Here is an 83692-nt window from a genome sequence, read left to right as displayed (position 1 = left end):
GCGGGTTTTGCTAAAAAAGTTAGCTGAAGGACAAACCCCACGGAAAGGGAAGTGGGCAGCCGGAGTGGTGGTCAAGTAGTAGCTATTATTCCATAATAGCTACTAGAGGAAGCGTAAATCTGAGCATGTAGTGATAAGGACTGAGCGAATTTTGCTCAGTTTTTTTAATAGTCTTGGAATTTATAAAATTTTACCATGAGGAGGAAGAAGTATCTCTATTACGAAAACATAGCAGCAAGATGGCAATTGATTTAATCTTATCCAACTTGGTTCTAAATTGGCAAATAAGGGTATGCTAGAAACAAATGGAAAAACAAAAAAGTCGAATATTTGTTCGTTTTTGTGTTAAAATGTCTAGCAAATGTGATAAAATAATTGTAGTCATAGATGATCGGAGGAAGTTCTAGTGAAAAATACGTTTGATCTTGTATCAAAGTACGAACCACGTGGTGATCAGCCTAAAGCAATTAAGGAGATTGTTGAGAGAGTGAAGGCTGGCCAACGTCATCAAACATTATTGGGGGCGACAGGTACGGGGAAAACATTTACCGTGTCAAATGTAGTACAAGAAATTAATCGTCCCACATTAGTAATTGCACATAATAAAACGTTAGCTGGACAACTATATAGTGAATTTAAAGAGTTCTTTCCAAATAATGCAGTTGAATATTTTGTTAGCTATTATGATTATTATCAACCAGAAGCTTATGTTCCTTCTACAGATACATTTATTGAAAAAGATGCAAGTATTAATGATGAAATTGATAAGCTTCGACACTCAGCGACATCTGCTCTTTTTGAACGAAATGATGTTTTAATCGTTGCTAGTGTTTCATGTATTTATGGTTTAGGTTCTCCAGAAGAATATGAGAGTCAGGTGCTTTCCATTCGAGTAGGAATGGAAAAAGATCGTGATCAGCTGCTACGTGAACTTGTTGACATTCAATATGCAAGGAATGATATAAATTTTCAGCGTGGTACATTTCGAGTGCGCGGCGATTCTGTCGAGGTCATACCTGCATCGAAGGAAGAGCACTGTATTCGTGTTGAATTCTTTGGAGATGAAATTGACCGGATTCGGGAAGTTGATGCATTGACTGGAGAAATTATCGGTGATCGAGAGCATATTGCTATATTTCCGGCTTCTCACTTCGTAACAAGAGAAGAAAAAATGAAGCTTGCGATCAAAAATATCGAACAGGAGTTAGCAGAACGTTTAGAGGAATTACGAGAGCAGGATAAGCTCTTAGAAGCACAGCGATTAGAGCAACGTACTCGATATGATTTGGAAATGATGAATGAAATGGGATTTTGCTCTGGAATTGAGAATTATTCTAGACATCTAACGCTTCGAGAAAGCGGAGCAACTCCGTATACGTTGCTTGATTTCTTTCCCGATGACTTTCTAGTAGTAGTTGATGAATCACATGTTACATTGCCGCAGATTAGAGGAATGTACAACGGAGACCAAGCCAGAAAACAAGTACTGGTTGATCATGGATTTCGTTTACCTTCAGCGTTGGATAACCGCCCATTAAAGTTTACAGAATTTGAGAAAGCTACTAATCAGTTGGTCTATGTATCTGCTACCCCAGGACCTTATGAAGAGGAACATTCACCTGATATGACAGAACAGATCATTAGGCCGACTGGATTATTAGATCCAAAAGTAGATGTTCGACCGATAGATGGTCAGATTGATGATTTAATTGGAGAAATCAATAAACGAACAAGTAAAAATGAGCGTGTCCTCGTAACAACGTTGACGAAAAAAATGTCGGAGGATCTTACAGATTATTTGAAGGAACTGGGAATCAAGGTTGCTTATCTACATTCGGAAATCAAAACGTTGGAACGAATTGAAGTAATTAGAGATTTAAGAGTTGGGAAATATGATGTTCTTGTCGGTATAAACTTATTACGTGAGGGTCTTGATATACCGGAAGTATCCTTAGTCACTATTTTAGATGCAGATAAGGAAGGGTTCTTACGTTCGGAACGATCATTAATTCAAACGATGGGACGGGCTGCACGTAATGAAAATGGCATGGTTATTATGTATGCCGATAAAATAACGAAATCGATGCAAATTGCCATAGATGAAACAAATCGCAGACGTGAAAAACAGATGGCATATAATAAAGAGCATAATATTATACCTAAGACCATTAAGAAGGATGTCCGAGAAGTAATTCGTGCCACGGTTGTTGCAGAGGACCACCAACCTAAATATGATGGAAAAGCGAAAAGTATTAGCAAGTTAGCATCAGAGGATAAAGAGCAAGTCATTGAGCAGATGGAAAAAGAAATGAAGGACGCTGCGAAAGCACTGGATTTCGAAAAAGCAGCTGAACTTCGTGATATTATACTTGAACTTAAAGCAGGAAGGTGAAATTAATGCCAAGTAAATCAATTAAAATTCAGGGTGCCAGAGCACATAATTTGAAAAATGTGGATGTAGAAATTCCCAAAAATAAATTGGTTGTTTTGACAGGATTATCTGGTTCTGGTAAGTCCTCTTTAGCTTTTGATACGATCTATGCAGAAGGTCAACGACGATATGTAGAATCTCTTTCTGCCTACGCAAGACAATTTCTTGGACAAATGGATAAGCCTGATGTTGATGCAATTGACGGATTGTCACCCGCTATATCCATTGATCAAAAAACTACAAGTAAAAATCCGAGGTCTACAGTTGGTACAGTAACAGAAATATATGACTATTTACGGTTATTATATGCACGTATTGGTCATCCTACTTGTCCTAAGCATGGCGTTGAAATATCTTCACAAACGGTCCAACAAATGGTAGATCGAATTATGGAATATCCAGAACGGACGAAAATGCAACTACTTGCACCTGTCGTATCTGGAAGGAAGGGTGAACACGTTAAGGTATTTGAAAGGTTGAAGCAGGAAGGATATGTTCGCATTCGTGTTGACAAAGAAATGCGTGAAGTTACGGAAGAGATTAAATTAGAAAAAAACAAGAAGCATTCGATCGAAGTAGTTGTTGATCGAGTTGTGGTAAAAGCTGGTATAGAAGGACGTTTAAGTGATTCAATAGAAACGGCCCTCTCTTTAGGGGAAGGTAAGCTTATTGTTGATATCATTGGTGATAAAGAATTGACCTTCAGTGAAAACCATGCATGTCCTATTTGTGGTTTTTCCATCGATGAATTAGAGCCGAGATTATTTTCTTTCAATAGCCCTTTTGGAGCCTGTTCTACCTGTGATGGCTTAGGGACAAAATTGGAAGTAGATATGGATTTAGTTATTCCTGACTGGGAAAAGTCATTAAACGAACACGCAATTGCGCCGTGGGAGCCAATCAGTTCACAATATTATCCACAGCTTTTAAAGAGTGTCTGTGAACACTTTGAGATTGATATGGATAAGCCTGTGAACGATATCCCCAAAGATAAAATGGATAAAATTCTTTATGGTAGCGGGAAGGAAAAGATTCATTTCCACTATGTAAATGATTTTGGCAGTGTGCGCGATAGTCATATTGTCTTCGAGGGCGTATTAAACAATGTTAGTAGGCGCTATCGAGAAACATCCTCTGACTATATACGTGAAACTTTAGAAAAATATATGGCGCAGAAGAAATGTCCGAAGTGTAAAGGTTATCGGTTAAAGGAAAGCGCATTAGCTGTGTTGGTTAATGGGTTGCATATCAGTAAAGTTACAGAATTCTCTATTATGGAGGCAAAGAAATTTTTCGATACATTAGATCTATCGGAAAAAGAAAAACAGATTGCTAGCATGATTTTAAAAGAAATAGATAATCGATTAGAATTTTTAAATAATGTTGGACTTGATTATTTAACACTATCTCGTTCTGCCGGAACACTTTCAGGAGGAGAAGCACAGCGTATTAGACTAGCTACACAAATTGGTTCAGCTCTAACAGGTGTGCTCTACGTATTAGATGAACCTTCGATAGGTCTACACCAACGTGATAATGACCGCTTAATTGATACTTTAAAGCGGATGCGTGACTTAGATAATACACTCATCGTTGTTGAACATGATGAAGATACTATGCTAGCAGCGGATTGGCTTATTGATATTGGCCCAGGAGCAGGTGAACATGGAGGGCAAATTGTTGCTAGCGATAGGCCGGAAAATGTCATGAAAAATAAGCAATCACTAACAGGTCAATATCTAGCGGGTCATAAGTTTATCCCGCTACCAGTAAAAAGAAGGAAGAAAGATAAGCGTGTTATCGAAGTAGTAGGGGCAGAGGAAAATAATTTGAAGAAAGTTTCTACGAAAATTCCAATCGGGTTAATGACGGTTGTGACCGGAGTTTCCGGATCTGGGAAAAGTACGTTAGTAAATGAAATTATCTATAAGTCGCTAGCAAAAGAACTGTATAGTGGAAAGCATAAACCAGGTAAGCATAAGAAAGTAAAAGGAATGGAATATATAGATAAAGTAATTGATATCGATCAATCACCTATCGGTCGTACACCACGATCCAACCCTGCTACGTATACAGGTGTGTTTGATGATATCCGTGATGTATATGCTCAAACGAATGAAGCAAAGGTACGTGGCTATAAAAAAGGAAGGTTTAGTTTTAATGTAAAGGGTGGGCGCTGTGAAGCTTGCCGTGGAGATGGGATTATAAAGATTGAGATGCATTTTCTTCCGGATGTTTACGTTCCATGTGAAGTATGTAAAGGTAGTCGCTATAACAGAGAAACATTGGAAGTAAAATATAAAGGAAAAAATATCTCAGAGGTGCTTGGTTTAACAATCGAGGAGGCCTTAGAATTTTTTGCAAATATCCCTAAAATAAAACGCAAGCTACAAACCATTTATGATGTTGGGCTTGGCTATGTAAGACTTGGGCAACCGGCAACGACCTTATCAGGTGGGGAAGCTCAACGTGTGAAGTTAGCAAGTGAATTGCATCGTAGATCAAATGGTAAATCGTTTTATATTTTAGATGAACCAACAACTGGTTTGCATGTTGATGATATTAATCGCTTATTAAGTGTTTTGCAACGACTTGTCGATAATGGTGATAGTGTTTTAATCATTGAACACAACCTTGACGTTATTAAATCTGCTGATCATATCATTGATCTTGGACCTGAGGGTGGAGATCGCGGTGGACAGATCATTGCAACAGGTACCCCAGAACAAATCGCAGAAGCAGAAGCATCCTATACTGGAAAATACTTAAAGCCAGTATTAGAACGTGACATGAAGCGGATGGACAATGCAATAGAAGTAAAGGAAAAAGTAGCTACAAAATAATTGGAAGAGGCTGTGGCAGAACTTAATTGCATATTAACGAATGAACGATTCATTATAATAATAAAATGAAGCAGACTTTAGCATGGTCAATATGCGTAAATGGAAGAGAGCTTTTCTGCATGCGATGTATCGTTGGCGAAGTCATCCTTGTCCTTGCGGGAACAGCACGGTCCGAAGACCTCTTAGAAAGCTCTTTGTGCTTTCTGAGAGGCTATGGGCGGTGCCCATGGAAAGCGAAGCATTTTGAGAGCGATGAAGGAACTACCTATCTTTAAAAAAGTAACCCGAATGTTATCTGAAAGATTTGAGATAAAATTCGGGCTTTTATATGAAATGAAGCATTAGAGTCGGTTTAATTTTTTGACGCCATGCGGTTGTTTCGATAAGCTAAAAGAAGAAGTTGATTGGGAGGAAACTGATATGAAACCAATTGAAGTAGAGAGTGTACAACAATGCTTAGACGATTTTACAAATAAACAGGTCTACATACATGTGGAAACTACAAATGGAGCGTACGCTAGCCATTTTGATGATAAAGCATATAATGTTGGGGCTTATGTGCGGAATGCGCAGGTTACATTTAATCAAGCGAAGATCGTTGGTGATGGCAATGCGTATCGAGTCGGCTTAAAGACCGAGTTCGGCTGGATTTATGCAGAAGGATTAACAGACTGGGTAATTCATGAAGGATCAAAATTATTACTAGCTGGTCATGATCGGGAAGGTAGATTAATGGTTGCGCTTCAGATTAGTGAAACACCGTTTAATAATTAAAAAGACAAAAGAAGGGGATAGGTGATCAACTTGGAAAAACATGTTGTTGTTATATTACCGCATCCAGATGATGAATCATTTGGTGCTGCAGGATCAATTTCACATTTTCGAAGTCAAGGAATACCTGTAACATATTTATGTGGGACCTTAGGGCAGATGGGCAGAAATATGGGATCACCCACTTTCGCAAATAGAGAGACATTACCATTAATTCGAAAGCAAGAGCTTAAAAACGCATGTAAGGTTCTTGATATGGACCTAAAAATGCTAGGTTATCGTGATAAGACCATTGAATTTGAAGATCAAATGGAAATTGCACAGCATTTAAAAGGCATATTAGAAGAGATAAAGCCAAGTTTAGTTATTACACATTATCCTAATTATGCTGTTCACCCAGACCATAACGCACTTGGGGCAGCGGCAATTAAAGCTGTTGAACTGATGGATGAGCGACCAACTGTATGGGCGCAGGCATTTGCACGTGGATTTAAAAAGGAACTCGGAGAACCAGATGTTATTAATGATGTTTCCGCCTATTTTGAGAAAAAAATGGATGCCATTCTTTGTCATGACTCTCAAGCTGGAGGCATTATTGGTCCGCTGAAAAATTATAAGGAACTTGGTGAGGAAGTACTACAAGAAGCGAAGGAACGGTTTGGTACAGAGGAATTTTTTACTTGGCAGTTTTCAGTATGATGAATGATTGGATAGCGAATGGAATACGATGATAATCAAAAGGAGGTAATCCCATGAAAAAGCTATATCGTTCCAATACGAAACGTATGGTAGCTGGTGTTTTTGGTGGACTATCTGATTATTTTAATATAGATGCAACGATTCTAAGACTTGTATTTGTTGTATGTTTGATTTTTAGTCTATTTAGTTTTGCGTTCGTATATTTAGCGGCTGCCTTAATTATTCCTACTGAAAGGGAGAACTATTAATTATGCTACGCTGGATTGTGTCTATCATTTTAAATGCAGTTGCCCTGATTGCTGTTGCACAATTATTTGATTCCTTTCACTTGGACGGATTTGGTACGGCATTGCTTGCAAGTTTGATCTTAGCTGTTTTAAACGTAATTGTTAAGCCGATACTCATATTATTTACTTTGCCGATAACCATTCTCTCCTTAGGATTATTTCTATTTATCATTAATGCTGTAACATTAATGATTACACAGGCATTAATGGATGCTTCTTTTGTTATCGACGGATTTGGTACAGCGGTTTTAGCTGCTATCATACTATCTATCATTAATTTACTTTTGAATAGTGTAGTAAAAGACTCAATTAGATAACAGGATCGCAGGTGATAGATAGCCTGCGATTTTTCATGTGTAAAATTGTTCGTAGTGTTCAATCTGATTGCCATAGGAGTTAGGCGATAGCAAATCTTATAAAGAATATGCTACAATGAAGAAAACTTTTGCCTAAAGGTTATCCGACATTATTTCATGTATTAGGTAAGGAGCATTTCTCAACGAAACTTAATTTAATATATATGTCCAAGCCGTTTAGATAAATATTCTTATCTCACGTAAAACGAATTACGAGTGATTTGCCAGCTGAAAATTTTGATCTTCTTGTTAGAATAAATTTTAAGTGCGATAGACAGAGGCAGATAAGGAGAACGGTGTCTCACAGGATTTTATGGCGCGTGGAAAGCCGATATCTTGTTGAATACGTGTCCATATTGTTTATTGAGATATTCTTTAGCAGGAAAGTATCCAACTAAATAACATGGAGTCTATGTTTTGAATGGCAACAATAAGGAGGATAAATACATGTCAACCGTTCGGACGAAGGATTTATTAGAGAATTTCAATCTGACCCTTGTCGCAGGTGAGGACGGACTACATAGAGAGATTACTACAAGTGATATCTCACGACCTGGAATAGAAATGACAGGGTACTTTAAATACTATCCAAAAGAAAGACTACAGTTAATCGGCAGGACGGAAATGGCGTATTTCTTAGATTTAACAGATCAAGAAAAAGTCGAAAGAGTTGGCCAACTCTGTACAGATGTTACTCCAGGAATAGTGGTAACAAGAAATATGGACATACCACAAGTGATGATCGATGCTGCTAATGAATCAGGTGTGCCTATCTTGCATTCACCGCGAAAAACGACACGAGTGATTAGTAGGCTAACAAATTATTTAGAAGCGAAATTTGCCCCGTTTACTGCAATTCATGGGGTGTTGGTAGATATTTATGGAGTTGGTGTGCTGATTACTGGTCAAAGTGGAGTAGGTAAAAGTGAAACAGCACTAGAACTAGTGAAAAGAGGGCATCGCTTAGTAGCCGATGATAGTGTCGAAATACGTCAAGAGGATTATGACAGTCTTATCGGTAACGCTCCACCTTTAATAGAGCACTTACTAGAGATTAGAGGCCTTGGAATAATTAATGTAATGACATTATTTGGAGCGGGATCTGTTAGAAGCTATAAAAAGATTTCATTAATCATTAATTTAGAAATTTGGGATCAAAAGAAACAATACGATCGTTTAGGTCTTGATGAAGATAAAATGAAGATAATGGAAGTTGAATTACCAAAGGCAACCATACCAGTACGTCCTGGAAGAAATTTGGCTGTCATTATTGAGGTAGCGGCTATGAACTTCCGTTTAAAACGTATGGGTGTTAATGCGGCAGAAGAGTTTTCGGAGCGGTTAACAAATATGATTGATCAAGAAAATAGCTAGGAGGAAAATAAGATGAGTTGTAATGCACCAGCACTTGACCGTGTATTTTTACATATAGGATCATTACCGATATATTGGTATGGCGTGATTATAGCAGCGGGAGCCTTTCTAGGCTTATTTTTAGCTACTCGAGAGGCTGACCGCTTAGGTATGAAAAAGGATATCATGGTTGATTTAGTGGTATTTGCCATCCCTATTGCTATTATTTCTGCACGAATATATTACGTTATTTTTGAATGGGATCGTTATGCAGGTGGTCCATGGAGTGATGTCTTTGCTATTTGGGAAGGTGGTATCGCAATCCATGGTGCTCTAATAGGTTCTATTATAACAGCGATTATCTATGCACGTGTTAAACAAGTATCATTTTGGCAATTAGCAGATATTGCCGCACCAAGTATAATTCTAGGGCAAGCAATCGGCCGCTGGGGAAACTTTATGAATCAGGAAGCACATGGCGGAGAGATAGCAGAATCAACATATAATAGCTTTCATCAATACTTGCCTGATTTTATTATGAACCAGATGTGTATAGATGGGGTTATGTACCATCCGACGTTCTTATATGAGTCGTTCTGGAATATTCTTGTGTTTGTATTTCTACTTATATTGCGTAAATTTAACCCTATTCGTGGAGAATTATTCTTAAGCTATGCCATTACGTACTCGATTGGACGCTATTTCATAGAAGGAATGCGGACAGATAGTCTTTATGTCTTGGGATCACTACGTCAGGCACAGGTTATCTCAATTGTCATTATTGTTGTAGCGTTACTATTAATCATTTATCGCCGAAAAACGATTAATACCCGGTATAATGAGGTGGAACATAAGGGGAAAGTGGTAAAAAACACGTATCAAAAGAAAAAAAATAAGAAGAAGAAATAAAATAACATCTAGTTATAAAGAGGCGTTAGAATCGTAGCTAAATGTATACTATTTTAAGGAATTAAAGTTTCATATGAAAGAGGGAATATGGAATGAAGGGGATTTTACTTCGAGGAATGCAGCAGGGATTAAATACATCATGGACATTAGGAAAAGTTATTTTTCCTGTTACGTTAATCGTTACGATTTTACAATTCACGCCCGTTTTACCATGGATTATAAAGCAACTTACTCCTCTAATGGGATGGTTAGGGTTGTCTGGGGAAGCTGCTGTACCACTTGTTTTAGGAAATGCGCTGAATCTTTATGCGGGTATAGCAGCGATTGTTTCATTTGATTTTACGGTTAAAGAAGTATTTATTATGGCGATTATGTTATCATTTTCCCATAATTTATTTATTGAATCTGCCGTTGCCTCTAGGGTAGGTGTTAATTGGTGGTTGATCTCAGGAATTAGAATAGGGTTGGCGCTTTTCGCTGCGATTATCATTAACTTCCTGTGGAATGGCGGGGCGGAACAAGCAGCATATGGATTCATTTCTTCGGCAAATCCTGAATTAACAGGTTGGGGAGAGATTATTCTACATGGTCTGCAAACAGCTATTGTGGCCATTGCTCAGCTAGCTATGATTGTGATACCACTCATGATAGTTATGCAATTTTTACGTGAAAAAGGATGGTTGAATTATCTGTCTACTAAATTTGCTCCGTTTACAAGGGTTCTTGGAATGAAAGAGAATACCTCAATGACCATGGTAGCTGGGCTGACAATAGGTTTAGCATATGGTGCTGGTGTGATGATTCAGGCTGTGAAAGAGGATGGCGTTGAAAAAAAAGATATGATTCTAGCACTCATCTTTCTTGTTTCCTGTCACGCAGTAGTTGAGGATACGGTCGTATTTATCCCATTGGGAATCCCAGTATGGCCACTACTAGTTATTCGACTCATTACAGCAATTTTATTAACAATGGCAATTTCATTCATTTGGAACAGCATAGATAAGAACAAAAGAAGGAAGGAAACCACTAATGAGCATTCGTACAATACTTTTTGATTTAGATGGGACACTAATCGATACAAATGAATTAATTATTGCGTCATTTATTCATACATTTAATGCTTATCATTTAGAATATTCGCGTGAGGAAATTATAGAATTTAATGGACCTCCGTTGGTTGATACATTTACCAAGATTGATGCAAGACGAGCAGATAGTATGGTTGAAACCTATCGTGAGCATAATTTAAAAGAACATGATAATTATGTAAAACCGTTTCCGCATGTAGTTGATACTGTAAAAAAGCTACAGGAGAATGGGATTGAAATGGCGATTGTGACAACAAAGATGAGAAAAGGGGTAAATAAGGGGCTTTCATTAACAGGGCTGGATAACTATTTTGAAACAGTTATTACTATAGATGATGTGATGCATCCAAAACCGCATGCAGAACCTGTGTTAAAAGCAATGGAAGCATTGCAAGCCGATCCCAAGAGGACATTGATGGTTGGTGATAATTATCATGACATTGAAGCGGGGAAAAATGCTGGGGTACAAACAGCAGGTGTTGCTTGGACCTTTAAAGGTAAACAACGTTTACTGGAATATAAACCGACATATATGCTAGATGATATACGTGATTTACTGCAAATTACTGGAGTGTAGCCAATGCGAAAAACAAAGCGTTACCCTGTGCAGAATATGAATGCATTATGGCAAATTTATAATACAGTACCTTTTTGGAAGGTAATGAAAAATTTTATTGTGATTCAGATAGCAAGGTATACACCTATTTTGCCAATGAAAAATTGGTTGTATCGCAAGCTTTTACGGATGGAAGTTGGAGAGTATACAGCATTCGCTTTGATGGTAATGCCGGATATTATGTTTCCAGAAAAAATTAAAGTGGGAAAAAATAGTGTTATTGGCTATAATACAACCATTTTGGCACATGAATATTTAATAAAGGAATATCGTATTGGAACGGTAACGATTGGTGATGAAGTAATGATTGGAGCGAATTCAACGATATTACCAGGTGTAACGATTGGTGATCATGCGATTGTCTCTGCTGGCACGTTGGTACATAAGGATGTACCAGCTGGATCTTTTGTTGGTGGAAACCCGATGCAAGTGAAGTATACAAAAGATCAAGTTAAAGAAAGGGAAGAAAAATTGAAGCTAGAGTAGGTGATTGAATTGAACATACCAACTGGTATTTTACCTGCGATCCGAAAAATGAAAGATTTTGATAAGGCTTTGGATACCCCTCATGAATCCATAGTTATTCTAGAAACTAGATTGGCGCAGATAAAAAGTTTAGTGGACTATTCTAAGCGCGCAAAAAAAAATATATTGGTACACTTCGATCTTATTCAAGGATTAAAGTCGGATGATTATGGTATGGAGTTTTTGTTAAGAGAAATTAAGCCAGACGGTATCTTATCAACTCGAGCAAATGTTATTAGTATGGCGAAAAAGCATCAATTGTTAGCAATCCAACGTGTGTTTTTATTAGATAGCTTAGCCCTAGAGCAAAATATAAAAGTAATTAATCGAGTACAACCAGATTGTATCGAGGTATTGCCTGGACTTATTCCATCAATGGTGCATCAGATCCATGCCAAAACGGAATTGCCAGTAATCGCTGGAGGATTAATTACCAACGAGGAAGAAGTTAAAGCTGCTTTACAAGCTGGTGCTGTTGCTGTTTCAACATCAAATACAGATCTTTGGAAGATGATGTAATTTATTTCATGGTTGTTCGCTGATATAATAGATATAGTTTAAAATTGGCTAGGTAATCGTTAATGTAGATTGACGAGTGCCTAGTTTTTTATCTTTGTGAAAATGTACGCTTAAAGAATCTATTAATAACTTTCTGGAATTGTGGAATACCAAAATATCAACTTTTTTAATGGAGGTATTTTAGTATGTCTGCATTTTTTGGAGAGTTAATTGGTACCATGATTCTAATTATTTTCGGCGGGGGAGTAGTAGCTGGGGTCAATCTGAAGCACACATTATCTGAAGGATCAGGTTGGGTTCTAGTCTCCATAGCTTGGGGTCTTGGCGTTACCATGGGTGTTTACGCAGTAGGTAATATTACTGGAGCCCATATTAACCCAGCTGTTACACTAGGTTTTGCTGCAATTGGTGAATTTCCTTGGGCGCAGGTTCCGTTATATATTTCAGCACAAATGCTAGGTGGCTTTATTGGTGCGATTATCGTTTTTTTTCATTATTTACCACATTGGAAAGAAACGAAAGATCAAGCTACAAAGCTAGGTGTGTTTTCTACCGGACCTGCTATTCCTAATACGCTAGCAAATTTAATTAGTGAAATTATAGGTACGTTTATACTAGTAATGGGTTTATTGTTTATTGGTGCGAATACATTTACAGAAGGATTGAATCCACTAATTGTAGGGTTGCTCATTATTGCTATTGGTATGTCTCTTGGTGGAACGACAGGATATGCGATTAATCCAGCTAGAGATCTAGGCCCAAGAGTGGCTCATTGGATTTTGCCAATTCCTGGGAAAGGATACTCTAATTGGAGCTATGCTTGGATTCCGGTAGCTGGCCCGGCAATTGGTGGTATTTATGGTGGACTTTTTTATGAGGCAATTTTTAAATCTCATGCTACAATAGTATTTTGGGTTTTTACTGCTGGTGTTTTACTATTGTTTATTACTGCATTAGGTAATGAACTAAAAAAGGCTTAATAATTACTAAATAAACGTATGACGGTTTTTTGGGGAGGAATAGAAATTGGAAAGATATATATTAGCACTTGATCAGGGGACAACCAGTTCACGTGCAATTATTTTTAATCATGCTGGTGAGATTGTTGCAACGGGACAAAAGGAATTTGAACAATATTTTTCAAAACCAGGCTGGGTAGAGCATGATGCCAATGAAATATGGACTTCTATACTTGCTTGTATCTCTGATGCACTTCGTAAGGCAGATTTAGAGCCATTTGATTTAGCTGGTATAGGTATAACAAATCAAAGAGAAACAACAGTTGTATGGGATAAAAACACTGGCAAACCTATTTATAAGGCGATTGTTTGGCAATCTAGACAAACTAAGGATATTTGCGATCAGCTTAAAAATGAAGGTTATAATGATGTCTTTCGGGCAAAAACAGGTTTATTAATTGATCCTTATTTCGCAGGGACAAAAGTGAAATGGATATTAGATCATGTCGATGGTGCAAGAGAAAAAGCAAATAATGGAGATCTTTTATTTGGTACGATTGATACATGGCTAGTCTATAAATTAACTGGTGGGAAACGCCATATTACGGACTATTCTAATGCATCTCGAACCCTCATGTATAATATTTATGATCTGAAATGGGATGAAGAATTATTAGAAATTTTAGGAGTACCGAAATCCATGCTGCCAGAGGTAAGGCAGTCTTCAGAGGTGTATGGTACTACGGTGGATTATCACTTTTTTGGACATGAGGTTCCAATTGCTGGAATTGCAGGAGATCAGCAGGCGGCCTTGTTCGGACAGGCTTGTTTTGAAAAAGGAATGGCAAAGAACACATATGGTACAGGATGTTTTATGCTAATGAATACAGGAGAACAAGGAATGCAATCAAAACATGGTCTCCTTACTACACTTGCTTGGGGAGTCGACGGTAAGGTAGAGTATGCATTAGAAGGAAGTATCTTTGTTGCGGGATCAGCAATCCAATGGCTGCGAGATGGCTTAGAATTAATCGAAAACTTGTCAGATACTGAATCACTTGCTCACGCTGTTTCTTCTACAGAAGGTGTATACGTAGTCCCTGCATTTGTTGGATTGGGAACGCCATATTGGGATAGTGATGTCAAAGGTTCTATATTTGGCTTAACGAGAGGAGCTACAAAAGAACACTTTGTACGAGCTACTTTAGAAGCATTAGCGTATCAAACAAAAGATGTTGTCGATGTTATGGAACAGGAAGCTGGTATGAAAGTGAAAAAATTCCGAGTTGATGGTGGAGTTGTCCAAAACAATTTTTTAATGCAATTTCAAAGCGATATGCTTGATGTTGCTGTAGAACGTCCAGTGGTTAATGAGACGACGGCATTGGGAGCTGCTTATTTAGCGGGTCTTGCTGTTGGCTTTTGGGAAAACAAGGAAGAGATTGCTCAGCAATGGAAAGTAAATCGAACCTTTAATCCTACAATCATAAAAGAAGAAAGAACCAAATTATATACGGGATGGAAACAAGCAATAAAAGCAGCACAAGCTTTTAAGTAAAGTACTATACGAAATAAATGAATTATGCTATACTATAAGTAAGTTAATAGTGTGGACGGAGAATTGGAGAAGCCGCAAGCAACTAATGTAAGAATTGCATTAGTTTGTTTTGCGGCTTTATTTTTTATGTATTAGGAATTTTTTCCGTCTGCGTATACATGACTATCCAGAAATATGGGTATTGATATGTATAGACATTACTAGAAACGGGGAGTGAATAATAGTGAGTAATTTTTCTAGTCACGAACGCAATCAGCGATTAACAAAGATGGAAAATACAGAGTTAGATTTACTAGTTATTGGTGGTGGAATTACAGGATCAGGTATTGCTTTAGATGCTGTAACTAGAGGATTAACAACAGGGCTAGTAGAAATGCAGGACTTTGCAGCTGGAACCTCCAGTAGATCAACGAAATTAGTACATGGTGGACTACGTTACTTAAAACAATTTGAAGTAAAGATGGTTGCAGAAGTTGGAAAGGAAAGGGCCATCGTTTATGAAAATGGTCCACACGTAACCACACCTGAATGGATGATGCTACCATTCCATAAAGGTGGCACATTTGGTCCATTTACTACTAATATTGGATTACGCGTCTATGACTTTCTAGCAGGAGTTAAAAAAGGGGAACGCCGGAAGATGTTTAACCCAGAAGTAGCGCTAGAGAAGGAGCCTCTTGTTAAGAAGGAAAATTTAAGAGGCGCGGGTTATTATGTTGAATACAAAACAGATGATGCGCGACTTACCATTGAAGTATTAAAAAAAGCCGTGCAAAAAGGAGTACTTGCGGCAAACTATACTAAAGTGGTTGAATTTATTTACAATGATAAAAACCGCGTAAAAGGTGTTGTCGTAGAAGATCAGATCAGTGGAGAACAGTATCGCATTTTTGCTAAAAAAATTATTAATGCAGGTGGACCGTGGGTCGATAATTTAAGAGAAAAAGATGGATCGAAAAAAGGCAAAGCATTACACTTAACAAAAGGGATTCATTTGGTGTTCCCGAAAGAAGTCTTTCCTTTACAGCAAGCGATTTATTTTGATACACCTGATGGACGGATGATTTTCGCTATTCCTAGAGAAAACATCACCTATGTAGGGACAACGGATACTAGTTATAAAGGAGACATCGCTAATCCCAAAATGACAGTCGAGGATCGTGACTATCTAATTGATGCGATTCATTATATGTTCCCTTCCTTAAACATTACAGCGGATCATGTCGAATCAAGTTGGGCTGGTTTACGTCCGTTGATTGCAGAAGAGGGGACAGAAAATCCAAGTGAGATTTCACGGAAAGATGAAATTTTTGTTTCTGATTCTGGTTTAATATCCATGGCTGGAGGTAAATTAACTGGATATCGAAAAATGGCAGAACAAGCTGTTAATACAGTAACAAAACAGCTTCAAGAAGAAGAAGGTATCATGTATTCGAAATCAGATACAGTACATTTACCAATCGCAGGAGGAGAAGTTGGCGGTTCTAAAGGCTTCAAAAAGTATTTAGAGAGAAAAACCGTAGAAGCTGTAGCAGAAGGTTTAGATGAAGCAACTGCTATTTATTTAATTAAGAAGTATGGTGCTAACTTTGATGTTATTTTTGAGTTATATCAAACGAAGCAGGAGGAAGCGAAACAAGCAGAAATTGATCCAGTCGTTTTCGCTCAATTACTTTATGCGATGGAATATGAAGCTGCTTATAAACCAGTTGACTTCTTTATTAGACGTACAGGTGCGCTCTTCTTTGAAATAGAGTGGGTAAAATCACATCAGGAAAAAGTGATTGACTACATGGCACGAACGTTAAATTGGACAGATGATCAAAAAGAAATGTTTACAGAGGAACTACAGCAGCTGCTATATGATGCTGTTCACCCTGTAGCAGAATAAGGTAATAAATATAAAGCGGAGCATTGCAAAAAAGCTATGCTCTGTTTTTTTACGTCGTGGGGCTATTTTCTTATCACGCTATATAAATCACCTAGTAATTATGGTATACTTTGTTCGTATGTTAACAAACTAGGGGGATATACATGCAACACGTTACAAATAATATAAATGGAAAACAAAACAACGTTCTCCCTTTTATTCCTGAAGGTGATTTTTATTTCACAAAAGGTGTAGAAGCATTTCAAAAAAGAAAATTTGATATAGCTGTTAAATGGTTAAAAAAGGCTGTTGAGAAAAAACCATCTGATGCATTGTACCAATGTCAGCTATCAATTATATATACTGAAATAGGTTCTTATCATGCTGCAAACCAATTGTTAACCAACGTATTACAATCATCTGAATATGTTGATTGCTACTATTTACTAGCAAATAATTATGCACATTTAGGGTTATTAAACGACGCCAAAAAATATGCTGATTTGTATTTAGAAAAAGAACCTGAGGGTGATTTTAGTGAAGAAGCCTTTAGGTTATTAGAGCTGATCAATATTGAAGATGATGAAGATATCGATGACTGGGAATTGGAAGATGAGGATGAACTACTTATTTACCAAGAAACCGTATTCTATCATATGGAAAATATGGAATGGGATAAAGCTATTCCGGTATTAGAAGAAATGATGACTTTGTTTCCGGAACATAAAATGACAAAACATGATTATACTCAGGCATTATTTTTCTCTGGACATCCAGAAGAAGCTATTGAGATGGAATTAACTATGTTGAAGGAAGATCCTAATTCATTGTATAGCCATACAAATTTAGCTTTATTTTATTATCAAATTGGAGCACAAGAAGAATATGATTTGCATATTCAGACATTACTAAATGTATATCCAATTCATGAACAACAAAAACTGCGAATCGCTGTTACTTTATCAAGAACAGGTGAGCACGAAGCAGCGTATCCTCGTTTTTCGTCACTTGTCAAAGCGAAAGTAAAAGGACATCCCTCTTACTTCCGTTGGTATACCAAGTCTGCATATTATATTGGTGAACAAGAGAAAGCAACTGTTATTTGGCAAGAAGGCATAAAAAAACACCCCAAATTAACCAAGGAGGAGGCGCCTTGGGAACAAAGTAGTAGGAATTGAGCATAATAATAGACGAAACACGTTGATTTTATTAAGCTTAGTATGTCTGAATTATTATAGTGAAAAAGGGGCGATATCGATGTCCGAAAATCATATGTATGATGTTATTATTGCAGGGGCTGGTCCAGCTGGGATGACTGCGGCGGTCTATGCTTCTCGAGCTAATTTGGAGACATTAATGATCGAGAGAGGAATTCCCGGTGGTCAAATGGCAAATACCGAGGATGTTGAAAATTATCCAGGTTATGATCATATTTTAGGACCGGATCTTTCTAATAAGATGTTTGAGCATGCAAAAAAATTCGGTGCAGAGTATGCGTATGGTGATATTAAAGAAGTTATCGATCATGGAGACTATAAAACAATCGTAGCAGGAAATAAAGAATACAACACGAGAGCACTAATCATTACTACTGGAGCACAATACAAAAAGCTGGGAATTCCAGGTGAAGAAGAATTGAGTGGTCGTGGTGTTTCCTATTGCGCGGTTTGTGATGGTGCATTCTTTAAAGAGAAAAATTTAATTGTTATTGGAGGAGGCGATTCGGCTGTAGAAGAAGGAATATATTTAACACGATTCGCTGATAAGGTGACAGTTGTGCATCGTCGTGACGCTTTACGTGCCCAACGTATTCTACAAGATCGCGCTTTTGATAATGAAAAGATTGACTTCATTTGGGACACTGTTGTGGAAAAAATTAATGAAGATGGCGGAAAAGTTGGAAGTGCAACTTTGAAAAACAATAAAACGGGAGAAACATACGAGTATTCTATTGATGGAGTGTTTGTATATATTGGAATGGTCCCTTTAAGTGAACCATTTAAATCGTTAGGAATTACAAATGATGAAGGCTATATACCAACAAACGAAAATATGGAAACGACGATTCCTGGTATCTTTGCTGCAGGAGATATTCGTGATAAGACATTACGTCAAATTGTGACTGCTACTGGAGATGGAAGTATTGCAGCAGAAGCAGCGATTAAGTATGTGGAAGATCTACAAGAAGAACTAAAAACCACAAATTCCTAGCTATTAAGAGGGTACTATAGAGAATAAATGAGAGATCACACCGGTAAAAGTCTAACTGGAGAATTACAATAGAACCACCTTTGTGCTCTCTTTCAATGGAAAATTTGAACTGATCGTGTTCATCATATCGATGGATGGAGTGTATGCATAGATCATAGTAACAATTGTATGAGACGAAACATCGGTGGGGACGACGAAATTTCACCATGGATAAAGCTTTACTTTATAAAGAAAAATTTACCAATAGTAATTGGTTCTTAATCCTGTTGTAATATGTTCGAAATAATCATGGGTTATAATTAGAAGTAACTAATTGACCCCCTTTTAATAGATAGATTAGTTTTTGGCACAGGTGTGAAAACCTGTGCTCTTTTTTTGTCGAAATCCCCATTATATTGTATACATATAGTCTCATAAATCAGTCGTATGGAAGTTTAATTCGTAAACTAGTATAATAAAAGAAATGGAATTTAGTTGTTCCTCTTCATACGGGGTGATTTGTAATGCAACAGGTAACGAATTGCATAGTAATAGATAATAACCATATATTAGTACTAAAAAAGCCAAGGCATGGCTGGTATGCTATTCCTGGAGGAAAAAAGGAACAAGGAGAAACGATCCAGGAATCTGTTATTCGAGAATATAGAGAAGAAACAGCATTAGTGCTCAAAAATCCAAAATTAGCAGGTGTTTTCACATTTTCTATTATGGAAGGACAAACACTTATAAAGGAATGGATGATGTATACGTTTATATGCCGCAAGTACAGTGGTGAACTTACGGCATATTGTCGAGAAGGTGAATTAGAATGGGTCCCCGTAAATCAAGTTTTAGATTTACCGATGGCAGAAGGGGATCAAATGATTTATAAATATCTGCTTGCTAATGAGCAAGTCGTGTCGGGTGCCTTTTCATATACAGCTAAAGACGAACTAATTAATTTTCGGATTGATCCTATAGAGCAGTAGGATTTAGGTAAAGGGGAGATACAAAATGAGAAATGGAGAACAAGAAACAAAGTTGGTTATCATTACAGGGATGTCTGGAGCTGGGAAAACAGTAGCTGTTCAAAGCTTTGAAGACTTAGGATACTATTGCGTAGATAACTTACCTCCTACATTACTACCGAAATTTATTGAGCTAATGAAGGATTCTACGAACAACATACAAAAAGTAGCTCTTGTTATGGACTTACGAGCTAGGGAGTTTTTTGATACGTTATTTGAGGCACTAGACGTATTGGCTAAAGAAGATTGGCTTGAAGAACATATCTTATTTTTGGATGCAAAGGACGAAAAATTAGTAAGTAGGTATAAAGAAACGAGGCGTTCTCATCCCTTAGATGTTGGTGGTCTTCCGCTAAATGGTATTAGGCAGGAAAGAGAAATTCTTGATGAATTAAGAGGAAGAGCTCAGCGAATAATCGATACGACAAACTTAAAGCCTAAGGATCTACGAGAAAAGATTGTTCAAAAATATTCAGAGGAAAGGCAAGAAGTATTTTCTGTTCATATGGTCTCGTTCGGCTTCAAATATGGTCTGCCAATTGATGCAGATCTGGTGTTTGACGTCCGCTTTTTACCTAATCCTCACTATGTCGCAAATTTACAGCCCTTAACGGGGCTTAATGCAGATGTTGCTTCCTATGTATTTAAATGGACAGATACACAGAAATTTAATGCTAAAGTATTAGATCTTTTACAATTTATGCTCCCTCAATATAAAAAAGAAGGTAAATCACAATTAGTAGTTGCAATTGGATGTACGGGGGGACAGCATCGCTCTGTTGCACTTTCAGAGTACTTTGCCAAAGAGCTATCTTCTCAATATATTACTCATGTCAGCCATCGTGACATCGATAAAAGAAAGGGATATTAATTATGAGTGAAGAAACCCTGCCGCGTGTTGTAGTTGTTGGGGGCGGAACAGGAATGCCAGTTTTACTACGTGGCTTAAAAGATCTGCCTATTCAATTAACGGCACTTGTGACGGTAGCTGATGATGGCGGCAGTACAGGTAGATTACGAAATGAAATGGCAATTCCAGCTCCTGGTGATATTCGTAATGTAATTGCTGCACTATCAGATGCAGAACCAATGCTCATCGAGTTATTCCAGCATCGCTTTAGTGTTGGTAATGGATTATCCGGCCATTCCATGGGAAATTTGCTACTTGCTGCAATGACATCAATTACAGGTAATTTTAATATGGGAATTCGTGAGATCTCACGTGTTTTAAATGTCAAAGGGAAGATTTACCCTATTTCCAATGATAACATGTCATTACATGCGGAGATGGAGGATGGCACTATTATTTCAGGTGAATCAAATATTCCATTATCAAAGAAAAGAATTGAGCGTGTGTTTTTAAGCCCACAACCTGTTCAACCACTACCAAATGCAGTCCGTGCCTTAAAAAAGGCAGATCTAATTGTTATTGCTCCTGGTAGCTTATACACAAGTATAATGCCGACAATCATTATGCCACAAATTGATGAAGCTATCCGTCATACAACAGGTCAGGTAGTTTATGTTTGTAACGTTATGACACAGGCTGGAGAAACAACAGGTTATACAGCAGCAGACCATGTTCAGGCAATACGAGATCATATTGGTGAAAAGAGTGTTGATGCAATTGTGGTGCATAATGAACCGATAGAGCAGACGGTTCGTGATATGTATGCGGAGGAAAATGCAGCCCCGGTTATTTATGATACAGATCGTTTATTAGAAATGGGCTTAAGAATTATTGAAGGGGATATAATTGATCCAACTCAATCTACATTACGACATGATAATCATAAAGTTGCATCATTATTATATTCTATTTTAAAAAATAATGGATAGCTAAGAATACAAGTAAAGGGGGGATATGATTGTCTTTTGCTTCTGAGATAAAAAAGGAATTAACAGCCATCGATATAGATGATTGCTGTATGCATGCAGAATTGGCTGCACTCATCCGTATGAATGGAGCGATATCCCTATCCAAGCAAGAATACACCTTAGACGTACAGACGGAGAACGCAGCTATTGCGAGAAGAATTTATACATTAATTAAGTCAACATATGCTCTACCTGTAGAGTTATTAGTACGCAAAAAAATGAAATTAAAGAAAAATAATGTTTATATTGTTCGGCTAAAGGAAGATGTGCGTTCTTTATTAAAGGATTTAACTATATTGCAAGAGCCCTATACCTTTACAAGGAATATATCCGAGAGATACGTAAAAAAATCTTGTTGCAAGCGTGCCTATTTACGTGGAGCGTTTCTTGCAGGTGGCTCCATTAATAATCCGGAGACATCTTCCTATCATTTGGAAGTATTTAACTTTTATCAGGAGCATAATGATGCACTTTGTGATTTACTTAATGCGTTTGATTTACATGCTCGTAAGCTGGAAAGGAAAAATGGATATATCGTATATATGAAAGAAGCAGAAAAGATTACGGAATTTCTTAGCATTATCGGTGCACATAATGCTTTATTTAAGTTTGAGGATGTACGAATTGTGCGTGATATGAGAAACTCTGTTAATCGACTTGTTAATTGTGAAACGGCTAATTTAAATAAAACGATTGGTGCAGCATTTCGTCAAATAGAAAACATTAACCTAATTGAACGTACAGTTGGTTTAGATCAGTTACCGGAAAAACTCAGGGAAATCGCAGTTTTACGTGTAAAACATCAGGATGTCTCCCTAAAGGAGCTTGGTGAATTAGTTACAAGTGGTAAAATATCAAAATCAGGTGTAAACCATCGCTTGAAAAAAATCGATGCTTTTGCTGAAAAAATTAAAAAAGGTGAAGTTTTACAGTAATTGTTTAATTTGATTACCATTCATGATATAATACGGATAATTTAAAATCTTGTAGTTTAATGTAGCCCTTCGTGATTCAGTGGGAAATTCCACTGAATCACCATATTTCGTTCTATTTATGTAATATTTGATAGCGTTTTCATTTAAGGGGAGGATGAGGTATTTGGTTGAGAGGTCAATTAAGGTGGAACTGACAACTGGCTTACAAGCGAGACCTGCAGCAGAATTTGTACAGGAGGCTAACCGATATACATCTCATATATTTCTTGAGAAAAATGGTAAAAAAGTGAATGCAAAGAGTATCATGGGCTTGATGAGCTTAGCGATAACTACTGGAGAACAGATTACGTTGATCGCAGAAGGAGCAGATGAAGAAGCAGCATTGTCACAACTTACTTCCTTTGTTGCCAAAAAGTAATAAAAAATCCCTTTCTTTTTGTGAAAGGGATTTTTTGAATAAAACTATTCTGGTTTACGTTCCATTATTTTATCAATCAGACCATACTCAACAGATTTATGAGCTGACATAAAATTATCGCGATCTGTATCTCGCTCGATAACATCTATTGGTTGACCAGTACGCTCTGAAAGAATTTCATTAATTTTTTCACGCATTTGGATGATTCTACGTGCGTGAATTTCAATGTCTGTAGCTTGGCCTTGTGTCCCTCCAAGCGGTTGGTGAATCATAACTTCACTGTTTGGTAATGCAAAGCGTTTCCCTTTTTCACCTGCTGCAAGTAAGAATGCACCCATAGATGCTGCCATCCCTGTGCAGATTGTGGAGACGTCAGATTTAATAAATTGCATGGTATCATATATAGCCATACCAGCAGTGATAGATCCACCTGGTGAATTAATGTATAACGAGATATCTTTTCCTGGATCCTCTGCTTCAAGGAATAGTAATTGTGCTACAATGGAATTTGCCACATTATCATCGATGGCACTCCCTAGCATAATGATACGATCTTTTAGTAAGCGTGAGTAAATATCGTAGGCACGCTCTCCACGATTTGTTTGTTCAATAACTGTAGGTATTAAATTCATGTAAAATCCTCCCTTATCTATTCGAATATCCATTAGATCGGATATATTTATCATAACTAATAGGTCAAAAAAGGTCAAACAAAAAGTTTAACTCGTAACCAATGAAAATACACTTCCATCATTCCCATAATTGTCAAAAATAAACCTATGATAACTAAAAATACTTGTGTAACTACTAATATGACGTTATAATATTCTATGTGTCTTAATTAGTGAATAGTACATGCGCCCGTAGCTCAGGGGATAGAGCAACGGTTTCCGGTACCGTGAGTCGGGGGTTCGAATCCCTCCGGGCGCGTAATTATGATCGTAGAAGAAGATAATAAAATAAGTAATAAAACACGTATAAATCTTGAAGTATCAAGATTTATACGTGTTTTTTGTTTGCAATATTTTTTGCAATTTTTTCAGTTAGAAACAGATTAAGATTTAAATGAAGTCAATTTCATTAACCATCCAGCCTATTAAATATAGAATAATTTATATGTTAATAGTGGAATACAGTTGATTTTCACTACAGCCGGACGAGTGCAGTCCGCGGAAGCCTTGTCTTTTTAATTCCTGCGTGTGTCTTAGTTGCACATGTATTCAAGCAAGCGTAGTTACCTTTAATCTTAATAAGTAGAAGCTGTGTCATACCTTCACGAACGATTGTCCTTGTATTTTTGCGAATAAACCGGGGATAATCTACAAAAATTAAGATCATTACTCGAAAATGGAGTTGGATCATATGTCGTATAGAAGTCAAATACCTCGAGAAGAAGGAATAGATCATACTTTAAGTCTTATAAGAGAAGGATATAGGTATATCTTAAATAGACGTCAAATTTTTAGTTGTGATATTTTCGAGACAAGGCTAGTTGGAAAAAAAGCGATTTGCATGGGAGGTAAAGAAGCAGCAGAAATATTTTATGACAACGAGAAATTTAAAAGAAAAGATGCAGCTCCTAATCGGGCAGTACAAACATTATTCGGTAAGAATGGAGTTCAGGCTTTAGATGGACAAGCCCATAGACAACGTAAGGAAATGTTTATGTCGATCATGTCTTCCAATGAACTGGACAGATTGACTGGAATTATAAGAAAACAATGGAAGTTAGCGGTAGATAAATGGGTGCAAATGGATAAGGTTATTTTTTATGAAGAAGTTAAGGAAATTATGTGCAGAACAGCCTGCGAATGGATAAGTATACCCGTGTCAGCAAATAAAGTAAAAGGGGTAACGAAAGATTTAGGGGCAATGTTCGAGTCAGTAGCAGCTATTGGCCCCACCCATTGGCTAGGAAGGAATGCTAGAAATCGTATAGAAAAGTGGGTAGGGAAACTCGTTGAAGAGATTCGTGATGGAAAAGTGAATGTATCTGAAAATAGTATTTTGTACAAATTTATTAGGTATCACGATCCATATGGGAATTCTCTTGATACAGATACAGTTGCTGTAGAAGTGATTAATATCTTACGGCCACTTGTAGCGATTGCTATATTCATCAATTTTATTGCTTTAACAGTTTATCATTATCCAAACGAAACGAAGAAGCTTGAAAGGAGTGATGAGAAATATTCTCTGAAGTTCATACAAGAAGTTCGGCGATTCTATCCATTTTTTCCTTTTGTCGCCGGACTGGTAAAAAACGATTTCATTTGGAAAGGGTATAAATTTGAAGAAGGTACGTTAACCTTACTAGATCTTTATGGTACCAATCACGATCCAAACATTTGGGAGAACCCTGATGTGTTCAACCCTGATCGGTTTACTACATGGGATGGTGGCTTATTTGACTTTATTCCACAAGGTGGGGGAGATTATTTTATGGGGCATCGGTGTGCTGGTGAGTGGGTGACCATAGAGATAATGAAAGTAAGCCTTGATTATCTAGTAAATCGAATAAACTATGATGTTCCTGATCAAGATTTAAGTTTTAGTATGGTTAGCATGCCAAGTATTCCCCGTAGTAAAATGGTGATAAAAAACATTAGCAAGAGAGAATAAATCCATTTTCTATTCTAATTGCGGTTATAGTGAGAGGCTATGTATAGAGGGCGAACAGTCAATTAATGGTTAATTGTCTCCTATTGAGATATGAAATATGCGGATTAATGGGTGGAATGAGAAGTAAAAAGGAATCCTCATTCCACAACCTTTTGTAAGTAGATTTTAAAAATGGTTTAATTTCGCTTTTTTTATCTTTGGCCATCTGGATTTTGGAACATACTTTATCATTGTTTCAAATAGGGAACCCCATTGCAGTTCCGTTAAAGATGCAACTGGAGTTTCATTATTTATTTGAAGATTTCTTTTTAAATGCTTCATTTGCGGTGGTGTAAATATACCTTTTAATGCAATCTCGATAGGATATTGTGGATGTTTAAGTGCATAATCAGCTAGTCCCCAGAAGATTAAATAATCGCTAATAGGTACAATCGGTTTCGCCTTTCTATTTATTTTAATCACAGCGGAATCAACTTTTGGTGGCGGGGAAAAATTTCTCCTAGAAATTCCTTTAACATACTGAATATCAAACCACATTTTCCAAGCGATCACATATGATTCCTTCACAAAATTTGATGTAAATCTTTTAGCTACACCATTTTCCATTACAATAACCCCACTTTGAAAACCGCTTGAAGGTTTATTAAGAAACATTTTCATAATCGGCGTTGTAATAGCATATGGAATATTCGAAACAACTACAAATGGCTCTTGAGGTAATGAAATACGTAATATGTCTTGCTTTATGATTATAGTGTTTTTCATTTCAAGTTGTTTTAATTTCTTTATGAAGTTTGAATCGTATTCTATAGCGAGAACCTTTCTTGCTCGGGAGCTTAAAATACTAGTAATTGCTCCTTTTCCAGCTCCTAAATCTAATACAAGGTCGCTTTTTGAAATACGAGCAATATTTACAATATCATTTATTAAACGCTTATTGTGAATGAAATGCTTCCCACTGAAATTTGATGGAGTTCCAGTAGACGATTTTTTATGCTGATATCTCTTCCTGCTTCTTGCCATGATTTAACAGTCCTTTCTTAAAATATTTGCATTCGGCTCTGAATGCAAAAAAGCCACAGACATAGGCGTCTGTAGCTTCCAGTAAACGGAATGCATCATTATGCAGAATGAGATATTGTAAAAAAACTAATCAGCACAAAATGAGCCTTCTTATTTAAAGAGCTAAAGCAATTTCTCATATAAATAAAAAGGAAAGATTGTATAATCAGTCCTTCCTCTCATTTTATTAATAAAATATAGTAATGAAGATTGTTAAAAATGAGCAGATTTATCCCGCTTACTCTGTAGCAAAACAGAGCCTTCGAACGTATTAAATTACCAGTTCAAAGTACGGATAATAATAATTCCACCCATAATTTTTTAACAACCCTCCTTCGTTTAGTTTACACTAGAATTCATTTATATTATAAATACTGCTAAAGTGTACGTCAATAAAAATTATACTTGCTACTCAACGTAGTAATAGTTAAACGATAATTTGAGTAACTCACCATAAAACTTTCGTTCGGATTTATAATTCTTATTTAAAAATATAGTTGTTACATTATCTGTCAATTCATCCTTCACATCAAATTATTTTCCATACATATATCTCTCTAATACTCTTCTTGTTTATCCCGCATATAATTGGCAGTTAGTCTCCAATACCAGTAATAAAGTGAACCCAATATGGATAAGGGGGGCGACTGCCGGTAAATTGTCCGATTGGTTCAAAGAACTTTAGATCATATCCCTCTGGTACTAACAATCCGTAGGTGATAAACCACCCCCCAACTGATTGAAAAAATTCGCTTTGTCGGAAATTAATGCTTAAACATCTACATTACTTGTTAAATTACGAATAAGAGCAGGAATTTGTTAATCAGTGTCGTAATATATAGAATAAGTGATTTACTTCTGTAAATTTAATTTACGAATGAAAATAGTAATGGTTTTAGCTAATGTTTACACCTTCTTCGCATATATATAAGTACGAGCTCCATTATTTTTGTTTTGTGGATTCTTTAATCTTATTGTACAGGGGGTGAGAGACATGGATAGAGGTACGCTTATTCGCACGATTGTCTTAGTATTAGCTTTAATTAACCAATTTCTCATTGCAGCAGATTTGAACCCAATACCTGGTACGCACGAACTTTGGGGTGAAATTATTTCGATGATTTTTACGGTGTGTGCCAGTGTGTGGGCATGGTTTAAAAATAATTATGTAACAGTAAAAGGAAAGAAGCAAAAAGAAGTATTGCAGGCGAATAACTTAATTAATTAAGTTATAAGTGGCAGGGAAAAAACACAACTTCTTTACTCAAAATATGAATAATCATGTTATCAATAGGAGTACCATCGCTGCACCATGAAACTATACGTGCTTTCCGCGGGCATGGCCACTCAGCTCACTTGGTAAAGGAAAACATGTTACCAAGTGGATCTTCGAACTCGTGCTGTTCCCGCTGGATAAGCAAGGCTTCGGAAGCAATACATCGCACGTAGAAAATGCATTCTTCTTTTTCAAGGAGTCTCGCATATTTCAGGTGCTAAATTAATTATTCTAAGAACAAAAGCACAAGCGTCCGATTAGAAACGTAGCGTCTGGAACGAGTCAGAGATAAAGGAAACAAAGGTGAGCTTGTGAGCCGATGATTACTTAGCTTAGGGCGATACGCGAAGTAGTTTCGTTTCTGGTCGCTCTTAACACGACCCATATTTATCTTTGTCATTCCCTATACCATTAAAAAACGAACGATCATTAATTTAAACTAATAATCGTTCGTTTTTTTATTAACCCCATTTTTGTTTTAGTTAAAATAGGAGAAGCAGGTTTTGGGTATCCTATAAAAGGGTGATAAACATGAAAGCAAATGATATGGAAAGCAAACGCTTTGATAAAGCACTTGATGAATTTATTGATTTGTTTAATAATCTGGAAGCGGACACACCGATCATACAATTTGGTCAAGACGTCATTAAAAATATAGAATTAGCAAAACAGAAATATGGTAACGAGGCAATAGATGAAAAAATAAATGCAGTTGTTCGTGAAATGCTGTCCTGGCTAGATTTAGAAGCTGATGCTAAAGCAGAAGAGAATGCTAAAAAAGACGACGAAGATTAACAGGTAGAATGAACCTTTCGCACCACGTAAGTTTTAACGAACTGGAGTGAATGAAATGAAGCCATAGAGTAAGTTTTTTTCTATACATAAATATATTGCCCTATTTTCAAGCAAAAATAGGATTAGATATTATTTTTTGTTACAATGGTATTGTACAATAAGGCTTTCATGGGTGGCGGTTTCACTCCCTGACTGATGAACAGGAGAGGGGGTGATGCCTATGACAGTGTTCGAAGCACTTGTGCTAATGATCTCGTTTGGTTCATTGGTTGTTGCTTTACTGTCACAAAAAAAATAACCACCCATAAGCCTGGCAAGCATAGTGGGTAGTTATTTTCTATAAACTGTGTGAGCCGCCCCCTTGAAGGGCTATTGTACATGGCCGTTGGTGTACCAGCACCAGCGGTCTTTATTAAAGTTTTTTCTAAGTCTAGATCAAATGCTTTTTTATTTTATTCATATTATCTATTTTTATTATACCCGATTAGCACAAATATGCAAACCTTCAGTTAGTTATTTTGTGGTTCATAAATGTCCCAAGCTGTTTTAAGTGATTTAACAATGTAAGCCGCTGCATCCTCAATCATTAATTGATCAGTTGCAACAGCCGAATGGTGATCTTGATAAATTGATTTCCGTTCTTCAAATAGTGCTTTAATTTCCTTTAAGCTTTTGTCTTGCAAAACAGGTCTACTGTCTATGAGTAAGCTAATTCTTTCTTGCCACGACTCCCACGATAAATCTAAATAAAATACGATACATTCTTCCAGACAGACATTTCTTATTTCCTCCTGAAGAAAGGCACCACCGCCTAGAGAAATAATTTTTAGTTTTTGCTTGCAAAGTTTTTGTAAGATTTCTTTCTCTTTATGTCTAAAGACTTTTTCACCATAAGTCTGGAATATCTCAGAAGCAGGCATATGAAACGCTGATTCAATTTCTTTATCTGCATCAATAAAATCTCGGTAAAGCATTTTTGCCACTTCTTTACCAATAGATGTTTTTCCAACACCCATGAATCCAATTAATGCTATACTTTTTTGTCGTAATGGTGTTTCGTTCGTGCTCATAAGTAACCTCTTTCTTCACAGGAATGTTTCCCTAATTATAAGCGAAATAGTATACACATGCACGTTAATTGAAATAATCTCATATTGGCAATGATTGCTGTAACGATTATAATGAGTAGATAAGTTGCTAGGGAGAGGATAAATGATGAATATCGTATCCGTAAAGGATATCCTTATTGGTAAAGGTATTCCGAAGGTGATTATCCCTTTAATGGGTGTTAATTTACATGAGTTAAAGTCTGAACTCAATGAGGTAAAGAAAGAAAACCCGGATATTATTGAATGGCGTGTTGATGCTTTAAAAGAGGCGGAAAGTATCGAAGCGGTCATTTACGTACTCTCAGAATTACATAAAGAAATGGATGGCATACCACTACTCTTTACATTTCGTTCCTATAAAGAGGGTGGAATGAAAAATTTGAATACATCCGTATATATAAATTTGTTAAGCACAGCAATCGAATCGGGATATCTTGATTTAATTGATCTTGAATTGTTTACAGGCACCATTGAGATTAAACGTTTGGTGGAAAAGGCAAAGAGGAACCAAGTTATAGTAATTATGTCTAATCATGATTTTGAAGGTACGCCGACGAATGAAGAGATGACTAATCGCTTGATTTCGATGGAAAACGCTGGAGCAGACATCGTTAAGATTGCTGTTATGCCTAATAGCATATCGGATGTTCTCCGGTTGTTAACTGTTGCGGAAACTATAAAAACTACTGCAAAGCAGCCATATATAACTATTGCGATGGGAAAAAAAGGAATATTGAGTAGAATAGCAGGCGAATTCGTAGGTTCTGCAGCAACCTTTGGCTCAGGAAAGCATGCCTCTGCACCAGGACAAATCGCTGCTGAAGAGTTGAAATATTTAATGGAGAGACTACACTATCATTCCAACTGCTGAACACATTTTTTAGCAGTTGGAATTTTAGGCTGAAAGAAATACCCACAACGAAAAAACACCCGCACGAGATATAAAGTTTTACAAAAATTCTACGTTGCATGTTCTAATGATTAAATAAAGTGAAAATTCAATCATAGGGGGTTAGTTTATCTCCAATGATAGTTCGTACCACGGTATGACCTAAAGGCTCTTAACCCGGACATTTACTGTCAGTTATATACGGAATAAAGCCTATCACTGCAATAAAGAGGTAATAATTACGTTTTTCTTTCTAATAATCGTAAACCAATAGTCAAAGGGAAATGAGGAATGTGTTATGGCAACATTAACGTCTGAGTATAAAGATGAAATTTTTGAAACCGTTTTCGAAAATGCCTATCATTGCTTTGTAGTAGTGGATGATCAAGGCTTGGTTACTTATATGAATAATAGCTATTGTCGTTTTCTAGAGCTGGATAAGCAGGAAGTTATCGGTAAACATGTAGCGGATGTTATAGAAAATACAAGGATGCATATTGTTGTACAAACTGGTAAGGAAGAAATAGCAGATTTACAGTATATTCGTGGTAATCACATGATTGCTAATCGAATTCCGGTTCGTTCTGAAGGCAGGATAGTCGGTGCAGTTGGAACCGTTCTGTATCGTGATACGAAAGAATGGATGCTGATGAACAGTCATATTAAAGATTTATTACTTGAAATTGAACATTATCGGAATCAATTAAAGGAGCAGCATGGCATTACCTATTCACTTCATGATATAGCTGGTAGTTCCAAGCAGATGAGTGAGTTAAAGGAAAAAATAAAAAAGGTTTCACCTGGTGATGTATCTGTTTTACTTCGAGGCGAAAGTGGTACAGGGAAGGAACTATTTGCTCATAGTATTCATCATCTAAGTGAGAGGAATACAAAACCATTTGTTAAAGTAAATTGTGCAGCGATTCCAGAACATTTAATTGAATCAGAGTTATTTGGTTATAAAGAAGGAGCTTTTACTGGAGCAAAAAGAGGGGGGAAACTAGGAAAGTTCCAATTAGCAGATGGGGGGACGTTATTTTTAGATGAAATAGGGGATATGCCATTATCCGCACAAGTAAAAATTTTAAGAGTGCTTCAAGAAGGCGAAATAGAATCAATAGGATCAGAGGCTCCTAAAAAGGTTGACGTAAGAATCATTGCTGCGACAAATCAACCATTGGAACAGCTAATAAAAAAGCAATTGTTTCGAGAGGATTTGTTCTACCGAATTAATGTTGTACAAGTTTTTATACCACCCCTACGTGAAAGGCCTGATGATATTCGAATAATTACAAAGTTTATTTTGCATAAAGTAAGAGCAAGGACAGGAAAACGAGTAATGGATATTGATCCAGCAGCAATGACGCAGCTGACCTATTATAGTTGGCCCGGAAATATTCGTGAATTAGAAAATGTCATTGAATCTGCAGTGCATCTAACCAACGATGAAAAAATAACTGTTGCTGATTTACCAGATCGTATGCATCCACCCGCAAATATAGAGAAGCGGACAGGGAATTTAAAAGAAATTCTAGAACTAACCGAAAAGAAAACAATTCAACATGCAATGAAAGAAAGCAAAGGAGACAAAGAAAGGGCAATGCAGATCCTAGGAATTAAAAAATCAAGTTTTTATGAAAAACTTAGAAAGTATGGGCTTTCCTAGCTTCCGGCATTTCGGAATGTGTTCCATAAACTTGGAATCATGTGTAGATGGTAAATAGAAGTAAGGGTTTGCAAATGAATACTAATAATAAATACCCCGTTTTCCATAAACATGGAATCGGGGTATTTATTTATGCCGTTTCTACTAATAAAAGATAATATGGAATGCTATTTATACAAAGGATTGGCGGGTTAAGGAGAAACTTATCGAAAAATTCGTAAGGGTTGGCATGTTATTTGCATAATAATTGTGAAAGGAGTGCAGAGAATGAAAAAAATATATCAATCATTTTTAGAAGCGATAAATAGTATGGAAGATGGAGCAACTATTATGGTAGGGGGGTTCGGTTTAGTAGGAATACCAGAAAATCTTATTTTGGCTTTAGTTGAAACAAATGTAAAACATTTAACCGTAATTTCTAATAATTGTGGTATTGATGATTGGGGCTTAGGCTTATTACTAAAAAATAAGCAAATTGATAAGATGATTGGATCCTATGTAGGTGAAAATAAGGAATTCGAACGTCAGGTATTAACAGGAGAATTAGAAGTAGAACTAGTTCCTCAAGGGACGTTAGCTGAAAGAATTCGAGCAGGTGGAGCCGGGATACCAGCTTTCTATACGCCAGCTGGTGTGGGTACAGCAATAGCTAAGGGGAAGGAAGTACGTCAATTTGCTGGCAAGGATTATTTACTTGAGACCTCACTAAAAGCTGATTATAGTCTCATTCGAGCAGCAATAGGGGATAAAGATGGTAATTTGCAATATGCGAAAACGGCACAAAATTTCAATCCAATGATGGCTGCTGCTGGAAGTATTACCATTGCGGAAGTAGAACAGATAGTGGAAACAGGAATGATAAGCCCGGCTTCTGTTCATACACCTGGTATTTATGTGAATCGATTAATTCAAGGGAAACAGGAAAAGCGAATAGAGCGGTTAACAATAAAACAAGAAGCGTAGTAAAAGGGAGGAAATAATGGTGTTAAAGCAAGTAAGTAAAGTAAACGTAAGAGAAAATATGGCAATAAGAGCTGAGCGTGAAATTGTAAGCGGTTCCTATGTTAATCTAGGAATTGGTATGCCAACAATGGTTGCCAATTATATTCAAGCCGACAAAAAGGTTGTTCTCCAATCGGAAAATGGTCTGCTTGGCATTGGCAGATCTCCTTATGCAAATGAGGTTGATCCAGATTTAATTAATGCCGGAAAAGAGACTGTGACCGCCATAACAGGAGCTTCATATTTCAGTAGTGCGGAGTCGTTCGCTATGATACGTGGTGAACATCTGGATCTAGCAATTTTAGGTGGGATGGAGGTTTCTGAATCGGGCGATTTAGCAAATTGGATGATCCCAGGAAAAATGATTAAAGGAATGGGGGGAGCAATGGATATTGTACATGGTGCCAAAAAAATAGTTATCATTATGGACCATGTAACGAAGGACGGACACCCCAAAATAGTAAAAGCGTGTCAATTACCGTTAACTGGAAAACAGGTCGTTGATCGAATCATTACGGATCGAGCAGTAATTGATGTAACGAGCAGTGGTCTGATTCTTCAAGAAATTGCTAGGGGATGGACAGTTGAAAAAGTAATTGCGTCTACTGGAGCTGAACTTAGCGTAAGTAACCAATTAGTAGAAGCAGCATTTTAACAAAAATGAACAGGAGGAACTATTGATGGTCGAAAATAAGGTTGTTTTTATAACTGGTGCAGCAAGTGGCATTGGCTATGAAATTGGTGTTGAATTTTTGAAAAATAAAGCTTTCGTAGTTTTTACGGATATAAATGAAGAAAAAGTTAAACAATCAGTAAATCATTGGCAAGAAAAAGGCTATAACTGTTTAGGAATTCAATGTGATGTTACAAATGAGGAGCAACTAAAAGAGGCTATCGATCAAACAGTAGATCACTATGGAAAACTAGATGTACTTATTAATAATGCTGGATTACAGCATGTGGCTTCCATTGAGGAATTCCCAACGGAGAAATTCGAGTTTATGACAAAGGTCATGTTAGTCGCTCCGTTTACTGCAACAAAGTATGCTTTCCCAATCATGAAAAAGCAGGGTAGTGGACGTATTATTAACATGTCTTCGATAAACGGAGTAATCGGTTTTGCTGGAAAGGCTGCGTATAATAGCTCTAAACATGGGTTGATTGGTTTAACAAAGGTAGCTGCCTTAGAGGGTGCAGCGGATGGAATCACCGTAAATGCAGTTTGTCCTGGTTATGTGGATACACCATTAGTTCGTAATCAAATGGAAGGTTTAGCAAAAAATCGTAATGTTTCTCTAGAAAAAGTACTAGAGGAGGTTATTTATCCATTGGTTCCTCAGAAACGATTATTATCTGTCCAGGAAATTGCTGACTATACCGTTTTTCTTGCTAGCGATAAAGCAAAAGGTGTAACAGGTCAGGCAATCATTATAGATGGCGGCTATACAGCTCAATAATGGGTAAGGAGTGAAAAATAGATGGAGAATGTATATATTTTAGAAGGAGCACGGACCCCATTTGGTACATTTGGGGGAGGGTTGAAGGATGTAGATCCTACAGAACTTGGCGTAATTGTAAGTAAAGAAGCTATTCAGCGAAGTCAGATTGATGCGAAACAGATTGATTTTACAGTTATGGGAAATGTGATTCATTCTGCAAAGAATGCCCCTTACTTATCAAGGCATATTGCATTAGATACGGGAGTACCTATTGAAAGTCCTTCATTAACGGTGAATCGACTATGTGGATCTGGTCTCCAGGCTGTCATTAATGCGGCGCAGTCTATTCAATTAAAAGAAGGACAGGTGGCATTAGCTGGTGGCGTGGAAAATATGAGCTTAGCCCCTCATGCACTAAGAGGAAGTAGGTTTGGTACAAAATTAGGAACGCCGAAGATGGATGACATGTTGTGGTCCGCATTGACCGATGAGTACATTGGAGCTGGTATGGGCGTGACGGCTGAAAATTTGGCGGAGAAATATCACATTTCTCGAAGTGAACAAGATGAGTACGCCTATCAAAGTCATCAACGGGCGAGTAAAGCTAGACGTGATGGTAAATTTAGTGAAGAAATTGTAGGGGTAGAAGTGAAGTCTAAGAAGGGTTCCCTATGGATCGAATCAGATGAACATATCCGAGAAGATACAACAATCGAACGTTTGTCAACGTTAAAGACTTCATTTAAAAATGAGGGTACTGTTACCGGTGGGAATGCAAGTGGTATAAATGATGGTGCTGCTGCAGTCATTTTAGCTGGAGAGCAGTTCATTAACGAACAGCAACTTAAACCAATTGCTAGGATTATGTCATGGGGGGTGGCTGGAGTTGATCCATCTATCATGGGAATTGGTCCAGTACCTGCGATGAAAAAGGCTTTAGATAATGCAAACATGAGTCTACAAGATATCGATTTAATTGAAGTGAATGAAGCTTTTGCATCACAGTATCTTGCTGTAGAGAAGGAAATGGGATTGGATCGTGCTAAAGTAAATGTTAACGGCGGTGCAATTGCTTTAGGACATCCAATTGGCGCGAGTGGTACGAGGGTTTTATATACACTTATTAAAGAGTTGAAGCGTAGAGGGCAAACATATGGCATGGCTTCATTATGTATTGGTGGTGGCCAAGGGATAGCCATGATCGTTGAAGTAATCTAATATCAAAATGATATGGGGGGATTTTTCATGATTGGAATCATACTGGGGCTGATTGTATTAATGGTGCTTGCCTATTTAGGCTGGTCTATTATTTGGGTAGCTCCAATAGCTGCTGGGGTTGTGGCACTAACTGGAGGACTCGACTTGCTAGATGCCTATAAAGATACATATATGGGGGGATTCGTATCTTTTGCTAAGCAGTGGTTTCCGGTATTTATGTTAGGAGCTATCTTTGGGAAGTTAATGGAAGATACAGGAATGGCTAAATCTGTTGCAGTAGCTTTAACAAAGATTATTGGTACGAAGCGAGCAATATTGGGGGTATTAGTATCGTCGGCAGTTCTAACATATGGTGGAGTAAGCTTATTTGTTGTTGTATTTGCTGTATATCCATTAGCATTAACGCTATTTCGGGAAGCGAATATTAGTAGAAGGTTAATCCCAGCGACGGTTGCTTTAGGAGCTTTTACTTTTACCATGACTGCACTGCCGGGTACGCCTCAGATACAGAATTTAATTCCGATGGAATACTTTCATACAAGTGCAGTCGCTGCACCAATAATGGGAATTATTGCAGCTATTGTTATGGGCGGTGGTGGTTATTTTTATCTGAGCTGGCGAGAAAAGAAATTAACTGCTAACGGTGAAACGTTTTCAGAACCGACAGAACAAAATGTTGAAGATAGAGAGGAATCGACACCAAATTTCCTGTTATCGTTACTTCCATTATTAACGGTATTGCTTACCTTGAATTTATTGAAATGGGATATCGTCATCGCGTTGATATCCGGCATTATCTTAATACTATTGCTTAATGTTCATAAAACGAAGTATTTCATAAAAGCTATCAATAGTGGAGCGGTCGGATCGGTTACAGCTATTATTAATACAAGCGCAGCAGTAGGCTTTGGAACGGTGGTTAAGGTGGTTCCTGGTTTTGAAAAGCTTACTGAAATACTAATGGGTATTAAAGGAAATCCACTAATATCTGAAGCAGTTGCAGTAAATATATTAGCAGGAGCCACAGGTTCCGCTTCAGGTGGAATGGGAATTGCCTTAGAGGCATTAGGTTCAAAATACTATGATATAGCCATGAATACAGGAATATCACCAGAGGCATTTCATCGTATTGCGTCACTTTCATCAGGTGGCCTCGATGCATTACCGCATAATGGTGCAGTATTAACATTGTTAACTATAACTGGAATGTCTCATAAAGATAGCTATAAAGATATTTTCGTAGTGGCAGTTCTTATACCAGTTATATCTGTTATCATAGCTATTATCCTAGCTTCAATTGGATTAATCTAGAAATGGAGCGAGTACGGTTATTCGAAATACTGTACTTGCTCTACTTATTTTCTACTTTCTTTAATTTAATTAGAGGTGCTTGTACTACTCTCTTTTTATATAAAAAAGCAATGCCATTTAAAATACATGCAGGTATCTTCTTAGGAGTGTACTTTTTAAAATACATGGTGGAGAGGGCTAATTTAATGTCATCCCATTGAGAGTCATATGTAGTTTGTCGAAAACGGGCTACGTCAATTAATTTAATCGTTCCCTCTCACGTTAGCATAATATTCCGTAAGTGAATATCAGAAGGATTTAAACCTAATCGTTTAACGGAATGTAAGGCTTCGTCCACCTTTTTAATATTCAATTCCGTAAGTGGAATTCCTTTCAGTAAACAGTCATATAATGTGTATCCGCTAATATAATCGATTAATAGATAGTTATTACCAGCTTCATATAAAGAAGGGAAAAAATTGTTCCCTTCCAATAAAGCATATATTTTGGCCTCTTCTAACGCAATATGTTCAAACACAGGAGGAAATATTTTGAGGGCCATTGAGGTGGATTTAATCTTAAAAACCACAGCACTTCTTCCAATTCCGATGATTTCTAATGAAGGATCTTTCTTAGCAATTATAAACTGTGGTTTGGCAGATATAATTTCTACACTATCGACTAACTCAATAACAGATTGCACATGTACCGCTCCTCCCTATATCTATTCTTATTATAATTATAAAGAAAAAGAACGATTATTTCTGCTTTTAAGACTCATTCAGTTTTCTGTCTGTTCTCTAAGCGCGAGTTGATATGGGAGGAGTACTTGTGCTTTTATTATAAATATTGATAAAATTATTGCTACTGACTAAATGAAAGAGGTGTAGGTATGAAATTAGTCAATTACTGCATAAAGGGAAAAGAAGAATCGCGAATTGGCTGTGTATTAGATAACTACGTATTGGATGTACAGAATGCATATCGGCAATTGCTAAGTTCACATGAAAAGAAAGGTATAATAGCGAATTTAGAAAAATATCTTCCTAGTGATGCATCTCATTTTTTCGCAATCGGTTCATCAGCAATTGAGCGAGCATATGAAGCAGTTCAATACAATCTTGAAAAAGAAGAAGGAGAAAACAGAATCCCTCTAGATGATGTCAGATTAAAAACACCTATTGAAAAACCCAGTAAGATCATCTGTGTAGGCAAAAACTACGCGAATCATGTAGAGGAAATGAAAGGTGAAATGCCCGAGTATCCAGTAATATTTGCAAAGTATAATAATGCTTTAATTGGACCAGAGGATGTAATCGAAAAACCTGCCTTTACAAGCGAGCTTGATTATGAGGTTGAACTTGCAGTTGTAATTGGGAAAAAGGCTTCTAAAGTTCTCAAGGATGACGCACTGAATTATGTTGCGGGTTATGCGATAGCTAATGATACAACAGCTCGAGATCTTCAGAAGCGAACACCCCAATGGTTACAAGGTAAGACATTAGATCGTAGCACACCAATCGGACCATGGATCGTAACAACGGAAGAATTAAAAGATCCATCTAATCTATCAATTCGTTCATTTGTAAATGGGGAAGAACGCCAATCTGCAAACACTAATCAGCTAATTTTTGATGTTCCATTTTTAATACAATTTATTTCGAGATTAATAACCTTATACCCAGGAGATATTATTATGACAGGTACACCGGATGGCGTTGGGTTTGCTAGGGAACCAGCACAATTTTTACATGATGGTGATGTAGTAAAAGTAGAAATTGAAGCTATTGGCCAGATGGAAAATAAGATAAGGGAATAAGTTATAGCAATTATTGGAGAAAGTCCAAGTTCGTCTGTATCTATCTACTTCAGACGATTGGGGCTTTTTTGTTTTTACTACTACTGACTCGAATACAAATAGAATAAAACAATGTAAATGTTTCTATTTCAAAAGCGCTCATTTCTATAAAAATATCGAATATTCTAAATTAACTTATTATTATTTTTGCATCAAATTCGTTGTTTATATTCTCTTTTTATAATCCGTGTGAAGGAAAGTGGTGTGAAATTACCTAAATATCCAGATATTTAATCAAAATTAACCTATTACTTTTAGCCTAATTTATAATAAATTTTTAAAATAGATTGAATATTTATTAAAGTTAGTATACTATTTGAGTATTGAAAAATAGGGTTATGTTTTATCCCGCATATAACTGGCAGTAAGCCCCCACTTCAAGCGATAAAGTGAAATGAATATGGATAAGTGTGTGGTCGACTGCCAGTAAATGTCCGATTGGTTCACCTAACCATCCGCGGGAGATAAACAAACTCCCCCACGGATGGAAGTTTCACTTTATCCCGCATATAACTGGCAGTAAGCCCCCCACTTCAAGCGATAAAGTGAAATGAATATGGATAAGTGTGTGGTCGACTGCCAGTAAATGTCCGATTGGTTCACCTAACCATCCGTGGGAGATAAACACACTCCCCCACGGATGGAAGTTTCACTTTATCCCGCATATAACTGGCAGTAAGCCCCCACCTCAAGTAATAAAGTGAACCCAATATAGGTAAGAGGGGATCAACTGCCAGTAAATGTCCGATTGGTTCACCTAACCATCCGTGGGGATAAACAAACTCCCCCACGGATGGAAGTTTCACTTTATAAATAATGAAAAATTGAGGGAGGAATGAGCATGAGTGTTGAAAGCGATTTCAAAAAAGAAGAATTTTCGAAAGGTAAGCCAGATTTCATTGCAGTATCTGAAAGTAAAGCATTTAAAAATTTAATTGCTAAACGGAAAAAGTTTATCCTACCGCTTACTGTTTTCTTTTTAGTTTTCTATTTTATGTTACCCATTTTAACTTCGTATTCTACAATTTTAAACACGCCGGTAATTGGCGATATCTCTTGGGCATGGATTTTTGCGTTTTGCCAATTTATTATGACTTGGGTTTTTTGTACCGTTTATGTTAAAAAATCAGCAAGCTTTGACCGCCAATCAGATGAAATCGTTGAAAATCAGCTAGGGGGTAGACATGAATGAATGCTACCGTAGTAACACTCTTCTTAATTATTGTCATAGCTACCTTGGTAATTACCTATTATGCAGCTAAAAAAACGCAAACAACCGGAGATTTTTATACTGCCGGTGGTGGATTAAAGGGGTGGCAAAATGGTCTTGCTATCGCAGGTGATTACCTATCAGCCGCTTCTTTTTTAGGCATAGCGGGAGCAATCGCGCTTTACGGATTTGATGGCTTCTTTTATAGTATTGGATTTTTAATAGCATATTTAGTTGTAATGTTCTTAGTAGCAGAGCCTCTTAGGAACTTAGGGAAATATACATTGGCAGACATGATTAATGCAAGATTTGATGCTAAAAAAGTAAGAGGAATTGCCGCGCTTAGCACGATTACTATTGTCATATTTTATATGATTGCCCAGCTTGTTGGTGCAGGAGCTTTAATTCAGCTATTATTTGATATAGATTATTGGATTGCAGTGCTAATAGTTGGAGTAATGATGACAATATATGTCTTATTTGGAGGCATGACGGCAACGAGCTGGGTGCAAATTATTAAGGCAGTATTATTAATGATTGGTACAGTGATTATTGCATTTATGGTATTGGCGAAGTTTAATTTTAATATTCTAGGCATGTTTAGCGAGATGAAAACGGTAACTAGTCATGGAGCAGATTACTTAAACCCAGGATTGAAGTATAACGTACCACTAGATACAATATCATTAATGTTAGCTTTAGTTCTCGGTACTGCAGGGCTGCCACATATTTTAATGCGGTTCTTTACAGTAAGAAATGCCAAAACAGCAAGAAGTTCTGTCGTAACAGCAACATGGGTCGTTGGTATATTTTATGTATTAACTATCTTTCTAGGATTTGGAGCAGCAGCATTTGTTGGGGAAGAGCTAATTACTGCGGCAAATCCTGCTGGTAATATGGCTGCTCCATTATTAGCAGAAGCACTTGGTGGAAATTTTCTAATGTCATTCGTTTCAGCGGTAGCGTTTGCAACCATACTTGCTGTTGTCGCTGGCCTTGTTTTGTCTGGAGCTTCCGCTTTTGCTCATGATATTTATGGACAAATTATAAAAAAAGGAAAAGCAACGGATAAGCAGCAGATGCTTGCAGCACGTTATGCTTCCTTAGGCGTTTCCGTATTCTCCATCATATTTGCCCTATTTGCACAAACAATGAATGTTGCATTCCTTGTATCGTTAGCATTTTGTGTTGCGGCAAGTGCCAATTTACCTGTGATCCTTTATACAATTTATTGGAAACGATTTAATACAGCAGGAGCAATTACGGCAATGTTATTCGGTCTCGTATCAGCGCTTGTTCTAGTTTCGATTAGTCCAAATGTATTTTCACCTATTGAAGGAGCAGCAATATTTGTTGGTGAACCTATTTTCCCATTAACCAATCCTGCATTGATTTCAGTACCATTAGGCTTTTTAGGCGGGTATATTGGAACTATGCTTTCTAAAGAAGTAGATTTAAACCATTATGCAGAAGTTCAAGTAAAAGCAAATACCGGGTATAGGGAATAGAAATGTAAATATGGCTGGCTCTCCATCGGAGTCAGCTTTTATTTAAATGAATGGCTTTTTTAGATAGTTTATCAGCATGGAAGTTTTGTTTCTCGGGAATCCATTTGATAAAAAAGAAAGAAAAGTGTGCTGCTTCCTCTTGTATTTTCTGTAGTAATGGCAAAAATTTTTGGTTTTTAGTGAATCCTTTCTCAATTACATCGACGACTAGCTTAGAATCAGATCGAAAGGAAAGAATCTCCTCTGGGAATTCTTTTCTGCATAATTCAAGTGCCTGAATTACAGCACAGAACTCTGCTTCGTGATTTGATAGTATACCTAATGGATACGCATAATGATAATTATTTTTCCCTTTTTTTATAAATATCCCCGCACCACTTGGACCAGGATCTCCATTTGCAGCACCATCTGTGTACACTTCGATCATTCTTGATTACTCCCTTACTTGTGAAATACATTTCAACTGTGTTTTTACTGTCAACTAATCGGAGCATATGCCGAGATCTTAGTGACAGTAGTAGGACTAACTAACAGCGATGGATAAACGAATCGCATTATTGAAGCTTCAGCATTATTATAGCATGCGTAGATAGTAGGGAGAAAACCTATCGTTATTTTTTAGCTAATAAACTAGCTGTAATAAAAAATTTATGGCAAAATAAATGATAGGGGAAGTATTGGGGGGATAGACATGAAATTACAACTTGTAAATGAGCAAGTGTTGCAATGGAAAATGAATCAGTCCCTAATGCAATCCATTCAGGTATTACAAATGTCTAGTATGGAACTGATGGAATATATAAGGGAAATAGAAAAAGAAAATCCAGTCATTGAAGAAATTAGGTATAATGATGAGCATGTTCAGTATCGTTCTTCTGATACCTCTGTTTCTATTGGAGAAATCAATTCATCGGAGTTGACCTTATATGATCAATTAAAACAGCAATTGTTTACGCTTTCTATTTCCGAGGAAATAAGACCTGTTGTCTTGTTTGGAATTGATTCATTAAATGAAAGCGGTTACTTAGATGTATCATTGGACATATGGGCAGCTAAGTGTAATACTACCATTGAAATAGTAGAAGAAGCTTTAAAGCATATACAATCCTTAGAACCAGCTGGTATAGGTGCTAGATCATTATCTGAATGTATTGAGTTACAACTAGCAGCACAGTCGTTCGTACCAGCCTTTTTGCAGGATCTCATACAAGAACACATAGAATGGCTGGCAGATGATAATATTCAGCGAATATCAGAACACTATGGAGTGTCTCATTCGTACGTTGAAGAAGTCATTGATCATATTAAAAATTGCCACCCTAAGCCAGGTCAGCTTCTTACAACGAAAAAAGCTGACTATATTATTCCAGAAGCTACTATTTTTAAAGAGGCTGGTAACTGGAAGATATCATTTTATTCGTGGAGCGTTCCAAAAATTACGATAAATACGGATTACCAAAATAGTACCTTTAAGGAAAAACAAACTGCTAACTATGTGAAAGAAAAATTAAATCAGCTAGAATCGTTAAAAAAGGCTATTGTCTATAGAAGTGATACGCTGGAGCGGGTAATCCAGGTGATTGTTGAAAAGCAACATATGTATTTTGAAAAAGGAGCATCTATGCTTAGGCCTCTGACTCTGAGAGAGATTGCAAGTGATTTAGATCTGCATGTTTCCACAATAAGTCGAACGGTAGCTAATAAATATGTTCAAACAACGAATGGGGTACTGCCACTAAACTTCTTTTTGCAATCAGGTATTAAACAAGCAAACGGTTCAAAAGCATCTGCCTTAGCAGTAAAGCAGATGATAGCTGAACTAATTAGCAATGAAGATAAGACAAATCCTTTATCGGATGAGAAGATAAAAAATAAGTTAGCACTTGATTATAATTTGCAAATCGCAAGAAGAACAGTGATGAAATATCGAGAACAATTAAATATTCCGGCATCACTCAAACGGAAGGAGAGATAGCATGCTGAACATCATTTTGTATACGAAAGATTCTTGTCCACTATGTGATGATGCTAAGTTCATGCTGGAAGTTTTACAGAGGGACTATCCATTTAAACTGGAAGAGCGAGATATTTACACGAATGATAAGTGGTTGGAGACATATCAACTGCTTATTCCGTGTGTGGTTATAGATGACATTTCTATTGATGCTGCTCAGCTTAATTTTGCAGTATTAAGTGAGGCTCTAGAAGCTAAGGTATGACATCGTTTATCATGCCACTATCGAATCGTTAAACCTAGTAACTATTATAAGATAGGTAAGCGGTTTACGAAGTAGCAAAAAAACGGTCATACAGAAAGTAGTAAAAGCTTTTTTAGATAAATATACTTTTTAGTTGTGTAATTTTACATCTTTGCTATAATAAAAATTGTAGGAAGGATTTATTTTTTTGGTGCTTCCGGGACGCGATATAACCATCCGGGACTTTTTATGTCCATATATAAAGGAGTCCTTTGATGAGAGAGCTGATTGACTTACAGAAAAAATTATTACCAGATGTTCTAGAAATTATGCAGCAACGCTATGCAATTCTGCGAAGTATTGACTTATTACAGCCAATTGGTAGAAGGGGGCTTGCTGACAACACCAACATGACAGAGAGAAGTGTTCGAGGAGAAATTGACTTACTGCAGCATCAAGATTTAATTCAAGTTACTGCAAAAGGAATGTATATCTCGGAAGAGGGAAAAGTAGTACTGGAGAGCTTAGCTTCATTTATGGGTGAAATCATGGGGTTACGCGTTTTAGAAGAGCAATTACAGGATACATTATCTATAAGTAATGTTATTGTTGTCCCGGGTAATAGTGATGCTTATGGATGGGTAAAACAAGAATTAGGAAAAGCCTGTATTGCCTTTTTGAAAACGATCGTTGGTGAGGATAGTACCATAGCTGTAACAGGTGGAACAACGATGGCAGCAGTAGCGAGTATGATGACACCACTAAATAAAGAAGGTACCTTATTTGTCCCTGCTCGTGGAGGAATTGGTGAAAAAGTTGAAAATCAAGCAAACACAATTGCTGCTGAGATGGCCCGAAAAGCCAACGGTGATTACCGACTACTATATGTCCCAGATCCACTGAGTGAATCAGCTTACCAGTCTATTATCCAGGAGCCATCGATAAATGAGACATTGGAACAAATAAAGAGTGCTACGATTGCATTACACGGTGTAGGAGACGCACTGACGATGGCGCACCGCAGAAAAACTTCTGAAACTGTTGTGAAAAAACTGAAGGAAAATCAAGCGATGAGTGAAGCTTTTGGCTATTATTTTGATAGCGAGGGCGATGTGGTTCATAAAGTGCGGACAGTGGGGATTCAATTAGAAGATCTAAAAAAAATCCCTTATGTCATAACCATCGCTGGTGGAGAGTCAAAGGCCCAGGCAATAGCATCCTTTTTTAAACAAGGAAAAAGTGACTTGCTAATAACCGATGAAGCGGCGGCAGAAGAGATTTTAAGGGGAACTACTTCCCTTTAAATATAATATTGTAAATAATTTTTTAGGAGGAATATACATGACAGTAAAAGTAGGAATTAACGGTTTTGGTAGAATTGGACGTAACGTATTTCGTCAATCTCTTAAGAATGATGAGGTTGAAGTGGTTGCAGTAAATGACTTAACAGATGCAAACATGCTTGCACATCTTTTAAAGTATGATTCCATTCATGGACATCTTGATGAAGAAGTTTCTGTTAATGGTTCTAACATTGTAGTAGGTGGAAAAGAAATTAAAGTATTATCAGAACGCGACCCTGCTGATTTAGGCTGGGGAGATCTTGGTGTAGAAGTTGTTATTGAATCTACTGGTCGCTTCACAAATGGTGAGGATGCTCAGAAACATATCGATGCAGGAGCGAAAAAAGTAATTATTTCTGCACCTGGTAAAAATGAAGATTTAACAATGGTAATGGGTGTAAATGACGATCAGTATGACCCAGCTAAACATAATATTATTTCTAATGCGTCTTGTACAACAAACTGCTTAGCACCATATGCAAAAGTATTACACGACAAATTTGGAATTAAGCGTGGACTAATGACAACAATCCATTCTTACACAAATGATCAACAAATTCTTGATTTACCGCATAAAGATTATCGTCGTGCAAGAGCGGCTGCTCAAAACATTATTCCTACTACTACTGGTGCAGCTAAGGCAGTTGGAAAAGTACTTCCTGAACTGAATGGTAAACTAAATGGTGGTGCAGTACGAGTACCAACTCCAGATGGTTCATTGGTTGATCTAGTTGCTGAACTTGACCAAAATGTTACAGCAGAAGACATAAATGCTGCACTAAAAGAAGCTGCTGAAGGCGAGTTAAAAGGAATTCTAGAATATAGCGAAGAACCGCTTGTATCATCGGATATTGTTGGTAACACTCATTCTTCTATTGTAGATGGTTTATCAACAATGGTACTAGAAGATAACATGGTTAAAGTAATTTCATGGTATGATAATGAAATGGGTTATTCTTCTCGTTGTGTGGACTTAGCTGCATTCTTGAAAAAACAAGGACTATAAGATAAATAAGCGGGGGAGGGACCAAATCCTCCTCCGTTTTCCATGTTTTTATTTGCATGACTAATGATCCCATATAAGGGAATCCCTAAATTGTAATGAGAACTACATATTCCTAAAATAGGGAGGCAGAAGAACATGAACAAAAAATCAATAACAGATCTTGAGCTAAAAGGAAAAAGAGTATTTTGCCGAGTTGATTTCAACGTTCCAATGAAAGATGGTAAAGTAACTGATGATACTAGAATCAGAGCAGCATTGCCAACTATTGAATATCTTTCTAATCAGGGAGCAATAACAATACTTGCCAGTCATCTAGGACGTCCTAAAGGTGAAGTTGTAGAGGAACTACGCTTAGATCCTGTTGCAGACCGATTAAGTGATTTAATCGGTAAAGAAATTGTGAAGACGGATGCTGTTTACGGAGATGAAGTAAACGAAGCTGTTTCACAAGTTAGCGATGGAGACATTGTTTTAATTGAAAATGTTCGTTTTGAAGCTGGCGAAGAAAAGAATGATGAGAATCTTGTACAAGCATTTGCAAGTATGGCTGACTACTATGTTAATGACGCATTTGGAGCTGCACATCGCGCTCATGCTTCAACAACAGGTATTGCTGAGAAGCTTCCTGCTGCTGCAGGTTTCTTAATGGAAAAAGAAATTGAAGTATTAGGGAAAGCATTGGATAATCCGGAACGACCATTTACGGCAATAATTGGTGGAGCTAAAGTAAAAGATAAAATAAATGTCATTGATAATTTACTTGATAAAGTAGATAATTTAATTATCGGCGGCGGTTTAGCTTATACCTTTATTAAAGCACAAGGGTACGAAATTGGTAACTCTTTGTTAGAGGAAGATAAGATCGAACTCGCTAAGGATTTTATGAAAAAAGCAGAGGATAAAGGTGTTAATTTTGTCCTTCCCGTTGATGTGATTGTAGCAGATGACTTTGCGGAAACGGCTAATACGAAAGAAATAGCAATTGATCAGATTCCTGCTGATTGGGAAGCGTTAGATATTGGACCGGCAACAAGTAAGAAATATGCACAAATCGTTGCTGATTCGAAACTAATCATCTGGAATGGACCAATGGGTGTGTTTGAAATGGAAGCATTTGCCAATGGCACAAAGGCAGTTGCAAATGCATTAGCAACGACAGAAGGATATACTGTAATTGGCGGTGGCGATTCTGCTGCTGCTGTTGAAAAATTTGATCTTAGTGAAAAAATGGATCATGTTTCAACTGGTGGTGGTGCATCCCTTGAATTTATGGAAGGAAAAGTGCTACCTGGTGTCGAAGCATTAAGTGATAAATAATAAAACATAATGAGGTGAGAAGATGCGCAAGAAAGTAATTGCTGGAAACTGGAAGATGAACAAAGTTTCAACAGAAGCGAATCAATTTGTTGATGAAGTCGGAGCAGAAATACCTGAAGATAAGAATGTAGAGGCAATTGTTTGTGCGCCATTCCCATTTTTAGCATCTCTTGTTGATAAAACAAAAGATACAAATCTTAAAGTTGCTGCACAAACGATGCACTATGAAGAAAGTGGAGCTTTTACCGGTGAAGTAAGTCCAGTTATGCTAGAGGATTTAGGTATAACGCATGTTGTACTTGGACATTCGGAGCGACGAGAATATTATAATGAAACGGACGAAACGGTGAATAAAAAAGTTCATGCTGCATTTAATCATCATTTAGTTCCAATTGTTTGTGTTGGTGAAACCCTAGAACAGCGTGAGGCAAATGAAACAATGGATCATGTCGAAAACCAAGTGATTAAAGCTTTAGAAGGTCTATCAGACCAACAAGTGGCTGAAACGATCATAGCTTATGAACCGATTTGGGCAATTGGTACAGGTAAAACAGCTACAAGTGCTGAAGCAAATGAAGTATGTGCATATATTAGACAAGTTATTGCAAAACTTACTTCAAAGGAAACAGCAGACCATGTAGTTATTCAATATGGTGGAAGTGTAAAACCAGCTAATATAGAGGAGTTACTAGCACAATCCGATATTGACGGTGCATTAGTTGGTGGTGCTAGCCTTCAACCAGAATCCTTCTTACAATTAGTGGAGGCAGGTAAAAAATGAAACAGGATAAATTAGCAGCATTAATCATCTTGGATGGCTTCGCTCTTCGTGATGAGGAAAAAGGAAATGCTGTAAAGCAAGCCAATACTCCTAACTTTGATCGTTATTGGAATACCTATGCTCACAATCAATTAACAGCATGTGGTGAGGCAGTTGGTCTACCTGAAGGGCAAATGGGAAACTCCGAGGTCGGGCATTTAAATATTGGAGCTGGGCGCATCGTTTATCAAAGTTTAACTCGTGTGAATTTGTCCATTAAGAATGGCGAGTTCTTTGAAAAAGAGGCCTTTAAAAAATCAATAGAAAATGCGAAGAAAAACAAAAAAGCATTGCATGTTTTTGGATTGCTTTCCGATGGAGGCGTGCATAGTCATATCAATCATTTATTTGCTTTATTAAAACTAGCAAAAGATAATGAGTTGAAAGAAGTGTACATCCATGCATTTCTTGATGGACGAGATGTTGGTCCGCAAACAGCGAAAGAATATATTAAACAAACGCAGGATAAGATCAAGGAATACGGTGTTGGTCAATTTGCAACCATTTCAGGCCGCTATTATTCCATGGATCGTGACAAACGTTGGGATCGTGTGAAAAAAGCGTATGATGCAATGGTATATGGAGAAGGACCAGCATATCAAGACCCAATAGAGGTTGTTGACGATTCATATGCAAATGAAATTTACGATGAGTTTGTTATACCATCTGTCATCACAGATGAAAACGGTGAAGCAGTTGGGAAAATTAAAGATGGAGATTCTATAATCTTTTATAACTTCCGTCCAGATCGCGCTATTCAGATTTCACGTACCTTTGCAAATGAAGATTTTCGTGATTTTGATCGTGGTGAGCACGTGCCAAAAAATTTGGACTTTGTAATGTTAACGAATTTTAGTGAAACAGTCGATGGCTATGTTGCTTACGAACCTGTTAACCTAGATAATACAGTTGGCGAAGTATTATCTCAGCATAATTTGAAGCAATTACGTATTGCTGAGACAGAAAAATATCCACATGTCACTTTCTTTATGAGTGGTGGTCGTGAGAAAGAATTTGATGGTGAAAAACGTGTATTGATTGATTCGCCAAAGGTTGCAACATATGATTTAAAACCAGAAATGAGTGCTTATGGAGTGACGGACGCGTTGCTCAAAGAACTTGATGCTGGTGAACACAATGCAATTATCTTGAACTTTGCTAACCCGGACATGGTTGGACATTCTGGTAAATTACAGCCGACTATTAAAGCAATTGAAGTAGTTGATGAATGTCTAGGGAAAATTGTTGATAAAATTAAAGAGCTTGGCGGGAATGCCATTATTACTGCTGATCACGGTAATTCTGATGAGGTAGTTACGCTTGAAGGTAAGCCAATGACTGCTCATACGACAAATCCTGTTCCGGTAATTGTGACAGAAGAAAATATAACATTACGAGATGGTGGGATTTTAGCTGATCTATCACCAACCTTATTGGATTTACTAGGTATTGAAAAACCAGAAGAAATGACTGGCGAATCATTAATTAAATAAAAGGAAATTAAAGGAGAGAAAAATTATGCCATACATTACTGATGTATATGCACGTGAAGTATTAGACTCACGCGGTAACCCGACAGTTGAAGTGGAAGTATTTACAGAATCAGGTGCCTTCGGTTCTGCACTTGTGCCAAGCGGTGCATCTACCGGTGAATACGAGGCTGTGGAATTACGTGATGGTGATAAAGATCGTTATCTTGGAAAAGGTGTTCTAAAAGCAGTTCAAAACGTAAATGAAATAATTGCACCTGAATTACTTGGGATTGATGTTACTCGTCAGAATATCATCGATGCGTTAATGATCGAATTAGATGGAACTGAAAATAAAGGCAAACTTGGTGCTAACGCAATTCTTGGTGTATCCATGGCTGTAGCACATGCTGCTGCTAGTTATCTTGAAGTACCGTTATATAACTACCTCGGTGGATTTAATGCAAAAACCCTACCAACACCAATGATGAATATTCTTAATGGTGGTGAGCATGCCGATAATAACGTAGATATTCAAGAGTTTATGGTTATGCCAGTTGGAGCAGAAACGTTCCAAGAAGCACTACGTACGGGTGCTGAAATTTTCCATTCATTGAAAAATGTATTAAAATCAAAGGGGTATAACACAGCTGTTGGTGACGAAGGCGGATTTGCACCAAACCTTGCTTCTAATGAAGAAGCTTTACAAACAATTGTGGAAGCAATTGAAGCTGCTGGTTACAAGCCAGGAGAAGAAGTGAAGCTTGCAATGGATGTTGCTGCTTCAGAAATATATGAAGATGGTAAATATAATCTAAAAGGTGAAGGTGTTGTTCGTACTTCTGAAGAGATGGTTGATTGGTATGAAGACATGATCAACAAATACCCAATTATCTCCATTGAAGATGGACTAGATGAAAATGATTGGGATGGATTTAAAGTATTAACAGATCGTCTTGGTGGACGAGTACAGCTTGTCGGAGATGATTTATTTGTAACAAATACTAATAAGCTTTCCAAAGGTATTGAACAAGGTATTGGAAACTCTATCTTAGTAAAAGTTAATCAAATCGGTACATTAACAGAGACGTTCGAAGCAATCGAAATGGCAAAACGCGCTGGCTATACAGCGGTTATCTCACACCGTTCAGGAGAAACAGAAGATGCAACGATCGCTGACATTGCTGTAGCGACTAATGCAGGTCAGATCAAAACAGGTGCACCTTCTCGAACAGATCGTGTAGCTAAATACAATCAACTGCTTCGCATTGAAGATGAGCTAGCAGGCATGGGTGAATATGCTGGTAAGACAGCGTTCTATAACCTAAATAAATAGGGAAGAAAACCTCTTAAGGTATGGTGGTTATACTTTAAGAGGTTTTTTATAGGTTTATCCCACACATATAACTGGCAGTAATAATCCACTTTAAGCAATAAAGTAAAACCACTATGGGGAAGTGGAGGATCGATTGCCGGTAAATGTCCGGTCGGTTCAAAGGATTTTAGGTCTGTGGTGCTAACAATCAATGTGGGATAAATAAAACCCCCACTGATTAAAGTGTCACTTTATGCAGAAGTTGCTTCTATGTTCATAGAAGTTTCTATATTTTTTGAGTTTCTTAAACTTGATTAAATGGACGAATTATGTCATAGTTACTATGGAATTAATAATAGAATACTAAAGTTGTAGGGGGACCAGTGTTGCTGGTTGAGATTGTATCCGTAAGGTACTGACTCTTAGAACCTGATCTGGTTTAAACCAGCGTAGGGAACATGTTTGATACATCAAATATTAAGTTGTATATGCCCTAATGGTGATTAACCATCTAGGGCATTTTTTATAGTCTAAGAAATTATAAAATTTGCGTGTTGAGCTGCGTCCAGCTCCAGCGCCCAGAAACTAGGCTACTTCATCATGAATCGCCCTAATCTAAATCATCATCGGCTCGCAAGCTCACCGTGAGTCCTTTATCTCCGTTGAATCGTCGCTGCGTTGCTAATCGGGTGTTTGCGCTTTTATTCTTAGCGAAGGAATTACAGTCAAACAAGATGATACATACGCTGTTCCTTACAATGAGAAAGGTATTCAAGAGGAGGAAAACATTGAAGAAGCTTTTACTGCTTAGTTTAGGGATTACACTGCTTATATTAACGGCATGTGGTACAGAAGAGAAAGAACAAAGTCAGCAGAACAATGACTCAACAGAAAAGAAAAAGATCTCTGTTGTACTTGATTGGACACCAAATACGAATCATACAGGATTATATGTTGCAAAAGAGAAGGGATATTTTGAAGAGCAAGGCCTTGATGTGGACATAATTATGCCTGGTGAAGCGGGAGCAGATCAGTTAATTGCATCTGGTAAAGCAGATTTTGGTGTGAGTTATCAGGAGGGGATTACTGAAGCTCGTGTACAAGATATACCGATTGTTTCCATTGCTGCTGTTATACAGCATAATACCTCAGGTTTTGCCTCACCCAAGAATAAACAGATTACTACACCTAAAGATTTTGAAGATAAAACATATGGTGGCTGGGGAGCTCCGGTAGAAAAAGCGGTTCTAACCTCACTCATGCAGCAGGAAAATGCTAATGTAGAATCAGTTGATATTATCAACATGGGCGATACGGACTTTTTTACTGCGGTGAAAAGAGATATTGATTTTGCGTGGATTTATTATGGTTGGACTGGTGTAGAGGCAGAGCTCCGTGATGAAGAAATTAATATGGTGTATTTAACCGATTATTCGTCAAATTTAGATTATTACACGCCGGTTTTAGCTACCAATGAAAAAATGATCAAAGATGATCCAGAAACAGTTAAGCAATTCTTAGCTGCAGTATCTAAAGGTTATAATCTAGCAATTGAGCAACCAGAGGAAGCCGCTGATATCTTAATTAACGCTGTTCCTGATTTGGATGCAGAATTAGTAAAAGCAAGTCAAGCTTGGTTAGCGTCAAAGTATCAAGATGATGCGGACCAGTGGGGGAAACAAAAGCAAGAGGTATGGGAGAATTACGCCAATTGGATGTATGAGAATGAGCTGTTAGATAAACCGTTAGATAGTGAAAAAGCATTTACAAATGAGTTTTTACCAGAAACAAAGGAGGAATAAATGATGGCAGATGCACTAGTTAGTATTCAAATTATCCCGAAAACGAAAAATGGTGAAGATGTTATTCCGTATGTGGATGAAGCGATTAAGATTATCGATCATTCCGGAGTTAAGTATCAGGTAAGTCCACTAGAAACTACAATGCAAGGTGATCTTGCAGAACTATTTGGAATTATTGAGAAGATGAATAAAAGGATGACTGAAATTGGTTGTGAAAATGTTATTTCACAGGTGAAGGTTCTTTATCAACCTTCTGGAGCTTCCATGGAACAATTAACGGAGAAGTATCGCTAATGAGAAGATTGCGAGAAAAGGGATGGCGACCAGCTCTGGTCCTCATCCTTTTCCTTATCAGTTGGGAAATAGCTTGTCGTATTTTTTCGATCCCAGCTTGGCTACTACCTGCTCCAAGTGTAATATGGCAAGAAGCTGTCAATGGCTGGCCAAATTATGCTAGTCATCTACAATCGACTATCCAACTATCGATTATCGGATTTATGATAGGCAGCAGTGTAGGTACGCTCGTTGCTGTTTGTCTTCATCTCATTCCGACAGTTAGGGAAGCCTTTTATCCATTATTAATAATATCACAGAATATACCTATTATTATTTTAGCTCCCTTATTAGTAATTTGGTTTGGTTTTGGAATATTGCCGAAATTAATTGTTATTACACTTGTTTGTTTTTTTCCAATAACTATAGCAGCTTTAGATGGATTTAGACAAACAAGTGGAGAACTGAAACACTATATGCAAATGACAGGTGCCAGTAAAGGGCAAATCTTTCGTAAGCTAGAGTGGCCATATGGATTACCTTCTTTGTTTAGTGGTTTAAAGATATCGGCGACATATAGCGTAATGGGAGCGGTGATATCTGAATGGCTTGGTGCAAGTGAAGGAATTGGAGTATATATGACTTTGGCATCTTCGTCTTTCCGAACAGATCGTGTCTTTGTTGCTATCTTATTTATAGTGCTGTTAAGTTTATTGTTTTTTGGTTGTATTTCATTAATTGAAAAAAGAGTAATTAAATGGAAACCGGAAGAAGGGAAGATCAGTGAGTAACTTAGAACTTGTAAATCTAACAAAAAAATATGGGGAAACTACTATTCTTAATCGTATTTCATTAACGGTGCGAAACGGAGAGTTTGTTTCGATTGTTGGACCATCAGGAAGTGGGAAGAGCACGTTATTTCGACTGATTGGAGGGATTACCTCACCTAATTCCGGTACGATTAAATTAAATGGAAAAGAGATTATCGGCAAACGGGGATTCATCAGCTATATGCCTCAATCAGATTCCTTACTTCCTTGGCGTTCGATTTTACAAAATGTTGTCTTAGCGGCAGAAATTGCAGGTAGAAAAGATGAATTAGAAGCAAAACGAATGCTAGAACGAGCTGGCTTAAAAGGATATGAAAATGCATATCCCCATGAATTATCTGGAGGAATGAAGCAGCGCGCTTCTTTTGTACGCAGTATTTTAAGTCCCCAGCCTGTTATTTGTTTAGATGAACCATTTTCCGCATTGGATGAATTTACCCGTTTGGACATGCAAAAGTGGTTATTAGCAATGTGGAATGAGCATCAACGATCAATCCTTTTCGTAACGCATAATATAGAAGAAGCATTATTTCTATCTGATCGTGTGATCGTGTTGTCAGCTCGTCCGGCTTCGATAAAAAAAGAATTCACAATTCCTTTTTCAAGACCAAGAGAGGAAGCGTTAGTTTTATCAGAAGCATTTCTAGAGTATAAGAAAAGGATATATCAGGAATTGAGGGCTACAAATGGATAGCTTCATTATTGATGCACACATTCACTTAGATATGTATACACAGGAGGAACAAACAGAAATTATTAAATCTTTGAAACGGCATCATGTTAGCTCACTAATTTCTGTTTCGAATAACCTAGCATCGTCAATTTCCAATTTAAGGTTAGCGGAGAGATGTTCCGCAGTTAAACCTGCTTTCGGATTTCATCCGGAACAAGAAATACCTAACGATAATGATATAGCTGATTTAATACAATTTATTGACTCGAATCTAGACAGAGCAATTGCGGTAGGTGAAGTAGGTCTACCTTATTACAAGCGACAAGAAAATTCAAATTTAATGGTAAAGCCATATATTGAATTACTAGAATTATTTATACGAAAAGCTAAAGAATGGAATAAGCCAATTGTACTTCATGCAGTTTATGATGATGCTACCATTGCCTGTGATTTATTAGAAAAGTATTCCATCACCAATGCACAGTTTCATTGGTTTAAGGGTGACAAACCTACAATGGAACGAATGAGCCAGAATGGATATTTTATATCCATCACACCAGATGTCATGTACGAACGAGAAATTAACCAGCTAGTTAATAAATACCCAATAACTCATATGATGGTGGAAACGGATGGGCCTTGGCAGTTTGCTGGTCCGTTTATCAACCAACTGACCCATCCAAAAATGATCCATAAGTCGATTAAACAAATAGCGACAATTAAAAAAATGCCTCTTCCTGATGTACAGGAACAACTTTATGTTAATACATCCCAGTTCTTTCATCTTAAGAATGACAAGTGAACATAGGACGAGTATGAATGGGAATATCATGTTAACAAGACATATGTTTATGGAGGGTTTTTATGTCTCAAAAAGTGTTGTTATTTGGTGATGTAGGTATTGATGATACAATCGCGCTTATCTATGCTTATTTGAACGATGATGTAGAAGTCATCGGCATTGTGGCGGATTATGGAAACGTATCAAGAGAAAATGCAATTGCGAATATCTTATATATCCGCAGTCTTTTTCCAACAAAAGAGGTAGAGGATATTAAAGTAATTGCTGGTGCACATATTCCAATGACTGGAGAACCCCCAGTATATGTTCCGGAAATACATGGGGAATATGGATTGGGACCAATTATTCCCCCTAAAAATATGCAGAATGGTATTAGCGAAAATTTCTGTGAAATTATTGATTTAATTGAAACGTATAAAGATGAATTAGTGATTGTTAATATTGGAAGATTGACTTCTTTAGCTAGCTTATTCATCTTATATAAATCATTAATGACTACCATAAAGGAATATTACATTATGGGTGGCGCTTTCTGGGTACCAGGTAATATTACAGCTGTCTCTGAAGCTAATTTTCATGGTGACCCAGTGGCTGCTCAAGTAGTACTTGCTCACGCAAACAATGTAACCATTATTCCTCTTAATGTCACTAAATATGCGATAGCAACACCTCAAATGGTTGAGTATATTGATCGAATGGGTTCCGTTAGTATTGTGAAAGTATTACTGGATTATTATTATGATTTTTATAAAAAACGCAACCCATCGATTCAAGGTAGCCCATTACATGATGTATTGACACTTATGGCCGTTGTAAAGCCTGATATGATGACATATCAATATCTTCCTGTTCATATCATTCAAGCGCAGACAGGAATAGTGAGGGGACAAAGTATTGCTGATATTCGTCCATATGTTAATTTAGAAGATATGCAAGATGGTGAAGAGGTAGGTGGGAGAGTCCATCGTATTGCCTTTAATCTCGATTATCAAAAATTCTATATTGATTTCATGTCCATTATGACTGGTGAAAGATTCAGCTAGAAGAAAATATTCCCTATAATAGTAATAGTATGTTATAATATAAGTAAGCGTTTGCAAATAGGTTTATCAAGCAGTTCAATCTAAACTTGAAACAGGGGAGTCATGACGAAGTAGTCATTTATACTATCTTATAAACAAAGAAGATGACCTCAGGGAGAAATCACCTTCTTTATTTGTATAGCTATTCTGTTTTCTCTTTAATAAATTCTACAACTTCTTCAGCAGTACCCATTGAAAGGATTTTATCTTTATAAGCTACCATTTTTTCTTTAGATAGCTTACGAAGTTGTGTACGAGCCGGTAAGATCGACGTTGCACTCATACTGAATTCATCTAAACCAAGACCAAGTAGAATTGGAATAGCAATGGAGTCACCTGCCATCTCACCGCACATTCCAACCCATTTATCCTCACTATGTGCTGCTTCAATAACAGTATGGATTAGGTTCAGAATTGCAGGGTTATATGGTTGATATAGGTAGGAAACCTGCTCATTCATTCGGTCAGCAGCCATCGTATATTGGATTAAATCGTTTGTTCCAATACTGAAGAAGTCAACTTCCTTTGCAAATTGCTTAGCGATTACAGCTGTGGATGGAATCTCCACCATGATACCAACCTCAATGTCGTTGGAAACTTCGAAACCTTCTTTTAGTAAGGATTCTTTTTCGTCCATTAAAATAGCCTTAGCCTTGCGGAATTCTTCCAATGTTGCGATCATCGGGAACATGATTTTTAAGTTACCGTAAACGCTTGCTCGTAAAAGTGCACGTAATTGTGGACGAAAGACATTCTCATTTTCTAAGCAGAAGCGAATAGCTCGGAAGCCAAGGAATGGATTTAGTTCCTTAGGAAGGTCTAAATAGTTTAATTCCTTATCTCCACCAATATCCAATGTACGAACAACGACAGGCTTTCCTTCCATTTGCTCTAGTACTGATTTGTAAGCAGTGAACTGCTCTTCTTCTGTTGGGAGCTGACTTTTACCCATATATAAAAATTCTGTACGATATAGTCCAATGCCTTCACCGCCATTAGCTAGCACACCTTCAACATCATCTGGAGTACCAATGTTGGCAGCTAGTTCCACTTGTTCTCCATCTTCCGAAAATGTAGGCTCGTCTTTTAGCTTAGCCCATTCTTGCTTCATCTCGGCAAACGCTTCTTGTTTCTTTCGATATTCTGCTATTTCTTCTTCAGACGGATTGATAATAACTATTCCTGCATTTCCGTCAACAATGATCGTATCATCTTTTTTAACAGATGCTGTTATTTCTTTCGTACCAACAACCGCAGGAATTTCTAATGACCTAGCCATAATCGCTGAATGGGAGGTGCGGCCACCGATATCAGTAGCAAAGCCCTTAACAAAATCACGATTTAATTGTGCAGTATCCGAAGGGGTTAAATCGTTCGCAATGACAATTACCTCTTCGTTAATTAAAGCAGGATCAGGGAAGGTAACCCCTAATAAATGAGCCATAACTCGCTTTGTTACATCATGAATATCTGCAGCGCGTTCACGCATATAGGCATTATCCATATTCTTAAACATATCGATAAACATATTGGCTGTTTCTTCAAGAGCAGTTTCGGCAATGACATTTTCAGCTTTTATTTTATCCTTAATAGGGTTTATTAGTTCAGGGTCACTAAGTACTAATAAATGGGCTGAAAAAATTTCGGCATGTTCATCACCGATATTTTCTTTAGTATGTGCCTTGATTTTCTCAAGTTCTTGCTTAGAAATTTCAAGCGCTTTATCTAATCGCTCTATTTCGACATCTGGATTGTCGATAGATACTTTTTCAAATGACAAATCTGGAGATGCAAGCTGGTATACTTTTGCGATTGCAATTCCAGATGAAGCGGCAATTCCTTGAACATTTGACATATTTGTTACCCAACCTTTCTACAATTCAATCAACCTCTATTTTACCCCCTTGGATTAGTAGGTACAAGCAATCAGCGACAATTTATTTAAAGTTTGTCGAAAAAGACGGAAAAAAGTTAGAAATTATTTAAAAAGTACGAGTGAATTCGGGGTTTCACTCTATATACTGGAAATATTTGCTTGTAACCAGCTATTTATTGCAGTATACACCTCTTCTTTATTTGCTTCATTCAACAGTTCATGTCTACCATTTGTAAAGACCATTGTAGTTATGCTTTCAAGACCGGCTTTTTCAAAAAGTCGTGCTGTCTTCCAGATCCCCTTTTCATAGTTACCGACCGGATCACAGTCACCACTTAGGATGAGAAGTGGAAAATTATGACGAATATGCTTATTATTGCTTGTCTTTTGCATAGTAAGTAAACCTTCCATTAAGTCAAAAAAGAAACGACCAGTAGGGATAAAGCCTGTAAATGGATCTTTTACGTATTTTTGAACCGTTACATGATCACTACTTAACCATTCATAGCCAGTGGAAGCATCTGCGATTTTTTTATTATATGTACCAAATACAAGCTTGTTCATCCACGGTGCTTCTTTCTTTGGTGAAAAGAAGCTAGCCAGTTGCTTACCGGCTATTGTTTTTAAACGAGGAAAATGACCCGTTCCAGATAGAATAGCGCCATCCACTAAGCTACTATTTTGCTGAATAAAAATGCGAATAAGAAAAGAGCCCATACTATGACCAATTAAAAATAGAGGTAACGTAGGGTGGCTTGCTTTAATTTGTTTAGATAGCTGGACGAGATCATCAGCAGTCCTAAAAAATCCATGACTATCAGCGAAATATCCTAATTTCCCCTGTCTCTCACCAGTTCTACCATGCCCTCGATGATCATTTCCATAAACAATAAAACCTTGTGAAGTTAAGTATGAAGCAAAATTCTCATATCGTTCGATATGTTCCATCATACCATGTGCAATTTGTATGACTGCTTTAGCTTGTTTTTTGGGTTCCCACTTTTGAACAAAGATATCAACATTATCTGGTGATGTGTACCAAAAGGTATTTTTAAGATTCATTTTACTCCTCCTCCGTTTGTATTCCCACTTCTGCACAAATAGTCTTATTAGTGGAATGATGATGTTATGCATAAGTATTATTCCTTATTTTCTGATAAAAAGAAAGGGATTCGACAATTTTTATAGAATCATTTAATGACAAAGATTAAAAAATAGGAGTGATACAATCATGAAAAACAAATGGATAACACTTTCAATTACAGGGGCCTTAATACTTGGAACAACAGCCATTGGGACACCAATAGTAAATGCAGTGGGAGAAGGTCCAAATTATAACGGGAAGGAAACCATTACGAATTCGATTCTTCATTCGCATCAAGAACTAGTAGATTTCTTGCATAAGCAAGAAGCAAAGCAAGAAGCAATGGAATTAGAAGTAATTGGTCAATCGGTAAAGGGCAGAGATCTACACTTAGTAAAATATATCAAGAATCCAGAAAATCCTACTATTTTGTTCCTCACTCAGCAGCATGGCAATGAAGCATTAACTACTGAGGGAGCATTACAGTTTATTAAACAACTTGGAACCGGAAAAATGAAAGGTATTCTCAAGGACGTAAACGTCCTTATCATTCCTAGACTAAATGTAGATGGTGCGATGGGAGATGTAAACTTTCCTTTAGATGATTATATTGCTAGTGGAGACCATCATTTAACGAGATATAACGCAAATGAAGTGGATCTAAATAGAGATCATGTTGAAAGATTACAACCAGAAACAAAAGCATTACATGACAATGTACTTGGTCCCTACGATGTTGATTATATGATTGATTTACACCATCAAGCAACCCAAAGTGAGGTAGATGGTAAACTAGTTTCGGGCTCTATATTGTATCCAACTACAGACAATGCTAATGAGACGGTAGTTAAAAAGTCGAAACAATTAGGTGCAGTTGTATATGATGCTATTGACTCTAAAGGATGGGGACATATCGGTAAATATCAGGGAGGTTCGGCGGAGACGATTAGTCGAAATGGAATTGCAGTAGAATATGGTATTTCGACATTACTATTTGAAATGCGTGGAATGGCAGATCATGAATGGGAATCGTATGTACTTGGTCAAAAAAGTAATGGATATTTAATTAAGCAAACAGTCATTACACTGGAGGAAACAGTTAGGGCAATTGCTGATAGATCGATTGAGTCAAAAGATACCTCTTTTTGGGATTCTTTACCTTATCAGACAAGGAGAACAACAGAATAAACTGATTTAATGTGTATTTCTATTCCGTATCAAAGGTTTGGTAGGATATGTCAGTCGCAAGGTTTTCCATTTCTCCGTACTGTGGTTTTAAATAAAAATATATCGATTATTCTCAAAGCCTTTCCACAGAGAAAACAACTGGAAAATAAGGGACGCCGGGGGATAGAGAAGACGTGACAAGATCTATTTAAAGCATTAGTAATTCTGCCGGCGTAATTCGTACTATACTCTTCATGGTCAATTGTCTAACGTAATCGAAAAAGCTTGCTATGACAAAGTAAGTTATGCTAAAGTTATAAGTAGGTTCAAGTATGCTAGGTACGGCATATGTGGTAACGGATGAAATTCAGATTTTTTGTTTGGTTATATGTTACAGGGGGTATCATACAAATATGCTAGGAATCGTAAATGTATTATTAGTGATTGATGGAATTATTATGATTGTACTTGTATTATTGCAGTCTGGGAAAAGTGAAGGCTTATCTGGCGCGATTTCCGGTGGTGCTGAACAATTATTTGGGAAACAGAAAGCACGAGGCATTGATCTTGTTTTACACCGAGGAACGATCGTAACAGCCGTAATATTTTTTGTACTAGCTTTTCTGAGCGCATATGTTTTACAATAGATACGAACCCTTATCACTAATAGTGGTAAGGGTTTTTACTTTAAGGTAAAAAGGGTAAAGTAGATAAAGAAAGAAAGCAGAAGGAGTTGCAGTAAGAATGAAAGTTAAACAACCACAACCTTTTACGTTTGAAGCTGGACCGCGTGCGGTATTATTACTACATGGCTTTACTGGGCATTCTGCAGATGTCCGAATGCTAGGAAGGTATTTAGAAAAACGAGGATATACAAGTCATGCTCCTATTTATCGTGGACACGGACTACCACCAGAAGAATTAGTAAAGGCAACACCAGATGAATGGTGGGAAGATGTAAAAGAAGCCTATCAACATTTAAAGGAACTTGGATACAATGAAATAGCAGTAGCTGGCTTATCCTTAGGAGGAGTATTAGGCTTGAAAATTGCCTATACCGAAAAAACAAAAGCAGTCATAACGATGTGTTCTCCTATGTTTTTTGATAATGAAACACAGCTAACCAAAGGATTTACAGCATTTGCTAAAGAGTACAAACAATTAGAAAGAAAAGATAAAGATGTTATCGAAAAAGAAGTTGAGGAACTGTTGAAGAATTCAACCGATGTATTTACTCACCTAGGAAAATTTATTAATGAGGTCAAAAATGAAGTGGATACAATCTACACACCTACGATGGTAGTTCAGGCGAGAAAAGATAACATGATAAATACGGATAGTGCAAATTATATTTATGATAATGTCGAATCTGATCAAAAAGCAATTCATTGGTATGAGGACTCTGGACATGTAATCACAATGGATAAAGAGAAAGAACAAGTATTTGAAGATATTTATCAATTCCTTGAAACATTAAACTGGGAAGAATGATTATATTCAACAAAGAACGTTAACAATAATAGAAAGAAGGTGAAGAAAGTGAAGGAAAAAATACAAAATTATTTTAAAGAAAATGGAACAAAACCATTAGCAGTAGACGAATTAGAAGAAGTGTTAGAAATTGAGGATGCAATAGAATTCAAAGAACTGGTCAAAGCACTTAATCAATTAGAAGAAGAAGGTGAACTGGTTCGAACTCGAAAAAATCGATTTGGTCTTCCAGAAAAAATGAATCTGATACGGGGCAGAATTCAAATGCATGCGAAAGGATTTGCATTCTTAATTCCAGATGATGAGAAGCAAGATGATGTTTATGTCCACCACTCTGATCTGGCATCTGCAATGAATAACGATAAAGTACTGGTACGTATTGAAAAAAGGGATAAAGATGGAAATCGTCCTGAAGGTACAGTGATCCGCATATTAGAACGAGCAACTTTGCAGGTAGTGGGCACATTTGAGGATAATCGTTCATTTGGGTTTGTGATAGCGGATGATAAGCGGATTCCTAATGATATCTTCATCCCAAAAAATATGACGAATGGAGCTGTAAGTGGGCATAAAGTAATTGCCCATATTACAAAATATCCAGAGGGAAAGAAAAGTGCTGAGGGAGAAATTATTCATATACTTGGTCATAAAAATGATCCAGGTATTGATATTATATCAATTATCCATAAGCACGGTATTAAGATGGACTTCCCTAATAAAGTGCTTGATCAAGCCGCTGCTACACCAGAAACAATCTCAGCAGATGAAATAAAGGAAAGAAGAGATCTACGTAATGAAACAATTGTTACTATTGATGGTGCAGATGCAAAGGATTTAGATGATGCCGTTTCTGTAAAAAAATTAGACAATGGTAATTATAAGCTAGGTGTCTATATTGCAGATGTTAGTTATTATGTGGAAGAAGGAAGTCCGATTGATCAAGAAGCGCTAGAAAGAGGAACAAGTGTCTATCTAGTGGATCGGGTTATTCCAATGATACCTCATCGTTTATCCAATGGTATTTGTTCCTTAAATCCTCAAGTCGATCGATTAACCTTAGGTTGTGAAATGGAAATTGATACTAGTGGAAACATTGTTGACCATGAGATTTTCCAAAGTGTCATCCGTACGAATGAGCGAATGACTTATTCCGATGTAAATAAAATTCTTGTAGATAAAGATGAGGCATTACGTGAACGTTATAGGGAATTAGTACCTGTTTTTGAAAATATGGAGCAATTAGCTTCCGTACTGCGTCATAAACGGATGGATCGAGGAGCCATTGACTTTGATTTTAAGGAAGCAAAGGTTTTAGTGGATGAAAATGGTAAGCCAGAAGATGTGGTACTACGTGAGCGTTCTGTTGCTGAACGGTTAATTGAAGAATTTATGTTAGCCGCTAATGAAACAGTAGCAGAGCATTTCCATTGGTTAGATGTTCCATTTATCCATCGAATCCACGAAGACCCTGACCCAGGTAAGCTACAGACATTCTTTGAATTTTTAGCAGGGCTAGGTTATGTCGTAAAAGGGACGAACAACGAAGTTCATCCACAGGCATTACAAAAGGTACTGGAAGAAGTGCAGGGTAAACCAGAAGAAATGATTGTATCCAAGCTGATGCTACGGTCCATGCAGCAGGCAAAATATGATCCACAAAGCATTGGTCATTTTGGGCTGGCAACAGAGTTTTATACGCATTTCACTTCACCGATTCGCAGATATCCAGACTTGACAGTGCATCGATTAATCCGTACGTATCTTATTCAGAAAAAAATGGATCAGAAAACGATGCAGAAATGGAAAGATGCAATGCCAGAAATTTCTAGACAAACCTCAGAAGCAGAAAGAAGAGCTGTGGATGCAGAACGAGAAACAGATGATTTGAAAAAAGCAGAATTTATGAAAGATAAAATTGGTGAATCGTATACTGGTGTAATCAGCTCTATTACCAATTTTGGCTTGTTTGTTGAACTAGAAAATACAATTGAAGGATTAATTCATGTAAGCTACTTAACGGATGATTATTATCATTACGACCAACGAAGTCAGGCGATGATCGGTGAACGTACAGCAAATATGTACCGAATTGGTGATGAAGTAAAGGTGAAAGTAGCTGGTGTTAATTTAGATGAACGTACCGTTGATTTCGAAATGGTTTATTCGAAAAAGCCAAAGAAGCAAAAACGGATAAAAGCTAAAAGAGTTAAAAAGAAGTAAGAACGAACCGCTGCATCTATTCATTGATCAGCGGTTTCAAGATTTGCTGCATAGTGTTACCGTTATATAAGTTAATAAAGTGTTTGTCATATTCCTCTATTTTAATTTGGTAGAAGCCACTATTTAGATGCTTAATACTAACGATAAAACTATGTAACGCTTACTAAGAGGAAGTTTTTTTGTTTGTCGTTCTTATTTGAACTTGTAGAACCACTTGGTGCCATTATTACACAATGTTTTTCAACCAATTGATTTTCTCCATGGTTGCCGGAATGAAGGTATTTATCTTGCTAGATGAATTATTACCAGCAGCCAAGTAATATGATGAAGCACATCTATTGCGATAGATGAAGTAATGAGCGATATGACTGTCCTGACTATTAGCTTATTAGTAATGATTTGATTCATTTTTTTATTGGAATACTTCCAAATATTTGATAGAATAAGGTTCATGTAAGCAGTAGGAGGAAGTTCTTATGCCTAAAGGACAAGGAAATACAATTGCACAAAATAAACGAGCATCCCATGAATATTTTATTGAGGATACCTTTGAAGCGGGAATCGTCCTTCAAGGTACAGAAATAAAATCAATTCGAGCAGGAAGAGTAAATATTAAAGATTCACATGCTAGGATCGATCGAGGAGAAGTTAAACTAATTAACCTTCACATTGCGGAATATGAACAGGGAAATCGATTTAATCATGATCCAACTCGAACACGTAAGCTTTTGCTCCATCGTAAAGAAATTGATAAGTTAATTGGCTTAACGCAACAGCAAGGTTATGCGCTGGTTCCATTAAAAATTTATATCAAAAATGGATATGCTAAAGTATTATTAGGATTAGGAAAAGGGAAAAAGAAATATGATAAACGGGAAGATCTTAAGCGTAAACAAATGAAGCGAGATGTAGATCGTGCTATCAAAGAGCATATGCGATAAAAGCAAGGCAGATCTCATGAAAAATTTGACTTTTATACTAAAAATGTTATAATGAAGCATGTAATTAGGAAAGCAAAATAAAATTATATATGCTCATTCTTCCTAGCGTTACTCCTATTTTATGGGGACGTTACGGATTCGACAGGGGTAGATTGAGTTCAGGTTGCGCGTCGAGGTTACGGCTCGTAAAACGTTATCGCCTAAATATAACTGGCAAAGAAAACAATCAACCTGCTTTAGCAGCTGCGTAAGCACTGCTAAGCGATCCTTCCTGCTATTGCCCGTGTAGCAGATTGAAGGGTCTCAAATCGAGCGGGCTATACAATGATCCACCGTCTGAGGATGATTGTTGAAACCAATCAGACTAGCTTCTCTAAAGCCTGTCGATAGGCTGAAGAGTAAGCGAATGATAATATATCGACTATGCGTGTAGAAGCCTGAGTGGCGATATCTCTGGACGTGGGTTCGATTCCCACCGTCTCCACCAAATACATAATTGGTGGTTTTTTAGTTTAAGCGGTAACATATTTACCTGAATTAATATATTTTTGCTAATTAAAGTCGTCTTTCATTTGAGGATGGCTTTTTTGTTTATGAAATTACAAAAGTTACTCATGTGGGTAATTATGGGTGCGTTGAGCAGCGCCCAGAAACTAGGCGACTTCATGAATCACCCTACGATAAGTCATCATAGGCTTGCAAGCTTACCGTGATTCCTTTATTTCCGTTGACTTACTACAGTCGCTACGTTTCTAATCGGACGTTTGTGCTTTTGTTCTTATACTTGGATATAAATGACTAAAAGATTAGGAAACAGAGAAATTGGAACTAATATATATTGAAGTTATTACGCAGGTTACGGAGAGAATTTCAGTAAGGGAGATGGAGAAATCTATAATGTTGTTATCTTTTTTTAGGAACAGTACACTCTTTTCATGGTACGAATTCAGAGAATATCTGAAAAAAAATGATAACATTAATCATGAGTTAACCTTAGACATTCGTTAATTATGATTGTCTTTTTATTTAGGAGATGGATATAGTAAACCTAGCTGGTCAGATAAGATTGGTTACCTTAAAAGGGAAATAATTTTCCTACTTGTATTAATGGTTATTAATACAAGTTTAAAAGTAGTATAGAATATGTTTATCATGATACTGTAAGTAGTAAGTATATGAAGAAATAAGAAATTTACTATTAAGCAGGGTTGTAATTGAATATAGAGAAGAATAATTCCCTGTTGATTTGTTTAAATATTTTTTAAATATTTGTTTATCATTTTAGCAATATGTGGTAATATGTAGAATGTTTTAATCTATAAAAAATTTATGGAAAGGTTGTAGAAAATGTTTAAAGTAAAGTTTATCTTTATTACTCTAATTTCTATATTTTTGCTTATAACTGGATGTAGTAATGAAAAAGTAGAAAGTAAAAACAAAGAAAATGAAGCAAATGAGGAACAGTCTGAATCTAATAATAATGACGTTGATGAAGAAAATAAATTGTATCATGAATTTGGTGAAACATTCGAACTCATTGGATATTATTCTGATGTACCAGCCGAAATTACTGTAAATGAAGTTTGGTTTGAAAAGGGAGAAGAACATAAAGAATTTATAGAGTCGGAAATCTCTTCTCCTAGTGAAGATGTTGGTGTTACATTTGTTGATTATACTGTGAAAAATGTCGGCGATTCTTCAATGACTTTAGGTGATGTAATTCCAACGTATCGTTATCCAACAGGTGGACCAGAGCTTAATTTAACATATCCAAAAAATGATACATTTAAAGATTACACAGAAACTTTCCAATACGAATTAGCTCCTGGTGAAACAATGGAACTAAAAGGGGCTGTGGCTGTTGAGGAAAAGTATTCCTTTGAAGGAACATTAATGTGGAATCCTACACAAGAAAAACCAGAAGTTGTTTTCCAAATACCACAAGATAACCGTAGAGATAAAATTGGTACATATGATATTGGTGAAGATATGTACATAGATGATCGTGGGAAGAATAGGTTTTATAGAGTACGAATTAATGAAATTGAAATTATAGAAGAAGATGATAGCATCCAAAAGTCAATGGATGATTCATCGTTTTTAGTCATGGACATGGAGTTTGAGAACCAATTAAAAGAAGAAAGATCACTTTATAGTACTTTTCCAAATGTTATGTTAGATGGAAAAGAAACTATTCATAGTCCGCATCTGAAGATAGATGGTAATGCTGTTGATGATTTATATGAAGGAGAAGAAGGAAAAATCGCTCCGGGAGAAACTATAAAAGGAAAGGTGTTCATGGAGGTACAAAATAGCAACATAGAAGATATTAAATTAATGTATTTAAGTGATGCACTTTTAACATATCCTGACTTTTCACTGAAAATTAATTATGATGTATCAAAATAGTATTTTATTTTCTATTTACAAGTTAATGATTATAGATACGTTAATGAAATAGTATTTGTTCTATACCCAGAATTAAAATGAGGTGTATTGAATGAACGAGTTTCTGTACTTATAATCCTGATAATAAAAATAACCTTTTGTAATTCGAGTCACTTAAAAAGTATTAGTTTTCAAGAATATTGATTGTACTCATAAAAAAATAGCTATTTTGGATTTCAAATTACCCGAAATAGCTATTTTTTTTGATATAAGTTAGAAATTTATATTGTTTTTTTTGATTTGTCAAATAAAGTATGTAAGTACAAACAGACTCCATGTATTTTAAAAGCCCTTTCTTTTAGATTTTCGTGGAGGAGAAGTTGGTTCATAACGATGGACCAGTTTTGGATATAACCGCCTTTCCAATTTGTTTCGAGTTCTTTTACGCGTAAATATAACACTTTTAACAGAGTGTTCTCGTTGGGGAATGCTCCTTTTTTGGTTACTTTCCTGAAGCTTGAGTGTATAATCTCTACGGCATTTGTCGTGTACATCTTTCCGAATAGCGTTAACGTAGTCAAAGAGTTGCTCGACATGACTAAAATTCCTTATCCATACATCAATGGCTCCTGGATAGGCAGCTCACTGTTGTTAAAAGGATTCAAAGGCGCTCGCACAAGCCTTAAGGGTTGGTGCACCATAGACTTTTCTTAAAGCTTTTGTGAAAGCTTTATAATCCTTGCTTGGAACGATTTGATGGAATTGCGAATCAAATGAACGATGCATCGTTGAACGATAACGTCAGGTAAAATTGCTCGTGATCCTTCTTCCAAATCACTCACACCATCCATGGAAATAAAGAGTATGTCTTCGACACCCCTTGCTTTGATTTCATCGAAGATTTGCATCGACTTGTGTTTGCTTTCCGTCTCATTTAGCCATAGACCCGAGTATTTCTTTTCTGCCTTCCATGGTGTACCCTAAAATCGTATAGACGGTATATTTCTTTGTTTCACAGCATCAACATCGTTCCAAATGCGGAGATCTTGTATATTTTGGATTTAAGTCTCATTGCTTTCACTCCTTAGAAATCCCTCACGTTCTATTATTAGTTTTTTTAACTTTTCCGGATCCTCTAGAGTAGCTTGATTACTTAAATACTTCGCTGCTTCCTTATTTTTTTCTTGTCAGCATTTATTTACTTCATTTTTTCAATTTCTACTTTTTTGGATGGTCAGCCAAGGTTTATAAGCAGTTATATTGAAATGACGGAGGCTATTTTTTGGCTTTTTTAGAAACGTATTTTGTAATGTTAAAGGCGATCACCGTACCAACTTCTATCTTACTTCTGATTTGCAAACCTGTTCCAAAACTTTCAATTAGTCTTCTATTCGTATTTTTGATCCCTACTCCTGTAAAATCGATTGAATCAATGCGTTTAATAGAACGAATGACGTCATTGCTCATTCCAACTCCATCATCTTTAATGATAACTCGTAAATAATCATATTTCTTAAAAACTTTAATTTCAATTGTTCCACCAGAAGTCCGTTGCATAATCCCGTGTTTTATTGCATTTTCAACAATTGGTTGAATTGTCAGCGTTGGTAGATAAAAACCTTCTACATCATCTACTTTCCAATGAACTTTTAATTTGTTGCCAAACCTTACTTTTTCTATATACAGATAGGATTCTACAACGGAAATTTCCTCTTCAAAAGGTGTCCATTTATTAAAGGAATCAGAGTCAAATTTACTCCGTAGAAATTCACTAAATTGATCTACCAATCGACGCATTTTTTCAACGTCTACAATGCTTAGTGCATTGATGGAATTTAAAGTATTAAATATAAAATGTGGTTGTATTTGTGCTTGTAACCATTTTGCTTCCATTGCTGATTTCAATTCCTGCCTCATTTGATAGGATAAAGCAAGTCCTAATCCTAAAGGCCATCCAATGTAAAAAGGGAGAATAAATAGAACTAATAAAACTTGGAATGAATGTTGTGTTGGTCCAATTAGTTGCCCCTCGATTTGACCGCTAAATGCTAAATACCATCTATAAGAAAAAACTGGGATGATCAAAACGACTGAAACAGCTGTATATAAATGTACTAAAAATTGAACTTTATTTGTTTTAAAGAGTATAGCAACTATCGCAATTACTGCAACGAGTACGACAATAAAATCATGGTAAAGATATCTTGCAGTAGGATTTGTTTGATTTATAAACGACATGATAACGGATAACAGAATTAACGCTATTATTAGTTTTTGTCTTTTTCTTTCATTACCAAAATCGCGAAATCTAAGGATACCCTCCATTAATAGAATTGCACCGATCAATGTACAACAATTGTTTAAGAATGTGATCAAACTTCCATCAAAAAAATATATACTAATAAAGCTTACAAACCAACTAACAGACGACCAAGTCCAGAAAGCAGGCCCTTTTACCATAGGGTTAATTCTCCATAAAACAATCATTAATATTAATCCCATAAAATTAATGATACCAACAACTAGTAGAAGCGTTGCTAGATCAAGTGCCATATAAGCCTCCAATTAATTCGATAGATTATTAGTTTATTGATCCTTCATTTCTCCACTTTCTAATTATGATGAACTCATTTATAATAACACTCATATTACATGTTCGAAACAAACAAATTAAATATTGATTTTCCTTGCCTAATCAAGCAAGTTCATTTTCCCCTTCGGAACGATTATCAAGTGTTGCTAAAGGTCCTAACAATAAGGAGAGCAAGAACTAATTTAAGCTAGTTCTGTTTTTGCCTTGTTCAATACCTGTATTAGTCAAAGATATCTGCACAAGTTCATAAAGCTTCACTAATTGGCATATGAACTTGTTTCTTGATGATTTTTTATCTGGTTTCTAATTTTCTAATGTATGTTAGATAACAGTAAAATAAAGTTTGCTTATTTTATTAAAATTATTTAACAAAAGCAACCTTTACTGTAAGTACATTCCAAATAGATGTCGATTGAATGTATAGTATCTTTGTTCAACAACTATCTAATTTTCAATATTATTTTCCCTTTCGCCCTTCCAGACTCCACATATTCCATCGCTATTTGGGCATCTTCAAATGGCAAAACTCTATCAATTATAGGTTTGATTTTACCGGTCTCAATATAGTTTGCGATTATACGTAATTGCTCTCCACTTGGCTTCATAAACAAAAATGTATATGGCGCATTATGTTTTTTTTCAAGCGTAGTAAGTTTATGGCCTGCTACTGAAAACAACAATGTTTTAAAAAATCCAGAACCATATTCTTTACCAAAACGAGCATTCGGTAATCCTGAAACAGAAACTATCTTTCCTCCGCTCCTTATCACTTCAAATGATCTTTCCAGTATCTCGCCACCCAGTGTATCAAATACGGCATCATATTTTTTCAAGATCTCTTCAAATTTTTCTGTCTTGTAATTTATAACTTCATCTGCACCAAGTGATTTTACTAAGTTCGCGCCAGCTTCACTGGCGGTCGTTGCAACGGTGGCACCTACTAATTTGGCCAGTTGAATAGCAAATGTACCGACACCTCCAGCCCCAGCTTGAATTAAAATCTTTTGTCCCTTTTGTAGATCCAAAATGTCTATTAGTGCTTGATAGGAGGTTAACCCAATTAGTGGGATCGATGCTGCTTCTTCAAAGCTCAAATTTTTAGGTTTTAAGGCGATATCATCTTCATGAATAGCAATAAATTCAGCAAAAGTACCCATTTTGCTTTTACGTGGACGTGCATATATTTCGTCACCAACTTTAAAACGAGTTACCTTTGCGCCAACCTTTGCAACGACACCAGAAAAGTCATTCCCTAAAATAAGTGGCATTTTATATTTAACTAACAATTTCACTTTCCCATCGCGTATCTTAAAATCAACAGGATTAATACTAGCTGCATGAATTTCTGCAAGTACCTCATATTCATCAATTTCAGGTGTGGGCATTTCTGCCAAACGCATTGGCACTTTTCCATACCTATCAATAACCATTGCTTTCATAGCCTATACCTCCAAATAATGTGTGTGTTAAATTCCATCATTATTAATAAAACTTCTGCATGAAATGATCAATATTCAACACAAGCGTTTTTAATAAATCTAATTCTGTACATACATTAATATAATAAAAATTTTTTGTCCCTTCTTTACGCATTAAAATCACACCGGCTTCTCGCAAAACCTTAAGATGATGGGACACAGCAGGTCGAGAAAGATGTGTCTGTTCAGTGATTTCACCCACACGTAATCCTGTTTGACAATCGGTTCCCATTAGAACTAACAAGATTGATTGACGTGTTTCATCACCAATTGCCAAAAGTACTTTTTGACATTTAATAAAATCCTCTTTGATTATATTTAGTTGATCCTGTTTATTCATTCAATAAAATACCTCCAAAATCAGTTTAATGGTTTAAGTTGATAAACCATATTAATAAAAACAACAGTATACTATTGTTATGTTAGATGCAATATTGAGAAAGCAAATCGAGACGAAGATATTTTAGGGGGGGGAAGCATTATTAACTTTCATATTCAGCAACTTTAAAAAGGAGATGATGTTAGAATGCTTTCGTATTCCAACACTAGATAATTAATCTAGAGGTCTTCTAAAAGGAAGAAACATGAAATGCAGAATCACTTTATTACGAATCTCAAAATCATCAAATAACTTCTTGACTAAACTACTCACAGCTTCTTCCGTTGCATAACCTCTTCCTGAAGCTTCGGGAGAAAAAGCAGTATCCTTAAATATTGTTTATATTTCTAATGGATAATTCGCTAAAAGTAGTTTTAAATTTTTAGAACTGTTTTCCGTTCTCTTACTAAAGCTTTAGGAGAACGTTTTTTGTTGTGATTAAATCAACCTTTCCGTCAAATTTAACCAGCTGATATCTTTATGCATATTTCTGTATAACTAGCCATGAATAAGAAAACAATACATATGAAAGCAATGAATAGGGGGTACATATGAAGTTTTCTCGATTACAAATATTTCTATTGCTAGTTATGTTTATTGGTATCTCGAATCATGTGATTTTACTTCCCCATTTGTTAGAAGTTGCAAAAAGAGATGCTTGGATAGCATCTATTATCGCTTACTTTATAATAATGGTTTGGGCACTCTTTTTAAGACGAATCATAAATAAATTGAAACAACAGCATTTACAAAAATGGTTAAATGTACGTACGGGTAAACTAATTTCAACCATTATTATCATTTCCATTTCTATATATATTTTACTAATTGCGATTATAGCGTTTAATGATCTAATTAATACGGTTCAAATATATTTCTTACCGCGTACATCTATTTGGATTATAGCTATACCTTTCATTATTATTTGTATTTGGGCTGCTTCTGCAAACTTAAAAACAATTGTATATTCTGCTTTATTATTACTACCTTTTGTCATGGTTTTAGGCTATTTTGTCGCAATTGCAACATTCATTGAAAAAGATTATTCCTTTCTTTTTCCTATATTTACGAAAGGAGAGGAACCAGTATTAAAAGGGATCATGATGGTATTAGGGGCTAATATTGATTTTATCATTCTTTTTTTACTCCAAGATCAAATGAAAAAACAATACTCCTATTTGGGGTTGATTAGTCTAATAACTGTATTAACCATTCTTATCCTTGGGCCAACATTAGGTTCGATAGCTTCTTTTGGTCCTTATATTGCTTCAAAAATGAGATTTCCTGCTTTTGAGCAGTGGAGATTAGTAATGATTGGACAGCATGTTTCACACCTAGATTATTTTGCAGTGTTTCAGTTACTAAGCGGCGTGTTTATAAGATTATCGTTATGCTTTTATTTACTTTGGAATATTTGGAATAAACCTTCGACCAAATTAAAGTGGACAATTATTGGAGTCATTATTATGACATTAATGGTCGTAACCGCGCCACAAAATAGTGATATTTGGATACAAAAGTTTACACAGGATTATTTTTATTATGGCGCACTGATTTTTGGAGTTTGCTTGACTCTTATCTTAGTACTCATTGGAATCTTCTCTAATAAAGGAGAAAATACAAACTCATGACAAAATATACAACACAACAAATAACTAAAAAATTACGCAGTAGTACATTACGTATTGACCAGCTACAAGATTTTTTCTCTGTCCATGCAGATGTGGAATATATACCTAGTGATGAAGCTGCAATTGGCTCTTTTTACGTAAATGGAATGGTTGATTCTGTACAATTAAATAATTATTATAATCAAATAACTACAGCTATTTTGGAAGACAATATTCATACAAATAATGAAGAATTACCACCTCTTTATGTTATCGACAGCTTCGATGACGTCATTTCGAAAATCCTATCTGGTTATTTCATTCTTTATAAAGTAGGAGAAAACGTTGTATATGCAGTAAATATTGCAAAAATCCCTCAACGTAATCCAGAAGAGTCGAACACAGAATTATCCATAAAAGGGCCGAAAGACGGTTTTACCGAGGATGTAAATGTTAATATCGCATTGATTAGAAAGCGTTTAAAAACAGAGGATTTATATAATGAATCATTCGAGTTAGGATCCATTAGTAAAACGAAAACATCACTTATTTATATACATAATAAGGCGAATATGCAGGTGATTAAAGAAGTACGTCAGCGGTTAAATAATATAAAGGTAGAAAGTATTTTAAGCAGTGGTCAATTGGAACAATGGGTGTCTGATAGAACGTTCTCATTATTTCCGTTATTTGATAATGTTGCACGTCCAGATTTTGCAGTGGAGTGTTTGTTAAGAGGGAGATTTATCATCATTATCGATGGCTCCCCATTAATCCTAATTGGTCCAATTAATTTGTTTGAATTGTTGAAATCTCCAGAGGATGTCCACTTTCCTTATCATATTGTTGCCTTCCAGCGAGTATTTAGACTAATTGGGCTTCTACTATCCGTTTTTTTGCCTGGTTTTTGGATCGCTATCGCGTCCGTTAATATTGACCTGCTTCCCTTTAATTTATTGGCGACAGTTGTAGAGGCTAGAGGTGGTATGCCATTACCATTTATACTGGAATTTTTATTCTTGTTAGTATTATTTGAAATCCTTAAAGAAGCTGGGGTACGGATGCCGAAGCCTGTTGGGCAAACGATTGCAATTGTTGGAGGTATTATTATTGGGGATGCACTGATTCGTGCAGGACTTGCCTCTGCAACACTTATTGTTGTGATTGCGCTTTCCACTCTATCTACGTATACCCTAGTTAATCAATCATTAATTGGAACAGTAAGTATAGTACGGGTATATATGATATTAATTTCTGGATTTTTAGGTATATATGGTTTCTTACTAGGACTATTGAGTATTGTTGTTTATTTGGCTCGTTTAGAATCTTTTTCATTGTCCTACCTTGAGCCGGTTGTTGCATTAAGTTTTAAAGAATTTCTGGCTGCATTATTAGTTAATCCTTTTAAACGCCGGAATAATTCAGCACAGATGCTTCAGAAACGGAGAAGATAATATGCGACAAATGGTTATGATCCATCTTTTTTTCATTCTAATAGTAATTGTAGGCTGTAGTGATGTAAAAGAGATTCAAAATAAGAATTATGCGACAGCTATTGGTATTGATTACAAGGATGATAAATATATTACGTATGTACAAATGGTTAGCTTAAGTGGTTTATCAAATGCAGAAGGTGCCACAAATACACCTCCTGATATTTTTGTATCTCAGTCGTCAGCAAAAACATTTAATGATGCCCTGTTTAAATTGTATAATTCAGCTCAAGAAAAAATAATTTGGTCACATGTCACTAGTATTTTACTGGGGGAAGCCGCTATAAAGCATGGTATTACAAGCATTTTTGACGGAATGACCCGATATAACGAGTTCCGGTTAACGCCGTGGGTGTTTGGTACAAAAGCTGATATCAAGGATATACTCTCTACACAAGGTTTTTTTAATCAAGGAACGTTACAGACTATTTTGCATAATCCTGATGATATAATTGAACAAAATTCGTTGTTTCGACCTTTAAAATTACATGAATTTGTTAGAGAAATATATGAGCCAGCTTTCACTAGCTACATTCCTTCATTGGCTATTAATCATACACAATGGAAGAAAAATAATAAGGATGATGCCAAGTTAATGTATGATGGAACATTTTTTATGAAAAACAATACATTTAAAGGATTCTTTGAATTGCAGGAATTAAAGGGCTTACGTTGGATCACTCCAGATACGGATCGAACTGCCGTATTAGTCTCTAATCTAGATAATGATGATGAACTATTAGTGGTAATTGAAAAATTAAAAGTCAACATTAAAAATATTATGAAAAAAAGTAAGCCAAGATTTAATGTACATATTGAAGCCGAGGGGTACGTTACCAATCAAAACAAGAGCTCTGCTATTATTACGGATAAAGTAATTAAAGCTACAAAAGAGGTCATAAAAAATCAAATAACAGATTTATATGAACTTGGAAAAGAGGAAGGAACTGATTTTTTTCGTCTAGAACATATTTTATATCGCGACCAACATAAATATTGGAAGAACTTAGTTAATAAGGATTCTTTTTTTACGGAGGATGGAATATTAGATGAAATACAAGTCGATTTAGTTTTGAGACATGCTGGAGCTGGAAAAAATAATTAATTAGTAATATTAAGGAGAAAAGCTTTCACTTAACAATGCTAACTATAGCAGCATTTGCTTAATGAATGGAAAGCAAATTAGCCTGTAGAAGACTAGGGGTACTACTGGGTTATACTTCTAAAGCTAGTATCTTTTAGGTGTAGGTATCGGTTGCTTCTTGATTGCGTATTATATCGTATAAGGCTTTGCCATCACTAGCGTGTTTTTTGCTATATTGTATAGGAATTAGCGCAAAAAATACTGAAAAATAACCAAATTAATAACAGACTTGTGTGCCCAGTGAGATATTCACTAGTATGAGATAAATGAGCAGCAGCAGGAACCGATATTGAAGATATTTCTTCCTGTATGGACAAGGAGGTGCGTAAAGAGATTGTCAATTCTTAAGGCTTTATAATGACAAAGGCGTCTAGAAAATAGATTCTATTTACTCGAATCGATCTATATTTAAATAATTCTTTACCTCTACCAAGTATCAATACTGACCTTCCAATAAATATTCTTGCCATTGTATAATGACCAAGTTGATGAATAAAACTCACGATTAGTAATAATACAAAGAAGACCCACAACGCAGTCTCAAAATCATCCCATACAAATAGTGTATCAACTCTAATTATGCTTTTTATCGTATAACTCTTTTTTGCTATCATTAAAGCCGTTGTTAGAAAAGTAATGCGAAAAACAGAGTGGAGTTGAATATGTAAAAAGCATAAGCTTGATTTTAAGCTTATGCTGCCTCAAGTAACCTATAAATTAAAAATAGTTCCCATTAATGAATAAACAATGACGGTAGAAAATAGTACAGTCATATAAATAAGTGAAAATAAAAACATCGATTTTGCCCATTTCTCCGAATTCATTTTGTGGTAACCGATAATGCTGAGTGACAACCAAGAAAGACTTAGCAGCAGAGCTACTAACTGTAAGCCTAGACTTAGTGTACCAAGTAAGAAGCTGGTTGCTACCACGACAACTAAATAAATATTTGTTTGAATATAGGTTCTCCGAATCCCTTTAACTACCGGAAGCATAGGAACTCCTGCAGCTTGATATTCTTTATGCTTGCGAATAGCAATGGCATAAAAATGTGGCATTTGCCAGATAATGGATATGATAAACAAGCCAATAATTGCAGGGTGAGTAATATCCGGATATATAGCTGCCCAACCGATCAGTGGCGGCATCGCACCTGAAATACTACCAATTTCGGTGTTGTAAACAGTTCTACGCTTACTCCACATTGTATAGGGTACTGCATAAAAGAATAAGCCTAAAAAGCCCAGTAGTCCTGCCAGTGGTGTTGCTAGTACAAGGGTGAATATGCCAACCAAAGACATCAAAATTCCAAGACATAAAACATAGGTTGGTTTAATTCTTCCAGTTACTGTTGGCCTATTTTTGGTCCTTTCCATGATTTCATCAATGTCTCGATCATACAAGTTATTAAAAGCACCAGCTGCACCAATAACGAGGCTCGTTCCAACAAAAGCAAATAGAATTTCGGGTAATTTTTCATAGAGGCTATATTGATAGGTATAAATAGCTAAAAATAACCCTGCAAACATTGGGATTAGATTGGATTTAATAATGCCGGTCTTTACAGTCTGTGCAAGAGCATTTACTAAGGATTGATTTGCATGCATTTGATTTTCTTTTTTCTTCATGTGACCATCTCGCTTTCTTACCCTTTCATTTTAACAAATATAGTCACATAAATAGTTAAAATGTATTTTCTTCACATAATGGACATTATTTCATACCATATATATCTACTGTCTTATTCTCAATAACAGAAGAATTATTTTGATGATAGACATATAAGCAATGACAATCATTTTACTTAGGTATTTTGAAAGTAACAGTTGTACCCATATAAGGCGTACTTTGAATATCTAAGCCTACTCCATATAATTGTTTAAATCGTCGATTAGTATTCGCTAGTCCAATCCCACGTCCGCTTCCATAAACCCATTCATCACTTAGAATTTGCTTTACTTTTTGTTGATCCATTCCGACACCATCATCGATGATGGTAATACTATAATAAGTGTTATGTTCTACTATTTGAATACGAATTGTACCGCCCTCTACTTGCTTTAGGATACCATGTCTAACAGCATTCTCTACGATTGGCTGGATGGATAGCGGAGGAATTTGTATTGGAATGTTATCTTTGATCTCCCAGGAAACATGTAGTCTATCTCCAAAGCGTTCCTTTTCAATAAATAAATACGAGCGTGCTAAATCAAGTTCATCCTCAAGAGGAATAAGCGCATTTTTATTCGTCATATCAAAGCTTCTTCGCAAGTAATTACTAAATTCTTCAAGCAGTTTTATCATTCTCTTCGTATCAATCTCAGCTAAGGAAGCAATTGTATTCAGTGTGTTAAATAAAAAGTGTGGTTGTATTTGTGCTTGAAGCCAAGCAGCTTCCATCCGAAGTTGTGCATGGACGGATGCTTTTAGACTTGTTAAAACATCAACACGAGCTTTTAACTCTAAGGCATCTATTGGTTTTGCAACATAATCATTAGCACCTGATTGAAATCCAGTATAAATATCTTCTAATTGATTCCGTGCTGTTAACAGCAAAATAGGTAGCTCCGAAATGGAGAATTGCTTTCGGATAATCTTGGTTAATTCATAGCCAGACATCGTTGGCATCATTACATCTGCGATAATTAAATCCAATTCTCTTGAATGGATATGTAATAATGCTTCTTTACCACTAGTGGCAGTAATCATGTCATAATATGGACTAAGTACGTTGTGTAAAATACGTAAATTAATCGGGTCATCATCGACCATAAGTATACGTGCTTGGTTTCTATTTTCTCTTGCGGCTGATACCTCCGTCTCTGCCTCATCTATTGGATAAAAGTTATGAACATGTTCATGAGTAGCTGGTGCTATCTTATTTTCCCCTACATTTGTTGCGTTGTCTGCTATTGGGAGCGTAAAAGAGAATGTAGAACCCTTACCAATAACTGATTGAACAGACATGGTCCCACCATGTAATTCTACTAATTGTTTACAAACACTGAGTCCCAAACCAATTCCGCCGTTATCTTTCATATTTCCTTGGTTATATGGCTTGAAGATATTTTGTTGCGTCTCTTCACTTATCCCTATACCGGTATCTCTAATATGAATGGTTGCAATCTTATTTTCATAAGAGGCGTCTATCGTAACACTTCCTTCATTCGTGTATTTAACCGCATTATGAACAAGGTTAAAGATTATTTGTAGCAATCGATTTTCATCTGCATATACCTCTGGAAACGAGGGGGAAATGTTTAATCGTAATTGTAAATTTTTATTTTCTGTCATATAAGTTATCATATCAAGAATAACAGCAGCTACGGAGTGCATGTTTACTCTTTTCTTATTTAATGTAATATATTGATCTTGTAATCGAGAGATATCAAGGATGTCGTTGAGGGTAAAGGTCATTCGTTGCCCTATTTGTATGAGTAGGTGTAAGCTTTCTTTATTTTTAGCTGATAAAGAAGCAGACCCATTACGTAAAATAGTTTGGGCAATATTAATAATTCCATGAAGCGGATTTCGTAATTCATGGGAGGTATTTGCTAGAAATTCATCTTTCTTTTTATCTGCGTTAAGCAGTTCAGCTTTTTGCTTCTCATTCAAATGAGCCATACGGATATGACGTTTGAATAAGAATAAAGCAATGGTAATGATTGAGATAAGAAAGTCGAATGGGTAATACGGCATATCAATTAAATTCATATTTACAATATTTCCCCATATTAATACATTTGATGTGTAGCTGGTTACAAATAATAGAATAAAGATGGCATCTGCCTTTCCTCTTCTGATTGTTTTAATCGTTTGTGAGAATAAGAAGTAGAAAGCAATTAGGAAAAAGATCATCATTCCAAAATTAATAAAAACAAAAAAGTCAATAGGAACTACCACTAAGCTGACAGATAGGATGAAATAAATTACTAGAAGTGATGTAAATAAACGGCTTTTTACACGGTATAATGATTTTACAAATGCTAATAATGCCAATAACGTACTAATAAATAATATGGATAGAAGCTTTTGATACCATTCAATAGGAATTGGTAGCTCCAAAACGATATTATCATCAATTAAGTTAGTAAATGCTGCTAAGATTAGCATTAGTCCATAAAAGAGAAGTTCTTTTTGTGCTTTCCCTTTTCTCCCCATGAGAAATAAACAAATGGCGTACATGCTATGTAATAAATAAATGATAAAAATAGTTACTTGAAAAGCGATTGATCCGCTTTCCAGCTTATTAATAGCCTGATCCGTACCAAACTGAATCGCGTTCGTAATACCACCTTCAAAAGGAATTTGGTAATTTGATATATGAATCAAGAGCTCCATTTCGTTCGTATTATTTGTATGGAAGATAGTAGAGAAAGGTCCGTTTTTTTGTACATGCTGTTCCTTGCTTTTAGTAGGGTGATTAGATGCTGCTACGAGTTTATCGTCGATGTATACATTAGCCGCAGTTGTGATATCTTTTATACGAATTCCGTATAACGATTGCTCATTCTCTGGAAGAATAATTTTTAAGCGAAACGTACCATATCCATAGGATGTTTGTTTATCTTTGGTTTGATTCCATTCACCTTTCCAATTGCCTGGTACATTTATATAATTGGTAGCCTTCCATTGCTGTAATGGCGTTAGAAATTGGTTAGGATAAAATTCCCATTCTCCATTGAGTGTGATGGTTTGGTCATCCTTGAAATCCCAAGTACTTAGGTCAATGACTCCGTTTTTCGCCTGCGGGTGCTCGGATGGTTGATGGTACAGGAGCCAGCCAATCCGTAAACAACTCAACAGTATGAGAAAAACACTAATAATAATAAATATCTTTGGAAGAGACATCTGTTTCTTATTACGCATGTTTTGTCACAGTCCTTTAAATTAATATGCTCTACTCTAACTTATTTATCATTTCTATTCAATGATATATTTTTATGGTAGATAACAAAGGCTAGGTCATTCATTCCTTTAGAAATCAGTAGAAAGATATAGAACATCCTAATTCTGTTCGAATATATAGTTCAATGATTAATATTGCAAGCTTAGTTGTATTGTATTAGGTTTCCGATTTTCTTCATAAATAGTATGTAGCTATTTCTTAAGTAAAATGCTACGTATAAATCCAATCTTTTGACCTCTACTAATTTTATAGATAGACTACGAGTTAAATACCTTATATAGTACAATCGATTCATACTTAAATGGGAGTAGGGAGGATATATGGGTGAAAGCGATTCTTGTAGACGATGAACAAATGGCAGTAGATTTTTTGGAACATCTTCTTAAGAAAAATAGTGATATCGATGTTATTGATAAACTAACTAACCCGCTAATGGTAAGAAAAAAGGTTCAACAGCTACATCCAGATGTTGTTTTTTTAGATATAGAAATGCCACAGGTAGATGGTCTGGAATTAGCTGAACAATTACTATCCAGTCATCCATATTTACAAATCGTTTTTGTTACTGCATATAATCAGCATGCGGTAAGAGCATTTGAAATAAATGCACTAGATTATCTTTTAAAGCCTTTTTCGATACAACGTTTAAACAAAACCGTAGAACGTCTTTTGGCAAAAGTTAATGGTGAATCTAAATCTATGTCTTCTAATAACTCATTAAATAATACGCTACAGATAAATGTATGTGGGAGCTTATCACTCACAACTAGCCATGGGGAAACGGAAGTTATTTCATGGCGAACCTTGAAGGCGAAGGAATTATTTCTATATCTATTGCACAACAAAGAAAAGCTAGTTCAGAAGTCCTTTTTAATCGAGTTACTCTGGCCAGACTTAGACCCTGAAAAAGCTTATGCCCAATTATATACAGCTGTTTACCATGTAAGAAATGTCTTAAAGAAATATCCAAGCAATTTTAAGATTATAAATACCAAGGAAGGGTATACCCTATCTACGCAAAATATCACGATAGATATCCAGCTATGGAAGGAAAAACTAGAACTAGCACCTCCTATGACTATAAATTCGATTGATAGATATGTTGAGATTATGGATTTGTATAAAGGTTCTTATTTAGAAGAACATGGTTATTGGTGGGCAGAAAATCATCAATTACAGCTTGAACAAGTTTGGTTGGATTATGCATTAAGAATTGCTTATTTTTATTGGAAGGAGCAGTCGTATCAGGAGGCGAAAAAATGGTTTAAAAAAGTTTGTGATAGCCATCCAGAGAACGAAGAAGCTCATTTTATTTTACTGAAGATTTATGCTACAACGAATGACTCGATTAATGTTGAGAGGCATTATCAGAATTTAAAAGAATTTTTACATACAGAATTTGGAACGAAGCCTCATGCAGACATTCGTAATTGGTACAGTCAATGGAAAAAATATAATTAAATAGTTTAAAAAAGCCATGGTGGATCACTTATCCAGCATGGTTTTTTTATAAGTTAAGAAAGTATAAAATCAGTGCAATGACTGCGTTAAGCCGAGTAGTTATTTTGAAATGTTTGATGTATATTGGCAATGCTCCGACTAATTACTTCGCTTTCCGAGGGCACGGCCTCAACTAACTTTGCAAAGAAGAACACGTTGCAAAGTGGATTTTCGGCTCGCGCAATTCCCGCAGGAGTCTACGTAATTAGTCTCCGCTATGAGAAGGTGCACCAATTCTTGTCATAAGTAATAGGTTGACTTTTTTTTACAATGGGTAAAGTGAAAATCGCTATCCGTGAGTATAAAAGCAGC

72 protein-coding genes, 1 tRNA gene, 1 other RNA gene, 1 pseudogene and 1 riboswitch are annotated in these 83692 nt (G+C 36.4%); of the genes and pseudogenes, 62 read left to right on the top strand and 13 right to left on the bottom strand.

Annotated elements, in window-relative coordinates:
* Positions 1-406: 406 nt before the first annotated feature.
* From uvrB to RVS70_RS07210, 22 genes are all read left to right on the top strand, one after another.
* Positions 407-2392 carry an excinuclease ABC subunit UvrB gene (uvrB, locus tag RVS70_RS07315; protein WP_121605667.1) on the top strand — a complete coding sequence of 662 codons (1986 nt, stop codon included), beginning with the start codon at positions 407-409 and terminating at the stop codon, positions 2390-2392.
* Positions 2393-2397: 5 nt separating this feature from the next.
* A complete protein-coding gene (gene uvrA, locus RVS70_RS07310; RefSeq protein ID WP_121605666.1) occupies positions 2398-5274 on the top strand; it encodes an excinuclease ABC subunit UvrA in 2877 nt (958 codons plus the stop codon).
* 420 nt (positions 5275-5694) lie between these two features.
* Complete coding sequence (locus RVS70_RS07305; RefSeq protein ID WP_026681675.1) at positions 5695-6048, top strand: YojF family protein; 354 nt, start codon at positions 5695-5697, stop codon at positions 6046-6048.
* Between the two features lie 30 nt (positions 6049-6078).
* Positions 6079-6744: a bacillithiol biosynthesis deacetylase BshB2 gene (bshB2, locus tag RVS70_RS07300; RefSeq protein ID WP_121605936.1), complete on the top strand. Its 666-nt coding sequence runs from the start codon at positions 6079-6081 to the stop codon at positions 6742-6744.
* Between the two features lie 53 nt (positions 6745-6797).
* The gene (locus tag RVS70_RS07295) at positions 6798-6992 is read left to right on the top strand and encodes a PspC domain-containing protein (protein WP_026681673.1); all 195 of its coding nucleotides are present in this window, start codon (positions 6798-6800) and stop codon (positions 6990-6992) included.
* Positions 6992-7348 carry a phage holin family protein gene (locus RVS70_RS07290; protein WP_026681672.1) on the top strand — a complete coding sequence of 119 codons (357 nt, stop codon included), beginning with the start codon at positions 6992-6994 and terminating at the stop codon, positions 7346-7348. Before RVS70_RS07295 ends, RVS70_RS07290 begins: the two co-directional genes overlap by 1 nt.
* 486 nt (positions 7349-7834) lie before the next feature.
* Positions 7835-8761, top strand: a complete 927-nt coding sequence (gene hprK / locus RVS70_RS07285; RefSeq protein WP_026681671.1) for an HPr(Ser) kinase/phosphatase — start codon at positions 7835-7837, stop codon at positions 8759-8761.
* Positions 8762-8773: 12 nt separating this feature from the next.
* Entirely contained in the window at positions 8774-9649 is an 876-nt protein-coding gene (gene lgt, locus RVS70_RS07280; RefSeq protein ID WP_121605665.1) for a prolipoprotein diacylglyceryl transferase, read from the top strand.
* 92 nt (positions 9650-9741) lie between these two features.
* Positions 9742-10704: a nucleoside recognition domain-containing protein gene (locus RVS70_RS07275; RefSeq protein WP_121605664.1), complete on the top strand. Its 963-nt coding sequence runs from the start codon at positions 9742-9744 to the stop codon at positions 10702-10704.
* The gene (ppaX, locus tag RVS70_RS07270; RefSeq protein ID WP_121605663.1) at positions 10679-11314 is read left to right on the top strand and encodes a pyrophosphatase PpaX; all 636 of its coding nucleotides are present in this window, start codon (positions 10679-10681) and stop codon (positions 11312-11314) included. Before RVS70_RS07275 ends, ppaX begins: the two co-directional genes overlap by 26 nt.
* 3 nt (positions 11315-11317) lie before the next feature.
* Positions 11318-11839 carry an acyltransferase gene (locus RVS70_RS07265; RefSeq protein ID WP_026681667.1) on the top strand — a complete coding sequence of 174 codons (522 nt, stop codon included), beginning with the start codon at positions 11318-11320 and terminating at the stop codon, positions 11837-11839.
* Between the two features lie 9 nt (positions 11840-11848).
* Positions 11849-12397, top strand: coding sequence for a glycerol-3-phosphate responsive antiterminator (locus RVS70_RS07260; protein WP_026681666.1), 549 nt, complete (start codon positions 11849-11851; stop codon positions 12395-12397).
* Positions 12398-12582: 185 nt separating this feature from the next.
* The gene (locus tag RVS70_RS07255) at positions 12583-13377 is read left to right on the top strand and encodes an MIP/aquaporin family protein (protein ID WP_121605662.1); all 795 of its coding nucleotides are present in this window, start codon (positions 12583-12585) and stop codon (positions 13375-13377) included.
* Positions 13378-13423: 46 nt separating this feature from the next.
* On the top strand, positions 13424-14914 hold the full coding sequence (gene glpK / locus RVS70_RS07250; protein WP_121605661.1) for a glycerol kinase GlpK: 1491 nt from the start codon (positions 13424-13426) through the stop codon (positions 14912-14914).
* A 223-nt stretch (positions 14915-15137) separates the two neighbouring features.
* Positions 15138-16805, top strand: a complete 1668-nt coding sequence (locus tag RVS70_RS07245; RefSeq protein ID WP_121605660.1) for a glycerol-3-phosphate dehydrogenase/oxidase — start codon at positions 15138-15140, stop codon at positions 16803-16805.
* 143 nt (positions 16806-16948) lie between these two features.
* The gene (locus RVS70_RS07240) at positions 16949-17962 is read left to right on the top strand and encodes a tetratricopeptide repeat protein (RefSeq protein WP_026681662.1); all 1014 of its coding nucleotides are present in this window, start codon (positions 16949-16951) and stop codon (positions 17960-17962) included.
* Between the two features lie 79 nt (positions 17963-18041).
* Positions 18042-18995, top strand: coding sequence for a thioredoxin-disulfide reductase (trxB, locus tag RVS70_RS07235; protein WP_121605659.1), 954 nt, complete (start codon positions 18042-18044; stop codon positions 18993-18995).
* Between the two features lie 503 nt (positions 18996-19498).
* On the top strand, positions 19499-19963 hold the full coding sequence (locus RVS70_RS07230; RefSeq protein WP_026681660.1) for an NUDIX domain-containing protein: 465 nt from the start codon (positions 19499-19501) through the stop codon (positions 19961-19963).
* Positions 19964-19988: 25 nt separating this feature from the next.
* Positions 19989-20873 (top strand): RNase adapter RapZ, encoded by an 885-nt coding sequence (gene rapZ / locus RVS70_RS07225; RefSeq protein ID WP_026681659.1) that lies wholly within the window; start codon positions 19989-19991, stop codon positions 20871-20873.
* Positions 20874-20875: 2 nt separating this feature from the next.
* Positions 20876-21841 carry a gluconeogenesis factor YvcK family protein gene (locus RVS70_RS07220; protein ID WP_026681658.1) on the top strand — a complete coding sequence of 322 codons (966 nt, stop codon included), beginning with the start codon at positions 20876-20878 and terminating at the stop codon, positions 21839-21841.
* Positions 21842-21870: 29 nt separating this feature from the next.
* On the top strand, positions 21871-22815 hold the full coding sequence (whiA, locus tag RVS70_RS07215) for a DNA-binding protein WhiA (RefSeq protein WP_121605658.1): 945 nt from the start codon (positions 21871-21873) through the stop codon (positions 22813-22815).
* Positions 22816-22978: 163 nt separating this feature from the next.
* The gene (locus RVS70_RS07210; RefSeq protein WP_026681656.1) at positions 22979-23233 is read left to right on the top strand and encodes an HPr family phosphocarrier protein; all 255 of its coding nucleotides are present in this window, start codon (positions 22979-22981) and stop codon (positions 23231-23233) included.
* Positions 23234-23277: 44 nt separating this feature from the next.
* Here the strand turns inward: RVS70_RS07210 and clpP are convergent, their stop codons facing one another.
* Complete coding sequence (clpP, locus tag RVS70_RS07205) at positions 23278-23865, bottom strand: ATP-dependent Clp endopeptidase proteolytic subunit ClpP (protein ID WP_026681655.1); 588 nt, start codon at positions 23863-23865, stop codon at positions 23278-23280.
* 225 nt (positions 23866-24090) lie between these two features.
* Here clpP and RVS70_RS07200 point away from each other — a divergent pair.
* A tRNA-Arg gene (locus tag RVS70_RS07200) sits at positions 24091-24163 on the top strand.
* A 432-nt stretch (positions 24164-24595) separates the two neighbouring features.
* Positions 24596-25855: a cytochrome P450 gene (locus tag RVS70_RS07195; protein ID WP_121605657.1), complete on the top strand. Its 1260-nt coding sequence runs from the start codon at positions 24596-24598 to the stop codon at positions 25853-25855.
* Between the two features lie 165 nt (positions 25856-26020).
* On the opposite strand, the gene erm is transcribed toward RVS70_RS07195, so the two are convergent.
* Positions 26021-26878 carry a 23S ribosomal RNA methyltransferase Erm gene (erm, locus tag RVS70_RS07190; protein ID WP_026681653.1) on the bottom strand — a complete coding sequence of 286 codons (858 nt, stop codon included), beginning with the start codon at positions 26876-26878 and terminating at the stop codon, positions 26021-26023.
* Between the two features lie 1033 nt (positions 26879-27911).
* Between erm and RVS70_RS07185 the strand changes: the two genes are divergently transcribed.
* The 3 genes from RVS70_RS07185 (at position 27912) to RVS70_RS23365 (ending at position 29286) form a co-directional block, all read left to right on the top strand.
* Positions 27912-28145: a phage holin gene (locus RVS70_RS07185; protein WP_026681652.1), complete on the top strand. Its 234-nt coding sequence runs from the start codon at positions 27912-27914 to the stop codon at positions 28143-28145.
* 579 nt (positions 28146-28724) lie between these two features.
* Complete coding sequence (locus RVS70_RS07180; RefSeq protein WP_121605656.1) at positions 28725-28988, top strand: atypical membrane-integrating protein (Mistic protein); 264 nt, start codon at positions 28725-28727, stop codon at positions 28986-28988.
* Positions 28989-29202: 214 nt separating this feature from the next.
* Positions 29203-29286, top strand: coding sequence for a putative holin-like toxin (locus tag RVS70_RS23365; protein WP_220096165.1), 84 nt, complete (start codon positions 29203-29205; stop codon positions 29284-29286).
* Between the two features lie 211 nt (positions 29287-29497).
* Here RVS70_RS23365 and RVS70_RS07175 read toward each other — a convergent pair whose 3' ends face one another.
* A complete protein-coding gene (locus tag RVS70_RS07175) occupies positions 29498-30058 on the bottom strand; it encodes a shikimate kinase (RefSeq protein ID WP_121605655.1) in 561 nt (186 codons plus the stop codon).
* 142 nt (positions 30059-30200) lie between these two features.
* Between RVS70_RS07175 and aroD the strand changes: the two genes are divergently transcribed.
* The 7 genes from aroD to RVS70_RS07140 all read left to right on the top strand — a co-directional run bounded on the left by aroD (position 30201) and on the right by RVS70_RS07140 (position 37622).
* A complete protein-coding gene (gene aroD / locus RVS70_RS07170; RefSeq protein WP_240455766.1) occupies positions 30201-30968 on the top strand; it encodes a type I 3-dehydroquinate dehydratase in 768 nt (255 codons plus the stop codon).
* A 316-nt stretch (positions 30969-31284) separates the two neighbouring features.
* Entirely contained in the window at positions 31285-32652 is a 1368-nt protein-coding gene (locus RVS70_RS07165) for a sigma-54 interaction domain-containing protein (RefSeq protein WP_121605654.1), read from the top strand.
* Positions 32653-32919: 267 nt separating this feature from the next.
* Positions 32920-33615 (top strand): CoA transferase subunit A, encoded by a 696-nt coding sequence (locus RVS70_RS07160; protein ID WP_026681648.1) that lies wholly within the window; start codon positions 32920-32922, stop codon positions 33613-33615.
* A gap of 16 nt (positions 33616-33631) precedes the next feature.
* Positions 33632-34309 carry a 3-oxoacid CoA-transferase subunit B gene (locus RVS70_RS07155; protein ID WP_034679183.1) on the top strand — a complete coding sequence of 226 codons (678 nt, stop codon included), beginning with the start codon at positions 33632-33634 and terminating at the stop codon, positions 34307-34309.
* A gap of 25 nt (positions 34310-34334) precedes the next feature.
* The gene (locus RVS70_RS07150) at positions 34335-35111 is read left to right on the top strand and encodes a 3-hydroxybutyrate dehydrogenase (protein ID WP_026681646.1); all 777 of its coding nucleotides are present in this window, start codon (positions 34335-34337) and stop codon (positions 35109-35111) included.
* 21 nt (positions 35112-35132) lie between these two features.
* A complete protein-coding gene (locus RVS70_RS07145; protein ID WP_026681645.1) occupies positions 35133-36311 on the top strand; it encodes a thiolase family protein in 1179 nt (392 codons plus the stop codon).
* 27 nt (positions 36312-36338) lie between these two features.
* A complete protein-coding gene (locus RVS70_RS07140; RefSeq protein ID WP_121605652.1) occupies positions 36339-37622 on the top strand; it encodes a GntP family permease in 1284 nt (427 codons plus the stop codon).
* 256 nt (positions 37623-37878) lie between these two features.
* Here the strand turns inward: RVS70_RS07140 and RVS70_RS07135 are convergent, their stop codons facing one another.
* Positions 37879-38304 carry a hypothetical protein gene (locus RVS70_RS07135; RefSeq protein ID WP_321132775.1) on the bottom strand — a complete coding sequence of 142 codons (426 nt, stop codon included), beginning with the start codon at positions 38302-38304 and terminating at the stop codon, positions 37879-37881.
* 189 nt (positions 38305-38493) lie between these two features.
* On the opposite strand from RVS70_RS07135, the gene RVS70_RS07130 reads away from it, so the two are divergent.
* The 3 genes from RVS70_RS07130 (at position 38494) to RVS70_RS07120 (ending at position 42177) form a co-directional block, all read left to right on the top strand.
* Positions 38494-39420 carry a fumarylacetoacetate hydrolase family protein gene (locus RVS70_RS07130; RefSeq protein ID WP_121605650.1) on the top strand — a complete coding sequence of 309 codons (927 nt, stop codon included), beginning with the start codon at positions 38494-38496 and terminating at the stop codon, positions 39418-39420.
* Between the two features lie 874 nt (positions 39421-40294).
* Positions 40295-40651, top strand: coding sequence for a DUF485 domain-containing protein (locus RVS70_RS07125; protein ID WP_026681640.1), 357 nt, complete (start codon positions 40295-40297; stop codon positions 40649-40651).
* Positions 40648-42177 (top strand): cation acetate symporter, encoded by a 1530-nt coding sequence (locus tag RVS70_RS07120; protein ID WP_026681639.1) that lies wholly within the window; start codon positions 40648-40650, stop codon positions 42175-42177. The genes RVS70_RS07125 and RVS70_RS07120 overlap by 4 nt, the downstream gene beginning before the upstream one ends.
* Before the next feature lie 31 nt (positions 42178-42208).
* Here the strand turns inward: RVS70_RS07120 and RVS70_RS07115 are convergent, their stop codons facing one another.
* Positions 42209-42604 carry a ribonuclease HI family protein gene (locus RVS70_RS07115; protein ID WP_121605648.1) on the bottom strand — a complete coding sequence of 132 codons (396 nt, stop codon included), beginning with the start codon at positions 42602-42604 and terminating at the stop codon, positions 42209-42211.
* 264 nt (positions 42605-42868) lie between these two features.
* Here RVS70_RS07115 and rpoN point away from each other — a divergent pair, with 264 nt between their 5' ends.
* From rpoN to RVS70_RS07045, 14 genes are all read left to right on the top strand, one after another.
* Positions 42869-44152, top strand: a complete 1284-nt coding sequence (gene rpoN, locus RVS70_RS07110; protein ID WP_121605647.1) for an RNA polymerase factor sigma-54 — start codon at positions 42869-42871, stop codon at positions 44150-44152.
* Between the two features lies 1 nt (position 44153).
* Positions 44154-44396, top strand: coding sequence for a glutaredoxin family protein (locus RVS70_RS07105; RefSeq protein WP_080668693.1), 243 nt, complete (start codon positions 44154-44156; stop codon positions 44394-44396).
* Positions 44397-44650: 254 nt separating this feature from the next.
* A complete protein-coding gene (locus tag RVS70_RS07100) occupies positions 44651-45679 on the top strand; it encodes a sugar-binding transcriptional regulator (RefSeq protein ID WP_121605646.1) in 1029 nt (342 codons plus the stop codon).
* Positions 45680-45716: 37 nt separating this feature from the next.
* Positions 45717-46724 (top strand): type I glyceraldehyde-3-phosphate dehydrogenase, encoded by a 1008-nt coding sequence (gene gap / locus RVS70_RS07095; protein WP_121605645.1) that lies wholly within the window; start codon positions 45717-45719, stop codon positions 46722-46724.
* Between the two features lie 135 nt (positions 46725-46859).
* Positions 46860-48041 (top strand): phosphoglycerate kinase, encoded by a 1182-nt coding sequence (locus RVS70_RS07090; protein WP_121605644.1) that lies wholly within the window; start codon positions 46860-46862, stop codon positions 48039-48041.
* A gap of 22 nt (positions 48042-48063) precedes the next feature.
* On the top strand, positions 48064-48822 hold the full coding sequence (tpiA, locus tag RVS70_RS07085) for a triose-phosphate isomerase (protein WP_121605643.1): 759 nt from the start codon (positions 48064-48066) through the stop codon (positions 48820-48822).
* Positions 48819-50354 (top strand): 2,3-bisphosphoglycerate-independent phosphoglycerate mutase, encoded by a 1536-nt coding sequence (gene gpmI / locus RVS70_RS07080; protein ID WP_026681631.1) that lies wholly within the window; start codon positions 48819-48821, stop codon positions 50352-50354. The genes tpiA and gpmI overlap by 4 nt, the downstream gene beginning before the upstream one ends.
* A gap of 25 nt (positions 50355-50379) precedes the next feature.
* Positions 50380-51666, top strand: a complete 1287-nt coding sequence (gene eno, locus RVS70_RS07075; RefSeq protein ID WP_026681630.1) for a phosphopyruvate hydratase — start codon at positions 50380-50382, stop codon at positions 51664-51666.
* Positions 51667-52008: 342 nt separating this feature from the next.
* A riboswitch (TPP riboswitch) is annotated at positions 52009-52118 on the top strand.
* 315 nt (positions 52119-52433) lie between these two features.
* The gene (locus RVS70_RS07070; protein WP_026681629.1) at positions 52434-53447 is read left to right on the top strand and encodes an ABC transporter substrate-binding protein; all 1014 of its coding nucleotides are present in this window, start codon (positions 52434-52436) and stop codon (positions 53445-53447) included.
* A gap of 3 nt (positions 53448-53450) precedes the next feature.
* On the top strand, positions 53451-53741 hold the full coding sequence (locus RVS70_RS07065; protein WP_026681628.1) for an MTH1187 family thiamine-binding protein: 291 nt from the start codon (positions 53451-53453) through the stop codon (positions 53739-53741).
* A complete protein-coding gene (locus RVS70_RS07060; protein WP_026681627.1) occupies positions 53741-54511 on the top strand; it encodes an ABC transporter permease in 771 nt (256 codons plus the stop codon). Before RVS70_RS07065 ends, RVS70_RS07060 begins: the two co-directional genes overlap by 1 nt.
* The gene (locus RVS70_RS07055) at positions 54504-55244 is read left to right on the top strand and encodes an ABC transporter ATP-binding protein (RefSeq protein WP_026681626.1); all 741 of its coding nucleotides are present in this window, start codon (positions 54504-54506) and stop codon (positions 55242-55244) included. The genes RVS70_RS07060 and RVS70_RS07055 overlap by 8 nt, the downstream gene beginning before the upstream one ends.
* Positions 55237-56025, top strand: coding sequence for a TatD family hydrolase (locus RVS70_RS07050; RefSeq protein WP_026681625.1), 789 nt, complete (start codon positions 55237-55239; stop codon positions 56023-56025). Before RVS70_RS07055 ends, RVS70_RS07050 begins: the two co-directional genes overlap by 8 nt.
* Before the next feature lie 62 nt (positions 56026-56087).
* Positions 56088-57068: a nucleoside hydrolase gene (locus RVS70_RS07045; RefSeq protein ID WP_026681624.1), complete on the top strand. Its 981-nt coding sequence runs from the start codon at positions 56088-56090 to the stop codon at positions 57066-57068.
* A 181-nt stretch (positions 57069-57249) separates the two neighbouring features.
* Here RVS70_RS07045 and ptsP read toward each other — a convergent pair whose 3' ends face one another.
* Positions 57250-58962, bottom strand: coding sequence for a phosphoenolpyruvate--protein phosphotransferase (ptsP, locus tag RVS70_RS07040; RefSeq protein ID WP_121605642.1), 1713 nt, complete (start codon positions 58960-58962; stop codon positions 57250-57252).
* Positions 58963-59121: 159 nt separating this feature from the next.
* The gene (locus RVS70_RS07035; RefSeq protein WP_026681622.1) at positions 59122-60045 is read right to left on the bottom strand and encodes an alpha/beta fold hydrolase; all 924 of its coding nucleotides are present in this window, start codon (positions 60043-60045) and stop codon (positions 59122-59124) included.
* A gap of 169 nt (positions 60046-60214) precedes the next feature.
* Between RVS70_RS07035 and RVS70_RS07030 the strand changes: the two genes are divergently transcribed.
* The 7 genes from RVS70_RS07030 to RVS70_RS07000 all read left to right on the top strand — a co-directional run bounded on the left by RVS70_RS07030 (position 60215) and on the right by RVS70_RS07000 (position 68295).
* Entirely contained in the window at positions 60215-61255 is a 1041-nt protein-coding gene (locus RVS70_RS07030; protein ID WP_121605641.1) for a M14 family zinc carboxypeptidase, read from the top strand.
* A gap of 392 nt (positions 61256-61647) precedes the next feature.
* Positions 61648-61881, top strand: coding sequence for a preprotein translocase subunit SecG (secG, locus tag RVS70_RS07025; RefSeq protein WP_021289023.1), 234 nt, complete (start codon positions 61648-61650; stop codon positions 61879-61881).
* A 97-nt stretch (positions 61882-61978) separates the two neighbouring features.
* A complete protein-coding gene (locus RVS70_RS07020; RefSeq protein WP_121605640.1) occupies positions 61979-62725 on the top strand; it encodes an alpha/beta hydrolase in 747 nt (248 codons plus the stop codon).
* Positions 62726-62773: 48 nt separating this feature from the next.
* On the top strand, positions 62774-64945 hold the full coding sequence (gene rnr, locus RVS70_RS07015) for a ribonuclease R (RefSeq protein ID WP_080668692.1): 2172 nt from the start codon (positions 62774-62776) through the stop codon (positions 64943-64945).
* A 476-nt stretch (positions 64946-65421) separates the two neighbouring features.
* A complete protein-coding gene (gene smpB, locus RVS70_RS07010; protein ID WP_121605639.1) occupies positions 65422-65886 on the top strand; it encodes an SsrA-binding protein SmpB in 465 nt (154 codons plus the stop codon).
* 123 nt (positions 65887-66009) lie between these two features.
* Positions 66010-66373: a transfer-messenger RNA gene (gene ssrA / locus RVS70_RS07005) on the top strand.
* Between the two features lie 860 nt (positions 66374-67233).
* Positions 67234-68295 carry a DUF5067 domain-containing protein gene (locus RVS70_RS07000; protein WP_321132774.1) on the top strand — a complete coding sequence of 354 codons (1062 nt, stop codon included), beginning with the start codon at positions 67234-67236 and terminating at the stop codon, positions 68293-68295.
* Between the two features lie 260 nt (positions 68296-68555).
* On the opposite strand, the pseudogene RVS70_RS06995 reads toward RVS70_RS07000, so the two are convergent.
* The 4 genes and pseudogenes from RVS70_RS06995 to RVS70_RS06980 form a co-directional block, all read right to left on the bottom strand.
* Positions 68556-69288: pseudogene (locus RVS70_RS06995) on the bottom strand (transposase); the annotation flags it as partial.
* Positions 69289-69549: 261 nt separating this feature from the next.
* Positions 69550-70827: a sensor histidine kinase gene (locus RVS70_RS06990; RefSeq protein WP_205388800.1), complete on the bottom strand. Its 1278-nt coding sequence runs from the start codon at positions 70825-70827 to the stop codon at positions 69550-69552.
* Positions 70828-71307: 480 nt separating this feature from the next.
* A complete protein-coding gene (locus RVS70_RS06985; protein WP_166531042.1) occupies positions 71308-72306 on the bottom strand; it encodes an NADP-dependent oxidoreductase in 999 nt (332 codons plus the stop codon).
* Positions 72307-72349: 43 nt separating this feature from the next.
* Positions 72350-72685, bottom strand: coding sequence for an ArsR/SmtB family transcription factor (locus RVS70_RS06980; protein ID WP_121605636.1), 336 nt, complete (start codon positions 72683-72685; stop codon positions 72350-72352).
* A gap of 590 nt (positions 72686-73275) precedes the next feature.
* On the opposite strand from RVS70_RS06980, the gene RVS70_RS06975 reads away from it, so the two are divergent.
* Genes RVS70_RS06975 through RVS70_RS06965 form a run of 3 tightly spaced genes read left to right on the top strand, consistent with a single transcriptional unit; the run spans position 73276 to position 76932 of the window.
* Positions 73276-74355, top strand: coding sequence for an endospore germination permease (locus RVS70_RS06975; RefSeq protein WP_121605635.1), 1080 nt, complete (start codon positions 73276-73278; stop codon positions 74353-74355).
* Positions 74352-75788: a spore germination protein gene (locus tag RVS70_RS06970; RefSeq protein ID WP_205388799.1), complete on the top strand. Its 1437-nt coding sequence runs from the start codon at positions 74352-74354 to the stop codon at positions 75786-75788. Before RVS70_RS06975 ends, RVS70_RS06970 begins: the two co-directional genes overlap by 4 nt.
* A 1-nt stretch (position 75789) precedes the next feature.
* Positions 75790-76932, top strand: a complete 1143-nt coding sequence (locus tag RVS70_RS06965; RefSeq protein ID WP_205388798.1) for a Ger(x)C family spore germination protein — start codon at positions 75790-75792, stop codon at positions 76930-76932.
* A 749-nt stretch (positions 76933-77681) separates the two neighbouring features.
* Here RVS70_RS06965 and cyoE read toward each other — a convergent pair.
* Both cyoE and RVS70_RS06955 read right to left on the bottom strand, forming a co-directional pair.
* Complete coding sequence (cyoE, locus tag RVS70_RS06960; protein WP_205388796.1) at positions 77682-78599, bottom strand: heme o synthase; 918 nt, start codon at positions 78597-78599, stop codon at positions 77682-77684.
* 172 nt (positions 78600-78771) lie between these two features.
* Positions 78772-81840 (bottom strand): ATP-binding protein, encoded by a 3069-nt coding sequence (locus RVS70_RS06955; RefSeq protein WP_321132773.1) that lies wholly within the window; start codon positions 81838-81840, stop codon positions 78772-78774.
* 364 nt (positions 81841-82204) lie between these two features.
* Between RVS70_RS06955 and RVS70_RS06950 the strand changes: the two genes are divergently transcribed.
* Positions 82205-83341, top strand: coding sequence for a response regulator (locus tag RVS70_RS06950; protein WP_205388794.1), 1137 nt, complete (start codon positions 82205-82207; stop codon positions 83339-83341).
* Positions 83342-83692: the final 351 nt, after the last annotated feature.

This window comes from Virgibacillus sp. M23, assembly GCF_034190895.1.
GTDB lineage: Bacteria > Bacillota > Bacilli > Bacillales > Amphibacillaceae > Virgibacillus > Virgibacillus salarius.
This window is presented reverse-complemented; position numbering and strand designations above follow the sequence as displayed.

What these genes read in the sequence shown, in the direction of transcription:
- RVS70_RS07130 (WP_121605650.1), top strand. Translation starts at nt 38,494, where the DNA reads ATGAAATTAGTCAATTACTGCATAAAGGGAAAAGAAGAATCGCGAATT.
- RVS70_RS07165 (WP_121605654.1), top strand. Translation starts at nt 31,285, where the DNA reads ATGGCAACATTAACGTCTGAGTATAAAGATGAAATTTTTGAAACCGTT.
- RVS70_RS07175 (WP_121605655.1), bottom strand. Translation starts at nt 30,058, where the DNA reads ATGAGCACGAACGAAACACCATTACGACAAAAAAGTATAGCATTAATT.
- smpB (WP_121605639.1), top strand. Translation starts at nt 65,422, where the DNA reads ATGCCTAAAGGACAAGGAAATACAATTGCACAAAATAAACGAGCATCC.
- RVS70_RS23365 (WP_220096165.1), top strand. Translation starts at nt 29,203, where the DNA reads ATGCCTATGACAGTGTTCGAAGCACTTGTGCTAATGATCTCGTTTGGT.
- RVS70_RS07060 (WP_026681627.1), top strand. Translation starts at nt 53,741, where the DNA reads ATGAGAAGATTGCGAGAAAAGGGATGGCGACCAGCTCTGGTCCTCATC.
- rpoN (WP_121605647.1), top strand. Translation starts at nt 42,869, where the DNA reads ATGAAATTACAACTTGTAAATGAGCAAGTGTTGCAATGGAAAATGAAT.
- RVS70_RS07145 (WP_026681645.1), top strand. Translation starts at nt 35,133, where the DNA reads ATGGAGAATGTATATATTTTAGAAGGAGCACGGACCCCATTTGGTACA.
- lgt (WP_121605665.1), top strand. Translation starts at nt 8,774, where the DNA reads ATGAGTTGTAATGCACCAGCACTTGACCGTGTATTTTTACATATAGGA.
- gpmI (WP_026681631.1), top strand. Translation starts at nt 48,819, where the DNA reads ATGAAACAGGATAAATTAGCAGCATTAATCATCTTGGATGGCTTCGCT.
- clpP (WP_026681655.1), bottom strand. Translation starts at nt 23,865, where the DNA reads ATGAATTTAATACCTACAGTTATTGAACAAACAAATCGTGGAGAGCGT.
- RVS70_RS07150 (WP_026681646.1), top strand. Translation starts at nt 34,335, where the DNA reads ATGGTCGAAAATAAGGTTGTTTTTATAACTGGTGCAGCAAGTGGCATT.
- RVS70_RS07000 (WP_321132774.1), top strand. Translation starts at nt 67,234, where the DNA reads ATGTTTAAAGTAAAGTTTATCTTTATTACTCTAATTTCTATATTTTTG.
- RVS70_RS07160 (WP_026681648.1), top strand. Translation starts at nt 32,920, where the DNA reads ATGAAAAAAATATATCAATCATTTTTAGAAGCGATAAATAGTATGGAA.
- RVS70_RS07255 (WP_121605662.1), top strand. Translation starts at nt 12,583, where the DNA reads ATGTCTGCATTTTTTGGAGAGTTAATTGGTACCATGATTCTAATTATT.
- RVS70_RS06985 (WP_166531042.1), bottom strand. Translation starts at nt 72,306, where the DNA reads ATGAAAGCAATGGTTATTGATAGGTATGGAAAAGTGCCAATGCGTTTG.
- RVS70_RS07140 (WP_121605652.1), top strand. Translation starts at nt 36,339, where the DNA reads ATGATTGGAATCATACTGGGGCTGATTGTATTAATGGTGCTTGCCTAT.
- RVS70_RS06980 (WP_121605636.1), bottom strand. Translation starts at nt 72,685, where the DNA reads ATGAATAAACAGGATCAACTAAATATAATCAAAGAGGATTTTATTAAA.
- RVS70_RS06975 (WP_121605635.1), top strand. Translation starts at nt 73,276, where the DNA reads ATGAAGTTTTCTCGATTACAAATATTTCTATTGCTAGTTATGTTTATT.
- cyoE (WP_205388796.1), bottom strand. Translation starts at nt 78,599, where the DNA reads ATGAAGAAAAAAGAAAATCAAATGCATGCAAATCAATCCTTAGTAAAT.
- RVS70_RS06990 (WP_205388800.1), bottom strand. Translation starts at nt 70,827, where the DNA reads ATGGCACTTGATCTAGCAACGCTTCTACTAGTTGTTGGTATCATTAAT.
- RVS70_RS07120 (WP_026681639.1), top strand. Translation starts at nt 40,648, where the DNA reads ATGAATGCTACCGTAGTAACACTCTTCTTAATTATTGTCATAGCTACC.
- RVS70_RS07220 (WP_026681658.1), top strand. Translation starts at nt 20,876, where the DNA reads ATGAGTGAAGAAACCCTGCCGCGTGTTGTAGTTGTTGGGGGCGGAACA.
- RVS70_RS07020 (WP_121605640.1), top strand. Translation starts at nt 61,979, where the DNA reads ATGAAAGTTAAACAACCACAACCTTTTACGTTTGAAGCTGGACCGCGT.
- RVS70_RS07065 (WP_026681628.1), top strand. Translation starts at nt 53,451, where the DNA reads ATGGCAGATGCACTAGTTAGTATTCAAATTATCCCGAAAACGAAAAAT.
- RVS70_RS06955 (WP_321132773.1), bottom strand. Translation starts at nt 81,840, where the DNA reads ATGCGTAATAAGAAACAGATGTCTCTTCCAAAGATATTTATTATTATT.
- ppaX (WP_121605663.1), top strand. Translation starts at nt 10,679, where the DNA reads ATGAGCATTCGTACAATACTTTTTGATTTAGATGGGACACTAATCGAT.
- RVS70_RS07105 (WP_080668693.1), top strand. Translation starts at nt 44,154, where the DNA reads ATGCTGAACATCATTTTGTATACGAAAGATTCTTGTCCACTATGTGAT.
- aroD (WP_240455766.1), top strand. Translation starts at nt 30,201, where the DNA reads ATGATGAATATCGTATCCGTAAAGGATATCCTTATTGGTAAAGGTATT.
- RVS70_RS07050 (WP_026681625.1), top strand. Translation starts at nt 55,237, where the DNA reads ATGGATAGCTTCATTATTGATGCACACATTCACTTAGATATGTATACA.
- hprK (WP_026681671.1), top strand. Translation starts at nt 7,835, where the DNA reads ATGTCAACCGTTCGGACGAAGGATTTATTAGAGAATTTCAATCTGACC.
- RVS70_RS07305 (WP_026681675.1), top strand. Translation starts at nt 5,695, where the DNA reads ATGAAACCAATTGAAGTAGAGAGTGTACAACAATGCTTAGACGATTTT.
- erm (WP_026681653.1), bottom strand. Translation starts at nt 26,878, where the DNA reads ATGGCAAGAAGCAGGAAGAGATATCAGCATAAAAAATCGTCTACTGGA.
- RVS70_RS07185 (WP_026681652.1), top strand. Translation starts at nt 27,912, where the DNA reads ATGGATAGAGGTACGCTTATTCGCACGATTGTCTTAGTATTAGCTTTA.
- gap (WP_121605645.1), top strand. Translation starts at nt 45,717, where the DNA reads ATGACAGTAAAAGTAGGAATTAACGGTTTTGGTAGAATTGGACGTAAC.
- tpiA (WP_121605643.1), top strand. Translation starts at nt 48,064, where the DNA reads ATGCGCAAGAAAGTAATTGCTGGAAACTGGAAGATGAACAAAGTTTCA.
- RVS70_RS07295 (WP_026681673.1), top strand. Translation starts at nt 6,798, where the DNA reads ATGAAAAAGCTATATCGTTCCAATACGAAACGTATGGTAGCTGGTGTT.
- RVS70_RS07090 (WP_121605644.1), top strand. Translation starts at nt 46,860, where the DNA reads ATGAACAAAAAATCAATAACAGATCTTGAGCTAAAAGGAAAAAGAGTA.
- RVS70_RS07035 (WP_026681622.1), bottom strand. Translation starts at nt 60,045, where the DNA reads ATGAATCTTAAAAATACCTTTTGGTACACATCACCAGATAATGTTGAT.
- trxB (WP_121605659.1), top strand. Translation starts at nt 18,042, where the DNA reads ATGTCCGAAAATCATATGTATGATGTTATTATTGCAGGGGCTGGTCCA.
- secG (WP_021289023.1), top strand. Translation starts at nt 61,648, where the DNA reads ATGCTAGGAATCGTAAATGTATTATTAGTGATTGATGGAATTATTATG.
- RVS70_RS07030 (WP_121605641.1), top strand. Translation starts at nt 60,215, where the DNA reads ATGAAAAACAAATGGATAACACTTTCAATTACAGGGGCCTTAATACTT.
- RVS70_RS07125 (WP_026681640.1), top strand. Translation starts at nt 40,295, where the DNA reads ATGAGCATGAGTGTTGAAAGCGATTTCAAAAAAGAAGAATTTTCGAAA.
- eno (WP_026681630.1), top strand. Translation starts at nt 50,380, where the DNA reads ATGCCATACATTACTGATGTATATGCACGTGAAGTATTAGACTCACGC.
- RVS70_RS07115 (WP_121605648.1), bottom strand. Translation starts at nt 42,604, where the DNA reads ATGATCGAAGTGTACACAGATGGTGCTGCAAATGGAGATCCTGGTCCA.
- RVS70_RS07275 (WP_121605664.1), top strand. Translation starts at nt 9,742, where the DNA reads ATGAAGGGGATTTTACTTCGAGGAATGCAGCAGGGATTAAATACATCA.
- rapZ (WP_026681659.1), top strand. Translation starts at nt 19,989, where the DNA reads ATGAGAAATGGAGAACAAGAAACAAAGTTGGTTATCATTACAGGGATG.
- RVS70_RS07045 (WP_026681624.1), top strand. Translation starts at nt 56,088, where the DNA reads ATGTCTCAAAAAGTGTTGTTATTTGGTGATGTAGGTATTGATGATACA.
- RVS70_RS07265 (WP_026681667.1), top strand. Translation starts at nt 11,318, where the DNA reads ATGCGAAAAACAAAGCGTTACCCTGTGCAGAATATGAATGCATTATGG.
- RVS70_RS07230 (WP_026681660.1), top strand. Translation starts at nt 19,499, where the DNA reads ATGCAACAGGTAACGAATTGCATAGTAATAGATAATAACCATATATTA.
- ptsP (WP_121605642.1), bottom strand. Translation starts at nt 58,962, where the DNA reads ATGTCAAATGTTCAAGGAATTGCCGCTTCATCTGGAATTGCAATCGCA.
- RVS70_RS07155 (WP_034679183.1), top strand. Translation starts at nt 33,632, where the DNA reads ATGGTGTTAAAGCAAGTAAGTAAAGTAAACGTAAGAGAAAATATGGCA.
- RVS70_RS06965 (WP_205388798.1), top strand. Translation starts at nt 75,790, where the DNA reads ATGCGACAAATGGTTATGATCCATCTTTTTTTCATTCTAATAGTAATT.
- RVS70_RS07100 (WP_121605646.1), top strand. Translation starts at nt 44,651, where the DNA reads ATGAGAGAGCTGATTGACTTACAGAAAAAATTATTACCAGATGTTCTA.
- RVS70_RS07195 (WP_121605657.1), top strand. Translation starts at nt 24,596, where the DNA reads ATGTCGTATAGAAGTCAAATACCTCGAGAAGAAGGAATAGATCATACT.
- RVS70_RS07240 (WP_026681662.1), top strand. Translation starts at nt 16,949, where the DNA reads ATGCAACACGTTACAAATAATATAAATGGAAAACAAAACAACGTTCTC.
- RVS70_RS06970 (WP_205388799.1), top strand. Translation starts at nt 74,352, where the DNA reads ATGACAAAATATACAACACAACAAATAACTAAAAAATTACGCAGTAGT.
- RVS70_RS07180 (WP_121605656.1), top strand. Translation starts at nt 28,725, where the DNA reads ATGAAAGCAAATGATATGGAAAGCAAACGCTTTGATAAAGCACTTGAT.
- uvrA (WP_121605666.1), top strand. Translation starts at nt 2,398, where the DNA reads ATGCCAAGTAAATCAATTAAAATTCAGGGTGCCAGAGCACATAATTTG.